At 62.0% G+C, this 107662-nt stretch carries 128 protein-coding genes (2 of these 128 only partly in view); 83 read left to right on the top strand and 45 right to left on the bottom strand.

Annotated elements, in window-relative coordinates; genetic code table 11:
• The 4 genes from C1717_RS07285 to C1717_RS07270 form a co-directional block, all read left to right on the top strand.
• Positions 1-304, top strand: partial view of a sugar phosphate isomerase/epimerase family protein gene (locus C1717_RS07285; protein WP_102372565.1) — the end only. Its footprint begins 635 nt before the window's first position; 304 of the gene's 939 nt are visible here — the last part of the coding sequence; its start codon lies off the left edge, out of view; the stop codon is at positions 302-304.
• Between the two features lie 141 nt (positions 305-445).
• Complete coding sequence (locus C1717_RS07280) at positions 446-1825, top strand: PTS transporter subunit EIIC (RefSeq protein ID WP_102372564.1); 1380 nt, start codon at positions 446-448, stop codon at positions 1823-1825.
• A 129-nt stretch (positions 1826-1954) separates the two neighbouring features.
• Positions 1955-2698, top strand: a complete 744-nt coding sequence (locus C1717_RS07275) for a DeoR/GlpR family DNA-binding transcription regulator (protein ID WP_102372563.1) — start codon at positions 1955-1957, stop codon at positions 2696-2698.
• 111 nt (positions 2699-2809) lie between these two features.
• Positions 2810-3334 carry a PTS sugar transporter subunit IIA gene (locus C1717_RS07270; RefSeq protein WP_102372562.1) on the top strand — a complete coding sequence of 175 codons (525 nt, stop codon included), beginning with the start codon at positions 2810-2812 and terminating at the stop codon, positions 3332-3334.
• Positions 3335-3478: 144 nt separating this feature from the next.
• Here the strand turns inward: C1717_RS07270 and C1717_RS07265 are convergent, their stop codons facing one another.
• Entirely contained in the window at positions 3479-5995 is a 2517-nt protein-coding gene (locus tag C1717_RS07265) for a U32 family peptidase (protein ID WP_425430941.1), read from the bottom strand.
• A gap of 8 nt (positions 5996-6003) precedes the next feature.
• Complete coding sequence (locus C1717_RS07255) at positions 6004-6567, bottom strand: L-2-amino-thiazoline-4-carboxylic acid hydrolase (protein ID WP_245859551.1); 564 nt, start codon at positions 6565-6567, stop codon at positions 6004-6006.
• A gap of 544 nt (positions 6568-7111) precedes the next feature.
• Between C1717_RS07255 and C1717_RS07250 the strand changes: the two genes are divergently transcribed.
• Positions 7112-8326 carry a MalY/PatB family protein gene (locus tag C1717_RS07250; protein ID WP_102372559.1) on the top strand — a complete coding sequence of 405 codons (1215 nt, stop codon included), beginning with the start codon at positions 7112-7114 and terminating at the stop codon, positions 8324-8326.
• A gap of 84 nt (positions 8327-8410) precedes the next feature.
• Here the strand turns inward: C1717_RS07250 and C1717_RS07245 are convergent, their stop codons facing one another.
• Positions 8411-8788, bottom strand: a complete 378-nt coding sequence (locus C1717_RS07245) for a RidA family protein (protein WP_102372558.1) — start codon at positions 8786-8788, stop codon at positions 8411-8413.
• A 433-nt stretch (positions 8789-9221) separates the two neighbouring features.
• Here C1717_RS07245 and C1717_RS10500 point away from each other — a divergent pair, with 433 nt between their 5' ends.
• The 8 genes from C1717_RS10500 (at position 9222) to C1717_RS07200 (ending at position 16683) form a co-directional block, all read left to right on the top strand.
• Complete coding sequence (locus C1717_RS10500; RefSeq protein WP_146003674.1) at positions 9222-9680, top strand: DUF2244 domain-containing protein; 459 nt, start codon at positions 9222-9224, stop codon at positions 9678-9680.
• 204 nt (positions 9681-9884) lie between these two features.
• Positions 9885-10673, top strand: coding sequence for a hypothetical protein (locus tag C1717_RS07235; protein ID WP_102372556.1), 789 nt, complete (start codon positions 9885-9887; stop codon positions 10671-10673).
• A 6-nt stretch (positions 10674-10679) separates the two neighbouring features.
• Positions 10680-11270, top strand: coding sequence for a CpXC domain-containing protein (locus C1717_RS07230; RefSeq protein ID WP_102372555.1), 591 nt, complete (start codon positions 10680-10682; stop codon positions 11268-11270).
• Positions 11271-11420: 150 nt separating this feature from the next.
• A complete protein-coding gene (locus C1717_RS07225) occupies positions 11421-12821 on the top strand; it encodes an ATP-binding protein (protein ID WP_102372554.1) in 1401 nt (466 codons plus the stop codon).
• 232 nt (positions 12822-13053) lie between these two features.
• On the top strand, positions 13054-13896 hold the full coding sequence (locus C1717_RS10815; RefSeq protein ID WP_245859549.1) for a hypothetical protein: 843 nt from the start codon (positions 13054-13056) through the stop codon (positions 13894-13896).
• Between the two features lie 103 nt (positions 13897-13999).
• Positions 14000-15196 carry an AAA family ATPase gene (locus C1717_RS07210; RefSeq protein WP_102372553.1) on the top strand — a complete coding sequence of 399 codons (1197 nt, stop codon included), beginning with the start codon at positions 14000-14002 and terminating at the stop codon, positions 15194-15196.
• Complete coding sequence (locus tag C1717_RS07205) at positions 15189-15749, top strand: hypothetical protein (RefSeq protein WP_146003673.1); 561 nt, start codon at positions 15189-15191, stop codon at positions 15747-15749. Before C1717_RS07210 ends, C1717_RS07205 begins: the two co-directional genes overlap by 8 nt.
• On the top strand, positions 15739-16683 hold the full coding sequence (locus tag C1717_RS07200; protein WP_146003672.1) for a hypothetical protein: 945 nt from the start codon (positions 15739-15741) through the stop codon (positions 16681-16683). The genes C1717_RS07205 and C1717_RS07200 overlap by 11 nt, the downstream gene beginning before the upstream one ends.
• A gap of 673 nt (positions 16684-17356) precedes the next feature.
• On the opposite strand, the gene C1717_RS07190 is transcribed toward C1717_RS07200, so the two are convergent.
• The 3 genes from C1717_RS07190 to C1717_RS07180 all read right to left on the bottom strand — a co-directional run bounded on the left by C1717_RS07190 (position 17357) and on the right by C1717_RS07180 (position 19792).
• A complete protein-coding gene (locus tag C1717_RS07190) occupies positions 17357-18577 on the bottom strand; it encodes an IS110 family RNA-guided transposase (RefSeq protein WP_245859336.1) in 1221 nt (406 codons plus the stop codon).
• Between the two features lie 47 nt (positions 18578-18624).
• Positions 18625-18915 (bottom strand): IS110 family transposase, encoded by a 291-nt coding sequence (locus tag C1717_RS07185; RefSeq protein ID WP_425430935.1) that lies wholly within the window; start codon positions 18913-18915, stop codon positions 18625-18627.
• A gap of 388 nt (positions 18916-19303) precedes the next feature.
• On the bottom strand, positions 19304-19792 hold the full coding sequence (locus tag C1717_RS07180) for a hypothetical protein (RefSeq protein ID WP_102372550.1): 489 nt from the start codon (positions 19790-19792) through the stop codon (positions 19304-19306).
• A gap of 542 nt (positions 19793-20334) precedes the next feature.
• Between C1717_RS07180 and C1717_RS07175 the strand changes: the two genes are divergently transcribed.
• The 6 genes from C1717_RS07175 (at position 20335) to C1717_RS10705 (ending at position 25607) form a co-directional block, all read left to right on the top strand.
• Complete coding sequence (locus C1717_RS07175) at positions 20335-22158, top strand: DUF262 domain-containing protein (RefSeq protein ID WP_102372549.1); 1824 nt, start codon at positions 20335-20337, stop codon at positions 22156-22158.
• Positions 22159-22429: 271 nt separating this feature from the next.
• Positions 22430-22828, top strand: coding sequence for a hypothetical protein (locus tag C1717_RS07170; RefSeq protein WP_102372548.1), 399 nt, complete (start codon positions 22430-22432; stop codon positions 22826-22828).
• Between the two features lie 87 nt (positions 22829-22915).
• Entirely contained in the window at positions 22916-23176 is a 261-nt protein-coding gene (locus C1717_RS07165) for a hypothetical protein (RefSeq protein ID WP_102372547.1), read from the top strand.
• A 136-nt stretch (positions 23177-23312) separates the two neighbouring features.
• Positions 23313-23555: a hypothetical protein gene (locus C1717_RS07160; protein ID WP_102372546.1), complete on the top strand. Its 243-nt coding sequence runs from the start codon at positions 23313-23315 to the stop codon at positions 23553-23555.
• A gap of 163 nt (positions 23556-23718) precedes the next feature.
• Positions 23719-24048 (top strand): hypothetical protein, encoded by a 330-nt coding sequence (locus C1717_RS07155; protein ID WP_102372545.1) that lies wholly within the window; start codon positions 23719-23721, stop codon positions 24046-24048.
• 44 nt (positions 24049-24092) lie between these two features.
• Entirely contained in the window at positions 24093-25607 is a 1515-nt protein-coding gene (locus C1717_RS10705; RefSeq protein WP_219722291.1) for a nucleotidyltransferase domain-containing protein, read from the top strand.
• Between the two features lie 65 nt (positions 25608-25672).
• Here the strand turns inward: C1717_RS10705 and C1717_RS07145 are convergent, their stop codons facing one another.
• Positions 25673-26563 carry an SDR family oxidoreductase gene (locus C1717_RS07145; protein WP_102372544.1) on the bottom strand — a complete coding sequence of 297 codons (891 nt, stop codon included), beginning with the start codon at positions 26561-26563 and terminating at the stop codon, positions 25673-25675.
• Between the two features lie 105 nt (positions 26564-26668).
• Between C1717_RS07145 and C1717_RS07140 the strand changes: the two genes are divergently transcribed.
• From C1717_RS07140 to C1717_RS07030, 23 genes are all read left to right on the top strand, one after another.
• Positions 26669-27172 (top strand): TetR/AcrR family transcriptional regulator, encoded by a 504-nt coding sequence (locus C1717_RS07140; RefSeq protein ID WP_102372543.1) that lies wholly within the window; start codon positions 26669-26671, stop codon positions 27170-27172.
• A 572-nt stretch (positions 27173-27744) separates the two neighbouring features.
• The gene (gene rplE, locus C1717_RS07135; RefSeq protein WP_102372542.1) at positions 27745-28302 is read left to right on the top strand and encodes a 50S ribosomal protein L5; all 558 of its coding nucleotides are present in this window, start codon (positions 27745-27747) and stop codon (positions 28300-28302) included.
• A gap of 75 nt (positions 28303-28377) precedes the next feature.
• Positions 28378-28563 carry a type Z 30S ribosomal protein S14 gene (locus tag C1717_RS07130; protein WP_102372541.1) on the top strand — a complete coding sequence of 62 codons (186 nt, stop codon included), beginning with the start codon at positions 28378-28380 and terminating at the stop codon, positions 28561-28563.
• 120 nt (positions 28564-28683) lie between these two features.
• Positions 28684-29082, top strand: a complete 399-nt coding sequence (gene rpsH / locus C1717_RS07125; RefSeq protein ID WP_102372540.1) for a 30S ribosomal protein S8 — start codon at positions 28684-28686, stop codon at positions 29080-29082.
• A 31-nt stretch (positions 29083-29113) separates the two neighbouring features.
• Positions 29114-29650 (top strand): 50S ribosomal protein L6, encoded by a 537-nt coding sequence (rplF, locus tag C1717_RS07120; protein WP_102372539.1) that lies wholly within the window; start codon positions 29114-29116, stop codon positions 29648-29650.
• A 69-nt stretch (positions 29651-29719) separates the two neighbouring features.
• Positions 29720-30082, top strand: a complete 363-nt coding sequence (rplR, locus tag C1717_RS07115; RefSeq protein ID WP_102372538.1) for a 50S ribosomal protein L18 — start codon at positions 29720-29722, stop codon at positions 30080-30082.
• An 11-nt stretch (positions 30083-30093) separates the two neighbouring features.
• Positions 30094-30624 (top strand): 30S ribosomal protein S5, encoded by a 531-nt coding sequence (gene rpsE / locus C1717_RS07110; RefSeq protein ID WP_102372537.1) that lies wholly within the window; start codon positions 30094-30096, stop codon positions 30622-30624.
• 2 nt (positions 30625-30626) lie between these two features.
• Positions 30627-30809, top strand: a complete 183-nt coding sequence (gene rpmD, locus C1717_RS07105; protein WP_102372536.1) for a 50S ribosomal protein L30 — start codon at positions 30627-30629, stop codon at positions 30807-30809.
• A 2-nt stretch (positions 30810-30811) separates the two neighbouring features.
• Positions 30812-31261 carry a 50S ribosomal protein L15 gene (gene rplO / locus C1717_RS07100; RefSeq protein WP_102372535.1) on the top strand — a complete coding sequence of 150 codons (450 nt, stop codon included), beginning with the start codon at positions 30812-30814 and terminating at the stop codon, positions 31259-31261.
• Positions 31255-32523: a preprotein translocase subunit SecY gene (secY, locus tag C1717_RS07095; RefSeq protein ID WP_102372534.1), complete on the top strand. Its 1269-nt coding sequence runs from the start codon at positions 31255-31257 to the stop codon at positions 32521-32523. Before rplO ends, secY begins: the two co-directional genes overlap by 7 nt.
• A gap of 18 nt (positions 32524-32541) precedes the next feature.
• Positions 32542-33168 (top strand): adenylate kinase, encoded by a 627-nt coding sequence (locus tag C1717_RS07090; protein ID WP_102372533.1) that lies wholly within the window; start codon positions 32542-32544, stop codon positions 33166-33168.
• Positions 33165-33953 (top strand): type I methionyl aminopeptidase, encoded by a 789-nt coding sequence (gene map, locus C1717_RS07085; protein ID WP_102372532.1) that lies wholly within the window; start codon positions 33165-33167, stop codon positions 33951-33953. Before C1717_RS07090 ends, map begins: the two co-directional genes overlap by 4 nt.
• 181 nt (positions 33954-34134) lie before the next feature.
• On the top strand, positions 34135-34353 hold the full coding sequence (infA, locus tag C1717_RS07080; protein ID WP_102372531.1) for a translation initiation factor IF-1: 219 nt from the start codon (positions 34135-34137) through the stop codon (positions 34351-34353).
• A gap of 101 nt (positions 34354-34454) precedes the next feature.
• Positions 34455-34568 (top strand): 50S ribosomal protein L36, encoded by a 114-nt coding sequence (gene rpmJ / locus C1717_RS07075; RefSeq protein WP_006363204.1) that lies wholly within the window; start codon positions 34455-34457, stop codon positions 34566-34568.
• 16 nt (positions 34569-34584) lie between these two features.
• Positions 34585-34959, top strand: coding sequence for a 30S ribosomal protein S13 (gene rpsM, locus C1717_RS07070; protein ID WP_102372530.1), 375 nt, complete (start codon positions 34585-34587; stop codon positions 34957-34959).
• A gap of 10 nt (positions 34960-34969) precedes the next feature.
• Positions 34970-35377: a 30S ribosomal protein S11 gene (rpsK, locus tag C1717_RS07065; protein WP_102372529.1), complete on the top strand. Its 408-nt coding sequence runs from the start codon at positions 34970-34972 to the stop codon at positions 35375-35377.
• Positions 35378-35396: 19 nt separating this feature from the next.
• Entirely contained in the window at positions 35397-35993 is a 597-nt protein-coding gene (gene rpsD, locus C1717_RS07060; protein WP_102372528.1) for a 30S ribosomal protein S4, read from the top strand.
• A 33-nt stretch (positions 35994-36026) separates the two neighbouring features.
• Positions 36027-36971 (top strand): DNA-directed RNA polymerase subunit alpha, encoded by a 945-nt coding sequence (locus tag C1717_RS07055; protein ID WP_102372527.1) that lies wholly within the window; start codon positions 36027-36029, stop codon positions 36969-36971.
• 28 nt (positions 36972-36999) lie between these two features.
• Positions 37000-37524, top strand: a complete 525-nt coding sequence (gene rplQ, locus C1717_RS07050) for a 50S ribosomal protein L17 (RefSeq protein ID WP_102372526.1) — start codon at positions 37000-37002, stop codon at positions 37522-37524.
• Between the two features lie 202 nt (positions 37525-37726).
• Positions 37727-40258, top strand: coding sequence for an ATP-binding cassette domain-containing protein (locus tag C1717_RS07045; RefSeq protein WP_102372525.1), 2532 nt, complete (start codon positions 37727-37729; stop codon positions 40256-40258).
• Between the two features lie 53 nt (positions 40259-40311).
• A complete protein-coding gene (gene truA, locus C1717_RS07040; RefSeq protein WP_102372524.1) occupies positions 40312-41130 on the top strand; it encodes a tRNA pseudouridine(38-40) synthase TruA in 819 nt (272 codons plus the stop codon).
• Between the two features lie 219 nt (positions 41131-41349).
• Positions 41350-42393 (top strand): glycosyltransferase family 2 protein, encoded by a 1044-nt coding sequence (locus C1717_RS07035; protein WP_219722290.1) that lies wholly within the window; start codon positions 41350-41352, stop codon positions 42391-42393.
• Positions 42394-42593: 200 nt separating this feature from the next.
• Positions 42594-43031: an arginine repressor gene (locus C1717_RS07030; protein ID WP_102372522.1), complete on the top strand. Its 438-nt coding sequence runs from the start codon at positions 42594-42596 to the stop codon at positions 43029-43031.
• Positions 43032-43837: 806 nt separating this feature from the next.
• Here C1717_RS07030 and C1717_RS07025 read toward each other — a convergent pair.
• Complete coding sequence (locus tag C1717_RS07025; RefSeq protein WP_102372521.1) at positions 43838-46015, bottom strand: transglycosylase domain-containing protein; 2178 nt, start codon at positions 46013-46015, stop codon at positions 43838-43840.
• A 171-nt stretch (positions 46016-46186) separates the two neighbouring features.
• On the opposite strand from C1717_RS07025, the gene C1717_RS07020 reads away from it, so the two are divergent.
• Both C1717_RS07020 and tyrS read left to right on the top strand, forming a co-directional pair.
• On the top strand, positions 46187-47956 hold the full coding sequence (locus C1717_RS07020; protein ID WP_102372520.1) for a hypothetical protein: 1770 nt from the start codon (positions 46187-46189) through the stop codon (positions 47954-47956).
• Positions 47957-48265: 309 nt separating this feature from the next.
• Complete coding sequence (tyrS, locus tag C1717_RS07015) at positions 48266-49480, top strand: tyrosine--tRNA ligase (RefSeq protein WP_180965874.1); 1215 nt, start codon at positions 48266-48268, stop codon at positions 49478-49480.
• A 750-nt stretch (positions 49481-50230) separates the two neighbouring features.
• On the opposite strand, the gene C1717_RS07010 is transcribed toward tyrS, so the two are convergent.
• From C1717_RS07010 to C1717_RS10990, 4 genes are all read right to left on the bottom strand, one after another.
• Positions 50231-50956, bottom strand: a complete 726-nt coding sequence (locus C1717_RS07010) for an ABC-2 transporter permease (protein WP_102372518.1) — start codon at positions 50954-50956, stop codon at positions 50231-50233.
• Entirely contained in the window at positions 50956-51873 is a 918-nt protein-coding gene (locus tag C1717_RS07005) for an ABC transporter ATP-binding protein (RefSeq protein ID WP_102372517.1), read from the bottom strand. Before C1717_RS07005 ends, C1717_RS07010 begins: the two co-directional genes overlap by 1 nt.
• 54 nt (positions 51874-51927) lie before the next feature.
• Positions 51928-52296 carry a GntR family transcriptional regulator gene (locus tag C1717_RS07000; RefSeq protein ID WP_102372516.1) on the bottom strand — a complete coding sequence of 123 codons (369 nt, stop codon included), beginning with the start codon at positions 52294-52296 and terminating at the stop codon, positions 51928-51930.
• 255 nt (positions 52297-52551) lie between these two features.
• The gene (locus tag C1717_RS10990; protein ID WP_425430943.1) at positions 52552-52821 is read right to left on the bottom strand and encodes a GrpB family protein; all 270 of its coding nucleotides are present in this window, start codon (positions 52819-52821) and stop codon (positions 52552-52554) included.
• Positions 52822-53269: 448 nt separating this feature from the next.
• On the opposite strand from C1717_RS10990, the gene C1717_RS06990 reads away from it, so the two are divergent.
• Both C1717_RS06990 and C1717_RS06985 read left to right on the top strand, forming a co-directional pair.
• A complete protein-coding gene (locus tag C1717_RS06990) occupies positions 53270-53842 on the top strand; it encodes a GNAT family N-acetyltransferase (protein ID WP_102372515.1) in 573 nt (190 codons plus the stop codon).
• A gap of 39 nt (positions 53843-53881) precedes the next feature.
• The gene (locus C1717_RS06985; RefSeq protein WP_102372514.1) at positions 53882-54328 is read left to right on the top strand and encodes a GyrI-like domain-containing protein; all 447 of its coding nucleotides are present in this window, start codon (positions 53882-53884) and stop codon (positions 54326-54328) included.
• 73 nt (positions 54329-54401) lie between these two features.
• On the opposite strand, the gene C1717_RS06980 is transcribed toward C1717_RS06985, so the two are convergent.
• Entirely contained in the window at positions 54402-54998 is a 597-nt protein-coding gene (locus C1717_RS06980) for a helix-turn-helix domain-containing protein (protein WP_102372513.1), read from the bottom strand.
• A 268-nt stretch (positions 54999-55266) separates the two neighbouring features.
• Here C1717_RS06980 and C1717_RS06975 point away from each other — a divergent pair, with 268 nt between their 5' ends.
• From C1717_RS06975 to C1717_RS06960, 4 genes are all read left to right on the top strand, one after another.
• Positions 55267-55728 (top strand): helix-turn-helix transcriptional regulator, encoded by a 462-nt coding sequence (locus tag C1717_RS06975; protein ID WP_102372512.1) that lies wholly within the window; start codon positions 55267-55269, stop codon positions 55726-55728.
• A 4-nt stretch (positions 55729-55732) separates the two neighbouring features.
• Positions 55733-56053 carry a hypothetical protein gene (locus tag C1717_RS06970; protein WP_102372511.1) on the top strand — a complete coding sequence of 107 codons (321 nt, stop codon included), beginning with the start codon at positions 55733-55735 and terminating at the stop codon, positions 56051-56053.
• Between the two features lie 300 nt (positions 56054-56353).
• Positions 56354-57214, top strand: coding sequence for a CorA family divalent cation transporter (locus C1717_RS06965; RefSeq protein WP_180965873.1), 861 nt, complete (start codon positions 56354-56356; stop codon positions 57212-57214).
• A gap of 21 nt (positions 57215-57235) precedes the next feature.
• The gene (locus tag C1717_RS06960; protein ID WP_245859548.1) at positions 57236-57673 is read left to right on the top strand and encodes a hypothetical protein; all 438 of its coding nucleotides are present in this window, start codon (positions 57236-57238) and stop codon (positions 57671-57673) included.
• Positions 57674-57706: 33 nt separating this feature from the next.
• Here C1717_RS06960 and C1717_RS06955 read toward each other — a convergent pair whose 3' ends face one another.
• The 3 genes from C1717_RS06955 to C1717_RS06945 form a co-directional block, all read right to left on the bottom strand.
• Positions 57707-58198 (bottom strand): DUF3021 family protein, encoded by a 492-nt coding sequence (locus C1717_RS06955; RefSeq protein ID WP_102372509.1) that lies wholly within the window; start codon positions 58196-58198, stop codon positions 57707-57709.
• A 3-nt stretch (positions 58199-58201) separates the two neighbouring features.
• Positions 58202-58660, bottom strand: coding sequence for a LytTR family DNA-binding domain-containing protein (locus C1717_RS06950; protein ID WP_102372508.1), 459 nt, complete (start codon positions 58658-58660; stop codon positions 58202-58204).
• A gap of 297 nt (positions 58661-58957) precedes the next feature.
• Complete coding sequence (locus tag C1717_RS06945; RefSeq protein WP_102372507.1) at positions 58958-59659, bottom strand: metalloregulator ArsR/SmtB family transcription factor; 702 nt, start codon at positions 59657-59659, stop codon at positions 58958-58960.
• 105 nt (positions 59660-59764) lie between these two features.
• Here C1717_RS06945 and C1717_RS06940 point away from each other — a divergent pair, with 105 nt between their 5' ends.
• The 4 genes from C1717_RS06940 (at position 59765) to C1717_RS06925 (ending at position 61836) form a co-directional block, all read left to right on the top strand.
• Positions 59765-60328: a DUF5714 domain-containing protein gene (locus tag C1717_RS06940; RefSeq protein WP_102372506.1), complete on the top strand. Its 564-nt coding sequence runs from the start codon at positions 59765-59767 to the stop codon at positions 60326-60328.
• A gap of 80 nt (positions 60329-60408) precedes the next feature.
• Positions 60409-60915, top strand: a complete 507-nt coding sequence (locus tag C1717_RS06935; protein ID WP_102372505.1) for a GyrI-like domain-containing protein — start codon at positions 60409-60411, stop codon at positions 60913-60915.
• 199 nt (positions 60916-61114) lie between these two features.
• On the top strand, positions 61115-61522 hold the full coding sequence (locus C1717_RS06930; RefSeq protein WP_102372504.1) for a helix-turn-helix transcriptional regulator: 408 nt from the start codon (positions 61115-61117) through the stop codon (positions 61520-61522).
• Between the two features lie 92 nt (positions 61523-61614).
• Positions 61615-61836 (top strand): DUF6440 family protein, encoded by a 222-nt coding sequence (locus C1717_RS06925; protein WP_102372503.1) that lies wholly within the window; start codon positions 61615-61617, stop codon positions 61834-61836.
• Positions 61837-61901: 65 nt separating this feature from the next.
• Here C1717_RS06925 and C1717_RS06920 read toward each other — a convergent pair whose 3' ends face one another.
• From C1717_RS06920 to C1717_RS06910, 3 genes are all read right to left on the bottom strand, one after another.
• Positions 61902-63188, bottom strand: coding sequence for a type II toxin-antitoxin system HipA family toxin (locus tag C1717_RS06920; RefSeq protein ID WP_102372502.1), 1287 nt, complete (start codon positions 63186-63188; stop codon positions 61902-61904).
• A complete protein-coding gene (locus C1717_RS06915) occupies positions 63188-63403 on the bottom strand; it encodes a helix-turn-helix transcriptional regulator (RefSeq protein ID WP_102372501.1) in 216 nt (71 codons plus the stop codon). The genes C1717_RS06920 and C1717_RS06915 overlap by 1 nt, the downstream gene beginning before the upstream one ends.
• A 118-nt stretch (positions 63404-63521) precedes the next feature.
• Positions 63522-64292: a HipA domain-containing protein gene (locus tag C1717_RS06910; RefSeq protein ID WP_180965872.1), complete on the bottom strand. Its 771-nt coding sequence runs from the start codon at positions 64290-64292 to the stop codon at positions 63522-63524.
• 214 nt (positions 64293-64506) lie between these two features.
• On the opposite strand from C1717_RS06910, the gene C1717_RS06905 reads away from it, so the two are divergent.
• The gene (locus tag C1717_RS06905) at positions 64507-65403 is read left to right on the top strand and encodes a Fic family protein (RefSeq protein WP_102372499.1); all 897 of its coding nucleotides are present in this window, start codon (positions 64507-64509) and stop codon (positions 65401-65403) included.
• A 93-nt stretch (positions 65404-65496) separates the two neighbouring features.
• Here the strand turns inward: C1717_RS06905 and C1717_RS06900 are convergent, their stop codons facing one another.
• The gene (locus tag C1717_RS06900; RefSeq protein ID WP_102372498.1) at positions 65497-65916 is read right to left on the bottom strand and encodes a helix-turn-helix domain-containing protein; all 420 of its coding nucleotides are present in this window, start codon (positions 65914-65916) and stop codon (positions 65497-65499) included.
• 240 nt (positions 65917-66156) lie between these two features.
• On the opposite strand from C1717_RS06900, the gene C1717_RS06895 reads away from it, so the two are divergent.
• Positions 66157-66582: a TipAS antibiotic-recognition domain-containing protein gene (locus tag C1717_RS06895; RefSeq protein WP_180965871.1), complete on the top strand. Its 426-nt coding sequence runs from the start codon at positions 66157-66159 to the stop codon at positions 66580-66582.
• 88 nt (positions 66583-66670) lie between these two features.
• On the opposite strand, the gene C1717_RS06890 is transcribed toward C1717_RS06895, so the two are convergent.
• A complete protein-coding gene (locus C1717_RS06890; RefSeq protein WP_102372496.1) occupies positions 66671-67174 on the bottom strand; it encodes a hypothetical protein in 504 nt (167 codons plus the stop codon).
• Between the two features lie 84 nt (positions 67175-67258).
• Positions 67259-67468, bottom strand: coding sequence for a helix-turn-helix transcriptional regulator (locus tag C1717_RS06885; protein WP_019127722.1), 210 nt, complete (start codon positions 67466-67468; stop codon positions 67259-67261).
• A gap of 237 nt (positions 67469-67705) precedes the next feature.
• On the opposite strand from C1717_RS06885, the gene C1717_RS06880 reads away from it, so the two are divergent.
• Complete coding sequence (locus C1717_RS06880; RefSeq protein ID WP_102372495.1) at positions 67706-68482, top strand: class I SAM-dependent methyltransferase; 777 nt, start codon at positions 67706-67708, stop codon at positions 68480-68482.
• Positions 68483-68518: 36 nt separating this feature from the next.
• On the opposite strand, the gene C1717_RS06875 is transcribed toward C1717_RS06880, so the two are convergent.
• A complete protein-coding gene (locus tag C1717_RS06875) occupies positions 68519-68869 on the bottom strand; it encodes a DUF2200 domain-containing protein (RefSeq protein ID WP_102372494.1) in 351 nt (116 codons plus the stop codon).
• A 154-nt stretch (positions 68870-69023) separates the two neighbouring features.
• Positions 69024-69776 (bottom strand): helix-turn-helix domain-containing protein, encoded by a 753-nt coding sequence (locus C1717_RS06870; RefSeq protein ID WP_102372493.1) that lies wholly within the window; start codon positions 69774-69776, stop codon positions 69024-69026.
• A 106-nt stretch (positions 69777-69882) separates the two neighbouring features.
• Here C1717_RS06870 and C1717_RS06865 point away from each other — a divergent pair, with 106 nt between their 5' ends.
• Positions 69883-70083 carry a hypothetical protein gene (locus C1717_RS06865; RefSeq protein ID WP_146003671.1) on the top strand — a complete coding sequence of 67 codons (201 nt, stop codon included), beginning with the start codon at positions 69883-69885 and terminating at the stop codon, positions 70081-70083.
• 17 nt (positions 70084-70100) lie between these two features.
• Entirely contained in the window at positions 70101-70481 is a 381-nt protein-coding gene (locus C1717_RS06860) for a PH domain-containing protein (protein ID WP_102372491.1), read from the top strand.
• Between the two features lie 30 nt (positions 70482-70511).
• Here C1717_RS06860 and C1717_RS10985 read toward each other — a convergent pair whose 3' ends face one another.
• From C1717_RS10985 to C1717_RS06850, 3 genes are all read right to left on the bottom strand, one after another.
• Positions 70512-70655, bottom strand: coding sequence for a DUF2992 family protein (locus tag C1717_RS10985; protein WP_180965870.1), 144 nt, complete (start codon positions 70653-70655; stop codon positions 70512-70514).
• Between the two features lie 145 nt (positions 70656-70800).
• Positions 70801-71448: a DUF6998 domain-containing protein gene (locus C1717_RS06855; protein WP_102372490.1), complete on the bottom strand. Its 648-nt coding sequence runs from the start codon at positions 71446-71448 to the stop codon at positions 70801-70803.
• 27 nt (positions 71449-71475) lie between these two features.
• Positions 71476-72843: an ATP-binding protein gene (locus C1717_RS06850; protein ID WP_102372489.1), complete on the bottom strand. Its 1368-nt coding sequence runs from the start codon at positions 72841-72843 to the stop codon at positions 71476-71478.
• Between the two features lie 151 nt (positions 72844-72994).
• Between C1717_RS06850 and C1717_RS06845 the strand changes: the two genes are divergently transcribed.
• Together C1717_RS06845 and C1717_RS06840 are read left to right on the top strand one after the other, a co-directional pair.
• Entirely contained in the window at positions 72995-73588 is a 594-nt protein-coding gene (locus C1717_RS06845; RefSeq protein ID WP_102372488.1) for a TetR/AcrR family transcriptional regulator, read from the top strand.
• Positions 73589-73663: 75 nt separating this feature from the next.
• A complete protein-coding gene (locus C1717_RS06840) occupies positions 73664-74335 on the top strand; it encodes a class I SAM-dependent methyltransferase (RefSeq protein ID WP_102372487.1) in 672 nt (223 codons plus the stop codon).
• Between the two features lie 108 nt (positions 74336-74443).
• On the opposite strand, the gene C1717_RS06835 is transcribed toward C1717_RS06840, so the two are convergent.
• From C1717_RS06835 to C1717_RS06825, 3 genes are read right to left on the bottom strand one after another with little or no spacing between them, the layout of a single operon-like run.
• Positions 74444-75217, bottom strand: a complete 774-nt coding sequence (locus tag C1717_RS06835; RefSeq protein ID WP_102372486.1) for an ABC transporter permease — start codon at positions 75215-75217, stop codon at positions 74444-74446.
• A 1-nt stretch (position 75218) separates the two neighbouring features.
• Positions 75219-76082, bottom strand: a complete 864-nt coding sequence (locus C1717_RS06830; RefSeq protein ID WP_102372485.1) for an ABC transporter ATP-binding protein — start codon at positions 76080-76082, stop codon at positions 75219-75221.
• 9 nt (positions 76083-76091) lie between these two features.
• A complete protein-coding gene (locus C1717_RS06825) occupies positions 76092-76295 on the bottom strand; it encodes a hypothetical protein (RefSeq protein WP_102372484.1) in 204 nt (67 codons plus the stop codon).
• Positions 76296-76579: 284 nt separating this feature from the next.
• Here C1717_RS06825 and C1717_RS06820 point away from each other — a divergent pair, with 284 nt between their 5' ends.
• The 9 genes from C1717_RS06820 to C1717_RS06780 all read left to right on the top strand — a co-directional run bounded on the left by C1717_RS06820 (position 76580) and on the right by C1717_RS06780 (position 81710).
• Positions 76580-77503: a LytTR family transcriptional regulator DNA-binding domain-containing protein gene (locus C1717_RS06820; protein ID WP_102372483.1), complete on the top strand. Its 924-nt coding sequence runs from the start codon at positions 76580-76582 to the stop codon at positions 77501-77503.
• Positions 77504-77506: 3 nt separating this feature from the next.
• A complete protein-coding gene (locus C1717_RS06815; protein ID WP_102372482.1) occupies positions 77507-78268 on the top strand; it encodes a hypothetical protein in 762 nt (253 codons plus the stop codon).
• Between the two features lie 708 nt (positions 78269-78976).
• Positions 78977-79249: a type II toxin-antitoxin system RelB/DinJ family antitoxin gene (locus C1717_RS06810; protein WP_102372481.1), complete on the top strand. Its 273-nt coding sequence runs from the start codon at positions 78977-78979 to the stop codon at positions 79247-79249.
• A complete protein-coding gene (locus C1717_RS06805; protein WP_102372480.1) occupies positions 79249-79548 on the top strand; it encodes a type II toxin-antitoxin system RelE/ParE family toxin in 300 nt (99 codons plus the stop codon). The genes C1717_RS06810 and C1717_RS06805 overlap by 1 nt, the downstream gene beginning before the upstream one ends.
• 427 nt (positions 79549-79975) lie before the next feature.
• Complete coding sequence (locus C1717_RS06800; RefSeq protein ID WP_102372479.1) at positions 79976-80428, top strand: zinc ribbon domain-containing protein; 453 nt, start codon at positions 79976-79978, stop codon at positions 80426-80428.
• 53 nt (positions 80429-80481) lie between these two features.
• Positions 80482-80763, top strand: a complete 282-nt coding sequence (locus C1717_RS06795; RefSeq protein WP_102372478.1) for a DUF7724 family protein — start codon at positions 80482-80484, stop codon at positions 80761-80763.
• Complete coding sequence (locus C1717_RS06790) at positions 80756-80983, top strand: DUF7723 family protein (protein ID WP_102372477.1); 228 nt, start codon at positions 80756-80758, stop codon at positions 80981-80983. Before C1717_RS06795 ends, C1717_RS06790 begins: the two co-directional genes overlap by 8 nt.
• Positions 80984-80985: 2 nt before the next feature.
• On the top strand, positions 80986-81270 hold the full coding sequence (locus C1717_RS06785; protein ID WP_102372476.1) for a DUF4160 domain-containing protein: 285 nt from the start codon (positions 80986-80988) through the stop codon (positions 81268-81270).
• Positions 81271-81308: 38 nt separating this feature from the next.
• On the top strand, positions 81309-81710 hold the full coding sequence (locus C1717_RS06780) for an MmcQ/YjbR family DNA-binding protein (RefSeq protein ID WP_102372475.1): 402 nt from the start codon (positions 81309-81311) through the stop codon (positions 81708-81710).
• Between the two features lie 103 nt (positions 81711-81813).
• Here the strand turns inward: C1717_RS06780 and C1717_RS06775 are convergent, their stop codons facing one another.
• The 6 genes from C1717_RS06775 to C1717_RS06750 form a co-directional block, all read right to left on the bottom strand.
• A complete protein-coding gene (locus C1717_RS06775) occupies positions 81814-83292 on the bottom strand; it encodes a sensor histidine kinase (protein WP_102372474.1) in 1479 nt (492 codons plus the stop codon).
• Positions 83280-83942 carry a response regulator transcription factor gene (locus C1717_RS06770; RefSeq protein WP_102372473.1) on the bottom strand — a complete coding sequence of 221 codons (663 nt, stop codon included), beginning with the start codon at positions 83940-83942 and terminating at the stop codon, positions 83280-83282. Before C1717_RS06770 ends, C1717_RS06775 begins: the two co-directional genes overlap by 13 nt.
• Positions 83943-84047: 105 nt before the next feature.
• Positions 84048-84458 carry a YxeA family protein gene (locus C1717_RS06765; RefSeq protein ID WP_102372472.1) on the bottom strand — a complete coding sequence of 137 codons (411 nt, stop codon included), beginning with the start codon at positions 84456-84458 and terminating at the stop codon, positions 84048-84050.
• On the bottom strand, positions 84448-85317 hold the full coding sequence (locus C1717_RS06760) for an ABC transporter permease (RefSeq protein WP_102372471.1): 870 nt from the start codon (positions 85315-85317) through the stop codon (positions 84448-84450). The genes C1717_RS06765 and C1717_RS06760 overlap by 11 nt, the downstream gene beginning before the upstream one ends.
• Positions 85317-86198 carry an ABC-2 family transporter permease gene (locus C1717_RS06755; protein ID WP_245859547.1) on the bottom strand — a complete coding sequence of 294 codons (882 nt, stop codon included), beginning with the start codon at positions 86196-86198 and terminating at the stop codon, positions 85317-85319. The genes C1717_RS06760 and C1717_RS06755 overlap by 1 nt, the downstream gene beginning before the upstream one ends.
• Positions 86195-86905, bottom strand: a complete 711-nt coding sequence (locus tag C1717_RS06750) for a lantibiotic protection ABC transporter ATP-binding protein (protein ID WP_102372470.1) — start codon at positions 86903-86905, stop codon at positions 86195-86197. Before C1717_RS06750 ends, C1717_RS06755 begins: the two co-directional genes overlap by 4 nt.
• A 285-nt stretch (positions 86906-87190) precedes the next feature.
• Between C1717_RS06750 and C1717_RS06745 the strand changes: the two genes are divergently transcribed.
• Both C1717_RS06745 and C1717_RS06740 read left to right on the top strand, forming a co-directional pair.
• Positions 87191-88411: an IS110 family RNA-guided transposase gene (locus C1717_RS06745; protein WP_245859336.1), complete on the top strand. Its 1221-nt coding sequence runs from the start codon at positions 87191-87193 to the stop codon at positions 88409-88411.
• A 270-nt stretch (positions 88412-88681) separates the two neighbouring features.
• Positions 88682-88900 carry a hypothetical protein gene (locus tag C1717_RS06740; protein ID WP_102372469.1) on the top strand — a complete coding sequence of 73 codons (219 nt, stop codon included), beginning with the start codon at positions 88682-88684 and terminating at the stop codon, positions 88898-88900.
• 307 nt (positions 88901-89207) lie between these two features.
• On the opposite strand, the gene C1717_RS06735 is transcribed toward C1717_RS06740, so the two are convergent.
• Together C1717_RS06735 and C1717_RS06730 are read right to left on the bottom strand one after the other, a co-directional pair.
• Positions 89208-90200 carry an IS30 family transposase gene (locus tag C1717_RS06735; RefSeq protein ID WP_102372468.1) on the bottom strand — a complete coding sequence of 331 codons (993 nt, stop codon included), beginning with the start codon at positions 90198-90200 and terminating at the stop codon, positions 89208-89210.
• A 349-nt stretch (positions 90201-90549) separates the two neighbouring features.
• Positions 90550-91071, bottom strand: a complete 522-nt coding sequence (locus tag C1717_RS06730; protein ID WP_102372467.1) for a hypothetical protein — start codon at positions 91069-91071, stop codon at positions 90550-90552.
• Positions 91072-91427: 356 nt separating this feature from the next.
• On the opposite strand from C1717_RS06730, the gene C1717_RS06725 reads away from it, so the two are divergent.
• From C1717_RS06725 to C1717_RS06715, 3 genes are all read left to right on the top strand, one after another.
• Positions 91428-92714, top strand: a complete 1287-nt coding sequence (locus C1717_RS06725; RefSeq protein WP_245859546.1) for an MFS transporter — start codon at positions 91428-91430, stop codon at positions 92712-92714.
• A gap of 170 nt (positions 92715-92884) precedes the next feature.
• Positions 92885-94246 carry an FtsX-like permease family protein gene (locus C1717_RS06720; RefSeq protein WP_102373080.1) on the top strand — a complete coding sequence of 454 codons (1362 nt, stop codon included), beginning with the start codon at positions 92885-92887 and terminating at the stop codon, positions 94244-94246.
• A 587-nt stretch (positions 94247-94833) separates the two neighbouring features.
• Entirely contained in the window at positions 94834-95385 is a 552-nt protein-coding gene (locus C1717_RS06715) for an NADPH-dependent FMN reductase (RefSeq protein WP_102372466.1), read from the top strand.
• Positions 95386-95537: 152 nt separating this feature from the next.
• Here C1717_RS06715 and C1717_RS06710 read toward each other — a convergent pair whose 3' ends face one another.
• Positions 95538-96062 carry a GNAT family N-acetyltransferase gene (locus C1717_RS06710; protein ID WP_102372465.1) on the bottom strand — a complete coding sequence of 175 codons (525 nt, stop codon included), beginning with the start codon at positions 96060-96062 and terminating at the stop codon, positions 95538-95540.
• Positions 96063-96259: 197 nt separating this feature from the next.
• Between C1717_RS06710 and C1717_RS06705 the strand changes: the two genes are divergently transcribed.
• Both C1717_RS06705 and C1717_RS06700 read left to right on the top strand, forming a co-directional pair.
• Entirely contained in the window at positions 96260-96616 is a 357-nt protein-coding gene (locus C1717_RS06705; RefSeq protein WP_102372464.1) for a helix-turn-helix domain-containing protein, read from the top strand.
• A gap of 169 nt (positions 96617-96785) precedes the next feature.
• On the top strand, positions 96786-97955 hold the full coding sequence (locus C1717_RS06700; protein WP_102372463.1) for an AI-2E family transporter: 1170 nt from the start codon (positions 96786-96788) through the stop codon (positions 97953-97955).
• On the opposite strand, the gene C1717_RS06695 is transcribed toward C1717_RS06700, so the two are convergent.
• The 3 genes from C1717_RS06695 to C1717_RS06685 form a co-directional block, all read right to left on the bottom strand.
• Positions 97906-98754 carry a DUF2238 domain-containing protein gene (locus tag C1717_RS06695; protein ID WP_102372462.1) on the bottom strand — a complete coding sequence of 283 codons (849 nt, stop codon included), beginning with the start codon at positions 98752-98754 and terminating at the stop codon, positions 97906-97908. The genes C1717_RS06700 and C1717_RS06695 overlap by 50 nt on opposite strands.
• 271 nt (positions 98755-99025) lie before the next feature.
• Positions 99026-99904 (bottom strand): aldo/keto reductase, encoded by an 879-nt coding sequence (locus tag C1717_RS06690; protein WP_102372461.1) that lies wholly within the window; start codon positions 99902-99904, stop codon positions 99026-99028.
• 142 nt (positions 99905-100046) lie between these two features.
• Entirely contained in the window at positions 100047-100904 is an 858-nt protein-coding gene (locus tag C1717_RS06685; protein WP_102372460.1) for an aldo/keto reductase, read from the bottom strand.
• A gap of 125 nt (positions 100905-101029) precedes the next feature.
• Between C1717_RS06685 and C1717_RS06680 the strand changes: the two genes are divergently transcribed.
• Together C1717_RS06680 and C1717_RS06675 are read left to right on the top strand one after the other, a co-directional pair.
• Positions 101030-101890, top strand: a complete 861-nt coding sequence (locus C1717_RS06680) for a LysR family transcriptional regulator (protein WP_102372459.1) — start codon at positions 101030-101032, stop codon at positions 101888-101890.
• Between the two features lie 120 nt (positions 101891-102010).
• Positions 102011-102373, top strand: coding sequence for a NifB/NifX family molybdenum-iron cluster-binding protein (locus C1717_RS06675; protein WP_102372458.1), 363 nt, complete (start codon positions 102011-102013; stop codon positions 102371-102373).
• 359 nt (positions 102374-102732) lie between these two features.
• Here C1717_RS06675 and C1717_RS06670 read toward each other — a convergent pair whose 3' ends face one another.
• The gene (locus tag C1717_RS06670; protein ID WP_102372457.1) at positions 102733-103227 is read right to left on the bottom strand and encodes a prolyl-tRNA synthetase associated domain-containing protein; all 495 of its coding nucleotides are present in this window, start codon (positions 103225-103227) and stop codon (positions 102733-102735) included.
• Positions 103224-103883 (bottom strand): MBL fold metallo-hydrolase, encoded by a 660-nt coding sequence (locus tag C1717_RS06665; protein ID WP_102372456.1) that lies wholly within the window; start codon positions 103881-103883, stop codon positions 103224-103226. Before C1717_RS06665 ends, C1717_RS06670 begins: the two co-directional genes overlap by 4 nt.
• Positions 103884-104055: 172 nt before the next feature.
• On the opposite strand from C1717_RS06665, the gene C1717_RS06660 reads away from it, so the two are divergent.
• Both C1717_RS06660 and C1717_RS06655 read left to right on the top strand, forming a co-directional pair.
• The gene (locus C1717_RS06660; protein ID WP_245859545.1) at positions 104056-104373 is read left to right on the top strand and encodes a YbaN family protein; all 318 of its coding nucleotides are present in this window, start codon (positions 104056-104058) and stop codon (positions 104371-104373) included.
• A gap of 163 nt (positions 104374-104536) precedes the next feature.
• The gene (locus tag C1717_RS06655) at positions 104537-104839 is read left to right on the top strand and encodes an alpha/beta hydrolase family protein (protein ID WP_245859543.1); all 303 of its coding nucleotides are present in this window, start codon (positions 104537-104539) and stop codon (positions 104837-104839) included.
• A 196-nt stretch (positions 104840-105035) separates the two neighbouring features.
• On the opposite strand, the gene C1717_RS06650 is transcribed toward C1717_RS06655, so the two are convergent.
• Positions 105036-105776, bottom strand: coding sequence for an SDR family NAD(P)-dependent oxidoreductase (locus C1717_RS06650; protein WP_102372454.1), 741 nt, complete (start codon positions 105774-105776; stop codon positions 105036-105038).
• A gap of 244 nt (positions 105777-106020) precedes the next feature.
• Between C1717_RS06650 and C1717_RS06645 the strand changes: the two genes are divergently transcribed.
• Both C1717_RS06645 and C1717_RS06640 read left to right on the top strand, forming a co-directional pair.
• Positions 106021-106863, top strand: a complete 843-nt coding sequence (locus tag C1717_RS06645) for an MBL fold metallo-hydrolase (RefSeq protein ID WP_180965869.1) — start codon at positions 106021-106023, stop codon at positions 106861-106863.
• A 109-nt stretch (positions 106864-106972) separates the two neighbouring features.
• Positions 106973-107662, top strand: the beginning of a protein-coding gene (locus C1717_RS06640; RefSeq protein ID WP_102372452.1) for a peptide chain release factor 3. The gene runs 921 nt beyond the window's last position; 690 of the gene's 1611 nt are visible here — the first part of the coding sequence; it begins with the start codon at positions 106973-106975; the stop codon falls past the right edge of the window.

Below are 107662 nucleotides of genomic sequence, written 5' to 3'. Positions count from 1 at the left end.
CCTGAACGACGGCTACGGCTCGATTGACGACGGGCTCATGATCGGCACGGCCACTCCCATAAAGACGCTTGAATTCCTCTACTACCTCAAGAAGCACGGCTACGACAACGCGATCTACTTCGACACGTTCCCGATCATCGAGGACGCGGAGGAGGAGTGCGCGCAGAACATCGCCATGATCAAGATGCTCGACCGCGCGCTCGACGCGGTGGGAGCCGACGAGGTGCAGCGCGTCATCGACGCGAACAGCGGCACCGAGGCCGCAGCGCTCATGCGCCGTCTGCTGTGCGCCTGCTCGGAGTGATCCCGCGCCCGCGCGCGGCGGCGACGCCGAGGGTGCGGGCCTCATCCCCCGGGATTCCCGGGCGGCACCTAGACGGCATCAGAGGGGACAGGGCCGGGACACCGGCTACACGTAAGATAGATGGAAAGGAAGGAACCCCCTATGGCAAAACACGATTGGGATGCGATGGCCCAGGGCATCCTCGCCGCAGTGGGCGGAGCGGAGAACATCTCCGGCCTCACGCACTGCGCGACGCGCCTGCGCATCAACCTCAAGGACGACGCCGCGTGCGACGACGCGGCCGTGAAGGAGGTCGACGGCGTGATCAACACGGTCAACTCCGCCGGCCAGTACCAGATCCTCATCGGCACCGAGGTGCCTAAGCTTTACGAGAAGTTCCTCGCGCTCGTCGAGGGCGCAGGCGCCGAGCTCTCCACTGACTCGTCCACAAGCGGCGAGGGAGTCATTTCCAAGATCTTCGGTGCGGTCTCGGGCATCTTCGCGCCGCTGCTGCCCGCCATGGCCGGATCCGGTATCCTGCGCGGCATCCTCATCCTGCTCACCCAGCTCGGGCTGATTACCGAGGGGAGCGGCACCTATGTCATCTGGTACACCCTCTCCATGAGCGTGTTCTACTTCCTGCCGGTGCTTCTGGCCTTCTCGGCCGGCCGCCGCTTCGGCGCGAGCCCGTATCTCTCGGCGCTCATCGGCGCGTGCCTGCTCTATCCCGACTTCATCAACCTCATGGGCGAGGTCGGTAACGGCGCGATGACGGACTTCTTCGGCATCCCCGTCGTGCTCATGAACTACAACTCGACGGTCGTGCCGGCCATCCTCGCCGTGTGGGCCTACTCCTTCCTGTACAAGTTCCTCGACGAGAAGATCCCCGAGACCCTGAAGCTCGTGGTCCTGCCCGCCGTCTCGCTCATCATCATGGTCCCGCTCACGATGATGGTCATCGGCCCCATCGGCGTGTACGCCGGCGAGGGCGTCGCCTTCGTGGTCAACTGGCTCATCGAGCGCAGCTCCGTGCTCGCCGGCATCCTGGTCGGCGGCGGCTGGTCGGTGCTCGTGTCCATGGGCATCCACTGGGCCGTGAACCCCATCATGATCAACAACATCGCCCAGAACGGCTTCGACTTCATCTGCCCGTTCACCTTCGCGTGCAACTTCGGCGTGATCGGCGTGGCCCTCGGCGTGCTGCTCAAGGCGCGTAACCAGAAGCTCAAGAGCTTCGCGGCATCCGGTGTGGTCACCATCGCGCTCTCCGCCATCATCGAGCCCACGCTGTTCGGCATGCTCGTCAAGAACAAGAAGCTCTGGGGCGCCCAGATCATCGCCGGCGCCGCCGGCGGCGCGTTCTGCGGCCTCACCCATGTGGTCTGCACGGCGTTCGTCTTCGGCTCGGTCACTACGTTCCCGGCCTTCGTGAGCCAGGACGCGATGAACTTCGCCTTCGCCATGATCGGCATGCTCATCGCAACCGTGGTCGGCGCGGTGCTGGGCTTCATCTTCACCGGCAAGGACGACCAGTTGGCGTAAGGTTCCATGCCCAATCGTCCGAACGCGTCCGAGCGGACGGGGGCGGTCGTCTGCGGGCGGCCGCCCCGTCGGCGCTTGCGCGGTGCGGCGCGGTACAATGCTCGTGATGAAGACGAGAAGGAGGCGCGCATGATCCCCTATGAACGGCAGCAGGCCATACTTGGGCACCTGGACGAGTCGAACATCCTGAAGCTCGAGGAGCTCCAGGAGCTTCTGCCCGAGGCGTCGGTCTCGACCATCAGGCGCGACCTTAAGGAGCTCGAAAAGCAGGGGCGCGTCGAGCTGCTCGTCGGCGGGGCCGTGCGCCTCAGGACCGTGTCGCATGAGCTCGGCGTCATGGTGACGAGCGCCCTGCACGCCGCCGAGAAGGAGGCCATCGCGCAGCGCGCCGCGCGCGAGGTGCAGGACGGCGACACCGTCTACGTCGATTCCGGCACGAGCTGCACCGCGCTGCTGCGGCATCTGGTCGATCGCGACGTCACGATCTACACCGGCAACGGCAGCGCCTGCTACGTGACGGGCGCGATCCGGGCCCATGTGCTCATGCTGGGCGGGGAGTACAACCCCCAGACGCTCTCGGTCACCGGTCCCATCACGGAGCGGATCTTGGGCGAGCTTTACTTCGACAAGTCGTTTCTAGGCGTCAACGCCGTGAGCGTCGAGCGCGGCGTGACGAACCCGAGCTTCGACGAGGCGGCCAAGAAGAAGCTCGTCAGGCAGAATTCCGAGAAGACCTACGTGCTCTGCGATAGCAGCAAGTTCCATCGCGTGTCCAACGTGAAGGTCTTCGACCTCGAGGGGCTCACGATCATCTCGGACGCGACCGACGACCACCTGATCAAGCACGTCCCGATCCTCACGCCGGGCGACTGACGAGGCTCGCCTTCGTGCTCCATCGCCTGGCGCCCGTGCATCCCGAATGCCCGACCGGGCGCTCGCCTGGGCCGGGCCGCATCCCACCATCTATTCGTTAAGGAGCTGACCATGGGTCTCTTCGATGCCTTCAAGAAGAAAGCCGCCCCGGCCAAGCCGGAGGCGATCCAGGTTTCCGCGCAGGCGGGCGCGCTCGCCGCGCCCGTCGCCGGTCGCGTGATCGCGATGACCGAGGTCCCCGACCCGATCTTCAGCAGCGAGGCGCTCGGCCGCGGCTGCGCCGTCTGGCCCGAGGGGGACACCGTGTACGCCCCGGTCGCGGGCACCGTGAGCGTGGCTATGGGGCACGCCGTGGGCATCGTGTCGCCCGACGGGGTCGAGGTGCTCGTGCACATCGGCGTGGACACGGTCGACATGCAGGGCAAGGGCTTCACGGGCTACGTGGCGCAGGGCGATGCGGTCGCAGCGGGCGACCCGCTCATCACGATGGACCGCGCCGCCATCGCCGCCGCCGGTCATCCCGACTGCGTGGTCGTGGCCGTGTCGAACACGGCCGATCTGGCAAGCGTGGAGCTCGCGGTCGAGGCGGGCGCCACGGTCGCCGCGGGCGACGCCCTGATCGCGGTCGCGAGGTAGCGACGTGGCGCGAGCGCTCCGCCGGAGGCGCCCGTCCGGGTCGCCCTTCGGGGCGGCCTGACATAAGCGCACTGCGCGGTGGTCGCGCCCGTCCGCCTGGGGATTCGGTTCCCGGCGGGCGGGCGCGCGCGGTATCAGCCGTCCTCAGTCGACGCCCACGAAGAGGCAGCCGCTCGAGCAGCCCTTCTGGCGCGGCGCGGGCCGCCTGCCCTCGCGTGCGGCCTCGAGGGCGCGCCGCGCGCGGGCGACTTGGCTCGCGAGGCCGCGCGCGTCGAGCAGCGTGCCGTCCACGAGGAAGCGCGAGATGCCGGCCTCGATGAGCTGCGGTAGCTGCGGCGTGAGGTCGAGCGGATAGGCCTCGTAGAGCCGCGAGCGCCCGTGGATGTCGGTGCGCACCGGCAGGAGCTTGTCGTCGATGTTGTGCAGGACGAGCTCGCGGCGCCGCAGCGCGCAGCGCGCGCAGTCGTCGATGCAGGCGTCGGCGACCTTCAGGATGCAGTGCTCGCTCGTCATCACGCGCGGCCGGCCGTAGACCATAAGGCCGAGCGGCACCGGGGCGCCGGTGGCGAGCGCGGCGAGCTCGTCGAGCGAGATCTCGGGCGAGAGCCATGCTGCCGCGGCTCCCTGCTCGTGCAGGAACGCGAGGCAGGCAGCGTTGTGCACGGGGATGCAGGAGCGCAGCTCGGGCACGGCACCGAGCTCTCGGGCGTACGCCAGCTCGGAGATGTTGCCCACGGCGACGGGCGCACCCGGAGCCACCCAGGCATCGAGGCGCTCGCGGTCGCGCGCCCGGCAGACCTCGTCGAGGACGGGGATGTAGCCGCGCTCGCGCGCCGCCGCGGCGTCGAGCCCGGCCTCGGCGAGCGCATCGGAGGAGAGGTAGATGCGCGACGCTCCGGTCTCGCGCGCGGCCTCGGCGGCCTCGGGCGTGGCGGCGACGGCGCAGAGCTCGGGCTCGCGTGCGCGAGCGGTGCCTTCCGCCGCGTGCGGGGCGATCTCGATGCGCGCGAGCTCATCGGCATGGCGCCTCCAGGGCCCGAGCAGCGTCTCCTCGAGGGCGGCGCACGCCTCGGCGCGCACGCGGTGCACGGCGGAGAAGCCCATGCCACAGCCCTCGTCGAGCTCGACGTCGAACGCGGCGGGCGCAAAGGGCGTCGAGCCCATGCGGCCCACGTGCTCGATGAGGTCGTCGGCTGTTACCGGCCTCGTGCGCGCCGCCTCCACCGTGAAGCCCGTGGCAGCGGCACGCACGGCGTGGTCGTCCGCGCAGGAGAGTTCGACCCGGAAGGGCTCGCCGATTCGCGCCGTCACGCGCACATCGACCGCGCGCTTGCGGGGCACCGCGCGCTTGAGCGCGGCGTCGGCGATATCGATGGCTTCCTGGCTGCGGATCACGCGCACGCGGCAACTGGTCGCGACGGGGCGGGGGACCTCGACCGAGACGGTCCCGCCCGCGACGCCGTCCGTGCGGGCGAGCGCGGTGAGGAAGGTGTCGGGGCTTTCGTCGTCGCGGAGCTCGAGGAGGTCGCCTTTGCCCACCGGCTCATCGAGCGCGAGGACCGCCGTGCCCGCGGGGCCCTTGATGGCGGCGCGGAGCCGCTCGCCCTTGGTGACGGGCTCGGTGGGGATGAACTCGGCCACGCGCCCCACGAGCTGCCCGCGGTTGTTCGACCGCTCGTAGCTCATCATGTCGTCGTCCGAGCGCCCGTCCTGGTAGGCATGGGTGAAGTCGCGGTTGAAGCAGCGCTTGAGCTGCCGTGCGCGCCGCGTGCGCTCGGCAGCGTCGGGCTCGCTGTCGTGGGCGAGGTCATCGAGGTCGCGGCGGTAGACATCGGTCACGGCGTAGACGTAGTCGGCGGCCTTCATGCGCCCCTCGAGCTTGAGTGCCGCCGCGCCGGCCGCGATGAGCTGCGGGAGCAGGTCCGTCGTGTTGGTGTCGCGGGGGCAGAGCGGGCGCCCGCGCCCTGGGGCGGAGATGTTACGGCCGTCCTCGTCGATGAGCTCGTAGGGCAGGCGGCAGGGCTGGGCGCACATGCCGCGGTTGGCGGAGCGCCCGGCCTGGCAGAAGCTCGAGAGCAGGCAGACGCCCGAGTAGCTGAAGCAGATGGAGCCGTGCGCGAAGACCTCGAGGTCGATGCCGGGGCACGCGTCGTGGATCGCGGCAATCTCGGCGATCGAGAGCTCGCGCGAGAGCGTCACGCGGTCGGCGCCGGCCGCGGCGCAAAACGCCGTCCCGCGCGCGTCATGGATGTTCGCCTGGGTGGAGATATGCGTCTCGATCGAGGGCATGAGGCGGCGAACCTCGGCGAAAAGCCCCCAATCCTGGATGATGAAGGCGTCCGCACCGAGCATGGCGCACCGGCGCACGAGCTCCAGGGCGTCTCGCATCTCCGCATCCTTGATCACGATGTTCACGGTCACGTAGACGCGCGTTCCGGCGAGGTGCGCCGCGCGGCACGCCGTCGCGAAGCTCTCGTCATCGAAGTTCGCGGCCTTGCGGCGCGCGTTGAAGGATCCCATGCCGCAGTAGATGGCGTCGGCGCCCGCGGCGAGGGCCGCCGCGAAGGGCTCGGGCCCGCCGGCGGGGGAGAGGAGCTCGACGCGGCGCGCGGCGGCGGGGTCGGCGTCGGTCATGCGGTTGCGTTCAGTGCGTGCGGGCACGGCGGTTCCTATCGTTCGGGGTCGGTCGGCGCGGTATCGGATGGCCTCATGCGCAGGCGGAAGTCGCAGCGGTCGCAGCCCTCCATGAGGGTCTCGGTGCGGGTGAACTCCAGCCGCTTATCGTAGCCGTGAAACATGTGCGGGTCGCGCTCGCAGGAGAGGAGCCGGCCCAAGTGCTCGAGGCCGAGCCGGCGGTACATCTCGGCGAAGGCGCAACGCGTCGCGTCCATGGCGAGCGTGCCCGCCTCCGCATCGAGTTCGACGTCCTCCCACGTCATGGAGCCTCCTGCCGAGAAACGCGGCATGACCTCGTCGCGGTAGTAGGCGAGCGGGTCGGCATCTCCGGGGCGCTCGGCGGCGAGCGCGCGGCCGGATTCTTCCCCCAGGCGCGACACGGCCGTGCGCACGATCCGGTCTGCGCGGTCCTGCCCGAGCTCCTCGACGAGCGCGTCGTAGAAGGGCGCGATGGCCCGCGCCTCGATCTCGCGCCGAACGATCAGGGGGATATCCTCGATGCGGGGAGTCGTGCAGCTGGCGGAATCTATCGCATCGTATCGGCCGTCTGTGCCCACAATCGTCCTCCTTATATGGCGCCTCGTGGTGTCAATTGTCTGCCAAAGCGGCCGAAGAACGCAAAAGCCGATTGTCATCAGGCGTATCTTCACGTCCCCTCCAAAGGGCCGGCAGGAGGCGACGTCGCGGCGCGGTCCGCAACGGCCGCGCCGCCGACGGGGTTGGACCCGGGCGTCGTCGGGTGTTGGTCCGTTCCGACGGGGTGATGGCATGGCCCCGCGAAGTTCGAGTAAGAATACTGTGGGTAATTTGCGCATGGGTGACCAGACCGCGTGCTCGCCCAACGCTTTCCTGCGCGTTTCTACGTCGGAATCGGTGGTGCCGCGCGTGTGTGCAAGTGAACCCACAGTATTCTTGATCGAGCGGAAAAATCGACGTTGGATGCCTCTGCGCCGGCACCCGAATCGCGCTCGCGGACGCCGGTTACCCTATCAGCCGCATCGTGCGCTATCGCGGAGTACACTTGAAAGAAAAGCGGTGCCGGCACAAGGGTGCCGGCGTTGCCCGCAGCCTGAGGATCACCGCCGCACGAGGAGGCTCGCCATGCGTTATGACTTCACGACCATCATGGACCGTCGCGGTGAGGACGCCATAGCGGTCGATGCACTCGGTACCGGCCCCGGTGTTCCCGGTGCCCCGGACGAGGCCTTCGATGCCATTCCCATGTGGGTCGCGGACATGAACTTCCCCGTGCTGCCGGACATCCAAGAGGCGATCATCGGGCGCGTGCGCAAGCCGCACTTTGGTTACTTCGAGCCTCGAGCCGAGTATTTCCAGCGCATCATTGATTGGCAGCATGACCGTAACGGTGTCGAAGGCCTCGAGCCCAAACACATCGGGTACGAGAACGGCGTGCTGGGCGGCCTTATTTCGACGCTTTCCGCCTTTATGGCGCCAGGTGACGCCGTGCTTGTGCACAGTCCCACCTACATAGGGTTCACGGGTTCGATCAACAACGCCGGCTTCAAGATCGTTCACTCACCGCTCAAGCTCGACGAGCGGGGCGTCTGGCGTATGGACTTCGCGGACATGGAGCGCAAGCTCGCCGAGAACAAAATCCATGCGGCGGTGTTCTGCTCGCCGCATAACCCGTGCGGTCGCGTCTGGGAGCGCGCCGAGATCGAACAGGCCATGGAGCTCTACGCCAAGTACGATTGCGTTGTGGTTTCAGACGAGATCTGGTCGGATATCATCCTGCCCGAGCACGTGCACGTCCCCACCCAGTCGGTGAGTGCGGACGCGCGCCGGCGCACGGTGGCGCTGTATGCGCCGAGCAAGACCTTCAACCTTGCTGGCCTTGTGGGCAGCTACCACATCATCTACGACGACTACCTGCGCGATCGTGTCACGGCGCAGAGCAGCAAGCCCCACTACAACGAGATGAACGTGCTCTCTATGCACGCGCTCATCGGCGCGTATGGCGAGGCCGGTCGCGTGTGGGTCGATGAGCTTCGCGAAGTGCTGGGCCAAAACGTCGACTGGGCGTGCGCGCACATCGCCGAACGCTATGCCGGGGCGGGCGTGCGCACGGTCAAGCCCCAGGGCACCTACATGCTGTTCCTTGACTGCACCGGTTGGTGCGAGGTGCATGGCTGTGAGGTGGACGAGCTGCTGCACCGCGGCTGGCGCGTGGGCGTGGCCTGGCAGGACGGCCGCCCCTTCTTGGGCGAGCACCATATCCGTGTGAACCTCGCGCTGCCTACGGCGCGCGTGCAAGAGGCGTTCGCGCGGCTCGATCGGTATGTGTTCACCGAGTAGCTGCGGGAGCTTGACGAGCAACCCCAGCGGCTCTTTGAGCTGCTGGGGTTGTTTTCCGAATTTATCTCACGTCGCGACGACAGCTTACAGCGCGACGATGCACTCGATCTCGACGAGGGCGCCCTTGGGCAGCGCAGCCACCTGCACGGCGCTGCGCGCGGGGAACGGCTCGGTGAAGTGCGCGCCGTAGACCTCGTTCACCGCGTTGAAGTCGGCGATGTCGGCGAGGAAGACGGTGGTCTTCACCACATTGCCGAACGTTGCACCGGCGGCGGTGAGCAGCGCTTCGATGTTTTTGAGCGCCTGCTCGGCCTGGGCGACGACGCCCTCGGCGAGCTCGCCGGTCGCGGGGTCGAGCCCCAGCTGGCCGGAAAGGAAAGCGAGGTTGCCGCCCGCGATGCCGGCGGAGTAGGGTCCGAGCGCTGCGGGCGCGTTCTCGGAAGCGATGACGGTCTTGTCCATGGTGCCTCCTCAGATAGAGTTGATGCTCAGTCCAGTATAGCGATAGGCGATGCGGACAGCCGATTTGCAGGACTACGGCGTTAACAGGGAAAGCGTGCTGCATGTGGTCCTCCGCTATCTGGCTGTTTTGGTAAACGGAATCCCTGCTGCCGAGGCTCGGATGGGGCAGGCCATCGCGCTGCTAGCGAATTGGGAGATGAATGCATGGAGCGCCGATCCCGTTCAGGCGAGCTTCTATGCGGGGGATCCTGCCGAGGGACGCTCCCACGCGACGCTAGATCGGTTCCGTCTCGCCCCAGTCGCATTTCGTAAACTCGGTTGGGAAGTGCGATATCGAACGCTTGCCGTCTTGCATCTCGTCTTCGACGCCCGGCGGGGTATCCTGATAATGGCGCGTTACGTGACCGCCTGCCGTGATGCGATTGGAGTTGCCATGGATCAAGATTTCGATGTCGCGGCACCGCGAGGCTTCTCCCGTTTCATGTTGGGCACAACCGCGCTGCTCGCGCTCGTTCCGATAGGGTTCGCGCTTGCAGGGGAGCTTCCCGTTGCGGGCGCCGTCTCGTTCGCGATCCTGCTCTCTCCGTTCCTGCTAGCCGCTGTCTGGGCGCGGCGCTTCAAGGTTACCGTGCGCCACGGGCTTGCGTCCGTGAACCCCGGTCTTATTCGAGGGCCGTGGAGCTTTACCTCTGGCGACGTCACCAAGGTAGTGCGCCACATCAACCACAACAAAAGCGTGGGCACGATGAGCAAGATGACCGTTCACGCCGGCGGCAGGCGCGTATCAGTCGAGACCCTCATGCAGGGGAGCGAGGAGTTCGAGGAGTTCATCTTGGAGAACGTCGATGCCGGGACGGTCATAACCAAGGTTCACGGCTCACCCAGAGAGTGATTGGCATCGGGCTGCCGTTGCGGCTGCGATGCGCCGATTCACGACTCGGAGGGGCTCCGCTGTCAACCATGTTGCTCACGAGCACGTGCAAGGAACGACCCAGCTTTGAGTACGGCTGAAATATGTCCGCGCAAACCGGTAGTCTTCAAGCTGCGGAGATCGTCTCGGATGATCCAAGTTCACCTAGTGAGATAGGGGTTTCCCATGGGTGGCAGCTACGAAAACGGACCGTATATTCCTGCTGAACACGAACGATACGGCCTGCTCCCCCACCGCCGTGCGAAGGGTGGAGAGGTGTTCTCCTTTCCGAGCATGCTCGACGATGTGGATGAACGCATAAGAACATGGGAGGCGGAGAACGTCGGCACCCAGGCGAGCAATGGCGAATCGGAGCGTGGAGGCGATTCGACGAGAATAGTACCGTATGGCATGAAGAGCTACGCGGAGTACTACGGCGTCCTCGAGCGGTATGCCGTAGAAATTGCTCCGGACGGCCCTCAGCTCGCGCGTGACATCCGTACGCTTGAGAAGATCATGAAGCTCATGAACGTCAAAGAAGAGTGGTCGATCGTGCGCTACGTGGGCGACCAATGTGACGAGGTGAGAGGTCTGAGCCTAACCAAGGGACGTTGCTACTACTGGCCGTGTTCGGAATCGTGCCCGAAGTACGAAGGCGTCATCGATGACGAGGAATTCACGTCGTATCTATATCCGTGCGATCCCAATAGCTGGGAGATTATAAGCGACCCTACGGGTATGGCGGCGCGTGCGCTGGCGGGCGAGGCAGACACAGTGAGTGCTTGGTTCATCGAGGAGGGGCGTGCGGATCCGGATTCCCTGCAGGGATGGGCTTTGGCTAACGGCGTTGTGGTGAAGCAGAAGGTCGCACCAGGATACGAAAATGAAGAGGCAGGCTTGTGGAAGCAATCCGAGCGCGACGTCGTTGCCCTATCCTGTCCGAACTGCGGGAAACGGTTTGAGTTTGCCGCATGAACGCTTGTGAACGTTGACGAGAGCAGGGAGGCATCCGAGCTCTTGCGCGCAGATAGGCTTTCTGAGTTCACGTGTCCCGATTGCGGATACACTGCGTCGCTTGTCCATCCATGCCTGTGCTTGATGCCATCGCATCGGGCTGTGATCTATCAGGTCGATCACGAGGAGATGCGCGCTGGTTGCATCGCAATGTTCGACAGCCTCAAGCGCGATGCCTTTCCCTGCGAGCGGTACCGTATCGCGAGAGATCGACATGAGCTGCGTGAGAAGTTCCTGCTTTTTGAGGCGGGGCTGGATGATCGTGCGCTTGAGTGCCTGAAGATCGGCGTGACCGGGCAAGCGAAGGTGGACGGGCTCGTGCCTGTGGATGTGGAGTGCCGCGTGGTACTGCGCGGTATCGGCGATGACGGGGATCTTCACCTCGCGATCGAGGTAGGCGAGGATACCTATCTCTCAGACATGCCGGTTGATGCTTTGAGGCTCTTCAGCGAGCCGCTTGCGGCGTCATCGATTGCGGACGAGCAACCCTACATCGTCGATCGCGCCTGGGCGGACCATGCGTATGACGTGCTGGACAGGGAGGGGCTGCTGGGTTAGACAAGGGGTTTGCGGCGAAGTTACGCCAGAGTGATGACGTGACATGGAGTGCGAAGTGGGGAAAATCCTTGCTCAATAGGATTATTCTAAATAGAATAATCCTATATAGAATAATGCTGATGAATTGCTATGCTTGCAGTGGAGGTCGCAATGCGTGCCTTTGTCGATCGAAAGCGAGAGCTGCGGACTCTTGAGCGCGAGTATGCACGCGAGGAGTCTTCCTTCGTGGTGGTCTATGGTCGCCGCCGCGTTGGCAAGACCGAGCTCATCTCCCGTTTCATTCAGGACAAGCACGCGCTGTATTTCCTCGCAACAGAAGAGCCTGAGCTCCAAAATCTTGAAAGCTTCCAGTCCGTGGCGGCCGACTTCCTCCAGAGCGACCTGCTCCGCAGCGCGCGCGTCTCGCGCTGGGAGGACATCTTCCGCGAGATCGCCCGCGCATGCAGGCCTGTGGACGAGCGGGCCGTCATCGTCATCGATGAGTTCCAATACCTTGGCAAGGCGAACCCCGCATATCCGTCGGTCTTCCAGCGCATCTGGGACATAATGCTCAAGCACGCTAACGTCATGCTCATCCTCTGCGGTTCGCTCATCTCGCTCATGAAAGACCAGGTGCTATCCGAAGAAAGCCCCCTGTACGGACGCAGGACGGCGCAAATCCGGATGGGACAGATCCCGTTTTCGCATTACCGCGAGTTCCTTCCGGGGCATACGACGCGCGAGCTCGTGGAGCGCTATGCCGTGACCGGCGGCGTGCCCAAGTACATCGAGCTGTTCGAAGACAAGGATGACATCTTCGCAGCGATCTCAACAAACGTGCTCGATCGAAACGGGTTCCTCTATGATGAGCCGAACTTCCTCCTCCAGCGTGAAGTTCCCAACGTGGGCACGTACTTCGCGCTCATCCGGGCGGTCGCGGGCGGTGCGCACCGTCCGAGTGAGATCTCTCGCGTGTTCGGTATGAGGCAGACGAGTCTCAACAAGTATCTCAAAACGCTCATAGATCTGGATGTCTTGGAGCGGGAGGTGCCGGTCACGGAGGGCAATCCCGATAAGAGCAAGAAGGCCTTGTACAGGATTAAGGACAATTTCCTGCAGTTCTGGTTCAAATTCGTGCTGCCCAATCTGAGCTACCTAGAGACGGGGCGGACGGCTGCGGTCGAGCACCGCATCCGGGAACATTTCATCGATAGCCATGTTGCATTCGTGTACGAGAGTGTTTGTCGCGAGCGGTTGTGGGATATGGTCGATTCCGGAGCATTGGGGTTTGTTCCGGAACGCGTCGGCCGCTGGTGGTCGGGAAGCGATGAGATTGATGCTATCGCCTTGAACGCCTCTCAGAAGCGCGCCGTATGGGGGGAGTGCAAGTTCTGGAAGGACCCGGTGGGCGCAGACGTGCTTCGCGGCCTTGAGAGCAAGGTGGAGCGAGTGCCATGGGAGAGAGGGGATCGAACAGATGCATTCGCGCTCTTCAGCGTGAGCGGCTTCACGGACGAGCTGCGAGCCATCGCAGCGGATCGCGACGACGTGCTGCTCGTGGATGACGAGTAACACGGGCCTTGCTGCGACGGTCTCGGGCTCTACCCAGGGAAATCGGTCATATACGAGGAGAGAGGTTTCCATCGGTTTCAGGTCGATTCCGGTGCCGGGGTCTCTCTCGGTTGCTGCTTGCGTGCCTGATCACGGCCCAGCTTTATTCAGCGATTGTGCTGGCAACGACCGATTTTGTCCGGTCGAAACGGTAGTTTTAAAACAATGACGGGCGTTGGAGTGGGGGCAGACGATGGGACTTGGTGCGACGGTTCGCTGCCGGTGCTTTGAGGAGGGCAAGCTCAAGCCCGGTCCCGTTCCCTTGGACGACCTATATGTCGACGACGAGGGCTACCTCGCGTCGCGCAAGCTCGACGCGGCGAGAAAGCGGCTTGACCGCCGACGGTTCGATGCCCGATACGGCCAGCTTGAAAAGGAGTTCTACGAGCGGGCGGAGTTCTGTTGCGAGCACGAGGACGGGGAGTACTCTTCCGAGAGCGTCTCGAACATCGCCGGTTGCGCACAGTTCAGATCGCTTGTCAAGGAGGCGGGTGGCGAGTCCGAGTTCCCGCTGCTCAGCAAGCTTCTGCCCCAGGGGAACGGCGGGATATATCCCGCTGAGAAAGCTGCCGCCACCTTGGTGGAGCTCGACCGCTTCATCGCGAAGGTCGCAGATGTCGACGAGTGGGTCCTGTGCGACGTCGAGACGGACGAGGAGGTCTGGGTCTCGGCGCAATGTGGGTCGTTTCCGTTGTCTATCGCTCCTTATGAGGAGGTGTGGATGGTCGGCGGCAAGATCTGCTTCTACCGCACGGGGTGCGATCCGGTGGAGACGACCCACTTCAAGCAGATCATGCCTGAGGCGCCGGATGGGAAGGGCTGTTGGCGCACGAAGGTTATCTGCTTCGACACGGGCGCGGTGACCGAGACCGCGTACGCCTTAGGCTCGAAGGCGAATCCCGGTGTCGAGCGCGAGTTCTACGTGACCTCGAAGAAGGCCCCGTTCCTCTACGAGGGGAAGTATTGGACCGCGGAGCGCATACGGAGGCTTCTGGTCGCCTCGATTGAGACGGGCAATCCCATAAGGTGGTGCTAGCGATGAAGCGAAACGCAGCGCATGGGACTCGTCGCGAGCCGTCCATCATGACTGTGCTATATTACAAACATGTTATCTGTTTGTATATTAGAAAGATATCAGTATGAAGCTCCTGAAGATATATTTCGACCATTTGAGAATGTTCAAAAACGGAATCTTTGAACTAGATTTATTCGCGGCGGACAAAGTTCCTGCAGCGGACGAGTCGGTGACGGCAATCGAGCGTCCGATATATACCAACAACGTAATCGCTTTTGCCGGCATCAACGCATCCGGTAAGAGCACCGCGCTATGCCTCGTTGAGCTCGCGTCGCGAATCGTCAATGGCTCGCCGATAAACGGAAGGGGCCTCCCAGCGTCGTTCTACAGCATTTTCGACGGCGATGCGACGGTTCGGTGCCTGGTGTGGAATGAAGATCGCCTCTATCTTATCGAAGCGGTTCTGCATTCAATTGACAGTACGAGAGCCACCGATGTATCTGGCTTGAAAATCACCGACGAGAGCGTTTATCGAGTTTCCTCGATGCCGCTTACCAAGAATTCGCTGGGCGATTGGGATCAGCTGCTCAAGAATGCGAAAGTTTTGTACCAGCGTGGAGAGACTGTCGTGACGGATGACCGTCAGGCATGGGTCGTGATGGTGAACGATGATCAATCGGTGTCCGCCGCCGCGATGTATCAGGACTTAGGCATGCGGAGCACCGCAGTGGTTCTTAGAGAAACCGGATTCAAGCTGCGTCAGGCAAGCGCGGGCTTGGATTGCATCCTCAAGGTCTTCGATTCGCACATCGAGCACCTCGAAGTGCTCGACACGGGGCGCGCATTCGAGCTGAAGTTCAAGGACGAAGAACCCATCGTGCTCTCCGAGGAAGGCCTTGCCGAGGTGCTTTCATCGGGAACGCTCCGGGGCATGTCGCTCATCTCCCGTGCGATGGGAGTTCTAAACACGGGAGGCTATCTGCTGGTTGATGAGATCGAGAACCATCTCAATCGGCAGCTGGTCAATGTTGTGATTGATCTGTTTGCATCACGGAACACGAATCCGCACGGCGGCACGCTCGTGTTTACAACGCACTATCCCCAGGTGCTCGATCACGTGCACCGGAAGGATAACGTGTTCTTCCTCGTGCGCGGTGAGGACGATAGGTCCGAGGTGGTGAAGTATTCGACACGCGTGAGGCGCATCGAAAACAAAAAGTCCGAGGTCTTCGCCTCGAACTACATCAAGGGTACGGCCCCGAGATATCTGGATGTCAAGGCGCTGAAGCACCATGTCGAGAGCGCAGTATCCCATGAGTGAGAACGCGGCTCAGCGGCTGGCACGTGAAGGCTATCATGCTTTGATCATATGTGAGGGAACGGCTGAGGAAGTTGTAATAAAGAAGCTGATCGATGCAGACGCGCTCATCTTCCCCCAAGAGGATGTCATCGAAGTGACTCGAACGAGGAAGGCGAGCGAGATCCAAGCAAACTATCTCAGCTACGACTTTCCCTGGCCGGTCTGCATCATGCGGGTACTGGATTCGCGCAAGGAATCGTTCCAGCTGGGCTCGCTCTATGTGAATCGTTATCCAGTGATCAATGTGTTCACGCATCCAGAGATGGAAGCGCTCGTCATCGTTCGAGAAGGCATGTGGCAACAGTGGAGCAAGGTGAAATCGAGTGTGCGACCAAGCGTTTATTGCAAGCAAGAGCTTGGCATGAAGAAGATCAAGCGCGCAGTATTCCTGGAAGCGTATTGGGATGTGGGGTCGATTGTCGCGGCCGCACGAGACTATCGGCGGCTGTCGAAGATTCCTGCTGGGGAGCTCTGCTTGGCAGATGTGATTAAAGAGGACCTGATTGCATCTTGATTCTGTACCGGTGCAGTACGGTAAGACCGACCTCCCGTTGCTCGACGGGGCTGGTCGCCTCGATCGAGACGGGCAATCCTATAAGGTGGTGCTAGCGATGAAGCGAAACATCGTGCCGGATAACGCGGCGGTAAGCGTCCCGTGTCTCGACTACAAGGCCAGGCACGTACTCAACCGCTTGACGGCGTACGGTCGCCCCATGATCGAGGGGAGCTCGCTCCGGTGCGGATGCTTCCATTGCGGGAGCACGTTCGCGGCGAGCGAGATCACCGATTGGATGTCCGAGGAGGACGGCGCGGACACGGCGCTATGCCCCTATTGCGGCTGCGATACCGTGCTCTACGACACGGAGGAGCTCCCGGTCTCTACCGCCCTGCTCTCGAGCATGTACACGGACTGGTTCGGATCCGAATACCGGGAGCGGAAGAAGGCTGCGACGTACGTCCCGCCGTTCTCGGGATACGACGACTATCAGCGGCGGGGTATCGTCTTCCTGCTGGAGGAAAGCCCCTTGTACCAGCAGGTGGGGGAGGTCGAGCTCTGGCGGTTTGGCGGCGTCGACGATCGGGATTGGCCTGCGGACGATGGCCGGTCTGCGGGTGACCCCGATGATGCGCCAGACGAGGATGCACGAGCTGAAGAGGAGGACGGATCGAAAGGGGAGCCGGAGGAAGACAAGGAAGCCGGCGGGCTCATGCGCATCGTCATCCATGGTGAAGGCAGCGCGTCCCCTGGGTACGAGTTCGTCGACGAACGCGACCACGTGCTCCCGTATCCGCTCTGGGGCCAGAGGGACCGCCGCCTGCTCCGCGAGCTTCTCGATACGTACGGCTCGCGTCTCATGGGCCTGCTCGTGGAGCCCTACGACTCGAAGCTGCGGCTTGTCGTCAAACTCGATGATCCTGATTGGATAGGCGAGGATTATCCAGAATAAGGTTATGGGGGATCGTGTGGCAGGCATGAACGAGTTTTTTGAGTACCCGGTCCATTTTCGTTGCCCGTCCTGCGGATCGCGAGAGATCGCTCGCATCCAATGGGGCAGGCCTAGATTCACTAAGGAGCTCGAGACGGCACTCAATGCAGGCGTTGTTGTGCTGGGAGGATGTATGGTGGCGTCCGATTCGCCGCGCTGGCGCTGTCGCTCCTGCGGCCATGAGTTTGGAGACCTGGATTCGAATCATTGAATATAGCCGCGTCGGAAGCAAAGCTCCCGATCATGTGGCTGCATATCATGGAACCATGAACAACCGTGATGACCTGAGCCGGAGCGATGTCTGCGGATGCTTTTGCTGCGAGAGTATCTACAGTCCGCATGAGATTCTGGAATGGGTTCCCGATGGCCTTGGCGCCACGGCGGTGTGCCCGCGTTGCGGCTTTGATTCGGTACTTGGAAGCGCCACAGGATACCCTGTGACCGCCGAGCTCCTGCGGAAGATGCATGCCTATTGGATCGATGGTGAGCAGCCGGGGGGAGAAGAGTAGTTGTGCTTCGACCTTGGGGGTGTTCCTATAGTTTTGTCAACTGATTTTGTTGGCAAAGATCACTGCTTTCGAGCATGCTGACGCCAGCCCTTGTCGGGCTGGCGTTTTTCTATGGCTCTGGCTAGCTAGGCCGAGTACGGGACCTTGTCCCTCATGATCGCGTAGATCACCTTCATCCTCTTCCTGGCGACCGCCTTCAATGCCTCTCCGTGGCACATGCCGCGATCCCTGCATTTGCGGTAGTAGTCGCCGAACCGGCCCCTGCTCCTGCTAAGCGAGTTGCAGGAGAAGATGAGCAGGTTTTTCAGCCTCTTGTTTCCCTGGCGCGAGGCGCTCACCGACGATATCGACTTGCCTGACTGGCGGTTCCTGGGAGCGATTCCGCAATACGATGCGAGGTGGTCGTGGTCGGGGAAGTCGTCGATGTCGATGCTTATCACCAGCTCCGATGCGGTCCTTGGGCCGATTCCTGGGATGGTCAGCAGGCATTCGTAAGTGCCGTCCTCGACGAGCAGCGCCGTTATCTCCGTGTCGAGCCTTGCGGCTTCCTCGGCGGACTCCCTGATACGCCTGGCAAGCATCCTGACCTGCGGGTTCTCTGCCATGACCTGGTATTCGGACGGGCGCGTCGACGACGATATCGCCGCCAGCGCGGCGTCGATGCGCGCCCTGTTCGCGCCGCGGGTCACGGCGCCGACGGCAGGCTTGCCGGCATCCAGGATGCCCCAGGGGCCGCCCAGGGACTCCATCATCTTCAGCCAATGGGGATCGGCCAGGTCGGCCAGCGCCTCGAACGCGGGGCAGCTTTCCAGGAGTATGCTCCTGAGCCTGTTCTTGTCACGGGTGGAGCAGGTGACCATGTGGTTCCTCTGCGCCGCCATCGACCTTGCGGCCTCGAGCCTCTCGTCGCGCCTTGGCACGGGCAGCAGCGAATCCGGGATGCCGAGCGCCGTCTTGGCTATGACCGCGGCGTCGCGCTCGTCGGTCTTGGCGTCGCCCGCGAACAGCTTGGCAGCTCCGTGGGCGGCGATTCCCGGCAGGTAGGCGACGGGCAGCCCGGCCAGCCTTGCCCTCGATATCGCCAGCGACCCGATGTTGCGCACTTGGTCGACGACGACCAGCGTCCCTGCATCCACTCGGGCGAACAGGCTGTCCAGGTCATGCTCGGTGTTGGCCACGGGGCCGCTGGCGAGGATCTCGCCCTGCCTGGTCACGTGGCACGCCCAATGGGAGAACTTCCCGACGTCGAGGCCTATTACGGCAGGGCAGGCGGTGGCTTCGGTCAGCATGATGGTATCCTTCCAATCGTCGGTCGATCGGAATGCTGCCTCGCGCGACACCCACATTACCTGGCCGTGGCGCTCTTTGGTCGGAGGAGCCCGGCAGTTTCCTATTAGTCGTNCTTGGCAGCTCCGTGGGCGGCGATTCCCGGCAGGTAGGCGACGGGCAGCCCGGCCAGCCTTGCCCTCGATATCGCCAGCGACCCGATGTTGCGCACTTGGTCGACGACGACCAGCGTCCCTGCATCCACTCGGGCGAACAGGCTGTCCAGGTCATGCTCGGTGTTGGCCACGGGGCCGCTGGCGAGGATCTCGCCCTGCCTGGTCACGTGGCACGCCCAATGGGAGAACTTCCCGACGTCGAGGCCTATTACGGCAGGGCAGGCGGTGGCTTCGGTCAGCATGATGGTATCCTTCCAATCGTCGGTCGATCGGAATGCTGCCTCGCGCGACACCCACATTACCTGGCCGTGGCGCTCTTTGGTCGGAGGAGCCCGGCAGTTTCCTATTAGTCGTCAGAAGCAGCGGCGCCCGCGTCGGCAACACCCCCCGGGCCCTCAAGGGGCAGGGGCATAAGGCCGTCCGCGGGCGCCCGATCGGCAGTCCCTCGGGACATATGTCAATCGTAGTCCGACCGTCTAAGCGGATGGCTTAAGCGATTGGGCTAACTACTTCTCAAACTGTAATGGGTGCCCCATGGGGATATCTAGTGCCGGGATGCACCTGAGAGCGTGACGGGACCTGTCGCCTCACCGACGGGAATCTCGGACGAGCGAATGCCCCGACTAGCTTTCAGCGCCACCACTTCGTGTGTCGTGAGAGCCCGGAGGCCTTCTTGATTAACGCGAACAGCTCTTTAACGGGGCTGGCGATGCCGACTCCCCAGGTAATGCAGCTCATGGAATCCTCTCCTGTTCCGCAGGAGAAGGACTTTCCCGAGTCATCGATCGCGTAGTATCCCGGCGCGCAAACGCGTTTCAAAAGGCGCTGGAATCGGTGGAAGGGGTATTCGCTCTCGATGAGCCTGAGCGTTGCCTCATCCAAGTGCGCGACATGGAACTGCGCGTTATCGATTATTCTCTGCCGGGCGAGAAGCAGAGCCTGGTACGTGTCCAGTTCCGTCCTGACGAAGGACAGACGCCTGTTCATTTCCCTGAGGCCCCGCTCGTCGAAGCTCGTAAGGCAGACGCGGCCGGAAACCAGGTCGCACGCCAAGGTCCACTTCACATCACCTGGACTGAACGCATAAAAGTCTATCCAGGCGAGTTTGTCAGATGCCATACTGAGCCCCCGTTGGGAGACGTTATCTTGTTGCGACCTGAACCTTACCTGTCCGTGCGGACAAACCAGCGCAAGCGAGTTTCAAGGCCGAGTTTGCTGCTATGGATACACCATGCTTTCTTGTTCCGGTAGCCGACCATATTACGGGACGGTAGGGTCATCTGCCAAGCAGCGTCATGAAGAACCTGAAGGGTGTGCCAATGGCGTCGTCTCCATGAAGGTCTCGCACGTCCGTTCCTCGGCGGTTGATGTCCCTGCAGCCGTCTGCATCGTGTCGGGCCGGCGCCCACGATTCAAAAACTCGGGTAACCCGATTGCGCACACGAAGAACTTCGCCGCCGTTCTAACGAGGCCTACAAGCTCGTATCGTGCTCGACGCGCCTGAATAGACCGCGCTGCATGGTGTGCACGGGGTACAATGCCAAGGAGTTAATGGTTTTGAAGATTGAGACGACGCGGTTCGGCGACATTTCTGAAGGCTTGGAAAAGGCGGGGGCAAATATACAGTCCTTGCATATCTTTCTTACCTCGAAGGAGCCAATATGGCTACAGCAGCGCCCAAATCATATGACACCTCACTCGGCGAGCTTCTCGAAGGGGTTGGCAAGGGGACGCATCAGCTCCCAGAGTTCCAGCGTAGCTGGACGTGGGATGACGGGCGCATCAGGAACATCATCGCGAGCTTGACGCAGGGGTATCCGATGGGCGCGCTCATGAGGCTCGAGTGCGGAGGCGGCGAGGTTAGGCTGAAGTACCGTGCCTTCGAGGGAACGCACGGCATTTCCCGCGAGCCCGACTACCTCGTCCTCGACGGCCAGCAGCGGCTCACCTCGCTGTACTGCTCGCTTTTCGGAAAAGATCCCGTCTGCACCTCGAACGAGCGCGGCCAGAAGCTCAGTCGCTTCTACTACCTTGATATGCGCAAATGTCTCGATCCGGAGGAAGACCGCGAGGATGCGGTCGTCTCCATATCGGATAAGCGCATCGTCACCGAGGACATCGGCCGCAAGATCGTCCTCGACCTCACGAGTCGTGAGCGCGAGATCGAGGAGCTCATGTTTCCCGCCAACCTTGTGTTCGACGGCTCCGAGCGCTCGAAATGGTACAAGGAGTACCTCAAGCGCTACGGCATAGGGTCCGAGGAGGACGAGCTTTGGGACAGGTTCGAGGATGAGATCCTCGACACGATGACCGGGTACGTGATCCCGGTCATCACCCTGGACAAGACGACGCCCCGCGAGGCGGTCTGCAAGGTCTTCGAGAACGTGAACACGGGAGGTGTCTCCCTTACCGTGTTCGAGCTCGTGACGGCAGCCTTTGCCACCTACGACTTCGACTTGCGCGGCAATTGGAACAAGGTCGTGCGCCCGCGCATCTGCGCCGAAGGCAAGGACATCAGAACGGATCTCATGCAGGGCGTCGACGAGACTACGTTTCTGACCTCCATGACGCTCTACACGACATATCGCTCAAAGCGCGCCGGTACCAAGGGCAGCACGAGCTGCAAGAAGAAGGACGTCCTGGCGCTGCGCTACGAGGACTACGTCGCCAACGTGGACGCGCTGTTGGACGGGTTCGACATGGCCCGTGATCTGCTCATCGGCGAGTGCGTCTTCCGCATGCGAGACCTCCCGTACACAACGCAGCTCATCCCGCTCGCAGCCACCTGCGCCTACATCGGGCGCAAGACGTTCGACCGGCAGCCGGTAAAGGCGATCCTCCGCCGGTGGCTGTGGTGCGGGATCTTCGGGGAGATGTACGGTGGCGCCAACGAGACGCGCTACGCCAACGACATCGAGGACCTGGTGGCGGAGATCGAGGGCAAGGAGTCCGCGATGCGCACCGTGAACGCCGCCTACTTCCAGTCCACGCGCCTGCTGGGCCTTCAGACCAGAAACAGCGCCGCCTACAAGGGCGTCATGGCCCTCGTGTTCCGCGAAAACTGCCTCGACTTCGTCGACGGTGCGCCGATGACCATGGTGAAGTCGATGGAGACCCCGCCGGACATCCATCACATCTTCCCGCGCGCGTACTGCGAGAGGACGGGGCTCGAACGGGCGAAGTGGAACTCCATCGTGAACAAGACCCCGCTCATCGCACGCACGAACCGGGAGATCGGGGGCGTTGCGCCCTCGAAGTACCTCCCGAAGATCATGAAGGACGAGCAGGTCGATGGCGACGAGCTCCGCAGGCGCGTGGAGTCCCACCTCGTGGACTACGATGCGCTTGCCGCGGATGACTTCGATACGTTCTTCCTGCGTCGAGCCAAGAAGCTGCTCGATGCGATCGAGGGCGCCATGGGCAAGGAGGTGCCCGACAGGGCGTCTGACGAAACGCTGACGGCGTTTGGACATGCTCTATGCTGATCTTGCGTACGCCCAACAGGCGCAGAAGAGCGATGCGCTATGTGTTCTAGATGCAGCAAGCCCACCCCTTCCGAACCAGGGAGAAGCTGCTTTGAGGCCAGCAACATTACCGAGTACGCTGTATTGCTCTCGTAGTGTCGTAATAAGACCGCCATAGCATGAAGCGGTAACGGCTGGCTTCTGCTGTTCACGCCGAGTGGGCGTGAAATGGCTGACGGAGATGCGCGATAATGATGGGCGCGTTAATGAGCGATTCTAGGGGGGATTAACCATGCCAAGCTATGATCACGAGGACCAACTTCGCGAATCCGACTTCGATGAACCGGCGGTCCTCATCAAGATCGCCAATGTAGATCCCTCGCTGCTGGCTTCTCGCTACGAGCTGTACGAGCGGGTGCGCGGCGAATGGGCCATCAGCCTTGACCGCGTGCGCAACGTTCGACTCGTCCTGGGCGTCCATGACGGCCGCATCGTCGAGGTCTATCGTGTCGCGGGCTGGTTCTATGCCGGCGAGGTCATGCGGCGCGACGATGGCTTTGTACCGAGCGAAGGGCGCGTGGAGTTCGTGGGCAACCTCGCCAGCGATGAGCTGCGCGAGCACTACAGGGGCCGGGCCGTCACGGATCTGTTCCGCGGGCAGAACCCGATCAGGTACGTCGGCGGGGCGTAGAGCGGCCTATGGAGACGGTTGTAGAATAGCGCCGGGGGAGACGCCTTCGCATCTGGATCTCGTGCCGTCTCGCGGGAAGGACATCCGATGAAGCTCAAGACCAAAGACCCGAACACCGGGGAGATAGTCGAGGTCGAGATCGACAACCCCTATCGCTACGGCTCCATCATGTACAAGGAGTTCGAGAAGGATCTTTGGTGGCTTAAAACCCATGACAAGCTCATCGATCGGGACAAGTACGGCAACTTCATCGTCTACAAGACATCCGCCTGCCGGCGCGTGGTCATCTTCCTACTGGTGCTCATCGTTTTTGTGCTGTTCGCGATATGGTCCCGCGCGATTAGGTAAGCGCTCGCCTTATGTAAGCCCGACTTCGACGAGCCGGCGATTTCCATCTAGATCGCGCGCGGGCTTCTCGCCGCTGGTTGCTCGGTGCGAACGAAAGGCGGTTCAATCTCGTCTCGTCTCGCGGAAAGGACATCAGATGAGGTTCAAGATCAAAGACCCGAACACCGGGGAGATCATTGAGGACGAGATGGTCAATCCCTATCCTTACGGCTCCGCCATGTACAAGGAGTTCGAGAAGGACCTCAGGCGGCTTAGTTACCTTGAGCAGCTCATCAAGCGGGACAAGTACGGTAACCCCATCATCTACAAGACATCCGCCCGCCAGCGCGCGGTCATGATCCTGCTCCTGTACATCCTCTTCGTGCTGCTTGCGAGCTAGATCGACGCTATTCGGTGGGCGCTTGCCTTATGCGAGCCCGTCCTTCTCCTGCGCATGCTCCCCGATATTACGCGAAACAAGGGGAATAGCTGCTTGATTATCGACGCCAAGTGCAAAGGGAGCATTCAAGCGCTCGCTGCGCAATTCGACCGTACGGGGCTGTATGTCAGGGACATCGTGCTGGAGGAGGTCGGGAATCGAGTTCTTTTGGGACCTTTGCCACGAGCTCGGTTACGATGAGGCTTTGAGCAATGTTGAACAGGCCTTTCGTCCAGGGCGCACGCGGGAGTATTGGACGGGTTGGACGACGGCGTACCTTCAGTGGCGATGCGCCCTCACGTTCCGCCTGGTCTTTGATGTGTTGCCGTACAACGTGCTAGTTGATTTGCGCCGTCCGTGGCATGAGGCATCTGAGGAGCGCGTGGCGCGCCTTGCCTGCGCGCTCCATCGCCGGGTGGAGGACCTGCTTGAACCCGTGACCCCCGTTGCCTGATCCGACAGTATCGAGGGATATCGGATTTGTCCGAGCGGGGTCCTATGCTTGCTGAGGAGCGGAAGCTGCTCGAACTATGCGAGGCGAAACGCTTCGCATGGAAGGGGCGCAGCGTGGCTGCAATTCGGGCGGGTGTGGACATGGGCGCTACCAAACAGCAAGATCACTGGATGGGCCTTGTGGGCTTTGACCCTGTGTTCTGCCGCAAGGCGGGGGAGTTGGATGAGCGGTGCGATGTGGTGAACCATGTGGTTGCCGGCTATCCGTTGGAGCATGTGCTGGTAGGGTTCAATCGCTGGGATAACGAATGGGAAATGATGCCGCCGGTGCTCATTGGGGCGAATGGGCACTGGGTTGCGATCGTAAACACCAAGCTCGATGAGGTTTCGGTTTCACTAGATGATGTCGATCCGGAAGATGGCTTTGTCAACTGGGCGCGCGAGTGCGGATGGGTGCGAGAGGGCGAGACGGTTACGTTTGATTGGGATGTCGTGTGGCGCGAATATCCTGCTCCAGGGCTCATCGGACAAAAGATTCGCCGAATCGAGCCCTTGGTGGAGTCGGACCCGCGCTATGGCAACTTCGGTCTATTGTGCGGTGCCGCTGCCGTCCTCGATACGGATCGTCTGGAAGTCTACAACGCGCTCGACGAGAACTGTATCAGAGTACGTCGCATTGTGGATGAACAGGGTGAACGCAAGCAGCTTCGCTTTGATGAGGACGGCAGGTTGCTTCGACAGCGTCTGCAGAGGGCGTTGCATTGGGAGAGGGAGCGGATCCTGAGAACGGGGCGAGGGGTGAACTTCGGCAGCATGACGGAACAGATTAACACGGAAATCCGGGCCCTGGAAGCCGAGCGTGACGTGCGGGTGCTTTTCGCCGTCGAGTCGGGCAGCCGTGCCTGGGGATTCGCGTCTCCTGACAGCGATTACGACGTGCGCCTGGTGTATGTTCGCAAGCCGGCTGAATATATGAGGCTCGAGAAAACGCGCGATGTGATCGAATGGAAGCTCGACGATACGCTCGATATCAACGGCTGGGATTTGGCGAAGTTCCTAAAACTCATGCGCGCCTCGAACCCGTCGGTGTTCGAATGGCTGGCATCGCCGATCGTCTACCGCGAGAAGAGCGCGTTCTCGCGAGTCCGTGAGCTGGCGCGACGGTGTTATTCGCCCGCTGCAAGCGCTCATCACTACTATGGGATGGCGAAGAGCACCTACAACAGCCATCTGCTCGGCGAGCGCGTAAGTCTCAAGAAGTACCTGTACGTTACAAGGGCGCTACTCGCCATCCGGTGGGCGGCTTCGTCAGACGAGCCGGTTCCCATGGAATTTGCAAAGCTGGTAGATGGCCTGTTGGAGAAAGAGCTCCAACCGCTCATCCAAGAGGTGGTCGCCGAGAAGATGCTCTCTGGTGAGCACGTTGGCCACGAGCGGATTCCTTGGCTTGATCGGTGGATCGCGGATGCGTTTGCGGAATGCGAGAGCCTGCTGTCTACGGTGCAAAGCGTCCGGCCGTACCCTGGGACGATCTGGACAGGGCATTTCTGGACATCGTGAACGGCTAATGCGCTGGCGATGCCTGCCGTTCGGGAGGCGCGCATCGTACGCTCGGCATCTTGACCCTAGGACACCTGCTTTGCGAGGATCTTCTGGAAGAACTTGGTGTTGTAGAGGGGGAGCGCGGCCGGAACATCGAGCTGGTTCTTCGCCAGCCCTAGGACCTTCTCGCCGTTATGCCCCATGTCGGCGATGAACATGAGTCCTGAGACGAAGCTCGCCATATCGGAACCGAGATACACGATGGGGTCTGCCATCTCACGCGACGTGGCAAGGCGCCCGATGGCCCCGTTCTCCTTGAGGAGCTTGTCGGCGCCGCCCGCCATTTTCTCGAACTCTGCCTTCATGCCCGTGTCGGTCGACCCGGGCAGCACGGCGTTGACGCGAATGCCGCGGCTGCCGTACTCGACCGCCTTGAGCGTCGTGTAATAGTTCATGGCGCGCTTGGAGAGCGTGTAGGCCATGATGCCGACGCCGTTTCTCGGCGAGACGCGCTTCATGAAGGCGACCATCTCGTCCCAGGTGGCGCAATCCATGATCTTCACGTACTCGCGCTTCCACTTCTCCCACATGAGCCCGCCCGTGGAGGTCACGTAGACGATGGCTCCGCCCGCGGCCATGCGCTTATCGAGATGGGTATCGGTGATGTACTTGTTGGCGATGAAATTGACCGTGAAGGTGGTCCAGTAGTCGGTCTTCGCGCCCGAGAGGCCGGCTACACCGAAGAAGCAGTCGATATGGCTCGGGATCGCGGTAAACGCCTCGTCGATGCTTTGCTTGTTGGAAAGGTCGCACGTGAGGAACGCCTTCGATCCGGGAAGCTCGACGATGTTTCTGTCGAGTGCGTACACCTCGGCACCGAGCTCGATGAGCAGCTCGCAGGTCGCCTTGCCCATGCCGCTTGCCGCTCCGGTAACCACGCACGTCTTGCCCTGATATCCCAGCAGATCGTTCAAGATGCCCTCCTTCGAAATGAGACAAATGTATATTGAACATAGGGCAGGGCTCCCCCGCGGGTAGGTGGCGGTGGGCAAAATGAGACAGAAGGGGCGAGTATTCTCATGAGACGGAGCTATGTGAAAGAGAGCCTTACCCAAGCGTTGCTGCGCCTGCTCGAACGAAAGCGTTTGGACGAGATCAGCGTGAGCGAGCTTGTCGCGGAGGCGGGGGTGTCGCGCGCGTCGTTCTACCGGAATTTCACCTCCATTCGGGATATCGCCGACAGATTCGTCGCCGATCGGTTCGCCGAGCTCTTCGCTCGCAACACCATGACAGCTAAGAACGTATCCCAAGTTGTCGAGTGGATCTTCCAAGGGATTTATTCATATAGACGCGAGTTCACGGTGCTGTATCGAAGAGGCCTGCTTGCCGGGTTGGACGATCTGTTCTATGTGTGGACTGTTGAGCAGATCGAGCGCTTGGGGGTTCTCAACAACCGCTACCAACCTCATTACTTCGCGGGCGCTTCGTCCGCTTTGGTGAAGGCGTGGATAGGATACGGCTTTGAGGAGAGTCCGTGCGAGATGGCGTGCATTTTCGCCCGGTCGCTGGAGGGGTATCTCTAGGAAAACAACCTCTCGCCGGCGTGTGCCGAGCGGCTCCGGGGGCTCGGTCTCGATGAACCAGTGGTCCTCAAGATAATCGCGGATGTAGACCCCTTGCTGCTTGTTTTGCGCTGCTCGCGAAATAGATGATGTGCGAGCCCGCGAGCGACTGCTCGCGAATAGGGGTGCCCGGGCCAGGGTGCCTCCTCGAGGACGGGGTTAGGTGCAGTCGATTTCGCGTTAGGTGCAAATGGCCTGAGAAAAAACTCGAGGGCGCCTGAGATTTCCCTGCGAGTTTGCACCTAACGTGAAAAGAGGTGCACCCAACGGGAAAAGGGGTGCACGGAACGCGGGATGCGGCCCCCGCGGCGGGGGAGAGGTCTGCCATGACCGCGTCAAATATGGAGATAGGCGGGTATGGAGATTCTGCTGGCATTTCGCACGCGAGACGCGTATCATACCGACCTGTATTGACCGGCTCCTGTCGGTGATTCGCTGTGCCGCGACAGCCAGCGCGCACACCGTGACGACAGGAGGCACGAGGACAACCCGTCGTGGCCAAGCCCCGTGCTTAAAACCCCAAAGGAGTTGACATGGCTGAGGAGAAGTACGTCCCGCGTCTCAAGACCAAGTACCAGAACGAGGTCCGCAAGCAGCTGCAGGACAAGTTCCAGTACAAGAACGTCATGATGATCCCCAAGATCGAGAAGATCGTCGTGAACATGGGTGTCGGCGAGGCCGCCACCGATTCCAAGGCTATCGACGGCGCCGTGCGCGACCTGCGCGCCATCACCGGCCAGCAGCCGATGATCACCCGCGCTCGTAAGTCCATCGCTTCCTTCCGCCTGCGCGCCGGTATGCCCATCGGCGCCAAGGTCACCCTCCGCGGCGACCGCATGTGGGAGTTCCTCGACCGTCTCACCGCCGTCGCGATCCCCCGTATCCGCGACTTCCGCGGCATCTCGCCCAAGAGCTTCGACGGCCGCGGCAACTTCTCCATGGGCGTGACCGAGCAGCTCATCTTCCCTGAGATCGACTTTGACTCCATCGACCACACCCGTGGTATGGACATCACCATCGTCACCACCGCCAAGACCGACGAAGAGGGCCGCGCCCTTCTCGACGGTTTCGGCTTCCCCTTCAAGAAGTAGCGAAACCGCTCCGGCTCCGGGCCGCTCGCTAGCGGCCCGTCCGGTGCCTGTACATCCATGTTAGGAGGTAAGTAAGTGGCTAAGAAATCGATGATCGCCAAGCAGCAGCGTGAGCCGAAGTTCTCGACGCGCGCATACACCCGTTGCCAGCGTTGCGGCCGTCCGCATTCGGTCTACCGCAAGTTCGGCCTGTGCCGTGTCTGCTTCCGCGAGCTGGCGCTCAAAGGCGAGCTTCCCGGCATCAAGAAGGCCAGCTGGTAAGTCACTGCCAGTGTCCGGGTAGTGCAGCCCGGGCAGGGAAGAGCGTGCACGGCAGGCTCGACCGCTAAGGGTGGTCGAGGACCGGTTGCACGAGTTCATCTAGAACGAAGGAGAATCTGCATGAACCTCACTGACCCGATCGCAGACATGCTTACGCGTATCCGTAACGCGAACTCTGCGAACAAGGCCACGGTCTCGATGCCGAGCAGCAAGAAGCTCGTCGAGATCGTGCGCGTTCTGTGTGAAGAGGGCTACATCGAGGGCTACACCGTCGAGGATACGGTGCCCCAGAAGACCCTCAACATCACCCTCAAGTACGGCCCCAAGAAGCAGAAGGTCATCTCTGGCATCAAGCGCATTTCCAAGCCTGGTCTGCGCAAGTATGCCGGTGTCGCCGACCTTCCCCGCGTCCGCGGTGGTCTTGGTACCGCCATCGTTTCCACCAGCAAGGGCGTCATGGCCGACCGTGACTGCCGCAAGGCCGGCGTCGGCGGCGAGATCGTCGCGTTCGTCTGGTAAGACGTAGGCGAGTAGAAGGAAGGAGAACACCGTGTCCCGTATCGGTAAGAAGCCTGTCCAGATTCCCGCCGGAGTCGACGTGGCAGTCGACGGTTCGCATGTGACCGTCAAGGGCCCCAAGGGCCAGCTCGAGCTTGATATCTACAGCAAGCTCTCCATCTCCATCGAGGAGAACATGCTCACCGTGAGCCGTCCGGACGACGAGCGCGAGACCCGCGCCCGCCACGGCCTCACCCGCGCGCTCATCCAGAACATGGTCACGGGCGTGTCCGAGGGCTACACCAAGTCCCTCGAGCTCGCCGGCGTTGGTTACCGTGTGCAGCTCAAGGGCAAGGACCTCGAGCTCTCGCTCGGTTACTCGCATCCCGTGAACTACGCTGCTCCCGAAGGTATCACCTTCGAGGTGCCCGACAACACGCACATCAACGTGAAGGGTATCGACAAGCAGCAGGTCGGCCAGGTCGCCGCCGAGATCCGCACCAAGCGTCCGCCTGAGCCCTACAAGGGCAAGGGTATCCACTACGTTGGCGAGCACATCCGTCGCAAGCTCGGCAAGGCCGCCAAGTAGTAGGTACGCCCGACTGGTAAGTCCAGCACCCCGTCAGGTGTTGGCAAGATCCTCTAAGGAGATTCAAGGATGGATAAGAACAAAGCGAAGCTCGCCGGCCTCAAGCGTCGCCAGCGTCGCGTCCGCGGGAAGATCTTTGGCACGCCCGAGCGTCCTCGCCTGCGCGTGACCCGCACCAACGCAAACATCTACGCGATGATCGTGGACGACACGAAGGGCCACACCCTTGTTTCGGCCTCGACCCTCGAGCCCGAGTTCAAGGGCACCCACACCTCGAACAAGGAGGCTGCCGAGAAGGTCGGTAAGCTCGTTGGCGAGCGCGCCATCGAGGCCGGCATCAAGGCTGTCACCTTCGATCGCGGTGGCCGTATCTACCATGGCCGCGTGAAGGCCCTCGCCGACGGTGCTCGCGCCGCCGGCCTCGAGTTCTAGGAGGTTTGAGCATGGCTCGTAATCGTGACAACAAGCAGCGCGAGGCCTCCGAGTTCGAGGAGCGCGTCGTCTTCATCAACCGTGTTGCCAAGACCGTCAAGGGCGGTCGCCGCATGTCGCTCGTGGCGCTCGTCGTCGTAGGCGACGGCAAGGGCAACGTTGGTCTTGGCATGGGCAAGTCCGCCGAGGTGCCCCTGGCTATCTCCAAGGCTTCCCTCGATGCCAAGAAGCATATGTTCCATGTGCCCGTCACCGAGTCCGGCACCATTCCGCATGAGGTCGAGGGCCACTTTGGCGCTGGCCGCATCATCATCAAGCCCGCTGTCGAGGGTACCGGCGTCATCGCCGGTGGCGCCGTGCGCCCCCTCTTCGAGCTTGCCGGCATCAAGAACGTCCTCTCCAAGTCGCTCGGTACCGATAACGGCCTGAACATCATCAAGGCCGCTGCCGAGGGCCTCAAGGAGCTCTCGAGCCCCGAGGATGTGGCGGCCCGCCGCGGCATCACGGTCTCCGAGATGTTCGTGGGCAAGAAGGAGGCTTAACGATGGCAGATACCATCAAGGTCAAGCAGGTCCGTAGCACCAACGGCTGCAAGCAGGATCAGGTCAGGACCGTCAAGGCCCTCGGCCTCGGGAAGATCAACCGTGTTCACGAGCTTCCCGACAACGAATCTGTTCGCGGAATGATCTTCAAGGTCAAGCACCTTGTTGAGATTGTAGAGGAGTAGCAATGCAGCTTCATGACCTCACCCCCGCGCCGGGGTCGACCCATAGGCGCAAGCGCATCGGCCGCGGTAACTCCTCCGGCCATGGCACCACGGCCGGTCGCGGCCAGAAGGGCCAGCTGTCCCGTTCCGGCGGCGGCAAGGGTTCGGGCTTCGAGGGCGGCCAGACGCCGCTCGCTATGCGTCTGCCCAAGCTTCCTGGCTTCCGCAATCCCCGTCGCATCGAGTTCGCGCCTGTGAACATCGCTCGTCTTGACGAGAAGTTCGAGGACGGTGCCGTGATCGACGGTGCCGCGCTCAAGGCTGCCGGCATCATCAAGAAGGAATTCCAGCCCGTGAAGGTTCTTGCTGAGGGCGAGACCACCAAGAAGTTCACGGTGCGCGTCGACAAGGTCTCGGCTGCTGCCCAGGCCAAGATCGAGGCCGCTGGCGGAAAGGTCGAGCTCCCGTGCTAACTGGCCTGAAGAACGCGTTCCGTGTCAAAGACCTCCGGGATAAGATTCTCTTCACCATAGCGATGCTCGTTGTGTACCGTATCGGTGCGCACGTTCCTGTGCCCGGTGTCCCCTTCCAGGGGATGCTGGGCCTTTTCGGCGATTCGGGCGCTATGTCGCTGTTGAATCTGTTCTCCGGCGGAGCCCTGAGCTATGTATCGGTGTTCTCGCTCGGCATCATGCCCTACATCACGAGCTCCATCATTATGCAGCTTCTGCAGAGCGTGGTTCCGAGCCTGCACGAGCTTGCCCGCGAGGGCGAGGTCGGTCAGACCAAGATCACCCAGTATTCTCGCTACCTGACGCTTGGCCTAGGGATCCTCAACTCCATCGGCTACCTGTTCCTCTTCAAGAGCTACGGGATCAGCTTCTCCGACGCGGGCGCACCCGAGATCATCTTCGACATCATGATCGTCGGCACGCTCACCGCAGGCGCGATGCTCATCATGTGGATCGGTGAGCTCATCACCCAGCGCGGTATCGGTAACGGCATGTCGCTCATCATCTTCGCCAACATCATGGCGGGGTTGCCGCAGGCTGTTGCCTCCTCCATGTCGGATGGCTCGATGGGCCTCGTGATCACGGCCATCATCCTCGTGGTCATCCTGCTCGTCATCCCGTTCATCGTCTACCTCGAGCGCGGTCAGCGCCGCATCCCGGTGCAGTACGCCAAGCGCGTGGTGGGCAGGCGCATGATGGGTGGTCAGTCCACCTATCTGCCCATCAAGGTGAACACTGCGGGCGTCGTGCCGATCATCTTCGCAAGCGCGCTTCTCTACTTCCCGGCGCAGCTTGCGGTCTTCTTCCCCAACGTCGGTTGGGTGCAGGTGGTCGCCAATGCACTCGCCACGGGCTGGATCAACTGGATCTTGAACGTGGTGCTCATCGTGTTCTTTGCGTACTTCTATACGTCGATGATCTTCAACCCCGACGAGACGGCCGAGAACCTCAAGCGCCAGGGCGGCTTCATCCCCGGCGTGCGTCCCGGTCGCGCCACGGCGAACTACATCAAGAACGCCCTCAACAAGATCACGCTCCCCAGTGCGATCTTCCTGGCGCTCATCGCCATCTTCCCGTCGATCGTCTTCTCGGCGACCGGCAACCAGCTCATCCAGTCGTTCGGCGGCACGTCCGTCCTCATCATGGTCGGCGTGGTCCTCGATACCATCGATAAGGTGGAGGGCCAGCTCAAGATGTACGACTACGATGGCTTCTTCAAGTAAGTCAGAGAGGAGTCACCCATGAACATCGTTCTGTTGGGAGCGCCCGGTGCCGGTAAGGGCACCATGGCTCAGAAGCTCGTCGCGGATTATGGCGTCGCGCATATCTCTACGGGTGACCTGCTCCGCGCTGCCGTCAAGGGCGGCACCGAGCTGGGTGTCCAGGCCAAGAAGTACATGGATGCTGGCGAGCTCGTGCCCGATCAGCTCGTGATTGACCTCGTCAAGGAGCGCCTTGCTGCCGATGATGCGCAGAAGGGCTTCATCCTCGACGGGTTCCCGCGCAATACGGTTCAGGCTGTGACGCTCGATTCCGAGCTCGCCGGGATGGGTCGCTCCATCGACTGCGCGCTGCTCATCGATGTCGAGCCCAAGGTCATCATCGACCGTCTTTCGGCCCGCCGGACCTGCCGCGCCTGCGGCTACACCGGCACGGCTTCCGATGCGGTGTGCCCCACTTGCGGTGGCGAGATGTACCAGCGCGATGACGACAAGCCCGAGACCATCCAGAACCGTTTGGATGTCTACCAGACCTCGACCGCCCCGCTCGTGGAGTACTATCGCGGTCAGGGTCTGCTGAAGGCAGTCGACGGTGCTCGCGCTATCGACGTCGTCTACGCCGATGTGAAGGAAGCGCTCGGTCTATGATCAAGATCAAGACTGATGCGGAAATCGAGGAGATTAAGAAGGCCGGAGCGCTGTCTAAGATGGCGCTCCGCCATGTTGGCGCCATGGTGCGTCCCGGCGTCTCCACGTTCGAGCTTGATCAGCTGGCCGAGCAGATCATCCGCATGCACGGCGGAACGCCTGCCTTCAAGGGGTACGGCGGGTTCCCCGGAACCATCTGTGCATCGCTTAACGATGCCGTCGTGCATGGCATCCCCAACCCTGACGTGATCCTGCGCGATGGCGACATCTTGTCGGTGGACACGGGCGCCATCGTCGACGGCTGGGTCGGCGATAACGCTTGGACCTTCTACGTCGGCAATCCCTCGTCTGAGGTCAAAGCGCTCTGCGAGGTCACCCTCGACTGCCTCAAGGCGGGTATCGCACAAGCTGTTCCCGGCAATCGGATCGGTGACATCGGCCACGCGATCCAGTCGCTCGCCGAGTCGCATGGCTACGGCGTGCTCCGCGAGTACGTCGGCCACGGCGTTGGCCGTGTGATGCACGAGGAGCCGAACGTCCCCAACTTCGGCAAGAAGGGAAGGGGCATTCGCCTCGAGGCGGGCATGGTTATCGCCATCGAGCCCATGATCACGCTCGGCACGCACCATGTGTCGACCGGTCCTGATGGCTGGATCGTCACGACGAACGACCATCTGCCGGCTGCGCATTACGAGAACACGATAGCCATCACGAACGATGGCCCGATGATTCTCACGCAAGATGCTCAGGGTGCGTGGTGCTCGCTCCAAGGCGGTGTCATGTAGGTCACGATTCTGGTTTCGGGCGTTTGCCGCGCCACTGGATCCAGAACCCTATCGACGGCTCCTCTGCGTGCGCTCGATACGCATGCGGGGGAGTTATGAAGTCATTACGAAAAATCCACGATACAGCACAAAGTGTTGTATCATTCGCTGTTGCTGTCGTTTCCAAGAGAAAGATGTGCCTGTGAAAAAGGAAGATGCAATCGAACTCGAGGGTAAGGTCACCGAGCCGCTCCCCAATGCGATGTTCCGCGTCGAGCTCGAGAACGGTCATTCGGTGCTTTGCTCCATCTCGGGCAAGATCCGCATGAACTACATTCGTATCCTCCCGGGCGATAGGGTCGTTGTGGAGCTCTCTCCCTATGACCTCACGCGCGGGCGCATCACGTATCGCTACAAGTAAGTGACGGCCCGCCCCTTTGGGGCATTCCAGCTAGGGTATTAACGTCTGCGGCTGGACGAGTAGATAGTAGGCAGTGTTTCGCGTATCCGAAAGGAAACATCATGAAGGTACGTCCTTCGGTTAAGAAGATGTGCGACAAGTGCAAGATCATTAGGCGCCATGGCAAGGTGCTCGTCATCTGCGAGAACCCGCGCCACAAGCAGCGTCAGGGTTAAGAGAGGAGATTGAAAGTTGGCCCGTATCAATGGTGTCGACCTTCCGCGTGAGAAGCGCGTCGAGATCGGTCTGACCTACATTTACGGCATCGGCCGCACCACCGCGTCCAAGATCTGCGCGGAGACTAACATCAATCCGGATACTCGCGTCCGCGACCTCACCGACGAGGAAGTCGACGTTATCCGTAAGTACATCGACGAGAACCACATCATGGTCGAGGGCGACCTCCGCCGTGAGCGCAACCAGAACGTCAAGCGCCTTATGGACATCGGTTGCTACCGTGGCCTGCGCCACCGCAAGGGCCTGCCGGTCCGCGGTCAGCGTACGCACACCAACGCTCGCACCCGCAAGGGCCCGAAGCGTCAGATCGGTGCAAAGAAGAAGAAGTAAGGAGCGCTAGATGGCTACTGCAAAGAACAAGCGCGGCGCTGTCACCCGTATCAAGCGCGCTGATCGCAAGAACATCTCCGTGGGGCAGGCGCACATCCGCTCCACGTTCAACAACACGATCATCTCGATCACCGATCCCCAGGGGAATGTCATCGCATGGCGTTCCGCCGGCCAGGTGGGCTTCAAGGGCTCCCGTAAGAGCACGCCCTTCGCTGCCCAGATGGCCGCCGAGGCTTGCGCCAAGGCCGCTATGGAGCACGGCATGCACAAGGTCGCCGTGTTCGTGAAGGGCCCGGGCTCCGGTCGCGAGACCGCCATCCGCTCGCTCCAGGCCGCCGGCCTCGAGGTCACGAGCATCCAGGACAAGACCCCCATCCCGCACAACGGCTGCCGCCCCAAGAAGCGTCGCCGCGTGTAACTGAAAGGATCGCATTACCATGGCAATCGACAGGACTCCTGTTCTTAAGCGCTGCCGCCAGCTCGGGGTCGATCCCGTTGAGCTCGGCTATAGCAGCAAGAAGGAATCGAAGCGTCAGCCCAAGCGTCGCCGTAAGGAATCCGAGTACGGCATGCAGCTGCGCGAGAAGCAGAAGGCTAAGTTCATCTACGGCGTGCTCGAGAAGCAGTTCCATCGCTACTTCGAGCGTGCTCGCCGCATGAAGGGCGTCACGGGTGACAATCTCATGACCCTTCTCGAGAGCCGTCTCGACAACGTCGTGTTCCGTCTCGGCTTCGCCCGCACCCGTCGCGAGGCCCGTCAGACCGTGACCCACGGCCACTTCACCGTGAACGGTGTTCGCGTTGACATCCCCTCCTACCAGGTCAAGCCCGGCGACGTCGTCGCTGTTGGCGAGAAGTATCGCGACCTCCTTCCCATCAAAGAGGCCCTCATCCAGTCCGAGCGCTTCGAGGTGCCCGGCTGGCTCGAGGTCGATATCGAGAAGCTCTCCGGTAACGTGCTCTCGCTGCCCACGCGTGAGCAGATCAGCACTGATATCCAAGAGCAGCTCATCGTCGAGCTCTACTCTAAGTAGTCCATCCGGGCTGCTGAGGCTGGAGGTTAATACATGTCAGAATTCATTAGGCCTCAGGTTCAAGTCGAGGAGATCGATGCGACTTCCGCTCGCGTCTCCGTTGAGCCGCTCGAGCGCGGGTACGGTGACACGCTGGGCAACTCCCTGCGTCGCGTACTCCTGTCCTCCCTGGAGGGCGCCGCGGTCGAGGCGATCCAGATCGATGGAGCCCAGCATGAGTTCATGACCATCCCCAACATGGTCGAAGATGTCACCGACATCGTTCTGAACGTGAAGGGCCTGGTCTTCCGTACTCTGGGCACCAGCGCAGGCGAGGGTACGGCCACCATCTCCGTTGATGGCCCTTGCGAGGTCACCGGTGCGGACTTCTTCATTCCGTCCGAGTTCGAGCTCGTCAATCCCGAGCAGCACATCGCCACGCTCAACGAGGGCGGTCACCTCACCATGAGCATGCGCATCGGCTACGGTCGCGGCTATGTGTCTTACGAGGGCAACAAGCGCGATAACGACCCCATCGGCGTTATCCATGTCGACTCTCTGTTCTCGCCCGTGCGCCGTTGCGCCAAGCTCGTCGAGGCGTGCCGTGTTGGCCAGCACACCGACTACGATCGTCTCGTCCTCGAGATCGAGACGAACGGTGCGCTCACCCCGCGTGATGCCGTGGTCCAGGCCGCGAACATCATCAACCAGCACATGAGTGCCTTCATGAACCTCGCCGAGACCCCCGAGGCGGAGGAGGAGCCTTCCATCTTCGCTCCCGAGGTCACCAGCGACAACGCCGAGCTCGATAAGCAGATCGAGGATCTCGATCTCTCGGTTCGCTCTTACAACTGCCTGAAGCGCGCGAGCATCCACTCCGTGCGCCAGCTGGTGGAGTTCTCCGAGAACGATCTGCTTAACATCCGCAACTTCGGCGTGAAGTCGATCGAGGAAGTTAAGGATAAGCTTGAGTCGATGGGTCTGAGCCTCAAGGCATAGGCTCTGCACATAGAGGAGAAACGAGACCATGCGTCACAACAAGAAGAAAGGCCTGAAGCTCGGTACCGACGCGAGCCATACCAAGGCCATGAAGAAGAGCCTTGCCAAGTCGCTCTTCGAGAACGACCGCATCAAGACCACCGAGACCCGCGCCAAGGCGCTCCGTGGCTACGTCGAGCCCATCATCACCTGGGCTAAGAAGGGCGACCTTCACTCTCGTCGTCTGGCCATCGCCAAGCTCGGCGATAAGCAGCTCGTTGCCGAGATCTTCGACAAGGCCGCTCAGGGCATGTGGGCCGACCGCAACGGTGGTTACACCCGCATCATGAAGCTCGGTCCCCGCAAGGGCGATAACGCCCGCATGGTGATCATCGAGATCGTGAGCGAGCCCGTGGTCAAGAAGGCTTCCAAGGCTGCGCCCAAGAAGGCCGTCGCTCCGAAGAAGGTCGAGAAGGTCGAGGAGGAGGCTCCCGAGGCCGAGGCCGTCGAGACCGAGGAGACCGTTGAGGTCGCCGAGGAGACTACCGATGCTGCCGAGGAGCAGGCCGAGTAACCTCGTCGCCATATGGTTTTTGGCAAGGGCCCCCGTTGCGGGGCCCTTTTTGGTATCGTTTCGGTTGCGCACCGGGCGCTCAGGTGCAATGCGCCGCCTGTGATCGCTTGCGGTTTTGTTTGGAGCAGCGGAGTCCTCTGGGCGATCGTTTGCCTTGATGCGCCCAAGTAACGCGAACGTGAGAGTCGAGAGGCGAGGTGGCATGCTCGAGGTCGTCGATGTGGAGGTGGGCTTTACTGCACCGGCAGCAGGTGAGGCACGTGAGCGCAGCGAATCCGTGCAACCGCTTGGCGTTCAGGCCCTCGCTGGCGTTTCGTGCACCATCGCACCCGGTGAGATGGTTGCGATCATCGGTCGCAACGGTTCGGGCAAAACCACGCTTGCGCGCGTCATGTGCGGCGCTCAGGCTCCCGATATGGGTATGGTTCGCGTTACCGGGGATAACGAAGCGGTGACCTCTCGAACGGACGAAATTCGGCGTCTAGTGGGCCTGGTTGGCCAGAGCCCCTATGATCAGGCGGTGTCTACCGAAGTACTCGATGAGGTCGCGTTCGGCCCGAGGAACCTCGGCCTGGATGAAGAAGAAGTCTCGGTTCGGTGTGATGAGGCCCTTGCTGCGGTTGGTCTGAGCGACTTTGCGGGCAGGCTGGTCTCCACGCTTTCCGGTGGAGAGCTGCAGCGCCTCGCGCTTGCGGGAATACTCGCCATGCATCCTGCCTACCTGGTGCTCGACGAGGTGACCGCGCAGTTGGACAGCGCGTGCCGCCCGGCGTTTCGGCGCCTGTTTCGCGACCTCGCGTCCCGGGGTGCTGGCGTGGCCCTCGTCACGCACGATCCCATCGAGGTCATCGCCTGCGATCGCGTGTTGGTTCTTGAAGCGGGCCGCCTGATATGGGAAGGCGCTCCCGCTGACCTGCTTTTAGACGTCGACGGGTATGGGCTGTGGAGCCGCACGCTCATCGATAACCCCTACGTCGAGGCGTTGCGCCGCGCCCTTGAATGCGGCTACGACGTATCTCGAGGGATCGAGCCGGAGGATGTGGGCCGTTGGGTTCGCGAGAGCCTGCGCGCGGGAGTGCTGAACGAGCAGGCTGTATCGGAGCTGCGATCGTGCTGCGCGGCGCCTTCCGCTGCCGTTGATGCCTCGCGACTTGAGGCGGGCCGCGCGGGCGAGCAGGGGGTCTCGGTCGAAGGGGCGACGGTCACGCTTGGTGGCACCCAGGTTCTCGACGGCATCGATTTTGAGGCGCGGCCGCGCGAGATAGTGCTCCTCGCTGGCCGGTCCGGTGCGGGCAAGACCACGCTCGCCTGTCTTATGGCCGGTCTAATCAGCCCGGATGACGGAGCGGTGTACATCTGCGGCGAGCGGCCACGTCCAGGTATGGTGGGTCTTGCGTTCCAGAACCCTGAGCAGCAGTTTTTTCTCGAGAGCGTGGAGGCGGAGCTTGCCTTCGCCCCCCGTAATCTCGGCCTTGGCGAGGATGAGGTTTGCGAGCGCGTCGTGCAGGCGAGGGATCGAACGGCGCTCGACGTGCCGCTTGCTGCAGATCCATTTTCGCTATCCGGCGGGCAGGCCCGGCGCGTGGGGTTCGCCAGCGTTATCACCGCGGACCCGCGGGCGCTTGTCCTCGATGAGCCGACAGCCGGCCTCGACACCCCATCGCGCGCGGCGCTTCACGAGCTGGTGAACTCGCTTGCCGAGGAGGGGCTGCCCGTCGTGGTCGTGAGCCATGACCTAGAGGAGTGGCTGCCCGAGGTGGACCGTGTCATCGTGATCGCAGGCGGCAGGATGGTCTGGGCGGGTAGCCCCTTCGAGCATGCGGACGCCTCGCGGGCGTTCAGGGATGCCGGTATGGAGCCTCCGGAATCATGGCGGCTCATCGAGGAGATGGACGGCCCTGCGATGGGGGAGGGGGCGACCGCGGCAGCAATGCCCTTCGAGGCGGGCGGCGGCGCTCCGGTACCCTTGGCATCCCCGTTGCTCAGTCGCATCGATGCACGGGTGAAGATCGTGCTTCTGCTGGGGGCGACGATCGCGATCTTTGCTGCGCAGGCGCCGTGGGCCCTTGCGCTATGGATACTTGCGGCTGCGGTATCGCTTGGGATGGCGGGCGTGGGCCCGAGCGCGTTGCTCCGCTCGATCAGACCGGTGGCTGCGCTCCTCTTGTTCATCGTCTGCGCGAACCTCGTGTCCTGCGATGGAACGGGCGATATAGCGTTGTGGGGTGCTTTGGGGGTGAGCACGGTAGGTGGCCTCCGAGCGGCAGGGGCTGTGATTCGCATCGCGTTGCTCGTGAGCCTCGCGCTCGCGGTCTCGTCCTCCACGACGCCTACGGCGCTCGCGGACGGCTGCGTTCGCCTCATGCGGCCCCTTGGTAGGTTCAACGTGCCCGTTGCCGATGTGGGTCTTATGCTCTCCATGGCGCTCCGCTTCATCCCGCTCGTCACCGAAGAGGTTCATCGCATCCGAATGGCTCAGGCAGCGCGCGGCGCGGCGTTCGACGAGGCTGGCGTTATTAGGCGCGTGCGCGCGTGGGCATCGGTGCTCACGCCGGTGGTCGTGGGGCTCTTCAGACGGGCCGATCGCGTCGCGGAATCCATGGACGCGCGCTTGTACGAGAGCTCGGCGCGCCTAGGTCCACGGCCTTTGCCGCTCGACGGGCGGAGTCGCGCGGCACTTGCCGTGGGTATCGCGGTTATGGCGTTAGTGGTTATCATGTCCTGCATGGGATAAAGCGAAGGGGCCCGGACAGGACGGAAGGGTCTCATGGGGAGCGGGGAGTGCTGATGGCATTCGACAAGCAGGAGGCCGGTGAGGGCACCATCGTGTTGCGCGTTGCCTACGCGGGCGGCGCGTACAGCGGATTCGCCGAGCAGCCGCAGCCTGGCGTCAGGACGATCGCGGGAGAGCTCAGGCGGGCTCTCGAGACGTTCCTGCGCCGCGGGGTCGAGCTTACCTGCGCGGGCAGAACGGATGCCGGCGTGCATGCGCTCAGCCAGTACGTGAGCTTTTCCGCCGAAGCGGCGGAGCTTAAGATCCCTGCGCGCAGGTGGTTGCGTGCGATGGACGCCCTGCTGCCGCGCGACATCGCCGTAAACGCGGTCTTCCATGCGGCACCAGGGTTCTCGGCTCGCTTCGATGCCGAGGCGCGAACCTACGTCTATCGCATCGCAGACCGGCCCGAGCGCCCCGTGCTCACACGCGACCGGGTTTGGTGGCTGCGAACCCCGCTCGATGACGGAGCGATGCGCGAGGCGATGGGCTGCCTGGTGGGGGAGCATGACTTCAAGAGCTTCTGCAAGGCGGCTTCGGCGGTGGGCAAGCCAACGTGCCGCAACGTGATGGAGGTAGGGTTCTCGCGCGCCCGCGAGCTGGATGAAGAGCTGCTCGAGTTCACCATTACCGGCAACGCCTTCCTGCATTCAATGGTCCGCACCATTGTGGGTACGCTCGCAGAGGTGGGCCAGGGTCGTCGTGAGCCGGGATGGGTCGCCGAGGCCCTTGCTGCCTGCGATCGCGCTGCCGCAGGACCTACGGCCCCTGCTGACGGGCTCGTGTTCCGCGCCGTGCGCTATCCGGAAGGCTCGCTCACCCCGGCACCGTGAGCAGGATGCCTCGCAGCTGCAAATCCGCGTGTTGCTGATATGGTTGCTTGAGATGGCGCCGCCAAGCCTCATCAGGTCCGAAAAAATGGACATGGCGTGCAGCCGTCGGCGAGCGCTTTCGGGCATTTGCCGGGTGCTACCATAACGAATATCAGGCTCGTTTTCCGTATGTTGGGAGGCTTGGGTCCCGTGTCGCGCCGCGCTGCTAAGCAACCGCTCGTGTCCGTCGTCATGACGACGCGCAATGCTGAGCAGCATATTGGTCGCGCGGTCGAGAGCGTGCTTTCCCAAGGCAGTACTGATATCCAACTGCTCGTCGCAGATCGGGGCTCAACGGACGGGACCGTAAGGATCCTCGAGGGCATCGCCGAGCGCGAAATCTCCCTCGATGTCCTGAATCTGGGCGATGCTGACGAGGAGGCCGCTCTCGATGCGGCTATCGCTGCGTCTCGGGGACGCTATATCCTCGTCATGGGGCAAAACGACTGGTTCGCCCCGCATGCGCTCGAAGCGCTAGCCCAAGCTCTTGCAGCCTCTGAGCTCGAGATGGGCATCATGGCCCTCTCGATCGACACCTACCTCGGCCATGGAGAGCGCGTCTCTCAGGTGCTCGACGTGCCCTTGGCGCCCACCTCCTCCGCATCGGAGTTTCGACATGGTGCAGCTCCCCTCATCGAACAGGGCCTGTTCAGCGTGCTGAGGGGCAAGGCGCTTTTGCACGCGCGTATCGATGACCTTGGCTTGCGCATGGCGCTGTGCAAAAGCCAGGTCTCCTTCTTGGCTGCTTATCTCGAAGACGTTGCGCGCGTGGCTGTTGTATCCGATGCCGTCTACCATGCGACGGCAGCAGGCGAGAGCCTTGCTGCTCCCGGCGGTTTGGCGTATGCGCATCGCGAACGCGAGCACGAGCGCCTTCTCGAGCTTGTGTCCTATTGGCATCTCGAGGACGACCACGACCTCGTTATCGCTGTGCACCGCCTGCACTTGCGCCAGATCGTTGCTTCCATCGAGCGAATCGTGCTCGCGCGCGGCATTTCATCTATCGAGCGGACCGAGCGTGTCCGAGATATCCTCGAAGCGCCCGGTACCCAGCGAACCATCGAGGCGCTTGACAAGGCGAGGGGCCCTGCGGGTCTCATGTACCGTTGGGTTGCGCGCCGCAACGTGATGGGCTGCTGCCTTGGTGCTCGCATAAGCAAGCTTGCGTACGCTTCGCGCTTGCCGCTGCCGCGCCATCCGCTTAGCATGCTCGGTCTCATGTAGAGCGGAACCTGCGTCGGTGCCGCCAGGGACTAAGGTCTGTTCGCCTGCGGGCTTTTTTCGCCCATTCGGCTCATCAGTTTGTTAACGGACGTTTACGTGGTTCCGTAACGCGATATTATTCATAAGTGCGCCTTTCTATAGGCTCGTTATGCAATTTGAAGTTACTCGGCGTCGTCTGGGATATACGATGGGAGCGCGTTATGGCTAAGAAGCGGAACGGTCGTCAGGACGCGATCAGGGAGATCGTGCGCAACAAGAACGTCCGCACCCAACGCGTGCTCGTCGAAGAGCTCAAGAAACAGGGATACGACTGCACGCAGGCGACCGTCTCGCGCGACATCGCCGACATGGGCCTTCGCAAGCTTCCCGAGGGGGTCTATGTACTCGCTGAGGACCTCCACCTGCAGCGAATGGTTTCCGAGTTGGTGATCGAGGTCGTGCACGCGGGAAACTTGGTTATCGTGAAGGCGCAGCCGGGTACCGCGTCCGGTATCGCTGCCGCCATCGACGCAGCTGAGCTTCCGGAGGTTCTGGGATCGCTTGCTGGTAACGATACGATTCTTGTCATCACCCGGACCGATGAGGACGGTGCTCACCTAGAGCAGATTATTTCCAAGCTCTGCGACCCGCGCAGCTAAGGGCTTGGTTATTACGATACCGAACAACCGAATGCCGGCCACCTTCCTAGTGCGTGAAGGCTCCCAGCCAAGGAAGCGGCTCTGCTACATTATGGCGGTGCAAGGACAACATTCTCAGCTGCACCGTCCGGCTATAGAATGGCAACAGAGGATATCGTAAGAAAAATGCAATCTGAAAATGCTCATCGTAAACTTATAGCAGAATATTGAAATAATATACATAAATATTACGATAACACTTTATAAAATGAACTATTCCTACGATTAAGATGATAGAAATTAATATAATTTACGATGCGTATTGCAAATATGCATTAATCATACGAGATAGAAACAGAATGATGAATTATTACGATTGATCTTTTCTATAATGCAGAATAGTTGCGATATGAGTATATAAGCGCGTAATGCGTGAGATTGCGGATGCTCCGAGGGGCGCATTGCGGTCTAGAAGCCCGGGGTGGGGATGGATCTAGTCGTTGCGATGCTGGGCGGATAAGGCGAAAGGTCGCAGCGTGATGCCCGAACGATTGCTCCTCCAGATAGATGAGGCATATCGTTACTGGAATACCGCATGGAAGTGACATGGCCGGTGGCGAGGGTCCCATCGGCGAACGTCTCCTTAGCTGGTACCCGCCACTTTAGGGTCCGCTGGTAAGAGACGGACACCGGGGAAAGTGGCCCGGTGAGAGAAAGGCCACCGGCTTGTGCCGATGGCCTTTCCTTTCTGCATCGATTATGCAGAACCTCTGCTGCTTGGAAGCACGCCCCGCACACGGCGTTTTCAGGCACTGCTTCCGGCGTCATTATGGGGAAACGCTTGCGTTGCCGTCGTTGGAACCGCTGGGGTCACCAGTACTTGAAGGCGGGTTCGGGTTGGTCGTGGACGTATCTGAGGGCGGGTTCGGGTCGGTCGTGGTCGACTCCGGGGGCGGTGTAGTGGGGGTAGGCGAGGTTACGGGTGAGGTGGGGTCGGTCGCCGGTTCCTCGGTGGTTGGCGTCTCCTCGGTCTCGGGTTCCTCAGTCTCGGGATGCCTGTTCTCCAACGGCTCGCCGTCGACTTCCCAGACGTCGTTATCCTTGTAGGTGGGAGTGCCGCCCTCGGGGAACTCCTCGCGCTCCACGCCCTCGAGAAGCGCGTTCAGCGTGTCGCGCGCCATGGGCAGGGGCAGGTCTGCCGTAGTGGCCTGGCGCCCCCAGACGGTGATGCGGGTGGAGCCACCGCTGTGGCCGCACCACACGGCAAGGGAGTACTGCGGAGTGTAACCGCAGAACCACAGGTCGGACGGAAGGTCGGTGGTACCGGTCTTGCCAGCGAACGGCTGATTTACCGAGAGACGGGCGGTCGTTGCGGTACCGCGGGAGACGACTCCCTGAAGAATATCCGTCACCGTCGAGGCGACGTCTGCGTCGAGCACGCGCTCAGAGGTGTCCTCGGCTTCGTAGATGGTCTCTCCATCACGGTTTTCGATAGAGGTGATGGCGATGGCATCACGGTGGATTCCGCCCGTGGCGAGGGTCGAGTATGCCTCGGCCATCTGGAGGGTAGAGAGCGACTGCGTGCCGAGCGTGAGCGACGAGTAGGCGTTCATATGGTCTTCAATGCCGAGGTTATGGCACATGTCGACGACATTCTGGACGCCCACCGCCTTGGCAACTTGCACGTAGCCGGTGTTGGACGAGACCTCGGTGGCGCGCGCCAGGGAGATGTATCCGTAGTTGTGGTTGCCGTAGTTCTCCACGCGGTAGGTGCCGTCGTCGAACTCCATAGGCGAACCGCAATTGATGGTGATGTCGGGGTTCATGCCCTGGTCGATGGCGGTTGCGAGCGTGAAGGCCTTGAAAGCGGAGCCGGTCTGGCGCTGCGCTGTCGCGTGGTTGATGTGGTTCGAGTCGGCGTAGTAGTCCTTGCCGCCAACCATAGCGACGATCGCACCGGTCTCGTTGTCGATGATGGTCATGCCGGCATCGAGGTCGGGCTCGTCGTAGACGGCCAAGCGCTCGGTGACAGCGGTCTCGGCTGCTTGCTGCGCGTCCGGGTCGATGGTGGTGTGCACGGTAAGACCGCCGGAGAAGATCTGGTCGTAGCCGAACTCGTCCTCAAGCAGCGAACGCACGTAATCGACAAAATACGGATAGGCGTTGATGTTGACGCCGGTATCAGACATCTCGGTGACGTTCAGCTCCAGGGGGGCTGCCTGAGCGGCATCGTGCTCCTCCTGCGAGATGCAGCCATTGGAGAGCATGCGATCGAGTACCGTGTTGCGGCGCTGGACCGCGAGGTCGGGATTGACCGTGGGATCGTATTGCGAAGGAGCGTTGGGGAGACCGATGAGCAGTGCGGCCTCGGCGAGAGTGAGGTCCGCGGCGCTCTTCGAGAAGTAGGTTTGCGATGCGGCCTCGATGCCATAGGCGCCATGCCCGTAGTAGATGGTGTTGAGGTACATCATCAAGATCTCATCCTTGGAGTAGATCTCCTCGACCTTGAGGGCAAGGTAGGCTTCGCGCACCTTGCGCTCGAGGGTGATGTCGAACTGCTCATCGGAGAGGATCGTGTTGCGGACGAGCTGCTGGGTGATGGTGGACGCTCCCTCGGAGCCTCCCGTGAGCTGCACCATCGCGGCGCGCATGATACCGACGATGTCGACGCCGTTGTGCTCGTAGAAGCGCTCGTCCTCCGTGGCGACTGTGCCCTCGAGGACGTATTCGGACACCTGGTCGATCGTGATGGTGGTGCGGTTCTGCGTGTAGAAGCTCGCGATCTCGTTGCCATCGGCGTCGAGGACGACGGTGGGTTCGCTGGCGAGATACAGGTCCGCGTTCTCATAGTCGGGCAGGTCCTGCAGCCAGGTCTCGACGACTCCGATCATGCCCACACCGAACGCGATGCCGGTGAGGAGCAAAAAACCGAAGACCGAGGCGACGATCATCGATGTGGCGTGCGTCTTAGCGCGCGAACGCATATTGCGCTGACGTGGGCCCATGAAGACCTCCTGATTAGGTGGGTAGCCGCCCGATTGCGGCTTACCGGGTCGTCAAACATACATGCTCTCACAATACCGCAACATATGGTCTATACGTGTTGTGTATCCTTGTTCTGAGTAAATTCCAGACCCGCTGCATACCTACCGTGCGGGCTGCCGATGGGAGCCTATGTGGAGACCGAGACGCAACACACCCCCGCTGCGCGTGCCGCCGATTCCTCGCAACCCGCTGCCGATCATGTCGCCGCCCATTTCGCGCCTGCGCGCTCTGCCGGCGCTCGAGGGCAAGATCTTTCACGGAACGCCCCGGCTGCCGATGAAGTGGGTTCCGCGCACCGCGAGCTCGGCAGCCGCCGCGCCGACCCCGTGTGCGTGCTCTCCGTGGTGCTCTGCATCATTGTTGCGCTCGCCTTAGGCGTCATGGTGGCGATCTCCGCCTTCGACCATAGCTACGCCGACGACTGGCATTACGGTGTGGACGCCCACCTCGCGCTCGAGGCAGGCGAGGGGCCCTCGGGCGCCGTGGCGGCTGCGCTGCAGCAGACGCTCGATACGTTCGAAAGCTGGCAGGGAACCTACTCCGCGATCTTTCTCATGTCGCTGCAGCCCGGGGTGTTCAGCGAATCGCTTTACGGGCTGGGAGCGGTTTTCATCATAGCGGCGCTCGTGCTCGCAACGGGCTATGCTGTGGGCGTGGCGGTGCGCGATGTCGCAGGCGGCGACCGCAGCTCGTGGCTCGTTCTCACCTGTCTGGTGCTGTTTTTGCAGACGCAGCTCGTGCCGAGCCCCGTCGAGGCGTTCTGGTGGTACAACTCAGCGATCTACTACACCTTCTACCACTCCTTGATGCTCTTCGGTGCAGGCTTGGTGGTCCGGCTCCTGCGTGGCCGTACCCGGCGCGGGCCGCTTACCGCGGGCGGTACGGCTGTGCGGACGCTAGTGCTTTGCGCGCTCGCGTTCGTGGTGGCGGGCGGCAACTTCGTGACGGGTATCGTCTGCGTTCTCGCCTTGCTCGCTGTGACGGTGGCAGGCATCGTGCGCGTGCGCACCCGCGCGTTGGCGCTCGTGCCGGCGCTCGCGATCCTGGTTTGCGGTTTCGCGTGCTCCATGGCGGCTCCGGGCAACGCTGAGCGCCAGGTGACGCAGTTCCCCGGTGATGGCGCGGGCGTGGTGGGCACGATGGCGCGGAGCGCCCTTGCGGGATTCGAGTACTCCTTGCTCTGGATAAACGGTTTGCTTGTAGTCGCGCTTCTGCTCACCGTTCCCGTGTTCTGGCGACTCGCTCGGCGAAACACGTGCTCGTATCGCCTACCCGCTTTGCCCGTGCTCGTCATGCTTGCGCTCTTCATGGCGAGCTTCACGCCGACCTTCTTCTCGATGGGAAACGTTGGCCCCGGGCGGGTGCAGAATATCCGCTACGACCTGTTCGTCATGGCGGCTATGCTATGTGCGGGCTGGCTTGTGGGGTGGGCTGCGCGCAGATGGGAGCGCCTGCATGGCGTTGCGCGCGCCGAGGATGGCGCGCCCCTCGGCGCCGCGTATGCGGATCTGGTATTGAAGCGTGAGACGAGCCAGTCGGCGTCGGCGCCGCATCCAGCGCGTGTGCTCGGTGCCTACTTTGGGGCGGTGGCCCTGACGCTCGTTCTTGTGCTTGCGGCCCTTGCCGTCGATGAGCGCCATCGCGATGATCTGACTTCGATCTCGGCTGCCGCATCGCTCATCTCGGGCGAGGCTGCGGATTACGACGAGCAGGTGAGGGCGCGGCTCGCCTACCTCGAAGAGACACCGGAGTCCCAGGTGGAGGTCGCCTACTACACAGCTGGTCCCAAGGTGCTCTTCATGGGCGACATCCGTGACAACATGGATAACTACATCAACTACCGCCTTGCTCAGTGGTATGGCAAGGATTCCGTGATCGGCTACAACCCCAACCTGCGCTGACGCTCGCCCAGATCGGCGTGCATGCTGCCGCCTGAGTGCATACGGCCGCCTGATGTCGAGGGGCCGCGGTGCGCTGCTATGGAGTTGCGAGTGCGCCGTCGCGGTGGCGAGTGGTGGTGTCTCTGCGAGGGGGCGGCGTGCCGCTTTGCGCGTGCTGCCGAAAAAACCGGAGCATGCGCGGCGAGGCATGCGCGGCCCCCCTCGCTTGGTCTTGGTCGAAGCGGGAAACTCGGCTAAACTAAAAAAGTTGCCAATACAGCACCGCCCGGTCTTGGGCGAGGGCGCTAGATTCGAGCAGGAGGACCTACCTTGCTTTCAGTCGATGAACAGATGCGCGTCATCACTTCCGGTGCGGCGCAGATCGTGCCCGAGGCTGACCTGAGAAAGAAGCTCGAGCGCGGCGTGCCGCTCAACATCAAGCTCGGCGTGGACCCCACCAGTCCCGACCTGCATCTGGGTCATGCCGTGCCGTTGCGTAAGATGCGCCAGTTCCAGGATCTGGGTCACAAGGTCACCCTCATCATCGGTAACGGCACCGCGATGATCGGCGATCCGTCCGGTAAGAATTCGACCCGCCCGCAGCTCTCGCAGGAGCAGGTGGAGGCAAACGCCGCCACGTACGTGAGCCAAGCCATGAAGATTCTCGACCCCGAGAAGACCACCATCGTGCACAACGGCGATTGGATCTTGTCGCTCGACCTCAAGGGCATGCTCGAGCTCTGCAGCAAGTTCACCGTGGCGCGCATCCTCGAGCGCGACGATTTCACCAAGCGCTACCAAAGCCAGACGCCAATCGCCCTGCATGAGTTCCTCTATCCGGTTATGCAGGCATTCGACTCCGTGAAGATCAAGGCGGACGTCGAGATGGGCGGTACCGACCAGCTCTTCAACCTGCTTGCCGGACGCGAGCTCATGGAGAAGATGGACATGGAGCCCCAGATCGCGCTCACGATGCCGCTGCTCGAGGGTACCGATGGCGTGAGGAAGATGTCCAAGAGCTACGGCAACTACATTGGTTTGACCGACGAGCCCGCCGATATGTTCGGCAAAACGATGTCCATCCCCGACGAGATGATCGGTAAGTACTACCGCCTCGCGAGCTCGAAGTCCCCGGACGAGGTGGACGCAATCGAAGCCGCGCTCGCCGACGGCTCGGCAGACCCTTACGAACTCAAGCGCGCGCTCGGCCGCGACCTGTGCGACACCTACCACGGCGCCGGCGCCGGCGACGAGGCCCAGGCGGAGTTCGACCGCGTGTTCAAAGAGGCACAGCTGCCCGAGGACATCGCTGAGGTTTCGGTTGATCTCACACCCAACGCCGAGGGGCTCATCTATCTTGCGGGGCTGCTCAAGGAAGCCGGTCTTGCTCCGAGCGTCTCCGAGGCGCGTCGCCTTATCGATGGCGGGGGCGTGAAGATCGACCAGAAGCCGGTGGCGCCCAAGAGCTACAACATCGACCCGGCGCTCCTACATGCCGGCGTTGTGCTCCAGGTGGGCAAGCGCAAGTACGCGCGTCTGGCGTAGCGCCTGACGCGGCACGCGCCGTCGCATCCGGCGCGGCATCAGTGCTTGGCGCGGCGCCTTCGTCGTCGCTCTTGCACTCGCCGCACATCCCTAACCAGAGTTCTTTTCGGAAATCTGTGGGCGGTTTTTAGCAAGAAGCGGCCTTGGAAAGGCGAGTCTCATGCTAAATGCCGCCCGCAGATGAATAGCGCAGTGTCGATAGCTCCACGATAGGGGGTTGCTCTGCGTCTGCTTCTCGACGGGTATTGCGCTTGCGATGGTAGGCGAGGTGTCTGGGTTACGTTACACCTCGTTGTGGAGGCTCTCGCAGGGCTGTTTGGGCCTATGCTGTCCTCTCGAGCCGGTCGCAGCGCGGTTCGCTCGTCTTGGCGGTGGTAAAAATCGATTGGCGTTTGTAGGCAAAACTTGCCCGCTGTTATGAGCAGGCAATTTCTTTTAGTTATCTCGGGTGTACGCGCGTTTTCGCTTTTCGACCACCGCCAAGAGACATGTGTATGGCCGGTCCCAGTGAGAAGGGGCGTTTTCGGGCTTCGGCAACGCCTTCTTGCCGGCTGCGAGGCCCCATCTAACTCATCATTGCCCGCGCAGGTGCGGAGCCTTCGGTTTGTCGTCGCGCGCTGGAGTATGCAATATGGGAGCCTGCGCGCAATCAAGCTGCGCAGACTCCCGTGCCGCTGCCGCCGGATCGTCCTAGATAGCATCGTGATGGCGGGAAACGGACATTCCAGCTATGTCTTAGGGGCGGAGCTCTTACAGCTCTCGCTTCTCGTACAGCTTGAGCGAGATCGCGGCGGAGACGCCGAGCGCGAGCGCGGAGACGACGATGCAGAGCGCGCAGCCTGCGGCCATGCCCCCCGGCGTTTCCAGCAGCTCAAGCGCGGCTGATAGGAGCTCCATGCCTGGAATGCCGCCGTCGAGCATGCCGCTGTTTCCAAGGATGACCACCGGTACCACGAATAGCAGCACGATCACCGTGGGCAGGATCTGGGTGGCACGCGTCTGTCCTAGGCGGAAGTAGATGGGGGTCACGACGCTTGATACGATAGACCCGATAAGCAGGCAAAAGACCGTAGTGAATGCCATGGGTGCCAGCAGTTCTGCGTCGAAGGAGAACGCTTGGCCGACCTCTCCGGGGACTCCAATGACGGTCACGGCAGCGATGGCGATGAGTGCGCCGACAAGTCCCACTACCATGCCCATGAGGCCCAGCGTCACGATGGCGGCATAGCGACCGAGCACCACGTCGCGGCGCGAAAGCGGCAGCGTGAGGCGGAAGAGCCCCCAGTGGTTGAGCTCATCGTAGGCAGCGAGCCCCATCGTCGCCATCATGAAGAACATGCAGGTGAGCGTCGCGGGCATGGCGAGCGGTGTTTGCATTCCCACGCCGATGCAGAGGCTGACTAAAAGGCCGAGCCCCAGAAGCTGGCGGGCATAGTCGCGGAACACAGTCATTTCGATTAAGTAGGCGCTTTTCATTACCGAGCACCGCCTTTCAGGAGGAGGGACATGTAATCGTCTATGGTCATGCGGTCGACGGGAATCTCGGGGAAGTTCTCCGCGAAAGCGAAGCGATCGGGCACGAGCACATCGATACCGAAGTCGTGGCGGAGGTAGCGCAGCTCAGCATCGGGGATGATGCCGGAGTTTGCGATGCGCTCTAGATCTGCCGCGCGGCAGCGCGCGATGCCCATTTCGTCGGTGATCGAATCTTTGGGCAGGTCGAATACGATGCTGCCCTCATCGATGCAGACAATGCGATCTGCGATGCGCTCGAGGTCCGAGGTGATATGGCTCGAGATGAGGATGGCATGTCCTGGCGCAGCAACGAAATCGCGCAGCTCGTCCAGGATTTCATCGCGCGCCATGGGATCGAGCCCGGCAGTAGCCTCGTCGAGGATGAGCAGGCGCGCGTCATGGCAGAGCGCGCAGGCTAAAGAGAGCTTCATGCCCATGCCGCGTGAGAGGCTCTTCACGGTCTTTTTAGCGTCGAGCCCCAGCTCGGCGATCATGCGCGCGAAGCGACGTGCATCCCAGTTGCCATACGCGTACGCATAGATACGACCGACATCGGCAATCCGTAGATGGTCTGGGAGGGAGAGGGTGTCGAAGACGACGCCGATCTGCTCCTTGAGCTCGGCTCCCGATGCTCGCGAAAGGTTCGCGCTCGGGCAGCCGAGCACGCTCGCCTCACCGCCGTCGGTTGGGAAGAGGCCAAGAAGCGCCCTGATGGTGGTGGATTTACCGGCTCCGTTCTTACCGATAAAGCCCACGACTTCGCCTTCGCTCACGGTGAGGTCGACGCCCTGCAGGGAGAAGCCATCGTAGTGCTTGGTGAGACCTCTGGCCTCGATCAGGGGGAGGGTTTCGTATCCGGTATCTCTCATGTTGTACATGGTCGGCTTCCTTTCACAAGATCCCGGGATGCCCTAGGGCTTAGGCCGGGCGGATCATTCAAGTTCGAGGGCGAACATCTCGGTAAGCTCATCGTCGGTGAGGCCCATGGCACGACCGCTCTCGATGGCGCGAAGCATGTGCGCCTCCACCTGACGCATCTGCTCCTCGCGGATGAGCTCGGCATTTCCGTTGGCGACGAAGCATCCTTTGCCCTGGACCGTCTCGATGAGGCCGGCTGCTTCCAGATCGGCGTAGGCGCGTTTGGTGGTGATCGCGCTCACGCGCAGGCTGTTGGCGAGCGCGCGGATGCTGGGCAGCTGTTCGCCTTCTGCGAGCGCGCCCGTTACGATTGCTGCCTTGATCTGCTCGACGATCTGCTCGTAGATGGGTTTGCCGCTTGAGGCAGAGATGATGATGTCCAAATCGCAGTCCTTTCCATAGCCCTCCTTGGGCGTCCCCGAGAAGGGGTGCCGCCTTGGGGCGTCCCCCTGGCGGCGCTGGAAGTTGCGAACGTCTTCGCGCCTTCCCATTGGGTATAATGTGTATACCCGATAGCTACAGTATATACACACCTATACACAGTGCAAGGGTGAAATCGAAAAAAGTGAAGCAGGTTCCATCATCGCGGTCTCGATAGATATCCAGCTTATCTACCGTCCGCACGGTTCTATGCCTGTTTACCGCTCTGGCGAACAGGAGGGTGCTGAGGCGGAGGCAGGTTTACCCTGCTGTGCCGTTGGGGCAGCGAGATGAGGCCCGTTCCGGCTTCCGTCGTAGACGGCTAGCGCCTGACACTCAAGCTCCCGCACGAATTCGTCTTTTCCTGCGCAGTAACCATCGATGTCATACGGGTAGCGCTGAGCAAGCTCTCGCTTGATGTTCGCGTATGCCTCCCGCGCCTCTCGGCTGTTGCGCAAGAAGTCTCGAACGGCGAGATGGCGATCGATGTTATACCAGTCATCTGCGGCAAAGATGTGGACCTGATGCGTCCGTCCGTCGCCGCCAAGAGCGCCCGTTCCGCCTCGAAGGCTTGCGGCCACATCGGGTCGTAATCGACGACGGTGATATGCTGCGGCATGTCTGGCCTTCCTGTCGGGTACCGAAGGTGCTCCCCCGAAGGCGTTCCTCCGGTGCAGTACCGGCAGCTCGAAGCGTTGCGGAGCGCACGAGGAGGTGCCCAGTAGCGCCGACATGATGGAGATCGCTGGCCCTTCCACTATAGGCGGAAAAGGGCTCCTGGCAAGCTCACAGCGGCAGGGCGAACGGAAGAATGATAGACACGTTATATCGAAGCGTCCCGTCTGCAGAATGGATGCTGCATCTCGTGTGTTGATTGCGGCAAGATGCGTACCCTATATGCATTGGACAACGGAAGGACGACGGAAGGACGAGGCGATGGGCGTGTATGACGAGGGCGCTGTCACACGGGAACTGCGCACCGAGCGGGTGGTGCTGCGCCCATGGTGCGCGTGCGACGCGGCGGCGCTGTACGAGCTGGCGAGCGATTCGCGCATCGGGCCCCGTGCGGGCTGGCCGTGCCATGAGAGCGTGGAGATGAGCGCTCGGATCATCCATGACGTGTTGGCGGTGCCCGACAGCTTCGCGATGGTCTCGCGCAAAATCGGCGAGCTCATGGGGGCAATCGGCCTCACACACGCCGAGTATTCGGATGTGGCGCAAGATGGCGAGATGGAGCTCGGCTATTGGATCGGCGTGCCTTACCAGGGCAAGGGGCTCACCACCGAGGCGGCGCGTGAGGTGCTTCGCTACGGCTTCGAGAACCTGGGTCTTCCTGCAATCTGGGCCTGCTACTACGACGGCAACGAGCCGTCGCGTCGGGTGCAGGAGAAGTGCGGGTTCGTCTACCACCACAGCTACGAGTCCGATGTTCCGTTGCTGGGCGAGCGCCGGCTCACGCACTGCTTGCGGCTTACGCGTGAGGACTGGCTTGCCGGAGCGGGTGCGTAGGCGCGAGCCAGGCGGATGCGGCGTAGAGGAGGAACGTCCATGGCATTCGATTTCAAGAAGGAATACCGCGACCTGTATGTGCCAGGTGTGCGGCCAGCGTTCGTAAACGTCCCTGCGATGACGTTCGCCGCTGTGGCCGGCACGGGCGATCCCAACGAGGAAGGTGGCGCCTATCAGCGGGCACTCGGCTTGCTCTATGGCTTCTCCTACACCGTGAAGATGTCGAAGATGGGCCCGTGGCAGCCCGAGGGGTACTTCGACTTCGTGGTTCCGCCTCTCGAGGGGCTGTGGTGGGCCGGGGCTGGGGTATTCGACGGCGCGGCGATCGGCAACAAGGCGGCGCTTTCGTGGGTGTCGCTCATCCGTCAGCCAGATTTCGTGACGTCCGAGGTGTTCGACGCGGCGTGCAGGCAGCTTGCGACGAAGAAGCCGGAGAACCTGAAGACGGTTATCCTGCATCCGGTACGGTGCTCAGGATCTGACTAGGCGGCGAGCTGCAGCGTGGGCGGTGCCAGGCGGAGCTGTCGCGGCAATCGGAGTCCTAGTACGTTTATGCGTGCTACCGTCGGCGCGGGGTGCGCACGCGGAAGAGGCCATGCTGGTTGCAATAGGCATACACATAGCCTGAGCCGGCTGCGGGGATGCGGGCCTCGCATACCTGCTCGGGGTAGAGCTTGACAAGGTGCGCGGCGCCTGAGGTCACATATGCGATGAAGCTTATGTAGTGCTGCTTGGTCATGGGGTGGTCGAGCGCAACGTGCCAGCTGCCGTCGCTGTACGTAACGGCGAGTCCATGACCCTCGTCCGGCTCTTCGGCATCCTGGGGAAGGAGTTGGCTGCCGCAGCAGGAGAACGAACCCTCGCCCAGGGCGTGTACGACGTTTCCGCAGATGGGGCAGACGTAGAACTTGGAGCGCATCATGTTGCCGGCACGGTTGACGTTCTCCCGCACATCGCCGGTGAGCAGTTCTGCCACCGAGACCCCGAGCGCTTCCGCAAGTGGTTCGATGAGCGAGATATCGGGCAGGCCGCGCCCGCTCTCCCATTTGCTCACGGCTTTGTCTGTTACACCGATCCTCTCAGCGAGGGCGCGCTGCGTAAGGGCTCGCTGCTCGCGCAGGAATCGAATGGTATCCGCGGTGATGTAGGTGCTCATGCGTACTCCTCAAGTAAGGTGTTTTCGACAATAGCAGGGTAAGCGCTGCGCTGCACGGACGCTACCTACGGTCCGTAGAGGGGTTGGGGATGCGGGGACGTCGCAGACCGTCTCCTTATTCGTTTCCGCTCCACCTCGCCCGGTTCATTTGACAAGATGCTAACCGTTTTTGCTCGTTTCCAGCGCCGGAAGCTGGGACAATATGCGGGTGCAGGACGAGGCCGTTTTATCTCCGCGTCCTATCGCATGTTCCATACAGGAGGCCAGCATGATCAAAGACAAGCTGCTTGCCCTGCGCAAGCGAAGCGGGATGAGCCAGCAAGAGGTTGCCGTCGCGATTGGCGTCACGCGCCAGACGGTGAGTAACTGGGAGCAGGGGCAGGGAGCGCCATCGCTCGACAAGGCTTCCGAGCTCGCCCGGCTTTACGGCGTGACGCTCGATGACTTGGCGAACGACGAGGTGAGCGTCGTGAGCTCTGGGCGCGCCTCATATCGGGACCTGCACGTGCTTGAGCGCTTCGTGGGCAAGCGCGTGACAATCGGCTTCATGGACGATGATGACCGCGGCGCTATCGTGGGCGCCGAGCTTCTTGGCGTGACCGAAAACTGGCTACGTGTGTCCTATGCTCAGAAGTCGGCGCGCTTCGGAAGCCCCAAGGTCGTGGAGCAGGGAATCGTGGCGCTCATCGATACGGCCGACGTGGCGAGCATCGTGGCGGAAGGGGTGTGATCGCATGGAGGTTATGGTCTACGTCATCTTCGCGCTCTTGATATACCTGATCGTCGCGATGCCGTCGAAGAAGTACCTCCGTCGTTTGGTCGGCGCCGAGGGGGACCGCACGCCAAACCTGGCCGCGCTGTTGAGGAGCCGTTTGGGTCAGGGCTGCACCCTCGTGTTCGACGATGTCGTGGCGGGCGTGGGGTCAACGCGTCTCGTAGGCACGCTGATAGACGTGGACGACGAATGGGCGTGCGTGGAGTGCGTGGACGAGAAGACCGGTGCCGTGCAGCTCAAGGCCGTCCGCCTCGGTCTCATTCGGAGCTTGGAGGAATAGCGGGTCGCATGGCCTGCCCCTGTGGCTTGCGGGCCGGTCGGGCGCAGGGGCTTATTCGCGTATTTGGCTTGGATCGCGCCCATGCTTTGCCGCCCTCGGGCGATGGAGCTACCATGAAGCGGTCAGGCGTTTCGCGTGGAGGTGCGAGCTATGGGAAAAGCCTGGGTAATTCGAGCGGGTTGTCTTGCGGCGTGCGATGCTTCCGCATCGAGCGGGTGCATGAGCGGAGCCGACGCTTTGAATTTGGGATCGCAAAGGTCGGAAAGGGACTTAGAGAAAGAAGCTGGTTCCGTCCTGCTGATGGGAGCCGAGCATGCGGAGGAGTTCTTCCCAGGAAGGATCGGCGCGGAGATAATCGAGCAGCTGCCTCATGCTGCGATGCCGTTTGCCGAGCCTGCTGGGGAGGTCGTGCTGGGGGTCGTGGTGCTGCCGCCTGCTGGCGGGCGCGCGGCGGATGCGCCGCGCTTCGCGTTCGCGCTCTCGTCCGCGAGGCTCGTCTTCGTTGACGCGTCGGGTACGTGCGCCGTGCTGCTCGATGGCCTTGCCTCGGAAGCCGCGGCCGTCGAAACTCCTGCGGGGGTTCTCTGCGCCCTGCTGCGCTCTCTGCTCTACGAGCATCCCGAGATGCTCTCCCGCGTGCGTGGGGATTTCGAAACCTTCGAGCAGCGAATCCTCGAGGGGCGTGAGCGCATCGACCGCGCCAAGATGATGGCAGATTCTCGACGCATGTTGGGGCTTGATAGCTTTTACCAGGGCCTGTCGGACATCGCCGACCTTCTTGCCGGGGAGGAGTCGGCCCTCCTTCCGCCTGCGGACCGCAGCCGGTTCACCATGCTCTCGCGTCAGCTCGACCGCCTGTCCGCGCGGCTCGAGTCTCTTCAGAACTATGCATTGCAGGTGAGCGGCCTGTATCAGGAGGGCATCGACATCCGGCAGAACAACGTGATGCAGTGGCTCACCGTGGTCACCACCATCGCCATGCCGCTCACGGTGGTGACAGGTTGGTATGGCATGAACTTCCCCCACATGGGACTGATCGACGCCGTGTGGGGTTACTCGCTGGTGACGTGCGTATGCATCGCGATCGTGGTGGCAGAGGTCTCGTTCTTCTACCGCCGCGGGTGGCTCAGCTTCGGTGGCCGGCGCCGCCGAAGGCGCTGACAGGCACGTATGAGGTACGCGATGATGAGCGTGCGGCGAAACACCCTGTTGCTGATTGCTTGTCTGGTATGGAGCGTGGCGGGCATCAACATCTTGCGTATCGCCTTGATGGCTTACCCTCCTTATGCCACCCCGCTCAATGCACTTCTGTCGCTGGTGGCATTTTGCGTTTTCCAGATGCTTGTGTTCGGCCGATTGGTGCGTAAGCACACCGATCGCATAAGCTCCAATATCGAGGAGCGACAGTTCTTTCTTAAGTTTTTCGATGCCAAGGCGTTCGCCATCATGGCGGTGATGATGACGGGAGGCATCGCGCTGCGCGCAAGCGGCATCGCCCCGGAGCGCTTCATAGCGGTCTTCTATACCGGTTTGGGCGCCTCGCTGTTGCTAGCCGGATTGCTGTTCGGATGCAACTATGGCAAGGCAAAGCTGGCTGATGCGAGGGGTTGCACGGAATAGGGGTGTTCGCTCCAGGGCGTCTCGATTATGGTTCTACCTTTGCCGTTTGCGATATTCGGCTAGGTGCTCAGCGTAGACTTTGCTCTGCTTGCGATACCTGAGCGAGAACACGATTGTGAGTATGGCGAATACGGCAAGGTAGCCCACGGTGAAGGTGGCCCATGCTGCGATGGTGGACGGCAGCCAAGAACCTAGCTGCGCGCATATAACGAGTATCGCGAAATAGGTGATTCCGAACAGCGGAATGCGCGAGGCGTAGGAAAGCCGTACTCTGAGCACATTGGGGTTAAACCAGATTTGCTGCAAGATGCCGCCTGCCATGCCCGCGATGATGGATGAAAGGCTGATGGCGAGGTCCGGCGTCATGCCGATGGCGGCGATTCCCAAGAGCGTGGATATGAGGAGCATGGCAACCGCGATGGCAGAACCGGTGAGCAGGCCGCGTGCGAGAGCGGTTTCAGGCGGCGCATCAGTGGGAGCAAGCAGTCCGTGGCGTTGTACGCTTTTGTTGTCAATGGCATTCATGGTCTACCTCCCAATTATCCCAAGCTTGCGCTTGATGTTTGGCACATAGGTCCGTGTTGCGATGACGGTCGCGTTGTTATCTAGATCGAGAGCAAGTCGGCCGTTGAGCTCTGGGCGGATGGCGATCACGGCATCGAAGTTCACGAGCGCTTGTCGCGAGGCTCTCAGGAATTCGGTTCCATCTACCGCAGCTTCAAGTTCGTAAAGGCGCAGAGGGGTTTCCAGCAGGTCTCCGTTGCGAAGGACAATATAGGATGAAGCCCCTTGGCCAACTTCGATGCTGGCAACATGGGAAAGCGGGATGACGCGACGCTCGATGCGTCCAGGTTCGTATCCAATGATGCGCCCGGTAAGCATGCGGATCCGCTCGGCAAGATTAATTGCGTGCTCGCACGCCGGTGGACAGAGAATCTGAACCTCGATGGTGCCCCGCTCGGGGTCTTCAATGAGGTGCACATCCATGGCATCTCCTTCCTATGTGAAGCGTGCGGCCCTGTTGATGCTTATGGTAAATGAGGTCACGATCCTCCCTGTTCAATTGGGTTGAGTTGCGCAAATCAAAGCCTGAGCTGCATGACGGCACGGATGGAGACGGGGTGGCTATCGTGCTTTCAGCAGTGCTTCAGTTTGAACCAATTCCGAGGTCCCATATTGTGCTGTTTTCTCTTCGCAGAACGGAAAAAATCTGATTCCAAATTGTGCTGGGGACTTCGGCCGGTGCATGGCATCAACGCGGTGCGTGCGGGCGCTGCCATTCTCCTAGCGGCCACCTTCCAAATCCTTGCCAAGCGCGTCCCGCATGCTGGCGAGCGCGCATCGGTTGAGGCGGTAATGCGTCCACCGCCCGTCTTTGCGGGGGATGACGATGCCCTCGCTGCAAAGCTGCGCCATGTGATGCGAGAGCGTGGGTTGCCCGATTCCGAGGTGGGGGAGCAGCTTGCATGCGCAAAGCTCATCGTGTTGCACAAGGAGCTGAACCACATGCAGGCGCGTGGGGTCGGCAAGCGCCTTGAAGCGGCGCGCTACGCGATGACGCGTGAGCTCAGGGCTTCCTTCGAGATGATTTGCTCTAATGCGCTCCCTTAAGTCGAGCGCGCGCTCGATGATTGCGTCGATGGTGGCGATGAACGCTTTGTCTCCTTGGCCCGTGGGGTCTTCGAGTCCCCAGTCTTCGCGGTGCCGTGCAGGGAGCGTGGGACATGTCACGCCGCAGCCCATGGTGATGAGTATGTCGATGCTCGGCAGCGTGTCGAGCGCTTTTGGGCGCTGTGTCGAGGCGTCGATGCCGTAACGGTCGTGTAGGACGCGCAAGGCGTCCGGGTTGACTCGTTCGACGGGATGCGTGCCAGCCGAGTAAGGGATGAGTGTCCCGTCAGCCCAGATGCGGGCTACCGCCTCGGCGATTTGGCTGCGGCATGCGTTGTGAGTGCACACGAAAGCAACGGTGGGCAAATCGCTCATGTTCGGTCAAACCCCTTATATATTGATAACTGTCAATATATACTATAGCAACAGGTGCAAGGAGGGCATGGCGACGCGCCTGCATAGTCTGGTAAGGAGAGGCCAATGGAAGCCGCATGGATTCAGGATGTCTGCCTTTCATGGGAGGGGAGCGATCCGGCTGAGCTGCTGGAAGCCCTGATGGCGCGCGAGGAATGCCCGGCGTTCGGACCGGTGCATCATGTGCTTGTGGGCGCGGCGTTGCTAACCTGCGCCCAGGCGGGGGAGAAGGATGCCGCCGCTCGCGATCTGCTAGCTTCGGCTCTCGACGAGCTCGAGCAGCGGGCGACTTGCGTCCCTGGCGCCGCGTGCGCGAAGTGGGGCGTGTGCGGAGCGGCTGCTTCGTGCGGCATGGCGTTCGCCATCATGGCGGGCAACGCACCGCTTCGAGGCGAAGGATGGAGCGAGGGGCAGCTCATGGTGGCCGATATCCTGCAGCAGATCGCCCAAGCAGGTGCTCCCCGGTGCTGCAAGCGCGATACGCGCATCGCGATACGTACTGCGGTGCCCTGGTTCAACAAGGAGCTGGGTACGCAGCTCGAACTTGGCGACCGTGTACCTTCATGCGCGGTGTCCGATTCGAATGGCGTATGCTTGCACGGCGCCTGCCCGTATTACCCGGAAAAGTAGACAAGGCCTCGTTCACTGGAGAAGGTGGACGATGAACTGCTATACCGAGCGTGCGGCGCAACCTAGGGAGAGTGCTAACTATGGGATACAGGATCATCGAGCTTCCGGCATTCCGCTTCGCGGGAGCCGCGGTGCGTGTACCCATGCAGTTCGAGGGCGAAAACCCCGCTATCGAAGAGCTCGCCCGGTCCATCACACCGGAGCAGCGCACGGAGATGCATCGTCTCATGGGGGAAGCCTTCGACTCGCTGCCGCATGAGGTGCTGAACGTCTCGTGGGATTCCGACACGAACTTCCAGCGCGAGGAGGGCATGCTGACGCACATGATCGGCGTTGCCACGACGGTGCCTGCAGCAGAAGTGGGCACGGGCCTCTCCACGCTCGAAGCCGCAGCCGGCGTGTGGGCGGTCTTTCCCAGCGACGGGCCCTTCCCCCAGGCCATGCAGCAGACGACGGCGAGCATCTACGGCGAATGGTTGGGTACCGTACCCTACGAGCTCAACGGCTTCCGGATGTTCTCGTTCAGCAACATTCGCGAAGATGGCACCGCGTACAGCGAGATCTGGGTCCCCGTGCGGCGCGCATAATCCTAAAACCGCGCGGCAGCCTCTGCTCGGCGGGCTCCCTGGAGGAAGCGCCCCATACACAAGCAGTTCAGCAAAATACCAGTTCAACACAGCTGCACAAACCTTTTGGCAGCCACATTTCACTCAATCGCGCACTTGCCAAAGCAGCTCGATGGTACAGTTTCCGCGGCACGGCAACTAAGTACCCGAAAGGATTCGCGTGGAACTCGCACGGCGCATCAAAGAGCATCGCGAGCGGCTCGGCATGTCGCAGGGCGAGCTGGCAAAGGCGGTGTTCGTGACGCGGAACACCATTTCCAACTGGGAGACAGATCGAACGTATCCGGACGTGCAGAGCCTTCTGCTTCTGAGCGAGCTCTTCGGCGTGAGCATCGATGCGCTGGTACGGGAAGACTCGAAGGAGATGCGCGATTCGCTAGCCGCGGGGGTCAAGAGGATGAACCGGCTCGGCGTCGTCATGATGGTGTTCGGGTTTGCCTGCGTGGCATGGGTGATTGTGGGCATTGCGATGGACTGGGATCTTGCGCCTATCGCGGCACCAGCTGCGGCGCTGTTCATCCCTGCGTCGATCGCGGCGGGCATCATCTCAAGGTTGCTGGGGAACTAGAACCCACCATCTGGCATCCAAGCAGCCGGCATCGATATCAGCCAAACATGTTTGAACGATAGTCTTGCAACCGAACAATGAAAGGAACTGCTATGGCGAAAGAGCGTTTTGTCGAGGTGTATTCGCAGGGCGTGACCAACGTTCGCAAGGTCATCGTCGATGTGCAGACCGGGGTGAACTACTTGCTGATGTCGTCCAACATGACGGGTGGCAGCGGCATCACCGTGCTCGTGGACGCCGACGGAAAACCCTTGGTCACGCCACTGGGCGAGGGCGACCAGGTTGCCTTCGGTCAGTTGCTCGACCGGGAGTAGGCAATGCGGGCAGCGGCGCCCGTCCCAGGGCGATGGGACGGGCGCCGTGCCTGCACGTTTCGCGCTTACTGGCAGAACGTCCTGAGTATTTCGCGGCGCGGGGCGATGTCTTCGATGAGGTCATCGGCGATATAGGGTGTGGATTCCAGGACGGGCCCCATCGAGCCGTCTCCAGCCGCTCGTATCGCGTCTTCGATACGCTCTGCAAGTGGACTTGCCAATCTCTTGAGAGCCGCTTCGGTGATCCCGAGCTCTCGGGCAAGAGCACTGAATGTCGAGGGAGCGATCTCGTCGATATTGCGCGATCCACCAAGGGACATCGCCATGTCGCGGCTGTATCTGGGGAAATATGTAGTGCATACGAGATCGTATGCCGGGGCAAGCGATAAAGCCGTACGTCTCGGATGCCTCCCTGTCCCATACATAAGCGAATAGTTCTTGAGATGAGCATCGCAGTCCCCGATAAGGTAAGAAAAGCAGAGCATCTGAGCAAAGTGCAAGATATCCAGTGCCGGGGTGCTCGCTTGTGAGCGGAGGAAGTGCGCGATGCTTCGGATGCTGCCGCCTTCCAGCTCTGCATATTTTGATCCGGGGGTGATCCCGAACGCCTGGGCAAGATCTTCTTGATGAAGCCTTGTGACATGCAGGTCGGCGGAATCGGGTGAAATGGAGCGGTCGAATCGTTCGACTGCAAGGATGGGTTGACCGAGGTCGAGGAGCGACACGTTTGCCACCCTTATGCCGCAGGCATTCGCAGCGCTCATGCAAAGGTACTCTATTTCAGGTATGTCACGAAGCGGGCTTGATTTAAGGATGTGGGTTGTCGCAGCGGTGCCCTTCGGCTGAAGCCATCCTTCGGTCATCGGCGCTTCTGGTTGATGGGCGAGGCCAGTTTTGTCTTGAGCACCGGCGAGCGAGAGGCGCATGGTTGCGTTCTCAAGTGCGCGGCTTGGTCTGTCGAGGAACATCTCAATGAGGTCATTGTGGGTTATGGCGTTATAGCCATGCTCTTCGAATGGGTCACGGTCGCCTTCGTCGCGGATAACGACATCGCCGATGCAATCTCTACCGCAAGCCGCAAGGAGCGATAACCAATCCTGCTCCGGCAGACGCAGCTCACCAGCTAAGGCTCGACGAGCTTCCCCTTCAGGTAGCAGGCCTTCAAAAAACGGTTGAAAAACGGAGAGCTCATACGGACGATTTGAAAGGGGGAGGGAAAGCGAGAGCGGAATGGCACGAGCAGATGAAAGGTATCCATCGTCATATCGGAACGTCATGGTTGCTGTAGAAATGGTTCCAACTGTTAGAAGGTCACGGTATTCAAGCCGAATAACTCTGAGATTGCTCTCCATCAGCTTCTCCTCTCAACGAAGACATCTAGGCCGAGTGTTGTGAGCACGGCGAGCGTTTTTCCAAGCTCAGCTGTCTCTTTGCCGTTCTCGAGTTGGGAGAGAAATGTGATGCCGACGCCGCAGAGCCCGGCGAATTCTGCCTGCGTAAACCCTTGGCGCTTCCGTTCGGCTTTAATGATGCTGCCGAGATCGCTAGGGGTAATAATTACCTGCATAATCTCCTCCGATTTATACGAACGCGAAAACAATGAGTTTATTTAGTATGATTTACGCGTACGCATAAATCAATAGAATTTAGGATTCTACTTATGCGAACGCGAAAACAGAGGCCTTCTATAGCCGTACCTTGCTGGTGAACTCCTCGCTGATATGCTCGACGAGAAGCTCAACGCGGTCGTATCCAAACTGGGTGAGATGGTCTGCAACCGCATCAAGGGCTTTGGTGGATTTGGAGCAGAGTTCTCGATACAAGCTCACGCCAAGCTTCTGGGGAACTCCCAGCGCTTTTGAAGTTTCCGCGATGTCATCGGAGGTAACATCGGAGATCTTGCGGCTCGCGCAAAGCGAGACACCCATTTCTTTGTTGACGCTTGGATAGATGGTTGTACAGGTGATGTCGTACAACGGGGCCAATTCGCAAGAGTCCCAGGTTTCATCCCAGAGCATGGCGTGATTCTTGAGATGGTTGTTGCAGTTTCCGATGAGATAGTCGAAGTACAGCGTTTGCAAGAAGAGGGCGCGGTCGCCAAATGGGTTGCTGGAGGCATGAGTAAGTATGGTCCCGCAACGGTTTACGTAGTTCCCGTTGGTCGGCTCGTATTTCATTTCGGGCATGAGAAGCGATGCTTGGCAGAAATCCGCTTGATGCAGCCGTTTGGGAACAGGCAAGCTGCTGATGAGCTTCTCTTGATGATTGGGAAATATGCGATCAAAGCGCCGGACCGCGAGAAGCGGCTCTCCTCCATCCAACTTCAAAAGCGTCCACTCTGCAGTGTCGAACCCGCATAGTTTTGCCGTTTCGAGACATAGCGCCTCGTTCAGCGTTTGATCGGGGAACACGCTTTGAGGCGTTTTCACGATATGCGTAGAAGGGGCGGTCGACATCGCGGAACTCGACCGCCTCGGCTGTGACCATGTACGCCTCGCTCGCATGGTTACTGCCTTCGAGCACATGGACGTGACCTGTGCGGCATACTCGTCTTGATATCCGTCGTGACGCGTTCAGGTGTGAGGAATAATGCGCTTCCCCTATCGGCAATATAACATGGCATCTGATACATTATCTATCAAGAAATATTGCCGGTAGGGGAAGAGGGCCATGGCAGCAAAAGGTATCTGGTCAGTTGCCGACGCTGCTGAGGCATGGGGTGTTTCCGAACGTACGGCTAGGAACTACTGCGCCCAAGGTCGTGTGCCGGGTGCGTTTCTCGTCGGCAAGACATGGGTCATTCCGACAGGCGCAGAGAAGCCTGTGCGTAAGCCTCGCACCGATGCCCGCCCCGCCTCGCTGCTTGCCGTGCTGAGGCGGGAACGCGAGGCTAACCTGCCTGGCGGCATCTACCATCGTGTGCAGATTGACCTTACCTTCAACTCCAACCATATGGAGGGAGGCAGGCTGACGCACGATCAGACGCGCTTCATCTTCGAGACGAACACCATCGGTGCTGGCGATGTGGCGAATGTGGACGACATTGTTGAAACGGCGAATCATTTTCGTTGCATCGACATGATGATCGATGCTGCTGGACATCGCATCAGCGAGCGCATGGTCAAGCAGCTTCATGCTCAGGTAAAGAGCGGTACGAGCGATAGCCGGAAAACCTGGTTTGCAGTTGGGGAGTACAAGCGCTTGCCCAACGAGGTCGGTGGCCGTGAGACCGCCTCGCCTGAGGACGTCCCGCAGCGCATGCGTGCGCTCATCGATGATTACGAAGACGGCGGCGGGAAAACACTTGAGGACATCGTTGCATTTCACGTGGCATTCGAGCGCATCCATCCCTTCCAAGACGGCAACGGGCGCGTGGGTCGCCTGCTTCTTTTCAAAGAATGCCTGCGTCACGGCGTGGTTCCGTTCATCATTACCGATGAGATCAAGCTGTTCTACTATCGAGGGCTGAACGAATGGGATCGCGAACCAGGATATCTGCTGGATACATGTCGCGCCGCGCAGGACGCATTCGGCGAGCTTATGAACCGCTTCGGAATCAATGGCTAATCTGCTGGCAATGTAATGCGATGGGTTTCCGCCTGGTTGCCGCCCCGCGTTTGTGATGAGGCGGCAACCGTCGCCGCAGCCATGGAGCCGTTTCTACTCCTTGCCCTCATCTGCGATCTGCGTGAGCGCGAGACAAGCGAGGCCGATGCCGAGCAATATAAATGCGTTGCGCGGGTCGATCTCGTCCATGATGGAGAGAGCGGTCACGCCGACGCCCATGGCGAGTGCCACCGCTTTGAAAACGAGCTTGATGAGAGTGCTTGCCTTCTCAAGCGAAGGATTGCGCTCGGTGGATTGTTCTCCTGCGGCGCGGGCTTGCAAGAGCTCATCGACGGAAACGCCGAGTAGGCCGGCGAGCTTGGGCAGCGAGCTCACATCCGGTACCGATAGGTCGCGTTCCCATTTTGAAACGGCTTTGTCGGTGACCCCCATTTCACGTCCGAGGTCGAGCTGAGTCATCTGTTTCTCTTGGCGAAGCGTGCGGATCATGGTCCCAAGCGTTTGGCGTTCCATGGTGGTCCTTTCGTCGTGCTTGCGTTCTGGTTGCGCGCACCATGATTGTCGCGCCGGGTGTCTGGGAACTCAACCGACAGCTGGTTGAGATTGCTCTACCGCCAGATGAGATGCAGTAGAGCGCTTGTGTACTGGGGAAACGCTGCGCATCGCCAAGTGGTGCGTACTGTCCGGCTGTTTCCTGCTGCGTGATGCGATATGGTAATGCCCGCTAATTTGAGATTGAAGGAGACGGTGCCCATGAGCGAGATGCGTGCCTTCGAGGCGTTGAAAAACGAGAAGGTCTCGGTGAACGAGCGTACGTACGGCAAGGAGGCGCGTGAGCGCTGGGGCGACGATGCGGTGGATGCGGCGAACGACCGCCTGCGTTCCGCATCGCGCGAGGAGTGGGATGACCTCGAGCAGCTGGGAGAGGCTATCAACGAGCAGCTCGTGCTTGCTATGGCTACGGGCGATACGGCGAGCGAGGAATCGCAGGAGCTCGCGCGCATGCATGCGCGGTGGATCCAGGGGCATTGGGGGGCAGGCCGTTACACGCCTGAGGCGCATCGCGGTTTGGCGCAGATGTACCTTGCCGATGACCGGTTCCGCACGTATTACGATGACGCTGCCGGTGAGGGCGCGACGGAGTTTCTCGTCAAAGCGCTTGAATCCTATCTGTCGTAGCTAGATGCATGCGCCCGCCCACGAACGCGAAAACATGCGCGGGCGGGCGCTGCCATATGTGCGAACTCAATGCAGACAGCCCAATCGGCTATTCCGCTTCATCGCCGATTTCACTCCGCAGGCGAATCTTGTACGTGGCTTTTACGACGAGCAACGCCACGGAAAGAAACACGATCGTCGAGGCGACCGCCGCCATGGCCTCAAGGCTCACGAGCGCTCCGACAAAGATGGCGATCACGGAGAGCGCGGGCATGGTCTGGATGAACGAGCGGGCAACTTCCCGTTCCAGATGAGCCTGGAGCTCGTCGTTCTCCTTTGCATGGAGGCGGCGGAGCGCCTGGTCATCGGAGAGCGCGCGGCGAAGCTCCGTGATGTTCTTGATGGTGACCACGGCTGCAACAGCGCAAAGTCCCATCACCGCTCCTAAGAGGAAGGCCGACGTGCTCGTGGTGCCGTTCAGGGCGGGAAGGTTATCGGTTGCGGTAAGCGCGCCGCCTGCGACGAGCACGATGCAGATGGCTGCAGCTGACATGGTTTCGCGGTGCAGGCGCTTGCTGGCGTCTTCGCGCAGGGCGTCGATGGTGGTCTTCATAAGTGCGGCCTCCTTCTGGCTGCTGGTGTTCTGTGAAATGCCAGGTTTGCTAGCTTGTTATCCGTGCGTTGCCTGTATAGACGGTTACAGTTCCTCGTCGATTTCGGAAAAATCGAAGACTTCCTCAATAGTGAGCCCAAAGTAGCGGGCGATCTTGTAGGCGAGCGGGAGCGACGCGGTGTATTTGCCCACCTCGATGGAGGTGATGGTCTGGCGCGTTGTGCCCACGGCGTCGGCTAGCTCGGCTTGGCTGAGCTTCTGCGCCCGCCTGAGTTCACGGATTCGACTCCTCATAATCCTCCCTACCCAGTGTGTCCGGATGAAGAACTGCAAAGCACGCTTTGCAAACTAAGCATAGTATGCTTTGCAAAAAAAGACAAGTAAACTTTGCAAAAAAACTTGTCAGCTTCGCGGGTGGGTGAGGACGGGCGATAATGCTTCCAGGAAGCATGCGACGCACACGGACAGCATTGCAGGCGTCTGGTCTGCCGCTGTGCATGGATGGGCCTTGCAGGAGACGGGAGCGCGCAGATGGGGGTATCTGCCATCGATGGGTCGAACTACACCGACATCAACGCCAAGACGATCGACGGCTGGATTGAAGAGGGCTGGGAATGGGGAACGCCCATCTCGCACGAGAAGTTCATGCGCGCGCAGGTGGGCGATTGGTCCATAGTGCTTACGCCGACGATCCCAGTGCCGCGGGCGTGGTTTCCCAAAAGCCTTGCTGGCTGCCACGTGCTGGGGCTTGCGTCGGGCGGAGGCCAGCAGATGCCGATCATGGCGGCGTGCGGTGCGCGATGCACGGTGCTCGACTATTCCGAACGCCAGCTGGCGAGCGAGCGGGAGGTTGCCGAGCGCGAGGGTTACGAGATCGAATGCGTACGAGCCGACATGACCCATCCGCTGCCGTTCGCCGACGAGGCGTTCGACCTCATCATCCACCCCGTCTCGAACTGCTATGTGGAACACGTGCTGCCCATCTGGCGCGAGTGCTATCGCGTGCTCAAGCCGGGCGGACGGTTGCTAGCCGGGCTCGATAACGGGTTCGCCTACGCGCTGGACGACGCCGGGGAACACGTGGTGCGCGGACTTCCGTACAATCCGCTGCGCGATTCCGAGCTAGCAGCGACAATCGACCTCAAGGAAGACGGTGTGCAGTTCTCGCACACCTTTGACGAGCAGATTCGTGGTCAGCTGCAGGCAGGCTTCGCGCTCATCGACTGCTATGAGGACACCGATGGCGAAGGCCGCCTGCACGACCTGCGCATCCCCACGTTTTGGGCCACATGCGCAGAGCGGCGTTAAGGGCGAGAAGCGTAGCTGCGTCCTCTGGGAACCCCGTTAGGCTCGCAGGATCATTTCCATTGCGCGCCCGCGGGCAAGCTCATCTACCAGCTTGTCCAGGTAGCGCGCATTCTGCTCGACGGGGTTCTCGATTGCGGTGACGTCTACTCCGCAGATCTTTCCGGTGATGAGCGAGCGGTTGGGGTTGAGCTGTGGGGCGGCTGCGAAGAACTGCTCGTAGGTGGCGCCCGCTTCAAGCTGTGCTTGCAGGCCCTCCGCATCGTAGCCGGTGAGCCAGAAGATGACCTGGTCGACCTCGTCCTTGCTGCGGCCCTTGCGCTCAGCTTTCTGTACCAGCAGCGGGTAGACCTTGGCGAATGGCATCTGAGGGATGGATAGGCGCGGCATGACGGCTCCTTCAGGCGGCGGTGGGTTGCACCCCAGAGCGTATCATGGCCTCGGCTCAGTGCGCTCTGGGGCTCCGCCGCCGTTCCGGAGTAGGTTTCTTTACATGGTTCCAGAGAGAGTCGCACTCATGTACCGGGCGTGAGCGCGCTCGTGCTCATTGGTCGTTCCGTTTCTTTTGGATGCCGGAGAGTATGTCTTGTAGCGCAGAAGCATCGTTCTCCTTCTCCTTGAGCGCATGCCGCGCGATGATCTCTGCTTCGTCGAGCTTGTCGGATGCTGCAAGCGCGGCTGCCTCCATGATGCGCGGGTCCGCCTGCGGCATATGGATGGATCGCGCGGCCTCAAGCGCCCTGTCGTGGTCGCCTGCCAAGACGTACTGGCCGGCGAGCACAAAGGCGGCTGCTTCGCGCTGTTCCAGGGAGCCATCTTGCCGGCATACCTCGAAGAGCTCTATGCTGCGCGCGAGCGCTGCTCTCCCGATGCTTTCCTGCAGCAGGCGCTCTGCGGGCTCGCTCGCGGCAACCGCCTTTTGTGCTTCCTGCGCAATCTCCATGAACAAGGATGCAGCGGCAAAGGCGAGCGTTGCGCTTGCGGGATGAAGCTGGACCGCTTTCTCGCCTAGCTTGGTTGCGTTCGAGAAGTCGCCTTGGGCCAAGGCATCCCGGCCGGGCTGGAGAAGCTCCTCGGCGCGCTCCTCGCTTACGTCTGGGTTGAATCCCAGGAGCTCATCCGTCGTGGTGCCGAGCGCTTCTGCGAGGGGGCAGAGCATCGTCACGTCGGGGAGCGTCTGCCCGGTCTCCCATTTGGAAACTGCCGCAGGTGTAAGCCCGAGCGCTTGAGCCAATCGTTCCTGGGTGTAGCCGCATGCCCGCCGTTTTTCTCGAATGGTGTATGCCGTGTTCAACATTGTCTCTCCTTTTTCGGGGGGTTGCGCGCATGTTTTGAGCTCAGCTTCATTATCAGGTGCAATGTGGGTGCGGGGTAGCGATTGTGCCTCCAGTTTTCGTGCCTTCTTGTCGAGCCCGGCTCAAACCGGCGCATGCGTCCCTGCACTTGTCCCGATCGTCATCACCGGTGTCATGCTGGCAATCGAGCTTGCCGACATGGCGATTAGCCCGCGCGTCGAGTACGCAATGTGGCGCTACGAGGTCACACCCACGGACGTGAACCTCTGCTATGTGGCATTAGCATCGCTGTGGGGCATGTCCCGCTGACAGGGGAGTCTTGGGGTATGGCGTGCTTGGCGCTCGACGTGCTGCTCGTTGCTGCGGGGGTTGCGGCCGTCGTGCGGATGGTTCTGAACTCCGTCCTTCGCTACCGGGATAGCCGTATCGGGCACGACCGTGCGCGGTTCGTGATGGTCGTGGGCGGCGCCAGGCGTCGGACCGAGGTGGTTCCGCGCACGCGCCTGCAGCATGCGACCGCATCTGCGAGCCCGTTCCAGCGGAGGCTTCGTATCGCGAGCTTCGTCACGAGAACCGCCGCGATGGGTGACCTCCTTTTGCGCGACGCCTCCGCTGCCGATGCTGAAGCCCTTCTCGCGTGGGTTCGACCGCGCGGGAGCGTTTCCGCGGCCTGCCCCGTTGACGCGTCGGCTTCTAAAATAGATTAAGAAGCTTGGCCCTCAACTTCTAAAAATGCTTTAGAAGTTGAGGAGCCGGCTGGGATACCGGCCAGCAGAGATACATTCCGTCACGCCGACCCAGAATTGCCCGTCGAAGTAAACGGTAAATGTTGTCGAAATCGCAATCGAGCGGGAATCGCCGGAACAAACGCCTTTCCGCATAACAAATCCTCCTCCTTGAACAAGGGTCATGCGGAGAAGGGACAACCGCTGCGCGGCAGGCTACGGACGGCCGGGTGACCGCGCCCCGACTACCCGACGGGGTTGTGTTTTGATCTCCGTGTGCAGGAGGATAGCATGCAGCAGGTTACTGAGTTGATGGGTTCGAGAAAGCTTGTCGGCGCGGTATGCGGTCTAGGAAGGCAATGTGTTCGTTCAGCTCTATCAACTTGTTGATAGCTATGCGGCGCTGTCCTGTTTTCGATCGCTTGCCGGCGCATTGCCATGCTGGCCCACCGGGACCGTTGTAGATTTCAAAGCAGTCCCCGTGTCCGTCTAGCTTGAGCACGATTAGATAATCGGGCTGTTCGCTGATTGCGACTGAGCTCGTTTGCGTTGTCTTGATTTGCACCTGTCGCTCATCAGGCGTCCATCCATCATGAACGGGATGAGATGCTTCATACAGCGTGAGGTCATACCGCTGCTCAGCTATAACTTCGCCGATACTTCCTACCATATGACCATCAGGGGTGAAATGTCTTCCTTCGTGCAGCCTTTCGAGCTGTTCTGCAAGCGCATACATCTTGCGGACAAGATTTCGGGTTTCTCCTTGTACGGCATTAGGCTGTTTTGAGGGCAGGTGTGACGGAGCAACCATTTCAAAGGGGATGCGATGAGTAATGAGTAGCTGCCGAATGGCGAGGTTGCAATAATCATCAACCGTGAGGCCGATTGAGTCGAGAAGCTCTTCGGCCTCTTGCAGCAGCGCCTGGTTAAGAGGGATGGTATTAGGCATGGCTACCTCGTTTCTCACAATCTGGCATTACATCTCAGCTTCGTAGGGAAGCAGGCACCATTTCCAAGCCGGCGTGATGCGAATCTCGCCCACATCAGAATGCACGGCATCCTCTTCACGGAGTGTGAGGATCAGGCCCTCTTGCAAACGCGTGAAGCGCATGCCCGCCACGAGAGAGCCTATCTCGCGCTCCCTCGTGCGGTCAGCGCTCATGTCGTAGCTGACTTGTATCAGTTCGTAAGGGTCGAGCCCTAGAGCATCCCCGGTGAGGAAATCGACCTTCGCATTCGAGCCGTCGGGTACGGTAAGGGACGATATCGCGTCGGTTCTTCTGCCGGAGAATCGGCGCCGCAGCTCTAGATACACCAACGTCTCAAGGCGCTTGCCATGATCTTGTTGGTTGGCGCGCGAGACTGCGTAGGCGAGGCCATGGTCCTCGGCATAGACCTTGGGCCGGGCCGTCGTGTTCGGCTTCAACATAGTCGTATATTCCGGCAGATAGTGAATGAGATACGCCTGCTGCAGCAGCTCGAGCAGCTGGGATACCTTGTTCCAGTATGCCTTGTAGCCTAAGTCGGTGAGCCGTTTCGCTAGGCCGTTGGACGAAAGTTCGCAAGCGGTATTGCGGATGGCGAACAGTGCCAGCTGCATGGTGAGTGAGATGTCTTCTCGTCCGGAGCGCTCGGCAACGTCGCGCGCCACCACGTCGCGAACGTATCCCTGCAAGAGTTCGATGCGGTCGCCAAAAGGTCGCTGCTGGATGCCGGGGAAGCCGCCCCATTGCAGATAATCGCTAAAGGCTGATTCGTAGCGTGTAGTCTCTTTGGGAGAGAAGCTCGTTTGCCCTGTCTCTGGAAGCGGGATGCCGTTGAATGCACAGTATTCCGCGAACGAGAGTGGCCACATCTCGTGAACGTGCGAGCGGCCGCGGAATGAGGAGGCGATTTCCGACGAGGAGACTTTCGAAGAGGATCCGGTGATAACGAGGGTGACAGTTTCCTGCTCGGCAATGCGTTGGCAGAATCCCTGCCACTCGTCGATTTCCTGAACCTCGTCGAGGAACAGGTAGCATCCGCATTCGCGTGCGTCAGGCACTTGTCTCCAGTACTCCTCTACGACCGTCTGCATGATTCCGCGATCGAGGGGTTTGAGGCGTTCGTCAGAGAAATCGAAGTAGAACATGTGCTGGCGATCAACGCCTTTGGCAAGCAACGACTGCATGAGCTGAAACAGGTAGAACGTCTTTCCGCAGCGGCGCATGCCGGTGATGATGTGGACCAGGTTGAATCGCGCCGGCTCAGGAAGCTCACGGATTATCTCCTTGCGCGGTGAGGGGGAGGGAATCGCTTCTGCGAGGCGTTCGCGAACGAGGGCTGCGATATCCGAGGTTGTCATGGTGTTCTCCAAACTTCTATAAACTATTTAGAAGTATAATCCATAACTTCTAAATATCTTTTAGAAGTTATGGATTCGTGCAGCTGGAAAAGAAATATTGACCAATGCTCAATTAAGGTGTACGCTGCGGGTTGAACGAGGAGGCGCTTGTATGACTAGAACGGTAAAAGATCCCGAGGAGCGGCGGCGCGAGCTGTTGGCGTGCGCCATGCGGCTGTTTGCCGAGAAGGGCTACGACAACGTGTCGGTCCGCGCGGTCGCGCGCGAGGCGGGCGTGGCGTCAGGTCTCGCGTACCATTACTTCGATTCCAAGCAGGCGCTGTTTAACGCGGCGATCGAGGAGTACGCACGGCAATGCGCCGAGCAGTTGTGCGCGGTGTTCGACAACCGTGCGCTCTCGCTTGACGAGCAGCTCGACAGTGCCTTGGAGCTGGGGGCCGGAGGAGGGGCGTTTCCGTACGCAGATTTCTTCCACGCCGATAAACACGGCGCGCTCCACGAGCGGCTTTCGCTGGGTATCTGCGAGGCGGTGCGACCGAGCCTTACCGCGGCGCTCGAGCGAGATGCGGCGGCGCGCGGCGCTACGGCGCTCGACGCCGAGGTGCTGGCGGGCATGCTGGTGTATGGGAGCATCGGGCTCGCGTCTAGCGAACATGAGCTGGACGAGCGGACGGTCCAGACGGTGCGGCGCTATGTTTCGGCTTTGGTCGAGGAGTTCCGGAGCGCTGGCAAGAAGGCCAACTAGGGGATTCGCCCGAGTTGCAACTCGGGCTTTTCTCGCACTTCATTATTGAACATTGTTCAACAGAAAGGACGGAAGATGGACGAGAGAAAAGACAGGAGCGCGGATAGGGGTGGTGCATCCGCTTCGGAGCAGCTCAAGGCTCGGTCGCGGGCGGCGTTCAACGAGCAGGCTGCAACATACGACGAGGGCATGCAGGGAAGCCATGCCCGTGCGCTCTATCCGTATATCCTCGAGGAGGCGAAGCGTTCGCTTGCGGGCGTCTGCACCCCGCATGTGCTCGACGTGGGCTGCGGGACCGGTGCGCTTTCCGAGCAGCTGCTCGCCGCGCTGCCCGATTGCCGGCCCACGGGCATCGACCTTCCACCTGCTATGGTCGAGCGGGCACGTATCCGCCTTGCCGCCAGAGCGGAAGTCATCGAAGGCGACGCAGAGCGCCTGCCCTTCCGCGACGAGTCCTTCGACCTGGTGGTATGTAACGATTCGTTTCACCATTACCCCGATCCCGACCGCGCCGCGTTCCAGATGTGGCGCGTGCTCCGCCGCGGCGGAGCCCTTGTGATGGGCGATGCGTGGCAGCCGGCACCTGCGCGCTCGATCATGAACGCCTGGATGCCCTTCTCGTACGAGGGGGACGTGCGAATCTATTCGGAGGCAGAGCTCCGCTCGATTCTGGGAACGTGGTTCGGGCGTGTAAGCTGGCGACGTATAGGCACGACCGCGTGCCTGGTGGTGGCACATAAGGAGTAGCGAACGGGTCCTCAGGCGTGACAGCTTCCTTCGGGGACCCTGTCACACCTGAGGGCGAAGTGCAGGGCGAAGGCGGCTCACAGCTGGCTGCCTTCGCCTCATAACCATCTAGTTATCCTGTGCGAGCTTCTTGTAGAGCATGCTGAACACGACCGCTCCGCCTACCGTCCACGCGACGATGATCGCGAGCGGTGCCAACGCCTGCGCGGTGAACAGCTCGCCTGATACCGCCAGCTCGAACAGGCTGAACATGCCGCCTGTGGGCGCCAGCTGCACCACGCCCTCGATCGCCTCGTTCTGCATGCCGAACACCGGAGCCAGCGCAACGAGCACGATGGGCATCGAATAGAGGCCGGCTGTCATCTGGTCGCGCGCAGCAAGTCCCAGCACAAGAGACACAAGTACAAGCGGCACGGCGCCGAGCAGGCCGAGCGCGAGGTACGCCGGCAGCAGCCCGAAGTCTCCGCCAGCGAGGACGAGGTAGCACACAATGGAAACGACAAGCACAACGCCGAGCGTCACGAGCGCGCGGGACAGCGCGATCTGCGTGGCGCTCACGTTGGAAAGCATGAGCGTGCGCAGCGTGTGCTTCTCCTTCTCCTCGGCTATGCCGTAGACGACGGCCATGCTCACGATCATGCCGATGGCCATGCAGAGGCTCGATGCCAGAAGCAGCGTGCTGATCGTGTCGACGACCTGCTGTCGCGCGGCGTCGCTTGCGGCGAGCGTGAGCGCCTCGGCCCGCATGTCGGCGGTGAGGAAGCGGAACAGCACGCTGAATCCGATGGGAAACAGCAGGCAGCAGAGCATGCTGGGGTTCTTGAGCATATCGACCAGGTCCTTCGTGCAAAGGATCCCGACCTTGCGCATTCCGGCGTTCATATTAGAGTTCCCTTCCCGTCAGCTCGAGGAAGACTTCCTCGAGGTTCGGCTCGTCAGAGTGTATGGAGAGGCATTCGCCCGCTTCGAGCAGCTCGGCAAGCACGGGCGCGCCGGCGGCGTCTTTGGTGGTCTCTATGGTACCGCGCGTGCGCGTGCGTACGGTCACGCGGTTGCGTGCGAAGCGCAGCTTGAGGGCATCCGGCTCGTCGCATGCCGCGAGGCTGCCCTCGTTCAGGATTCCCACGCGGTCGCACACCTCTTCCGCCTCCGCCATGTCGTGCGTGGTGATGAATATGGTGGTGCCGGCGCTGCGGAGCTCTGCGAGCATCCGGTGTACCTCGGTGCGGGCGACGGGGTCCAGGCCGCTCGTGGGCTCGTCCAGAAACACGAGCTCGGGCGAGTGGATGAGCGCGGCAAGCAGGGCGGCGCGCTGGCGCATGCCCTTGGAGCAGTTCTTGATGAGGGTCTTGCGGTCGCGTGCGAGCCCCATGCGCTCGAGTAGGCGCGGGATGCCGCTTGGCGACACGCCGCGGATGTTCGCGTAGAAGCGCAGGTTGTCCTCGATGGACATGCGCTCGTAGAGGGCGCTCGTGTCCGAAAGGATGCCGATGCGCTCGTAATCGGCTGGAGCGGCGTTTTCGATGGGGCGCCCGAAGAGCTGGATGCGGCCGCTGTCTTTGGCGAGCTGGCGCGTGAGCAGCTTGATGGTGGTCGTCTTGCCGGCGCCGGACGGGCCGAGAAAGCCGAAGGTCTCGCCGCGGCGGACGGCGAAGGTCAGATTGCTGAGCACCTGCTTCCGCTCTTCGTCGCGGTGCTTGCGGGCGAAGGAAAGGCAGACGCCTTCTATGGTGAGAATGTTCATCATCGCCCGTCCTTACTGGTGGGAGATCTCGACGGCGGAGAGCGCTGCTTCGAGCGCCTTGATGCGGCGATCGAGTTTGGCTGCCTGACGGCCCAGGCCGTAGGCGAGCAGCACCACGCTTATGGCCAGGACGAGCACGAGCGCTGCGAGCTGGTTGGTGGTGATCGCGAAGTCGGGGGCAAGGGCGTTGAGGATGCTGTCGATGGATGCGGGCATGGTGTGCTCCTTTCTGTTGGCGTGCTCCGGTGGTTCGCTGGAGCCTGTTCGCATCGTCGTGCGGTGCGATTCCGACTATGCCGCCGCACGTTTTCGCGTTCTAGGGGTTTTGCCTGCTTGGAGCATCGTTTGGTACGAAAGGAGCATATGGGGGTACGACAGGAGCACCGCGGGCGCAGGAGACTGCCGGGTGCGCTCCCTGTGCACGGCTTCCGCTCGGTATAATCGTGGACGTTGTGATGGACTGGCTTGTACGCCGCGCGACAGGCGCTCGGAGGTTCGCCATGCCTGCGACCGATTTCAACAGCATCGAGGAGCTGATCGCCGCCACGCGCGGCAAGAGCATTCATATCGAATGCGGGCGCGAGGCTGGCCGCCGCGCGCTCGAGGAGGTGCGCAACGTGTATGGCAAGGCACGCGTTGCCTATTACGTGGAGGGCGATCGCGGGTTTGGCCGCGATACCGTCCGCTCGTACCTTAGGTTTTTCTCAGCGCTCGCCGGCGGTTCCATCACGGCGGAGGAGGCCATCGCGCACTTCGGCCTTAAAGCGGTTGCGCGCACCAGGGTCGAGAAGCTCTCGCCCGAGCAGCGCACTCTCATGAACCTGGCGCGTCTGACGCTGTTTGAGCCGGAGGTCGTCTTTTGCGAGCGCCCGCTTGCGGAGCTGGGCGTCGAGGCACGGCACACCGTGCTCGCCTGGATGGGCACCGAGTCGGAGCGCGGCACGGTATTCGTCACCGTGTGCGAGCCCCTTCGCGAAGCGCTGCTCATGCCTGGCGAGGCCTGGTGGGAGGATGAAGGGCGCTTCTTCCCGGCGCAGATTGACGACGCAGGTGCGGACGAATCCGTCTTCGCGGGCGACGAAGTCCGCATCTGCAAGATTCAGGCAAAAACGGGCACGTCAACGCTCTTCTTTGATCCGCGGGAGATAGACTTCGTGGAAAGCCTCAACCGCCAGAACTTCGTGTCGGTGCGCGGTGAGCTCTACCAGACGCCGTCCACGCTGGACGAGCTTGAGGAGGAGCTCTCGCATTTTGGGTTCTTCCGCTGCCACAGGTCCTATATCGTGAACGTGCAGAAGGTCGCGCGTGTGGAGCGCTATACGCGCAACTCGTTCAACCTCACGCTTTCGGATGCCGCGCATACGTCGATTCCGCTCGCGAAGGGCCGCGCGGAGGAGATGCGCGCCACGCTGGGCTGGAAGTAGGCGATGGCGGTGGGTCGAGAGCACGGTACGACCGGGCAGGAGGCGGTAAGCTCCCTGCGACTGTTTCGCATCGTGCTGCTGCATGACATAGAGGCCATGCTAAGGAATCCTTCTGTGCTCGTGTGCTGCGTGCTCGCGGTTGCTATGGGGTGGTTTTTCGACAGCGTGCTGCAGTTCTGGCCGTGGTTCACCTGCGCCGCCATAGGTTCGCTTGCCGTTGGCGTGCCCACGGCGATCGGCATGCTCGTCTCCTTTGCCGAGGAGCACGAGTACGGCATGGGCGAGACGCTTGCGCGCGTGGGCGTGACGCGCCGTTGTCGTGTGGCCGCGAAGGCGCTCGCCGGTTTTGCGCTGGCAGAGGTTCTGATGTGCACGCTCGCGCTTTCGATGGGGCTGGGCGCACAGGGTGTGCTCCTGTTTGCGGCGATCGCGGCACCAACGGCGGGGTTCATGGCGCTGGCGTGTGCGGCGCTTGCCACGCGCATGGCTGACCAGCAGCGCGCTGGTTCGTGGGGCGCCGCTGTGATGCTGCCGGCGTTTGTCGCCGGTATGCTCACCTCGCTTGGGCTGCCGTGCTGGATGTTCCCGGGGGGATCGATCGCAGCGTTGTGCATGCATGCCATGAAGGCAGGCTTGCTTTCTGTTGAGCCCCTTGCCGAGATGGGCGTTTACGTGGGCGCAGGCCCTGCGGCAGTGATCGCGGTGTCGCTACTGTGGGTCATCGGCGCGTTCACTGCCTACCGGCGTATGACGCGAAGCGCGTGACAGGTTCCGCGCGGCAGTTGCTTCGCGACGCCAAGGGTTTCGAGTTCAAATGCTTGGTTTGGCATCGACCGATTCACGCTTGTAGTCAGGACCGATTTACGCTTGCAGTCAGGTCTATGGTAATTCCGCAGGTGCTGCATGGTTTTATGCTATCGCGCGGCGCATCGTTTTGCACCGAGGAGAGCGGTTGCCCGAAACACCCCAGATTCGAAATGCACCCTGCCGCACCTCATCGTTGACTCCTGCAAGCATTTCGGCTTCGGAAAACGTTCGGGGAGTCCGCTGTTCGCTGCGGGCGATGCGGCATTCCGTCCAGAGCATCTGGTTGCGACCCCATCCTCGACGGCATGTGCGAGTGGGGCGACAACCGGCTGGAGTGGCAGCGTTCCCACAAGGCGAACAAGAGCCGAATTGGATGAATCGAGCCGATCTCAATTGATTAGGAAACGGCGAGGAGCAGACGCTCCACAAGGCCTTCTCTGTTGAGCGGCCTACTGAGCTTCTGCGTATCACACAGCACTTGTATCGCCAGGGTTTGTGGCGCCTGAGTTCGACGCAGTAACATTGCGGAATAGAGCGGCAGGTCACCGTCGTCCGCTCTGCCTGCTACATGTAAATACGTGTCGTGGGACAATATGTATGCTTTGGGTATACTGTATGTACATCATGATATGTCTGAACATACGTATGAGGAAGCAGGAAGATTATATGGGCGCATCTACTCTCACCATTCGACTCGACAACGAGCTCAAGCGCGGCGCTTCAGAGGTTGCTGCCTATTACGGGCTTGACCTCTCCTCGGTCACGCGTGCCTTCTACAAGCAGATGGTGAATACTCGCCGCATCCCGCTCACGTTTGCACCGGAGGAGCCTAACGATGAAAGCCTGGAAGCCATCGCTGAAGGCGACGAGTTCCTCGCGTCAGGCAAGCCCGGGCGCTTCGCCAACGGACATGATCTCATCGAAGCGGCAGTATCCTGATGGGTCGCTTGTCAGCTGATTTCTCGGCAGCTTTTAAGCGCGACCTGAAGAAGAACGCAAAACGACGCGGATGGGATTTGTCGCAGCTGGAACAGGTCATTGACCTTGTGATCGAAAACTCACCGGAAGCTTTAGACGAACTGCGCCGTCGGCATAATATGCACACGCTGTCCGGTCGGTGGGCTGGACGCAACGAGTGCCATGTGGCCAACGCGGGCGATTGGCTGCTGATATGGTCGAGCAACGCGGAGGTTGCCTTTTTCGAGCGAACGGGCAGCCATGACGAACTCTTTAGATAGGGTCGTCACCAAGCCAGAATGTTGAAAGCATCGAGGCCAAAATACCGATGCTTCCTTTGGTGCTCTTGTCTGTTGCTGGTAAGAATCTCCGCATGACGCCGCGGGTGCTCCGTACTACAAATCTACCAAGCGCGTACGGATAGAGAGGCACGCGCATCCGGTTGCGGTACTTACTGGAAGGGAGGCGTCCAAATGGGTGAGCGCTGCGTATCGGACGAGGACCTCGGCAGCACGGGCTTCAGCTACACGCTCTCGCTCATCCCCATTTTGGACAGCATGTGCGAGCGGGGCGACAACAACCGGCTGGCGCGGCGCTGCGCGAGGCGGTTTGCAGAGTATCCGCGCCCCGCAACAAGCTGTTGCTTGCTGCGGGATGCATGCGCGCCGGATAATGGGGCCGTCGAGAACCGCGAGGTCAGGAGGACTCATGGCCATCAAGGATGTGCTTCCCCGGCTGCGCCGCGAGCGCGGGCTTACCCAGGAGGAGCTGGCGAAGAGGCTCTTCATCACCCGCCAGGCGGTGAGCCGCTGGGAGACGGGAGAGACGACGCCGGGTATCGACATGACCAAGCTCATCGCGCGCGAGCTCGACGTGCCCGTGACCGAGCTTCTGGAGATGCCGGAGCACTACTGCCAGAGCTGCGGCATGATGTTCACCGCTCCCGGCCAGCACGGCCATGAGGCGGATGGTTCAGTGAACGAGGACTTCTGCACGTGGTGCTACGACGACGGTGCGTACACGTATGAGACAACCATGGAGGACATGATCGAGGATTGCGCGCCGCGCGTGTCGGAGGCCGTGGGCTGGTCGATTGATGAGTGCGCTTCGCTCATGGGAGCCGTGCTTCCCACCCTCAAGCGCTGGCGCGAGGACGCGTAAAGAACGCAGGTTCATCGTGGATATACTAGGAGGCGAGGTAAGGAGGTACTACGGTGAACGAAGCGTCGGGATGCGCTTGCTTGAGCAGCGAAGGCCCTTATTCGATTTTCTCATTCGATGGCCACTCCATCCGTTTCCGAACTCCTCGTGCCTTGCGCCGTTATCTTTCGATTAAGGAATGGGATAACGGCTATCTCGTCGTGGATGCAGAGTATAAGGGAGTCGACGCACCGGTTGAGGAATACATCGATCTCGTTCCCATTTTGACCAACCTGTACTTCGACGCGGACCGATTCTTAGCCCCGATAAAGAAGGTCGTGGTGAGCTATGAGTGAAGCCGAGCTCAAAGCGGTGGCGGATGCTGCGGATATCATCGTGAACGGCTATGCGTTCAGCGTGAGCGAAGACTGTATTCGCGTGCTCAACCTTGGCTCTCCATCTCGTGCTGCTGTCCTTTCTAGCACGGGAGAGGTTTTTGAGACGAGTATGGATGACATAGAGCTCTCCATAGTGAACGATTATTTCCGCCGCAACCGCGAATTTCTGGCGGCATAGCCATGCCGAAGTATTTCGATTTCAAAGTGTGCGGCTATTATTTGTATTTCACCGCACATTGCATCGTTGAATGCATGCACGTCCACGCGAGCGATTCAAAGCTGACCGAAGGCGGATCGGCAAAGTTTTTCGTGAAAAGCGACGGTGAATCCGTTTTGCGGCATCGTGAGTCGTTATCCGAACGTGAGGTCCGCATCATCCAGCGCTTCATCAAAGAGAATTATCGTGATATGTATCTCTCTTGGTCAGCCATGAGCAGCCAGGGGTTTTACGGCGACGAACAGTAATGGCGCTGCACGCACTGGATAGATAGATGGATGGATGGATGGACGTTTCGCTCATAGAAAAACGCTTGCTCTCGCACCCGGGTGCCACGAAGGCGCTTCACGAGTCGTGGGGATGGATGGTCTACTGGGTGGGCGGCAAGCAGTTCGCCTGCGAGTTCATCGCGGCACCGGATGCCAAGCCGCCGTATGCGGGAAGGCATCTGCTTTCGCTCAAGTGCGACCCAGACCGTATCCGCGAGCTGCGTGCCGAGTTCCCGGATGCTGTGCTGCCCGGCTATTACTCGGATGGTCGCACGTGGATCTCGGTGGACGTGGACCAGGCGGGCATGCCCGGCGGTCCTTCGGAGGAGCTCGCCCTCGACCTGTGCGACATGAGCTATCGACTCGTGTTCTCCAAGCTGACGAAGCGGATGCAGCGCGAGATCGCGGAGACGAGCTAGGGCCCCGCCCGCTGTCCTTTCCATCGGAAGAGCGCCGCGTTGCTTGGGGGCTTTACGCATTCGCCGGCACCCGGCCTGCAACCTGGCGGCGGGAAGCCCTGTGCTATGCGAGCGGCAGGCGGACTACCACGCGGGCACCGGCAGGGGAGCCATCGGCGCTGACGCGGTTCGAAAGCTCGAGGCTGCCGCCGTGGTCGCGGGCGGTTTCCGCCGCGGTGAAGAGGCCGATGCCGTAATGCGCGCCGGACGCGGCTCCTGTACGGGAAGCATCATCGCGGAAGAAGCGCTCGCAGCCGTGCTCGAGCGCGGCGGGCGAGAAGCCCGGGCCATCGTCATCTACCATGATGACGAATGTGTCGGGCGTTGAATCCGGGCCGTTCGTTTCGAGGTTGAACATGACACGCACCCGTTTGCGTGCATGGTCGATGGCGTTGGAGGCAAGGTTGACCACGGCTCGCTCGATCGCTTCTGCATCTACGATGGCGCGAGCGTCCGCAAGCGCCCTGTCTTGTTCGACGGCGAGCGAGATGCCCGCCGCGCGCGCCAAGGGCGCAGCGGCCTGCATGATTGACTCAGCAAGGACGGCAACCGTGACCTGGCGCTTAGCCCCTTCAGGTGCTCCTCCGCGCGACGCCTCGATGAGGAGTTGCACGTAGCGGTCGACCTGCTTGCACCCGTCGGCGGCGTCTTGCGCCGCAGCGGCGATGTCCGCGAGCGCACCGGTATCGTCCGCGCCCAGCATGCGCGCTTCGTCTGCCACATACTCGGCGTTGGCACGGATCACGGTCAACGGGGTCTTGAGATCATGCGCGAGCGCCGCCACCTGGTCGCGCTGCGCCCGCTCCGCACGCCAGCGCGCATCAAGCGAATCGGCGAGCGAACCGCGCATGCGCTCCATCGCCGCCAGCACGTCGTCGATTTGCCGCACGTTGCTTTCTCCCACACTGAAGTCGAGCTCCTCGCGCCCGATGCGCTCCGCAGCCTCCGTCAGAGGCTGCATCTTCCGCACGAGGACGGACGATGCGCGCCGGGCGATAAGCACAACGGCGAGGGCGCTTCCCGCACCGCCGAACGCGATCATGAGGTTCTGAGGGTTGGGGAGGCTGTCGCGCAGTTCGCGCGAGGTATATTCGGGCAGGTAGGTGCTGGTGAGGATGCAGAACGACCCGTCCGAGAGCTCGCCGATGGCATACGTGGTGCCGTCGAGGCCGAAGACCTGGGGCTCCTGCGCCCCCTCGGTGCGCTGCTTTGTGGTCGCGTCGATGGTGCGGAGCAGGTTTTCTCCCGAGAGGTCGGTCGCGAGCACCGTCCCGTTGGGGTCGACATGAACGTATCGGTATGCGGATGGAATCAGATCCTCGTTCACCATGTCCGTGGCCTGCACGGCGGCGACGGTATCGCTGGCATATGCGGCGCCGTAGTTGGCGGGATAGGCGATACCTGCGTTGAGTGCCATGCTGAATGCTGTGAAGGAGACGATCCATACGCCCAAAAGCGCTGCCAGCACGTAGAAGAAGTAGCGCGCGATGACAAAGGAGAGGGGCATGCGCCAGGTGCGCCGCCCGCGGTCTAGAGCTGCCATTTGTACCCCATTCCCCACACGGTCGCGATGGGGTCGGCGCCCGCTGCGGCGAGCTTCTTGCGCGCACGGCTTACGTGCATGGAGATGGCCGCATCATCCGCCTCGCGTTCCCAGCCAAAGAGCGCCTCGCGAATCTGCGTGCGACTGAACACCTGGCCCGGGCGGCGGGCCAGAAGTTCGCAAACCTCGTATTCGGTGGGTGTAAGGGCGACGGACTCGCCGTCCATGGTGATCTGCCGCGCGCCAAGGTCCAGCCGAAGCGGGCCGAAGGCAAGCGCGTGCGTGCGCTCGCGATGTTCGCGGCGCAGATGGGCAGCTACCTTCGCGCGCAGCTCGGCAGCGCCGAAGGGCTTGCGCACGTAATCGTCCGCGCCCAGCCCGTAGCCGGTCACGGCGTCTTCCTCTGCCACCTTGGCGGTGAGGAAGACGATGGGCCCGTCGAAGCGCGGCCGCAGCTCGCGTACTAGCTCGAAGCCGTCGAGACCTGGCATCATCACGTCGCAGAGAATGAGGTCCACGCGGGCGAGGTCGAGCTCGAGCGCGCGAGCGGGATCGGTCAGACCGAGCACGTCGTGCCCGTCGCGCTTGAGGATGCGCCCGAGCACGTCGAGAATTGCCTGCTCGTCGTCGATCGCCACGATGCGCGCCATCTCAGCCCCTTTCCGCCGTCACTCTCGCCACCGCTCGCCGGTAGCTGCTTTCATTCTGCGCCAACATCCTAACGATTCACTAACGATGCGACTTCCTCCCGCAGACTAGGAGTTCTCCTCCAGCGCGTCGATGGCAGCATCTGGGACATCGGCGGCACCGACGCTCCGGTAATGGTCGCCAGAGCCGCCGTGGGCTTCGATTTTGAGCCAGCCGTCGCCGGGAGCCTTGCTGCCGTACCAGACGATCGTCACTTCCGTAGGCGTTCCGTCGGAGGCGGCGCCCTGGATGCGATAGACGTAGTTGGTACCGGCGCCGGTGGCATCGGCGTACGTCCCGGTGTAGGACTCCGGCTCGGGCGCGGGTGCCCAGACGGTTTCTTCGGGCATGAAGAGCCGGTCGAAGACCGAGGAGATTGCCACGCCCCAGCCACCGGAGCAGCCCGAAAGCAGGGTGCAGGCGAGCAGCGTGGGGAGCAGCAGCGCGGCGCTGCGAGCGCGGGCGACGCTAATCATCATCCCTGCCTCCTTCGAATCGGTTGAACCATGCGATGAGGGCGGCGAGCCCCGTTGCGGTGAGGGCTGCTGCGGCGATGGTGAGTTCCAAGGCGAGCGAATTGATTGCGGCGGCTTGGGCGGCATCCGACATCTGCGCGATGCCCGCTTCGATGGCGAGCGATCCGAGCCGCGCGGGCCAGGCGAAGGGGATGAGCCCCAGGATGCCACCGGTCGCTGCCGTGAGCTCGCCGGTCATGAGGCCGTGGGCGAGGCCGCCGACCGAGAAGAGGCCGATGCCGAGGCCCGCAGCACCCTCGCCGATGGCGGCGTTGCGCCCCGTGCGCAGCGCGACGGCGAGGAAGAGCAGATAGAGCGGGATGCTTCCAAGCGCGAGTCCCGCGACGGAGAATACGAGGGCGTCGAGCCCGAGCGCGAGCCTACCCGCCAGCGCAAGCGCGCCGGCGAAAATGCCGACCGCGAGCAGCAGGGCGATCGCGCCCGCGAGCCAAAGTACGATGGCCTTGGCGGCGATGGCCGTTGCCCGAGACGGGGCGCCCGTAAGGTTGGCGAGCCGCCCGGCGCGGCGCTCCTCGTCAACATTGAGTCCGCAGACGATGCTTGCCATGAGCGGCATGAGCGCACCGAGGAGCTGCACGTAGGCATCCGCACCGAACGCGGGATCCCAGGGTGCGTAGGCGAAGTAGGCCCCGCATGCGATGCCGCCGGTGAACGCACAGATAAGGTGTACCAGCGCGAGCGGCGAGCGGGTGAAACGCATGGTTTCGGAGCGCAGGGTGCGGAGGAGGGTCATGCGGGGCGCCGGCGTCATCCTGGTCGCGTCATGCACGGAGCGGCCTATGCGGGCCAGAGCGGTGCTCATCAGCGCACCTCCTCGGATTGCGCGAACCACGCGGCGGAAAGTGCCGTAAGTACCACGAAGGCTGCTGCCCCCACGGCAATGCCCGCCCAGGTGAGCATGCCGTCCGCTGCGAGCGCACCGCCCAGTACCATGTCGGCGGTGAGAGGCTCGCCGCTCGGCAGCACGGGGATGAAGGCCGTGGGGATGACCGCGGTGGCCGACGGAGGGAAGAGCTGCGGCGCAGGGATGGCGCTCCAGGCGAATCCGCCTACGAGCTGCACGGCGAGCGGCAGGAAGATACCTGCGAGGAGTCCGGCTCGTGCGGTGAGGAAGAGCCCGGCAGGAATCATCCATGCGCTCGTGATGGTGGTGGCAGCGGCCGCACATGCCATGGTGAGCACTGCGGCACCGGACAAGCCGCCGCCGATGGCGATCGCCGCAACGTAGATCGCGAGTACCACGAGGTTCGACAGCGCGGAGAGCGCCAGGCACCAGAGCGCCTTCGCCCACCACGCTTGTCCGAGCGGCACGCCCAAGCCCAGGAGCGAGCGGTTCCGCATCCGCGCGTCGGAGTTGGCGACACACCCCGTGACCAGCGCGATCGTCACCGGCATGAGGAGCGCGTACCAGTAGTTCCACGGCGAGAAGCTCACCTCGCCGTGGAAACGCACGACGAGAGCCATAAGCGGGAACGGCAGCGCCATGATGATCGCAAGGCGCAAGGGTGCGGCATGGCGGAACTTGCGAGCTTCGGCTCGGAGCACGCGCCATAAGGAGATGTGCGGCGCGCCGGCGTTTCCGCTGCGTGAACCGACGGCATGTTCGCCTTGCGCACCGGTGGCGGCAGGGGCGTTCGCGGCCTGCGCAGACACCGCTCCAGCCGAACTTCTCATCCGCATCATGCCGCCCGCCCCCTCACGCACACGTCCATGAAGAGCTGTTCCAGGTCCTCGCCGGGGCGCAACTCGTCCTCGTAGGCGAGGCGCCCGCCGGTGATGATGCCGATGCGGTCCGCCATAAGCTGGACCTCGTGGAGGATGTGACTCGACACGAGGACCGTGATGCCTTGCGCTGCGAAGCCGCGGATGAGGTCGCGCAGCTCCTCGATGCCGAGCGGGTCCAGGCCGTTGGTGGGCTCGTCCAGTACCAACAGCTCCGGCTCGGCCACGAGTGCGAGCGCCAGCCCCAGCCGCTGCTTCATGCCCATGGAGAAGCGCCCGGCGCGCTTACGCCCGGTGTCGGCGAGCCCCACGGTCTCGAGCACCTCGTCGATGCGGCGTTCGGGCAGGCCCAGCATCGTGGTGCGCACGCGGAGATTCTCGCGCGCGGTGAGGTTGGGGTAGAGCGGCGCCTCCTCGATGAGCGAGCCGATGGCATAGAGGTCGCGGCGCTCCCACGGGTGCTCGTCGAAGCGGATTTCGCCCGCGCTGGGGCGGAGTATTCCGCAAATCATCTTGAGCGTGGTTGACTTGCCGGCGCCGTTGGGGCCCAGAAGGCCGTATACGCGCCCGCGCTCCACATGCAGGTTCACGTCCGCCACCGCGGTCTGGGCGCTCTCGCCCCGGCCGAAGCGCTTGGTGAGCCCATGCGTTTCGAGCATGCAGTCCATGGCACATCCTTTCTCGTTGCAAATGGCTCAGGCGATGGGCGCGGGGTAGCGTGCCGCCCATTACAGTTTGAGAAGTAGTTAGCCCAATCGCTTAAGCCATCCGCTTAGACGGTCGGACTACGATTGACATATGTCCCGAGGGACTGCCGATCGGGCGCCCGCGGACGGCCTTATGCCCCTGCCCCTTGAGGGCCCGGGGGGTGTTGCCGACGCGGGCGCCGCTGCTTCTGACGACTAATAGGAAACTGCCGGGCTCCTCCGACCAAAGAGCGCCACGGCCAGGTAATGTGGGTGTCGCGCGAGGCAGCATTCCGATCGACCGACGATTGGAAGGATACCATCATGCTGACCGAAGCCACCGCCTGCCCTGCCGTAATAGGCCTCGACGTCGGGAAGTTCTCCCATTGGGCGTGCCACGTGACCAGGCAGGGCGAGATCCTCGCCAGCGGCCCCGTGGCCAACACCGAGCATGACCTGGACAGCCTGTTCGCCCGAGTGGATGCAGGGACGCTGGTCGTCGTCGACCAAGTGCGCAACATCGGGTCGCTGGCGATATCGAGGGCAAGGCTGGCCGGGCTGCCCGTCGCCTACCTGCCGGGAATCGCCGCCCACGGAGCTGCCAAGCTGTTCGCGGGCGACGCCAAGACCGACGAGCGCGACGCCGCGGTCATAGCCAAGACGGCGCTCGGCATCCCGGATTCGCTGCTGCCCGTGCCAAGGCGCGACGAGAGGCTCGAGGCCGCAAGGTCGATGGCGGCGCAGAGGAACCACATGGTCACCTGCTCCACCCGTGACAAGAACAGGCTCAGGAGCATACTCCTGGAAAGCTGCCCCGCGTTCGAGGCGCTGGCCGACCTGGCCGATCCCCATTGGCTGAAGATGATGGAGTCCCTGGGCGGCCCCTGGGGCATCCTGGATGCCGGCAAGCCTGCCGTCGGCGCCGTTACCCGCGGCGCGAACAGGGCGCGCATCGACGCCGCGCTGGCGGCGATATCGTCGTCGACGCGCCCGTCCGAATACCAGGTCATGGCAGAGAACCCGCAGGTCAGGATGCTTGCCAGGCGTATCAGGGAGTCCGCCGAGGAAGCCGCAAGGCTCGACACGGAGATAACGGCGCTGCTCGTCGAGGACGGCACTTACGAATGCCTGCTGACCATCCCAGGAATCGGCCCAAGGACCGCATCGGAGCTGGTGATAAGCATCGACATCGACGACTTCCCCGACCACGACCACCTCGCATCGTATTGCGGAATCGCTCCCAGGAACCGCCAGTCAGGCAAGTCGATATCGTCGGTGAGCGCCTCGCGCCAGGGAAACAAGAGGCTGAAAAACCTGCTCATCTTCTCCTGCAACTCGCTTAGCAGGAGCAGGGGCCGGTTCGGCGACTACTACCGCAAATGCAGGGATCGCGGCATGTGCCACGGAGAGGCATTGAAGGCGGTCGCCAGGAAGAGGATGAAGGTGATCTACGCGATCATGAGGGACAAGGTCCCGTACTCGGCCTAGCTAGCCAGAGCCATAGAAAAACGCCAGCCCGACAAGGGCTGGCGTCAGCATGCTCGAAAGCAGTGATCTTTGCCAACAAAATCAGTTGACAAAACTATAGGAACACCCCCCTTCGCCCGACTGCGTACGATTCCAAGGATGCGGTCGGTCTCTAACGAAGCTCTAACGAGGCGGCGGATCTTGGGAAGTTTTTCTTCTGCAGTAGTTGCATGTAGCTAACTAATATGAGATAGTCTCGCCAACATTTAGGGATCGATAAGAGGAGCCGCTGTGTCCTGCCAGGTAAGGATCTGCAAGAAATGCTCGGGCATCGCGCCGAAGGACCTCAAAGGCGTAGTCGATAAAAAGCACCGCAAGACGGGTTGCTTCGGCGTCTGTGCCAAAAAGCATCCCGAGCTCAAGGGCAAGTCATACGTGAAGGTCGATGGCGAGCTTATGGTGCGCGATTCGAAGAAGAAGCTCGTGCGCGCCCTCGCCGAGGCTGTGTAGGATGATCGCACCTGCTCCGTCTATCCCCCTGCGCACGATTCGACTGCGGGCGCTCGCTTGATTGGGCCGATGCTGGTGGCTTGAGGAAGTTCGGAGAGGGAGATGGTGCCGATGGGGGCGCTATCGAAGGCCCTCATGGGCGACGCGTTCGACCACGGGGTGCTCGAGCGCGCTGCGAGCCCATCATTTGTGCCGGCGGGAAGAGGTCAGCACTTTGGCAATTCAGGAAAATGGCTAAATAAGTGCATCTCGATGCATCGTGCTACCGGGGTGCATCATCGAGATGCGTTCAAAAAGCCTTAGTTTTTCACAGCAAGTGCAACGAGGCCGATCGGTAGACCTCGTACGGCGTCAGATACCCCAGGCGCTTGCGAGGCCTGCGGTTCAGCTCATCGTACACCCTCTCGACCTCCTCGTCGCTCACGGCGTCCAGGTCGCAGCCCTTTGGGAAGTACTGCCTCAGCAGCCCGTTGGCGTTCTCGTTGGTCCCGCGGTCCCACGGGTGGTGCGGCGGGCAGAAGTAGCACTCGGCCCCGACGGCCTCGGTGAACAGGGCGTGCTCGGCGAACTCCTTGCCCCGGTCCAGGGTGACGGTCTCCACGGCGTGGCCGCGCATCGACTCGACCATCGCCCCCCTCACGTCGCCCTTCCTCTTCGAGGGCGACTTGCGGCCGGCCAGGTAGCCGCTCATGCGGTCGACCATGGTGACGAGGCACGCGCCGCCGGCGCGCCCGGCGACCGTGTCGCCCTCCCAGTCGCCGACCCGCGAGCGGGCGCCCGCCTCGGCGGGCCGCTCGGAGAGCTCGTGCGACACCTTGATCTTCCCGCGCAGCTCGGAGCCGTCCCGGCGCTTCCGCCGCCTGCCGCCGCGCCTCAGCCTCGCCGACGCCCTTCGGCCGCCCACGCAGCGGTCGAGCGAGCCGGAGCCGATCGCGCGGTAGATCGTCGTGTCGCTGACGGCGAGGTCGGGGCGCTCGAGGCGGATGCGCCCCTCCAGCTGCTCGGGCGACCAGCGCCCCTCGAGCACGTGCTCCCTGACGAGCTCGAGCCTCTCGGGGTCGTCGAGCAGCCGCGGCCTGCGGCACGCCTCCCTGCGCGCCTCGTAGCGCCGCTGGGCGGTCGAGGCCCGGTACCAGGGGCGCGCGGTCGACGCGGCGCAGGAGTTGCGCGCGAGCTCCCTGGACACGGTGGACTTGTCCCTGTGGATCTCGCGGGCGATCTCGGAGACGCCCTTCCCCTGCCTGCGCAGGCACATGACGTCCTCGCGCTCCTCGATGGTAAGATGGCTGTACCGGCCCATGGCTGCCTCCTGATGATGTTGTCGTCGCAAGCACCATCGTATCAGGGCGCCATGGGCCGTCCCCATCGGGCGTTGTTGCACTTGGAATGAAAAACTAAGGCCATTTCAGCGTCTATAAAACGAGATTCTGTCCATTTTGCCGCATCTCGAAAAACGGGCCATCGTCGAGGTCCGTCTCGATGGACGTTTTCACGATGAGCGCTGCGGGCATGCTTTGGGGTCTCAGTTTTATCCCGGAACCAGGGATCACACATCACGGATCAGCTGGCCCCGTCATCTCGTCGTGGTCATCCCTGCAAGGGCTGCACCGCGCAGGCAAGAGAACCGCGCGGTGCAGCCCTTCGCAACTTCACTCCGCCAGGGCGCGCAGCGCGTCGGCAGCGGATTGAGATGATAGATGGAGGCTTAGGCCTACGGGGCTTACCTCGATCATCACGACCGGCGACCCTTCGTAGGTGGTGACCTCGAGCACCATGATCTCGTTTAGGTCGTCGGAGCTCTGGCCGAGCCTTTGAGTCTCGGGCTGCCATAGTTCGAAGGTGTATTCGGGGCTCCCGTCGGGCTCGGCTGCGAGGCCGCTTATCCCGGAGAGCGGGCTAAAGGCGCGCTCGATGTCCGCTTGGTCAGTCAGCTCGCGAACGACCTCTCCCGTCTCGGCATCCTTGATGACGAGACGAGAGACCTTTCCCCATTCGACATTTGAAAGCGTGTCGGCAAGCTCTTGCGCTTGAGAGGCTACATCTTCAGCTTGTGAGGCGAGATCGCTCGCTTGGGTCGAAATCTCCTCCATGCTGGGTAGCCCAAAGCAACCCGAAAGCGGGAAGGTGATGGCGGCTGCGAGCATCGCGGCGATGGCAAGGTTTGCTTTCATGGGCTCCTCTTTCGACATAGCCTGCATCAAGTGGATCTGGAACGGAGGGCATGCTGGAAGTCCAGACGGGACGGTCTTCCAAACAGGATACCTTCAAACAGGATGGTAACAGTGGAGGCGTAGGGAGTTAACAGTGGGGGCGCAAGGAGTCTGTAGCGAAGGGGGTGACAATCGAGAGCCCGCAATGGAATAGGCCGAGCGGTCCTTGCCAAAGCGTTGCCCGAGCGGTGGCCTATGCCTCCGTTCTGGTAGATTGAACCTACCCGTTTGAGCCGAGCTCGACCAGGTGCGCACCTAAGACGGCGGTCGATCTCGATGGAACTAATGAGCTGCGTTGATGGAAGGGGGAGCTGGCGGTGGATCGAGATTCCTGGCAGCTCAAGCTGGCATGCGTATGGGGCGGCGAGCTCGCCTCCGTGCTTACAAGCTCCATTCTGCAGATGGGTTTCGTATGGCACATCACGATTTCCACGAACTCGGCGAGCATGCTTTCGCTGGCGTCGCTTGCGGGGTTCTTGCCGCTCGCGCTCTTCGGCACGTTCGCAGGGACCGTTGTCGACCGTCTTCCGCTCAAGCGCACGCTTGTGGGTGCCGACCTCTTCATCGCGGCGGTAAGCGCCGTGGTTGCAGTGGCTTCGTTCGCGGGCGAGCTTCCCGTGTGGCTGATCATGGCGGCGCTCTTTGCGCGGGCGATTGGCAGCGCGTTCCATACGCCGGCTTTCCAGGCGCTCACGCCGCTCGTTGCGCCGTCTGAGCACCTCACGCGCCTGGCGGGGGCGACGCAGGCGGTTCAGTCCGGCGGCTATATCTTGGGCACGGCAATCGCGGCGGTGATCTATCCGCTCTGGGGGCTTACGGCGATGATCGCGCTCGATGTGGCTGGCGCGCTCGTCGCCACGGCGGCGGTGCTGGCGGCACGGCTCGACGTGGGCGGCGCCGGGATGGCGGGGGATCTGCCGGACGCGGAGCCGACCGTAGCGGATGGTGCCCCGCGCGCGAAGGGTCTTGGACTTGTCGCGCAGGCGCGCGCCCTCGTTTCCGAGACGGCGGCCGGCTACTGTGTGCTGCGCACCTACCGCGGCCTGTTTGCGCTTCTGTGGTGCGGATTTGCCTTCACGCTCGTGTTCTCGCCCATCTCAGCGCTCTTTCCCATCATGACGCTCGACCATTTTGGTGGTACCACCGGCGATGCGGCGACGGCCGAGATCGTCTTCTCGGTGGGGATGATCGCCGGATCCGCTCTTCTGGCATCGTGGGGAGGCTTCAAGAACCGTGCGCTCACGGTCGTTGCTGCGACGGCGCTGTACGGTGCGGCAACGCTCGCGGCGGGACTTCTCGGCGAGGGGGGATTCGTGCTCTTCCTGGCGGCGAGTTTCCTCATGGGCGTGAGCTCGCCGTTCTACTCTGGCCCGCAGACCGCGCTCATGCAGGAAAAGGTTCCACCTGAGTACCTGGGGCGCGTGTTCGGCTTGTACGGCGCGATCATGTCGTGGGCCATGCCCTTGGGGCTCGTGGCGTCGTCGCTGTTTGCGGATGCGGTGGGTGCGCCGGCGTGGTTCGTTGGCGCAGGCGTGGCAATGCTCGTGCTTGCCTTGGCTACGTGGACGATACCCAGCATTCGGCGCATCGAGGAGACGGGGTAGCGCAGCGCAAGCCAAGATGCTGCAACGCTTTACCTTACGAAGATGTTAGCTGCCGGTAAGCAAAATCGATGGCAAGCAAGCTTCCCGTGCGTGAGAATCTCTGCGTATCGAACGGCTCCGTCAGGACTTGCGGTGCCGCTCGCAGATGAAGGCTGGTCATGGGAGGCTTCATGCTCGTCAAGCTGGCATACGGCAACGTGCGCCGTTCTGCGCGCGACTTCTCGGTCTATTTCATGACGCTGGCGTTTGCCGCTTGTCTGCTGTATTCGTTTCTCGCGTCAACGGACTATCTGCTGGCGCTCGATCTCACGCCCGACCAGCGCGAAGCTTTCGCAAAAGCGGGCGGGGTGCTCCAAGCGTTTGCCATCTTCATCGATGTTATCTTTTGCTTCTTGCTGGCATATGCCAACATGTTCCTGCTCCGGCGCCGTAAGCGCGAGTTCGGCACCTACCTATTGCTTGGTATGGCAAGAAACCAGGTAGCGCTGGTGCTCATCGCGGAGATCGCGGTGACTGCCGCAGCGTCGCTCGCGTGCGGGCTCATCTTGGGATGGATGCTCTCTCCGCTGTTCTCCCTCATAGCGGCGTTCGTGTTCGGTGCCGCTTGGACGCCGGTGCTCGTCGTCTCCAGCCAAGCCGCTTGGCAGTGCGTCTGCTCATTTGCCGTGATCAGCGTGCTCGCCACGGTCCTTTCGGTGCGGGGGATTTGGAAGCGGCCGCTTGTCGATCTCGTGCGGCTGGCTGCCGTGCCGGAGCGCCGGCCGCTATCACGCGGAGGCGCTTTGCGCGCCCAGAAGGTTGCCGCCGCGCTGCTGCTGGCGATCGTGTGGGGGACTTGCCTGCTCAACCCCGGTTACTTCATCGTCTTCATCATCCCCTTGGGCTTCGTTGCGCTTTTTGGGTCGTACTTCCTCATGCGCGTGGTGTCATCCAGCCTGCCCAGGCGCTTGCGCGCTCATACGGACCGCTATTGGACGGGCCTTGTCCCGTTTACGGTCCGCCAACTTGAGGCGCGTGCCGAGACGGGCTGCATGGCCGCGGCGGCGGAGTGCGTGCTGTTGGCGGCGTCGATGTGCATGACGGTGGCGGGGCTCGCGTTCAGCGTGGGCTTGCGGACGGGTGAGTTTGCTGGCGCGGGCCAGGTGCTGCTACCCATCGCATATGCATGCATCTTCTACGGAGCGGCGTTTCTGGTCGCCGCGGCAGCGGTCTTGGCGCTTCAGCAGCTCTCGAAGGCGGTGGATGCCAAGGCAAGCTATCGTGCGCTGGCGGTGATCGGGACTCCGGAAGAGCTGCTCCGATCATCGCTTTTCGCGGAGATCGGGGTCTGCTTCGGCGTGCCTGCGGCGCTTGCGCTCGTCCACTGCATCTTTGGATTCCTGCTCATAGGTGTGCTTTCGATCATGTTCGGCGTGGAGGGGGTCGTCGTGTTCATGAGTGCCACTGTGGCGCTGGCGCTCTGCGTGCTAGGAATCTATTACCTGGTGACGGTTCGCGCGTGCGGGAGATATATCAGATACCAGGCTCTCTGAGGACACTTGATCCCAAGCGGCTATTCAAAGCGTCCGCGCCGGGCGGCTACCTATAGAGTTCATCCCGGGATGCAGTTTATTAGGACGAGTTTCTTCGAGACGGCAGCTTCCATCTCGCGTGATCCTTCCCGCAAGCGCCCGTTTCATGCGGCGCTTCCACTCTGTCGGATCGTCTAGAATGCCTCATCCATTTTTATTAGAAATGGCCATCTAGGCGCATCTCGACAGGCCGGTTCCGGTGCTCCATAAACCGAGATCCTGATGATTGGACAGTTTTGAGCTTCTGAAGGCCGATTCTGGCTATCTGAGGGTATCTCGGCAAAACGATCCGCATCGAGATGCTGTTAGAGAGACACTTTTCTAGAGAGCTTCATGCCTTTGGATCGTCTTGGGTCTGCGACCGGTCTGGTCGGGTAGAACATAACCAAGCGACTTCGATGGGAAAGTGTCGAGATGGCCGAGAAGAAGGGTTTCCCGAGATAGACAGGAGAATCGGGAGCTCGCGCGGTCCGCACCGTCAACCATTCCCGTGTCACCAACTACCCCGCAACGTCCATATCCCTGCAACGTCCAATGAGGTGGAAACCATGAAACACTTGCTCTTTATCGTCGGGTCTCTGCGGGAGGCGTCGTTCAATCGCCAGCTCGCCGAGGAGGCTTCTCGTTTGGTGGGCGATCGCGCCACGGTCGAGTTCCTCGCCTACGCGGACCTTCCGTTCATGAACCAGGACATAGAATTTCCCGCACCCGTTCCCGTCGAGCGCGTGCGCAGTTCAATCATGCAGGCGGATGGCCTGTGGATCTTCAGTCCTGAATACAACTACAGCTACCCGGGTGCACTCAAGAACCTGATCGATTGGCTGAGCCGTCCGGTCGTCGCCGGGGACCGCTCGACGGCGGCGATCGCTGGGAAGAAGGTGGCGCTCAGTTCCGCTGCGGGTAGTTCGGCGGGCGCCGGTTCGCGCGGCATGCTCTCCAAGCTCATGGTGGCTGTAAACGCAAACCTTATGCAGGAGCCGCAAGTCGGTGTGAAGCTCGATCGCTCCGCGTTCGAGACGGACGTGCTCGCGTTATCCACTGAGGATCGAAACGCACTCGCCGCCCAGGCAGATGCATTCCTCGCGTACCTAGAGCGCTAGCGTTTTCGCGCGCGGTCGCCGCGCACCGCCCACGTGCGATTCGTGCGGCGCCGCATGGTTGACGAGCGTGAGCTTGCGGAGGGCTCCGGGGCTATGGCTGCGGTGGAGATGGGGCAGGCGCGCTCGGTTGAGTGCTCGAAGGCTCCCTGCAGCTAGAGTTCCTTGATGAGGAAGCGGTCCATGGTGGTGTGAACGGTCGGGGCGGGCTGCTCGATACGCTGGAAGCCGAGATGCCCATAGAAGCCGAGCGCCGTTTCCAGGTTGTGATGCGTTTCCAGATAGATGCGGCGGTAGCCGAGCTCACGCGCCCGGGCTTCCACGGCTTCGAGCAGCACACGGCCCAAGCCCTGCCCCTGCAGGTCATCCATAAGGTAGATCTTCTGCAGTTCGCAGCAGCTGTCGACGCCCGGGAATGAGCAGAGCCCCGCGCCGCCGCCCACGCTGCCGTCGGGGCGCTCCAGGATGAAGTAGGCGCGCTCGTTTGGGCGCTCGCCATAGTAGGCGCTCAGATGGTCGAGTTCGGGATCGAAGTAGGCGGTGCCGGGAACGGCGAGGCCATGTGCCGCGAGGCACGAGCGGACGATGGCGGCGATGGCATCGTCGTCGGCGGGCTGGATGGGGCGTATGCGGAAGCCGGGCCCGATCGAGGGGATGGCGGCGGCATCGATGGCGGTCATGGGTTGCTCCAGGTGATGGTTCGGTATGGCTTGCCGGGAGCGAAGCCGGCGTCTTAACGGTAGCAGATGCATGCGGGTGTTCCAACGGCGCCGCCCGTCCGCAACCCAAGTGCAACCGCCTGTTGCGCGATAGGTGGTGGGGGCAACCGGGCTTCCCGGGTACCATGAGGGCAAAGCTCCAATGGGAGGAGGGGCATATGGCGCCAACCGGATTTGAATTCATCGTCATCCTCGCTATGCTGCTGAATCTGGTTCCACCGATCCTCGTCGTCATCGTGTGCGTCCTCGCGATCCGCTGGTTCATGCGCCAGGAGCGTGCAGCCAAGGACCCCGAGGCCGTCAAAGTGCGCCGCTCGCTCGGCGAGGTCTTGCGGTCGCATCGCGAGCGCTGCCATATGACGCAGGAGTTCGTTGCCCAGCAGGTTGGTGTAAGCCGTCAAGCGGTAAGCAAGTGGGAGCAGGGCGCATCCGAGCCGTCTACGACGAACCTCGTCAAGCTCGCCCGTATCTTTGATGTCGACCCCGCTGATTTGATGCGCGAGGTGGAGGGCTGACGGCGGGTAGGCGCCGTGGTGCTTGGCGGCTTCACGGCGATTGCAGCGGTGTGCGCGGACATGGTGAACGTGGGGGCTGTTATGGTCGCGAGCGATTGCATGACCACTGAACCGGGGTATCAGTGATGCTGACGGGCAAAATGAGCATGCACCAGGAAGAGGGGAATCTATGAACCAACTGAGCGCGCGCGCGATCGCGATGGTGGCCGTTGCCGCGTTCGCGGTGTACCTTGCCATCTACTACTGGCCGAGCATCGCCGGGTTTCTGGCGCTCGTCGCCGGTACGCTCGCCCCGCTCGTGCTGGGACTCGTGCTCGCCTACCCGCTCAACATCCTCATGAGCTTCTATGAGCGTCATCTGTTCCCAAACTCCACGCAGGGGGCGATTGCGCGGTTCAGGCCTGCTTTGAGCTTGGTTTTCGCCGGGATGACGTTCGTGGCGGTGATCGTGGCGGTTGTCTGGCTCGTGGTGCCCCAGCTCGTCGAATGCGTGCGCCTACTTGTCGTGGAGCTTCCGGTTGCGGCGTCCGCCCTCGCGGACTGGCTCGGGCAGAGCGGTCTTATCACGCCTGAGCTGCTGGACGGTGCCGCTGCCTCGCTTGAGGGCATCGACTGGCAGTCGCTCGCTGGAAGTGTTGTCTCGACCATCATGGGAGGGGTGGTCGGCGTGGTGCGCGGCGTCGTCTCGGGCACGGCGACGCTCTTCCTCGCCATCATCTTCGCGATCTTCGTGTTGCTCAACAAGGCGCGCCTTGCGCGGCAGCTCAACATGGTCATGGAGCGCTACGCGAACAAGCGGGTGTTGGTGCTGGTACGCTATGTGCTCGGCATCGCCGACGATTGCTTCCACCGGTTCTTGGTCGGCCAGTGCACCGAGGCGGTCGTGCTCGGGGTGCTCTGCGCCCTCGGCATGGTGCTCCTTAGGCTGCCTAACCCCATGATGATCGGTGCGCTCACGGCGTTCACCGCGCTCATCCCGGTGGTGGGTGCGTTCATCAGCGGCGTGATCGGCGCCTTCCTCATCCTCATGGAGTCGCCGGTCCAGGCGCTTGTCTTCCTGGTCTTCATCGTGGTTCTGCAACAGCTTGAAGGCGATCTGATCTACCCGCATGTGGTGGGATCGTCAATCCAACTGCCGGGCATCTGGGTGCTCGCCGCGGTGACCGTGGGTGGCGGTGTCGGGGGCATCGCCGGCATGTTCGTGGGCGTGCCGCTCGCCGCCTGCGCTTACCGTCTGCTTAGAAACGACGTTTTGGGAATCACTCCCGGGCGTCCGGTTCCCCGCGAGGCTACACCTTCTCGGCAAGGCCCGGGTCCTCATGAGGACCCGCGTCCTTAACGATGGGTATGAACTGCGCGGCGAACGAGTGCCGGTCGCGCGTTCTGACGTAGGTGAACCCCAGGATGGAGAAGGCGACCGCGCCGATAAGGTTCACGATGAGGTCCGCCATGGTGTCGTTGATTCCCAGGTCGAGGTAGCCGCCTTCGATCGTCACGGCGGTTCCGTCTGCGAGCTCGACGACGGTGGATTCGATGCCCTCGACGGGGATGGCGATGTTTTGCTGCGTCGGGTCGAGCGTGACGCTATGGAACCCTTGGACGATCGTGTCCTTCTGCATGTCGAATCCCATGAAGGTATCCATCGAGTACTCGAAGATCTCCCAACACGCGCCGACGGTCATCGAGAAGCAAACCGCTGCTATAGCCATGTATGCGGGGGAGAGGTGGATGCTCGCGGAGCGTCCACGGTTCAGGATGTCGACGAGGGCGAAGCCGATCCCTGCGCAGATGAAGCCCCATGTGGTGTGCAAGATGGTGTCCCAGAACGGGATCTTGAGGTAGAAGGAGTCGATCTCACCGAGAATCTCTGCCGCGAAGATGAAGAACAGCAGGATGCACTCGAGGGTATCGGGCAAGTCGATGTTGAGCTTCGACTCGAGGAACGAGGGCAGAAGCAGCAGGAACAACACGAGTATGCAGAGCAGGACGTGCTCGAAGCGACCGGTGAGGACGCATCTGACGAGCGTGATCACCACGAGTGCGCGCAGCACGAGGAAAACGATGAAGGAGCGTCGGTCGTCGCGCACGGCGCGGCGCAGGTCCTCTCGGATGCTGTTCGATGCGCGGTTCTTTGGCATGAATCCCTCCCGTGGTCCTCGCGCGAGTGAGTTTTCTTGCTGGCGTGGTCCTCGCGCGAGCGTGGCATGCCGGTATCGCGAGCGTGAAATCGCGGCCGGGCGATGCACGCCTCGCTCCGGGGAGCTCTCCCGGATGGACATGATAGCTGATATGCTTTTGAGGCGGAATGAGGAACGAGCGCGCTCTCGCTTGCGCGCATGTTCGTGTCGGAGCGCCGCGCGCGAGGGTAGGGCACCCTCTTCGGCGCGTGCGCGGCGCTCCTAGGTTGCTCTAGTAGAGGGTACCGCCGCCGAGCTGCGTCTTCTTTACGAGCTCGCCGAGCATCCATGTCACGGTGCTCACATCGAAGTGGTCGAAGATGCGCGGGAACGCGGGGTCCTCGATGCCAGCGAAGGCAGCCATGTCCTCTGCATCGAGTTCGAAGTCGAAGACGTCGAAGTTCTCCTCCATGCGCTCGCGGTGCACGGTCTTAGGGATCACGACGACATCCTGCTGGATGAGGGCGCGCAGGATGACCTGACCTATGGTCTTGCCGCGTTTCTCCGCGATGGCCTTGAGCGCCGCGTTCTCGAAGATGCCGTTCTGGGCCTCGGCGAAGGGCGCCCACGCCTCGTGGACGACGCCGAGCGAGGCCATGTTCTCATGCGCCTCGCGCTGCTGGCGGAAGGGATGCGTCTCGATCTGGTTCACCGCGGGCGGCACCTCGGCGAGCAGCGCGAGGTCTACCAGGCGCTCGGGGTAGCAGTTGGAGACGCCGATGGCGCGGATCTTGCCTGCCTTGTAGGCGTCCTCCATCGCGCGGTATGCGCCGGTGTAGTCGCCCATCATCTGATGGAGTAGCATGAGGTCGATATGGTCGGTGCTGAGCTTCTTCAGGCTCTCGTCGATCGAGGCTGTCGCGCGCTCGTAGTTCATGTTGGAGACCCAGATCTTGCTGGTGATGAAGATCTCATCGCGCGGGATGCCGCTCTTCGCGACCGCGGTGCCTACGCCTTCCTCGTTGCCATAGGCCTGTGCGGTGTCGATGAGGCGATAACCTACCTCGAGCGCTTCGGAAACGCAGGCTTCGGTCTGGTCGGGCGGCGTCTGGAACACGCCGTAGCCGAGCATGGGCATTTCGATGCCGTTGTTAAGTTGCACAAACTCCATTGCGTTCTTCCTTTCATGGTGCGGGTCTGTTCGAGCGGGTGGTGCCTGCGAGGTCGCTTGGGGTATCCCCCGGGGCGCACCCCGTAGGCAACGCCAAGGACTCACCCGGGGGGGAATGCCCCGGGTGAGCCCACGTGCTCCTCTACGCCTGCCTCGAGTAGTCGTTGGTTGCGAGCACGAACGCCGGCGGCTCCTCGGGCACATCGTAGTAGGCGTGCTGAGGCAGGGCGTTCACCTGTGCCATCTCGTCGGAGGTGAGCTCGAAATCGAAGATGTCGATGTTCTGGCGCATATGCTCGGGGTTCAGGGTCTTGGGGAAGACGACGTTGCCTTCCTGCACGCTCCAACGCAGGATGATCTGCGCCGGCGTCTTGCCGTACTTCTTGGCAAGCTCGGTGAAGACGGGCTCGGCGAGCAGGCCCTCGTCGCCGTGGCCGAGCGGGTACCAGCCCTCGAGCGTGATATCGCCCAGGCCCATCTTAGCGAGTTCGTCCTTGAGCGCGTGCTGGTTCCAATAGGGATTGATCTCGACCTGGAGCACGGCGGGCTTCACCGTGGCGACCTCCATGATCTCGGCGATCTTGTGGACCGGGAAGTTCGAGAGGCCGATGGAGCGCACCTTGCCCTCCGCCACGGCTTCCTCCATAGCCTTCCAGCCGGAAGCGTACTCGCCGTAGGGCTGGTGGAAGAGGAGCAGGTCCACGTAGTCGAGCCCGAGGCGCTCGAGCGTGGCGTCGATGTCCTTCTTGCACTGGTCGTAGGGATAGCTCTGCGGGAAGAGTTTCGTGGTGACGAAGAGCTCCTCACGCGGGGTGCCGCACGAGCGGATGACCTCGCCCACGGATACCTCGTTGAAGTAGGCGTTGGCCGTGTCGATGTGGCGGTAGCCCGTCTCGAGCGCCTGCGGAAGGTGCTCGCGCACCTCGTCGGAACTCATCATGAAGACGCCGTAGCCCATGGCGGGAATCTGGTGGCCATCGTTCATCGTTACCGTTTGCATAGGGGCTCCTTTCGCTCTCAAATTGCTTATAGTGCATAGTTTCAACCTGATGATAAGAGATGTAAAATGCAAAATGCGATGTCAATGATGCACTAGACGCATAAGAGCAAGAGAGTGGGAACGGGATGGAACTCGAGCAGCTCCGGCAGATCGAAGCTGTGGCGCGGGCGGGCACCATGTCCGCCGCAGCAGCCGAGCTTCATATCTCCCAGCCGGCGCTCAGCCGGTCCATCCAACGGCTCGAGGCCGAGTTCGGCTCGCCCCTGTTCGATCGCGAGGGCAGGCGCGTCCGCCTGAACGAGGTCGGGGCTGTGGCGGTGGAGTGGGCGCGGCAGCTCCTGCGTGACGAGGCGCTTCTGCGCGAAGCGGTTGGCGCAGCTGCCGAGCGCGCGCATGCTTTGCGCGTTGCCACGGTGGCGCCGGCGCCGCTCTGGAAGCTTACGGGCCTTGCCGTGGAGCGCTTTCCCGGGGAGACCCTGACATCCGATACGCTCAGCCAGCAGGAGGTCGAGCGCTCCGTCGCATCGGGTGCTGCGGATCTGGGTATCGTCGTCGGCGCAGCAGATGGTACGTACACGCCGCCCCCTGGCGTCGCTTCGTGCGCGCTCATGCGCGAGAGCCTATCCGTCACGCTTCCGCCCAACCATCCCTTAGCCGCACGGAGAAAGGTGACGTTCGAGGAGCTGGATGGCAACACCTTCCTCATCCTTGCGGACATAGGATTCTGGCGCGCGTACGTCGACCGGTACCTGCCTTCGTCCACGTTCATCGAGCAGCGCGACCGAGTCGTCTTCGCGCAGCTGGCGCGCTCGACGCCGCATTGCACATTCACCACGGATGCGCCGTATCTGGAAGGGCCCCTTCCGGGACGCGTCGTCGTGCCCATCGACGACGAGGGCGCCTGCGCGTCTTTCTATCTCATCGTGCGCGAGACGGCGGGAGGGGTTCCCGCGGCCCTTTTCTGCTGGGCTAGCGAGCATGCGTAGCCAGTCCGAGTGCGCCGCTCCGCGGGCTCGGGCGTCCGTTTCCTCGTGGGACCCGTTTGGGAGTATCATCGGAGCGCTGTCATTCGATGCGCGGCTCGCCCGCGCGAGAGGAGTTCGATCATGAGAATCGCTATCCCCACCGTGGGCAAGGGCGGGTTGGACTGCGAGCGTTCCGGCCACTTCGGCCACTGCGATTGCTTCACGGTCGTCACCATCGAGGACGGCGACGTGACCGCCGTCGACATCATCGACAATCCGCCCCATGAGGAGGGCGGCTGCATGCGCCCGGTGAGCCTTCTTGCCGATGCCGGAATCGATGCCATTGTCGCCGCGGGCATGGGCATGCGCCCTATGGCAGGGTTCGCCCAGGCGGGCATCACCGTGCTCTTCGAGGGGCAGACGCCCGGTGTGGGCGACGTCGCCCGTATGGCGGCAGCCGGCGAGCTGCCTGCGATGGGCGAGGAGCAGGCCTGCCACCACTAGCCTTCAAGTTCTCTTGCCGCAGGCCGGGTCCTAGCGCGCCTGTGGAGATTTGCTCAGAGGAGCCTGCCTGGGTGGTACCATGGCTCACGCAACGCGCTGCGGGAGGCATAAGTCCAGTTGCCTCCCGCAGCGCGTTCTCGCGTTCGATAAGGCTGGGCGCAACGAGGGGGATCTCCATGCCCAACAGCTTTCGTCAGCGCGCCATCTTTTCCGTTCTCATGGCCTTCGCCATGGTATATGGGATGGAAGTTTACAACCAGGCTCTTCTTGCGGGTGCATGAGGCGACGTCGTCTTCAGGGCATGTTTGGGGAGGTTCTGGGATGTTGAGTGGATCTCTAGGACCCGGGCGTGCCGGTGCTTAGAAATCCACCACCTGCACGCGCGAGCCCCGGTCTTGCAGGAGCGCCATGAGGTCGTCCGTGCGCAGGAGCACGGTCGCCGTGTTATCGCAGGGATGTACGGCGATGCGCCCGAGATCGATGAACGATTGGTCGATGAACACTTGGACCACGTGCTCGGTGTCGTTGAGTGCGGCGAGCGGCGTGACGGCCCCGGGGATCACGCCGAGCTTCGTGGCGAGGTCGCGCTCCGAAGCGAAGGAAAGCCGACGGGCGGAGCTCACCGCCAGCTGGATCTCCTTGATCGAGCGCCGCTTCTGGTCGTGCATGCATACGAGATAGTACGAGCGCTTCTTGTCGTCCCGCAAGAATAGGTTCTTGTCGCCGTATTCCGTGAAGGGCACGCCTGCGGCATGGGCCTCCTCGACGGTGAAGATGGCTTTGTGCTCGGCGAGGTCATAGGGGACACCCGCCGCGTCGAGGAGCGCGAGGGTCTCGGCCTTTCCGTACCTCATAGTCGTTCCATCCGCTTCACAACCTGGATAGCAGGGTCGACGGCGGCTGCGAACGCCGCGTAGTCGGCGGCTGATCCGGCGACGCTGCCGTAATGCGTGGGGATCGCCGTCTTCGGCCGGATTTCGTTCACGAACTCCGCCGCCTGCACGGGATCCATGGTGTAGGTGCCTCCGATGGGAATGAGCGCGACGTCGCAGGAGACTCGCGCGTTATCTGGGTTGCGGTCTGTGTCGCCAGCGATGTAGAGGCGCTCTCCATCTACGGTGAGAACGTATCCGAGCCAGTTGTTCGACGAGGGATGGAAGCCGAGCCGCTCGGGTTCCACGTTGTAGGCGGCGACCGCCTCGATGCCGATTCCCGCAAGCTCGAGATGCTCGCCAGCCCGCATGAGATGCGCCTGCGCCATGCCGAGTTCGGCAACCTCGTCGGCGAGCGATGCCGGTGCCACGAGCGCGGTGCCGGCGTCCACCACGCGGGCTATGTCCTCGGGCGAGAGGTGGTCGAAGTGTCCGTGCGTGACAAGGATGAGGTCCGCATCGTGCGCTGCCTCGGCATCCGTGAGATTGAACGGGTCGGCGTAGACGACGATGCCGTCTTCGCTCTCGATGCGGATGGCGCTGTGCGTGATCACGCGGATGCGGTCAAGTGCGGTCATGGGCATGCTCCTAAGGGGTCGACGGCTGGTCAGGACGATGCAGCGCGCGCAACGGCGTAACGTGCGGCATCGCTCTCGGCTTCTTGTACCCGTTCGCGTTGTCTTTCGCGTCCTGCGTCCTGCACTTTGGGCTTGGCATGCGCGACTCTTCGCGGTGTGGAGCGGCGGTGCTGTGGTTCCGCTCCTGCCGGCGTTTCCCTTCCTCATGCTCGCGGCGTTTTGCTTTGCTAAGAGCTCGGAGCGGCTTCATGCCTGGTTTACGGGAACTGCGCTCTACAAGAAGAATCTCGAGAGCTTCGTTGCCGGACGTGGCATGGACTGGGCGACGAAGATTCGCATCATGGTCACTGTGACCATCCTCATGTCCATCGGGTTCGTCATGATGCATCAGGTGCGCGTGGGCCAGATCGTGCTCACCTGCGTGTGGGTCTTCCACATCCTGTACTTTTGCTTTGGGATCAAAACGCGCCGGACCGATCCCGCCGCTTAGGACGGCGCAACAGCTCCATCGCGCACAGCTGTAACAGGGCGGCCTGCCGTTCGCCGGTTTCATATGGTTGCATGCGAGGTCATCGGCTGCGGCGGCAGCGGCGGCGGACGAGTACTACAAGCGTCACGTGACCGGCTGCTATGGTAGGGACTTGCCGCAGATCATGATCGATTCCAACGAGGGTACGGGCGAGTGCTACATGGTCATGCAGGGTGCGAGCGAGTTCGTGTGCACGGGCAAGCTCAAGGACTGGGACATCCGCGACGAGGTCGGCAGCATCCGCGTGCCATGCATGGCGCTTTCCGGCACGGATGACGAGGGCACGCCCTACACCATCAAGGAGATGGTCGACCGTATCCCCGGTTGCGAGTGGACGCTGATCCAAGGCGCGCCGCATCTGGCGAATCTCACGCATCCAGATGAGTGCCTGGCCGCCGTCGAGGGGTTCATCAGCCGCTTCGAGTAGGTGGAGGGGGCGCAGGCGGGCGGCGGGTGCGCGACTGGTTTCGGCATCCGGGCATGATGGCTCGCTAGGATGGAGTGTCCTGTGGAAGCGAGGGGCCGTCCAGGACGAGGCGGCCCCGTGCCAAATCGAACAAGGGGCGCCGCCCGGGATGGACGGCGCCCCTTTATCGCGGCTCGACCCGATGTGCCGCCGTGCGCTACGGCATGTAGATGCCGCCGTTGGGGGAGACGTACTGGCCGGTCATGTACTGGTTCTTGACAAGGAACTCCAATGCACCGGCGATATCCTCGACGTCGCCGATCTTGCCTTGCGGGATGGACTGTGCCAGCGCCTGGACCTCGTCCTGGTTCACGCCGCGAAGCATGTCGGTCCAGATCATGCCGGGGCAGATGCAGTTGAAGCGAATGTTCTGCTTGCCGAATTCCATGGCGAGCGCGCGCGTCATGCCGATGAGTCCGGACTTCGATGCGCAGTAGTCCGCCTGGTTGGCGACACCCATGAGGCCGCCGATCGAGGAGGTGGAGACCACGCAGCCGCCGCCGGCCTTCACCATGTAGGGCACGACGAAGTGGCACATGTGGAAGGCGCTGATGAGGTTGGTCTCGAGCACCGCCATGTACTTCTCTTGCGGAAGATCGCAGAAGGGGCAATTGTTGGTGATGCCTGCGTTGTTAACGAGGACATCGATCTTCTCGCCGAACTTCTCGACCGCGGCGGCGACGAGTTTCTCGCAATCCTCGTACTTGGACACATCCGCTTGGACGGCGAGGCCGTCGACACCGTACTCATCCTTGATCTGGGCGAGGAGGTTCTCGGTGAGCTCCTTGGAGCTGTCGGAGCGGTAGTTCGCAACGACGTCGTAGCCCATCTCGGCAAGTTTCTTGACCATGGCCTCGCCGATGCCGCGAGAGCCGCCCGTGATGATTGCATAGCTCATGGTGATCGATCCTTTCTTACTCGCTAGCATGTGCATGTGCAACTTCGTTGCGTATTCCCTGCAGACAGCTGGTTTTCGGCGAGGTATCGGCGAACGGTCCCAAATGCTCATCGAACGTGGTGAGCTGCAGCTTCCCGTGCCGGCGGAGCCGCTATGATGGGTAGGCAGGGCCTTGATTGCAGGGGAGCGGCGCGGGAAGCCCGCCTGACCCAGACGGATGAGGGACGGCTTCATAAGGGGAGACATGAAGATCACGGTGCTGGTGGAGAACGCGACGCCGTCGAGCAGGCTCGCCGCCTGCCACGGGTTGAGCCTGCTCGTCGAGGCCGCAGGCCGACGGATCCTCTTTGACGTGGGGCCCGATGCGACCCTGCTTGCCAACGCACGCGCCCTCGCCGTCGATATCGCGGGTGTCGATGCGGTCGTCATCTCGCATGGGCATGCGGACCACGGCGGCGGCCTCGGTGCGTACCTTGAGGCGACGCAAGGGTCGCATGCGCCCATCTACGTGCGCGAAGGTGCGTTTACGGAGCATCGCTCCGGTACGTTCGAGCGCAACCGCAGCATCTCGCTCGATCCCGTTTTGGCGAATCATCCACGCGTCGCGCGAACGGCGGAGCATACGGTGCTCGGACAGGGTGCCGAGCTCTTCTCGGTCGAACGCGCCTCCCATCCCGCGCCGTCATCGAATGCGCGTCTCTTCCGTGTGGCCGAGGGGCCAGCGGGCGGGACGGTTTTGATGCCCGACGATTTCGCGCACGAGCAGAGCCTGCTCGTTAACGAGGGAGGCAAGCGCTTCCTTGTTTCCGGCTGCTCGCATGCTGGCATCCTGAACATCATGGATCGCGCCGAGGAGCTCGCCGGCGCCCCGCTCGATGTCGTCTTCGCGGGCTTTCACCTCATGAGTCCGAGCTTGGGTGAACAGGAGGGGGCAGACGCGGTCGAGTCGCTCGGCCGGGAGCTCGCGCGCCGGGGCTCCATCTACTACACGTTCCATTGCACGGGCATGGAGGCGTTCGCGCGCCTGAGGGACATGCTCGGCGACCGGGTGCGCTATCTCGCCACCGGGAGCGTGGTGCGCGTCTAGCGCGCCCAGTTGCGGCGTTTCGGTCGCGTAGTGCTGTTCTTACCACTATCTGGCAGGAGATCCTGAGCGTTTCCGCTACAATACCTCGGGTTCAGATAGGGGGTACACCATGTCGAGTCTCGCCGACGAGATCTCATCGCGCCGCACGTTCGCCATCATCTCTCACCCGGACGCGGGCAAGACCACGCTTACCGAGAAGCTCCTGCTCTATACCGGCACCATCCAAAGCGCCGGCTCCGTGAAGGGCAAGGCCAGCTCCAAGCATGCGGTCTCAGACTGGATGGATATCGAGAAGCAGCGCGGCATCTCCGTCACCTCGTCGGTGCTGCAGTTCACCTACGACGGCTGCTGCGTGAACATCCTGGACACCCCCGGTCACCAGGACTTCTCCGAAGACACCTACCGCACCCTCATGGCTGCCGACGCCGCCGTCATGGTCATCGACGGCGCCAAGGGCGTCGAGGCGCAGACCGTGAAGCTCTTCCGCGTGTGCGCCCTGCGCGGCATCCCGATCTTCACCTTCGTGAACAAGCTCGACCGCGAGATCCGCGACCCCTTCGAGCTCATGGAGGAGATCGAGAACGTGCTCGGCATCGGCACGTGCCCCATGATGTGGCCGATCGGTTCGGGGCGCAACTTCCGCGGCGTCTTCGACCGCGCGCATCGCCGCGTGATCGCCTTCGAGGGCGACGGGCGCGCCAACGCCGCGAAGAAGGTCGCCGAGATCGAGGCCGAGCTCGGGGATCCGGCGCTCGACGAGCTCATCGGCGCGGAGAACCATCGCGCCCTCATGGACGAC

Source organism: Enorma phocaeensis (genome assembly GCF_900186505.1).
GTDB lineage: Bacteria > Actinomycetota > Coriobacteriia > Coriobacteriales > Coriobacteriaceae > Enorma > Enorma phocaeensis.
Note: the sequence above shows the minus strand (reverse complement) of the source record. Positions and strands in the feature narration are given on the sequence as shown.

Bases quoted from the DNA above. Each gene is read 5' to 3' on its own strand.
- C1717_RS06815 (WP_102372482.1), top strand. From the start codon at position 77,507: ATGGCGGTGGGTCGAGAGCACGGTACGACCGGGCAGGAGGCGGTAAGC.
- C1717_RS06700 (WP_102372463.1), top strand. From the start codon at position 96,786: ATGAACCAACTGAGCGCGCGCGCGATCGCGATGGTGGCCGTTGCCGCG.
- C1717_RS06875 (WP_102372494.1), bottom strand. From the start codon at position 68,869: ATGCCGCGCCTATCCATCCCTCAGATGCCATTCGCCAAGGTCTACCCG.
- C1717_RS06915 (WP_102372501.1), bottom strand. From the start codon at position 63,403: ATGCAGGTAATTATTACCCCTAGCGATCTCGGCAGCATCATTAAAGCC.
- rplO (WP_102372535.1), top strand. From the start codon at position 30,812: ATGCAGCTTCATGACCTCACCCCCGCGCCGGGGTCGACCCATAGGCGC.
- rpsD (WP_102372528.1), top strand. From the start codon at position 35,397: ATGGCAATCGACAGGACTCCTGTTCTTAAGCGCTGCCGCCAGCTCGGG.
- C1717_RS07245 (WP_102372558.1), bottom strand. From the start codon at position 8,788: ATGGACAAGACCGTCATCGCTTCCGAGAACGCGCCCGCAGCGCTCGGA.
- C1717_RS06750 (WP_102372470.1), bottom strand. From the start codon at position 86,905: ATGGACTGCATGCTCGAAACGCATGGGCTCACCAAGCGCTTCGGCCGG.
- C1717_RS06975 (WP_102372512.1), top strand. From the start codon at position 55,267: ATGATCAAAGACAAGCTGCTTGCCCTGCGCAAGCGAAGCGGGATGAGC.
- C1717_RS06920 (WP_102372502.1), bottom strand. From the start codon at position 63,188: ATGGAGAGCAATCTCAGAGTTATTCGGCTTGAATACCGTGACCTTCTA.
- C1717_RS06685 (WP_102372460.1), bottom strand. From the start codon at position 100,904: ATGCAAACGGTAACGATGAACGATGGCCACCAGATTCCCGCCATGGGC.
- C1717_RS07280 (WP_102372564.1), top strand. From the start codon at position 446: ATGGCAAAACACGATTGGGATGCGATGGCCCAGGGCATCCTCGCCGCA.
- rpmD (WP_102372536.1), top strand. From the start codon at position 30,627: ATGGCAGATACCATCAAGGTCAAGCAGGTCCGTAGCACCAACGGCTGC.
- C1717_RS06845 (WP_102372488.1), top strand. From the start codon at position 72,995: ATGACTAGAACGGTAAAAGATCCCGAGGAGCGGCGGCGCGAGCTGTTG.
- C1717_RS06650 (WP_102372454.1), bottom strand. From the start codon at position 105,776: ATGAGCTATGCAATCATCACGGGCGGCTCTCGCGGCATCGGCGAGGCC.
- C1717_RS06925 (WP_102372503.1), top strand. From the start codon at position 61,615: ATGGCGAAAGAGCGTTTTGTCGAGGTGTATTCGCAGGGCGTGACCAAC.
- C1717_RS06800 (WP_102372479.1), top strand. From the start codon at position 79,976: ATGGCCATCAAGGATGTGCTTCCCCGGCTGCGCCGCGAGCGCGGGCTT.
- C1717_RS06900 (WP_102372498.1), bottom strand. From the start codon at position 65,916: ATGGAACGCCAAACGCTTGGGACCATGATCCGCACGCTTCGCCAAGAG.
- rpmJ (WP_006363204.1), top strand. From the start codon at position 34,455: ATGAAGGTACGTCCTTCGGTTAAGAAGATGTGCGACAAGTGCAAGATC.
- C1717_RS06755 (WP_245859547.1), bottom strand. From the start codon at position 86,198: ATGATGCGGATGAGAAGTTCGGCTGGAGCGGTGTCTGCGCAGGCCGCG.
- C1717_RS07055 (WP_102372527.1), top strand. From the start codon at position 36,027: ATGTCAGAATTCATTAGGCCTCAGGTTCAAGTCGAGGAGATCGATGCG.
- C1717_RS06710 (WP_102372465.1), bottom strand. From the start codon at position 96,062: ATGACCGCCATCGATGCCGCCGCCATCCCCTCGATCGGGCCCGGCTTC.
- C1717_RS06860 (WP_102372491.1), top strand. From the start codon at position 70,101: ATGGCGTGCTTGGCGCTCGACGTGCTGCTCGTTGCTGCGGGGGTTGCG.
- C1717_RS07160 (WP_102372546.1), top strand. From the start codon at position 23,313: ATGAGGTTCAAGATCAAAGACCCGAACACCGGGGAGATCATTGAGGAC.
- C1717_RS07030 (WP_102372522.1), top strand. From the start codon at position 42,594: ATGGCTAAGAAGCGGAACGGTCGTCAGGACGCGATCAGGGAGATCGTG.
- C1717_RS06720 (WP_102373080.1), top strand. From the start codon at position 92,885: ATGCTCGTCAAGCTGGCATACGGCAACGTGCGCCGTTCTGCGCGCGAC.
- C1717_RS06675 (WP_102372458.1), top strand. From the start codon at position 102,011: ATGAGAATCGCTATCCCCACCGTGGGCAAGGGCGGGTTGGACTGCGAG.
- C1717_RS07275 (WP_102372563.1), top strand. From the start codon at position 1,955: ATGATCCCCTATGAACGGCAGCAGGCCATACTTGGGCACCTGGACGAG.
- rpsE (WP_102372537.1), top strand. From the start codon at position 30,094: ATGGCTCGTAATCGTGACAACAAGCAGCGCGAGGCCTCCGAGTTCGAG.
- C1717_RS06670 (WP_102372457.1), bottom strand. From the start codon at position 103,227: ATGAGGTACGGAAAGGCCGAGACCCTCGCGCTCCTCGACGCGGCGGGT.
- C1717_RS06960 (WP_245859548.1), top strand. From the start codon at position 57,236: ATGATGAGCGTGCGGCGAAACACCCTGTTGCTGATTGCTTGTCTGGTA.
- C1717_RS07155 (WP_102372545.1), top strand. From the start codon at position 23,719: ATGTCAGGGACATCGTGCTGGAGGAGGTCGGGAATCGAGTTCTTTTGG.
- C1717_RS06690 (WP_102372461.1), bottom strand. From the start codon at position 99,904: ATGGAGTTTGTGCAACTTAACAACGGCATCGAAATGCCCATGCTCGGC.
- C1717_RS06760 (WP_102372471.1), bottom strand. From the start codon at position 85,317: ATGAGCACCGCTCTGGCCCGCATAGGCCGCTCCGTGCATGACGCGACC.
- C1717_RS06715 (WP_102372466.1), top strand. From the start codon at position 94,834: ATGAAACACTTGCTCTTTATCGTCGGGTCTCTGCGGGAGGCGTCGTTC.
- C1717_RS07270 (WP_102372562.1), top strand. From the start codon at position 2,810: ATGGGTCTCTTCGATGCCTTCAAGAAGAAAGCCGCCCCGGCCAAGCCG.
- C1717_RS07165 (WP_102372547.1), top strand. From the start codon at position 22,916: ATGAAGCTCAAGACCAAAGACCCGAACACCGGGGAGATAGTCGAGGTC.
- C1717_RS10985 (WP_180965870.1), bottom strand. From the start codon at position 70,655: ATGCGGAAAGGCGTTTGTTCCGGCGATTCCCGCTCGATTGCGATTTCG.
- C1717_RS06735 (WP_102372468.1), bottom strand. From the start codon at position 90,200: ATGGGCCGGTACAGCCATCTTACCATCGAGGAGCGCGAGGACGTCATG.
- C1717_RS06970 (WP_102372511.1), top strand. From the start codon at position 55,733: ATGGAGGTTATGGTCTACGTCATCTTCGCGCTCTTGATATACCTGATC.
- C1717_RS06695 (WP_102372462.1), bottom strand. From the start codon at position 98,754: ATGCCAAAGAACCGCGCATCGAACAGCATCCGAGAGGACCTGCGCCGC.
- C1717_RS06905 (WP_102372499.1), top strand. From the start codon at position 64,507: ATGGCAGCAAAAGGTATCTGGTCAGTTGCCGACGCTGCTGAGGCATGG.
- C1717_RS10705 (WP_219722291.1), top strand. From the start codon at position 24,093: ATGCTTGCTGAGGAGCGGAAGCTGCTCGAACTATGCGAGGCGAAACGC.
- C1717_RS06910 (WP_180965872.1), bottom strand. From the start codon at position 64,292: ATGTCGACCGCCCCTTCTACGCATATCGTGAAAACGCCTCAAAGCGTG.
- C1717_RS06870 (WP_102372493.1), bottom strand. From the start codon at position 69,776: ATGTTGAACACGGCATACACCATTCGAGAAAAACGGCGGGCATGCGGC.
- C1717_RS06840 (WP_102372487.1), top strand. From the start codon at position 73,664: ATGGACGAGAGAAAAGACAGGAGCGCGGATAGGGGTGGTGCATCCGCT.
- C1717_RS06895 (WP_180965871.1), top strand. From the start codon at position 66,157: ATGAGCGAGATGCGTGCCTTCGAGGCGTTGAAAAACGAGAAGGTCTCG.
- C1717_RS07170 (WP_102372548.1), top strand. From the start codon at position 22,430: ATGCCAAGCTATGATCACGAGGACCAACTTCGCGAATCCGACTTCGAT.
- C1717_RS07225 (WP_102372554.1), top strand. From the start codon at position 11,421: ATGCGTGCCTTTGTCGATCGAAAGCGAGAGCTGCGGACTCTTGAGCGC.
- C1717_RS06835 (WP_102372486.1), bottom strand. From the start codon at position 75,217: ATGAACGCCGGAATGCGCAAGGTCGGGATCCTTTGCACGAAGGACCTG.
- C1717_RS06940 (WP_102372506.1), top strand. From the start codon at position 59,765: ATGGAAGCCGCATGGATTCAGGATGTCTGCCTTTCATGGGAGGGGAGC.
- C1717_RS07235 (WP_102372556.1), top strand. From the start codon at position 9,885: ATGGGTGGCAGCTACGAAAACGGACCGTATATTCCTGCTGAACACGAA.
- C1717_RS06810 (WP_102372481.1), top strand. From the start codon at position 78,977: ATGGGCGCATCTACTCTCACCATTCGACTCGACAACGAGCTCAAGCGC.
- C1717_RS06705 (WP_102372464.1), top strand. From the start codon at position 96,260: ATGGCGCCAACCGGATTTGAATTCATCGTCATCCTCGCTATGCTGCTG.
- C1717_RS06890 (WP_102372496.1), bottom strand. From the start codon at position 67,174: ATGAAGACCACCATCGACGCCCTGCGCGAAGACGCCAGCAAGCGCCTG.
- C1717_RS06785 (WP_102372476.1), top strand. From the start codon at position 80,986: ATGCCGAAGTATTTCGATTTCAAAGTGTGCGGCTATTATTTGTATTTC.
- C1717_RS07180 (WP_102372550.1), bottom strand. From the start codon at position 19,792: ATGGCATCTGACAAACTCGCCTGGATAGACTTTTATGCGTTCAGTCCA.
- C1717_RS07190 (WP_245859336.1), bottom strand. From the start codon at position 18,577: ATGTGGGTGTCGCGCGAGGCAGCATTCCGATCGACCGACGATTGGAAG.
- rplQ (WP_102372526.1), top strand. From the start codon at position 37,000: ATGCGTCACAACAAGAAGAAAGGCCTGAAGCTCGGTACCGACGCGAGC.
- C1717_RS06990 (WP_102372515.1), top strand. From the start codon at position 53,270: ATGGGCGTGTATGACGAGGGCGCTGTCACACGGGAACTGCGCACCGAG.
- C1717_RS10500 (WP_146003674.1), top strand. From the start codon at position 9,222: ATGGATCAAGATTTCGATGTCGCGGCACCGCGAGGCTTCTCCCGTTTC.
- C1717_RS06980 (WP_102372513.1), bottom strand. From the start codon at position 54,998: ATGAGCACCTACATCACCGCGGATACCATTCGATTCCTGCGCGAGCAG.
- C1717_RS07250 (WP_102372559.1), top strand. From the start codon at position 7,112: ATGCGTTATGACTTCACGACCATCATGGACCGTCGCGGTGAGGACGCC.
- C1717_RS06985 (WP_102372514.1), top strand. From the start codon at position 53,882: ATGGCATTCGATTTCAAGAAGGAATACCGCGACCTGTATGTGCCAGGT.
- C1717_RS06780 (WP_102372475.1), top strand. From the start codon at position 81,309: ATGGACGTTTCGCTCATAGAAAAACGCTTGCTCTCGCACCCGGGTGCC.
- C1717_RS06850 (WP_102372489.1), bottom strand. From the start codon at position 72,843: ATGACAACCTCGGATATCGCAGCCCTCGTTCGCGAACGCCTCGCAGAA.
- C1717_RS06955 (WP_102372509.1), bottom strand. From the start codon at position 58,198: ATGAATGCCATTGACAACAAAAGCGTACAACGCCACGGACTGCTTGCT.
- C1717_RS06855 (WP_102372490.1), bottom strand. From the start codon at position 71,448: ATGCCTAATACCATCCCTCTTAACCAGGCGCTGCTGCAAGAGGCCGAA.
- C1717_RS06950 (WP_102372508.1), bottom strand. From the start codon at position 58,660: ATGGATGTGCACCTCATTGAAGACCCCGAGCGGGGCACCATCGAGGTT.
- C1717_RS07175 (WP_102372549.1), top strand. From the start codon at position 20,335: ATGGCTACAGCAGCGCCCAAATCATATGACACCTCACTCGGCGAGCTT.
- C1717_RS06820 (WP_102372483.1), top strand. From the start codon at position 76,580: ATGCCTGCGACCGATTTCAACAGCATCGAGGAGCTGATCGCCGCCACG.
- C1717_RS06830 (WP_102372485.1), bottom strand. From the start codon at position 76,082: ATGATGAACATTCTCACCATAGAAGGCGTCTGCCTTTCCTTCGCCCGC.
- C1717_RS06730 (WP_102372467.1), bottom strand. From the start codon at position 91,071: ATGAAAGCAAACCTTGCCATCGCCGCGATGCTCGCAGCCGCCATCACC.
- C1717_RS06885 (WP_019127722.1), bottom strand. From the start codon at position 67,468: ATGAGGAGTCGAATCCGTGAACTCAGGCGGGCGCAGAAGCTCAGCCAA.
- C1717_RS06825 (WP_102372484.1), bottom strand. From the start codon at position 76,295: ATGCCCGCATCCATCGACAGCATCCTCAACGCCCTTGCCCCCGACTTC.
- C1717_RS07090 (WP_102372533.1), top strand. From the start codon at position 32,542: ATGAACATCGTTCTGTTGGGAGCGCCCGGTGCCGGTAAGGGCACCATG.
- C1717_RS06655 (WP_245859543.1), top strand. From the start codon at position 104,537: ATGATCGATTCCAACGAGGGTACGGGCGAGTGCTACATGGTCATGCAG.
- C1717_RS06765 (WP_102372472.1), bottom strand. From the start codon at position 84,458: ATGATGATTAGCGTCGCCCGCGCTCGCAGCGCCGCGCTGCTGCTCCCC.
- C1717_RS06775 (WP_102372474.1), bottom strand. From the start codon at position 83,292: ATGGCAGCTCTAGACCGCGGGCGGCGCACCTGGCGCATGCCCCTCTCC.
- C1717_RS07045 (WP_102372525.1), top strand. From the start codon at position 37,727: ATGCTCGAGGTCGTCGATGTGGAGGTGGGCTTTACTGCACCGGCAGCA.
- rplE (WP_102372542.1), top strand. From the start codon at position 27,745: ATGGCTGAGGAGAAGTACGTCCCGCGTCTCAAGACCAAGTACCAGAAC.
- map (WP_102372532.1), top strand. From the start codon at position 33,165: ATGATCAAGATCAAGACTGATGCGGAAATCGAGGAGATTAAGAAGGCC.
- C1717_RS06770 (WP_102372473.1), bottom strand. From the start codon at position 83,942: ATGGCGCGCATCGTGGCGATCGACGACGAGCAGGCAATTCTCGACGTG.
- C1717_RS07140 (WP_102372543.1), top strand. From the start codon at position 26,669: ATGAGACGGAGCTATGTGAAAGAGAGCCTTACCCAAGCGTTGCTGCGC.
- rpsH (WP_102372540.1), top strand. From the start codon at position 28,684: ATGAACCTCACTGACCCGATCGCAGACATGCTTACGCGTATCCGTAAC.
- rpsK (WP_102372529.1), top strand. From the start codon at position 34,970: ATGGCTACTGCAAAGAACAAGCGCGGCGCTGTCACCCGTATCAAGCGC.
- C1717_RS06790 (WP_102372477.1), top strand. From the start codon at position 80,756: ATGAGTGAAGCCGAGCTCAAAGCGGTGGCGGATGCTGCGGATATCATC.
- C1717_RS06965 (WP_180965873.1), top strand. From the start codon at position 56,354: ATGGGAGCCGAGCATGCGGAGGAGTTCTTCCCAGGAAGGATCGGCGCG.
- C1717_RS06665 (WP_102372456.1), bottom strand. From the start codon at position 103,883: ATGACCGCACTTGACCGCATCCGCGTGATCACGCACAGCGCCATCCGC.
- C1717_RS07005 (WP_102372517.1), bottom strand. From the start codon at position 51,873: ATGTACAACATGAGAGATACCGGATACGAAACCCTCCCCCTGATCGAG.
- C1717_RS07025 (WP_102372521.1), bottom strand. From the start codon at position 46,015: ATGGGCCCACGTCAGCGCAATATGCGTTCGCGCGCTAAGACGCACGCC.
- C1717_RS07210 (WP_102372553.1), top strand. From the start codon at position 14,000: ATGAAGCTCCTGAAGATATATTTCGACCATTTGAGAATGTTCAAAAAC.
- C1717_RS06945 (WP_102372507.1), bottom strand. From the start codon at position 59,659: ATGAGCGATTTGCCCACCGTTGCTTTCGTGTGCACTCACAACGCATGC.
- C1717_RS07010 (WP_102372518.1), bottom strand. From the start codon at position 50,956: ATGAAAAGCGCCTACTTAATCGAAATGACTGTGTTCCGCGACTATGCC.
- C1717_RS06645 (WP_180965869.1), top strand. From the start codon at position 106,021: ATGAAGATCACGGTGCTGGTGGAGAACGCGACGCCGTCGAGCAGGCTC.
- C1717_RS06805 (WP_102372480.1), top strand. From the start codon at position 79,249: ATGGGTCGCTTGTCAGCTGATTTCTCGGCAGCTTTTAAGCGCGACCTG.
- C1717_RS06680 (WP_102372459.1), top strand. From the start codon at position 101,030: ATGGAACTCGAGCAGCTCCGGCAGATCGAAGCTGTGGCGCGGGCGGGC.
- C1717_RS06880 (WP_102372495.1), top strand. From the start codon at position 67,706: ATGGGGGTATCTGCCATCGATGGGTCGAACTACACCGACATCAACGCC.
- C1717_RS07205 (WP_146003673.1), top strand. From the start codon at position 15,189: ATGAGTGAGAACGCGGCTCAGCGGCTGGCACGTGAAGGCTATCATGCT.
- C1717_RS10815 (WP_245859549.1), top strand. From the start codon at position 13,054: ATGGGACTTGGTGCGACGGTTCGCTGCCGGTGCTTTGAGGAGGGCAAG.
- C1717_RS06935 (WP_102372505.1), top strand. From the start codon at position 60,409: ATGGGATACAGGATCATCGAGCTTCCGGCATTCCGCTTCGCGGGAGCC.
- rplR (WP_102372538.1), top strand. From the start codon at position 29,720: ATGGATAAGAACAAAGCGAAGCTCGCCGGCCTCAAGCGTCGCCAGCGT.
- C1717_RS06745 (WP_245859336.1), top strand. From the start codon at position 87,191: ATGTGGGTGTCGCGCGAGGCAGCATTCCGATCGACCGACGATTGGAAG.
- truA (WP_102372524.1), top strand. From the start codon at position 40,312: ATGGCATTCGACAAGCAGGAGGCCGGTGAGGGCACCATCGTGTTGCGC.